The following is a 105774-nucleotide window of genomic DNA, read 5'->3' on the forward strand; positions in this document are numbered from 1 at the left end:
CTGGTCGCGATGTTCCTCGGCTTCATCCCGTGGTACGCGGGCCTGGCGCGGGGAGGCATCGCCCGCGCCGGGCAGACCCAGCTCGCCCAGCCGCTGCTGACGCTGGTGTGGGCCTGGCTCCTGCTCGGCGAGGAGGTGGGGGCGGCGACGGTGGGGGCGGCGCTGGCCGTACTGGCGTGCGTCGCGCTGACGCAGCGGGCCCGCTCCTGAGGCGGCGCGGCGAGGAGGGTCATCCGGGTGCGCGGGTGGCCCGGATGAAGCGGGCACCCCACTCCTGGACGTGCGCGGCGAACTCCGGCGGCCCCAGGACCTCGAACTCGGCGCCCACATTGCCCAGCGCCTGGGTCGGCCAGTCGAGGGAGGCCGAGGTCATGGTGAGCCGGCAGCTGTCCTGGTCGAGGGGGTCGACCGTGCCCCAGCGGCCGACCGCCTGCCGCACCCGCGAGGAGGGCGCGTGCACGAGGACCTCGACCGTGTACGGGACCGGGGCTCCGCTCACCGCCTGGACGAAGGCCACGGCGTCCTCGGCCGGGAGCGGGCGCGGCCGGAAGCGCGTGCCGGTCGCCGTCGGCTCGGTCAGCCGGTCGAGGCGGAAGCTACGCCAGTCGTGCCGGCCCAGGTCGTAGGCCACCAGATACCAACGTCCGCCGAGTGCGACGACGCGGTGCGGCTCGACCTCGCGCTCAGTCGGTGCCGAGCCTCTGGCCGTGTAGCCGAACCGCAGCCGCTCCTCGTCCCGGCAGGCCTGGGCGACCGCGGTGAGCACCCCCGCCGCGACGACCGGCCCGGACGCGACAGCGGAGAGGGTCATCGCCCGCAGGGCGTCCACCCTCGCCCGCAGCCGGGGCGGCAGGACCCGTACCACTTTGGTGAGGGCGCGCAGCGACGCCTCCTCCATCCCCGCGATCCCGCTCTGCGCCGCGTCGCCGACGCCCACCGCGAGGGCCACCGCCTCCTCGTCGTCCAGCAGCAGCGGCGGCAGGACGGCGCCGGGCGCGAGCTGGTAACCGCCGTCGGTGCCCCGGGCCGCACCGATCGGGTAACCGAGTTCGCGCAGCCGCTCGATGTCGCGGCGCAGTGTCCGCTCGGAGACTCCGAGCCGGTCGGCCAGCTCCAGGCCGGACCAGTGCCGGTGGGTCTGCAGCAGCGAGAGCAGTCTGAGGGTCCGTGCGCTGGTGTTCGCCATACCGGCATCCTGCCTCGACTTCCGGTCGGAAACTGGCCGGAAGCCTTCCTAGGGTCGATCTCGACGGCCGCACCCGAGGTAAGGACAGAAAAATGATCAGCCGCGAGATCCAGTTGACCGCCCAGATCGCCGGCACCCCCGCGCTCGGCCATTTCACCGTGGCCGAGACCGAGGTGGACGGCGAGGTCCTGGTACGCACCGACCAGATCGGGCTCGCCGCGACCTACCTGGAACTGATGCGGGCCGACTGCACCATCCCGGTCCCGGCCTGGCAGCCGGGGCAGCGGGTGGGAGCGGCCGCCATCGGTACCGTGGTCCGATCCGACAGCCCCGGACTCCAGGCCGGTGACCTGGTCCAGTCGATGACCGGCTGGAGCGAGTACTCGGCCGGTCCGGCCGGCTCGTACCTCAAGCTCGACCGGGGACTCTTCGCCGACCCGGGCTACCACCTCGGCCAGGGGCCGACCGCCTACCACGGGATGGCCGCGGTGGCGGCCGTCGGCGAAGGCGACGCGGTCTTCGTCTCCGGCGCGGCGGGCGGGGTCGGCTCGTTGGCCGGGCAGATCGCCAGGTGCCTCGGCGCGGCGCGGGTGATCGGCAGCGCCGGCAGCCCCGCGAAGGTCGACTACCTGGTGAACGAGCTCGGCTACGACGCCGCCTTCGACTACCACGACGGCTCTACGGCCGACCGGCTGCGGGAGCTCGCGCCCGAGGGCATCTCGGTCTTCTTCGATGTCGTGGGCGGCGAGCAGTACCAGGGCGCACTGCAGGCGGCCCGGCCCGGAGCGCGCTTCGCCCTCTGCGGCTCACTGTCCAGCCAGCTCGGTGACGCGGCGCAGCGCTTTCCGCAGCCCGATCGCGCGGCGGCCGAGGCCAGGGGTGTCGAACTGCTGCCGTTCTCCTGCCACCACACGCCCGATCAGCTCGCGGCCTGGCGCGAGCACTTCAGCGGCTGGCTGGACGAGGGCCGCTTCGTCTACCCGCAGACGGTGGTCGAAGGCGGGATCGAGGACGTGCCGCAGGCGTTCATCTCCCTGCTCCAGGGGTCCTACCGGGGCAATGTCTCGGTGCGCCTGCCGTGACCGCACTCTCCCTCCGGGCCCTGAACCGGGTGCTGAACCGGGCGCTGCCGGACCGCCGGTTCCTGCCGGGGCGCACCGATCGCACCCCGTCGGAGTGATCGGGCGGCCGGTCGCACCGGAGCCGGTGCCGGGACCGCCCGGCCTGCGCGTGGACGAGGCCTACGGCGGACGCGCCGAGCCCGGAGAGCGGTCAACCGGCGTCCCCGGCGGTGGCCTGGTCATGCCGTACGGCCTGCAGCCGGGCCGACAGCGTGCGGACGAACTCCCCGGGGTCGTCGGCGTGCAGGCGGACGAGCGAGGCCGTGCCGGTACGGCCCAGCGGCAGGGTGACGGGGACGGGCGCGGCCAGCTCGACGGTGACCGACGTCCGCGCCGAGACGACCACCTCCAGCCGGTCCCCGTCCAGCCGGACGGTGCCGCCGTCGTGGACGCGCCGGTCCAGCCGGACCCCGGTGATCAGGTGGAGCGGGATCCGCAGGTCGAAGGCGGCGCCGTACCGGACGCGCAGTTCCCCGGCCGAGACCACGTGCGGGCGGGTGACCCCGGCCGCGACGGAGCCCAGGACCTGCGCGACCAGGCAGACGTGCAGCACCAGCACGGCCAGGTGCACGACGGGCCAGGGGATGAGGAACGCCATGGCCGCGCCTTCGAGGACGAGGACGGAGAGCATCGCCAGCATCACCGGGACCTCGCCGCGCAGGTAGCCGAACGCGCGGTCGCCCTCGCGCACGCCGTGCCTCCCGCCGGTCGGCCAGAGCAGCAGGCTCGCGATCGTCCGCCTCTGGTGGCGGACCAGCCGGCCCGCGGCGGTCAGGACGGCCTGCCGCGTCCATCGGTGTGTCATGTGGCGCTCCTGTCCGCCAGCAGGGCCATGACCTGGCGGACCACCTCGGCCTGGGCGGGCGGCAGGTCGGCGAGGAACGCCCGCGCGAACGCCTCCCGCTCCCCGGCCGGAGCCTCTCCGTCCGCGCCGCCGTCGGCGTCCGCGGGCCGCAGGGCCGGATCCAGCAGACCGGAGCGGAGCATATCCGGAGGTACGGCGTCGGCCAGCCGCTCGGCCAGTCCGGGGACCCGCGGATCACCGGGATCGGCGTCGGCCAGCGCGTCCAGCTCCCGGTACAGATCCTCCACCCGGCCCATGTGGCCGGCGTCGGGAGCCGTCTCCAGCAGCAGGCGGTGCGTGTCCGGCCCGGCGGTGGCGTCCAGCAGGGCGAGCAGTTCGCGTTCCCTGGCCAGCATGCCCGTCTCCGCCTGCGGCAGGCGGCTCAGCAGGCCGGTCATCCCGGGGGAGACCGGGTCGTCGGGGTGGAGACTGTCCCGGGTGAGCAGCTCGGCCAGACGGGCGCGTCTGAGCCGGATCTCCTGCTCCTGGCGGGCCAGGTCGGCGTCCAGCTCCGTGAGGATCTCCCGCAGGTCGCGGCCCCGGTCGTCGGCCAGCGCGTCGCCGACCTCGGCCAGGCTGAGGCCCAGCTCGGTCAGGCGCCTGATCCTGGCCAGCGTGACCGCGGCGCGCAGGCCGTACACGCGGTAGCCGTTGGCCCGCCGTTCCGGCTCGGGCAGCAGGCCCAGCCGGTGGTAGTGGCGCACGGTCCTGGTCGACACGCCCGCCAGGGCGGCCAGCTCTCCGATTCGCATGTGCTCATTAGAGACGTTGACGCTACGGCAAGGTCAACGTCCACGGGCGATCATGACCCGGCATGCGGTGTTCGTGTGGGCGACGGTGAGTCACCGCCGCACGGGGCGGAGGCACCATCACACCGGGGTGAAGCCGAGTGCCGTGGCCGCTTCGGATTGGGCGGCGTCACGGCTGGCGAAACCGAGCTTGTCTCCTGGACTCTCCAGTAGCGGGACGGCGGCCAGCTCGGCGGTCGCGAGATGGATCGCGTCGAGGGCCCTCAGCCCGTGGGCGTACACGATCTGGGTGGCTCTGCGCTCCAGGGTGTCGCGGGGTGCGGCGACCAGGGTGACCGGGCCGTCCTCTCCGAGGTCCGACGCGAGGGCGGCGAGCGTCATGTCCAGCTCCAGTAATCGACGGCAGCGGGAGGCGCGGACGAGCACTCCGGTCACCTCCACGACGGTCAAGGTGCCGGTGACAAGAAGATGGTCAGAGCTCTGGAGCAGGGTGCGTGCCCGGTCGTGCCCGGGTTCGTCTAAGAGGTACGCGCAGGCCAGGATGGAAGAGTCGATGTAGGTGAGCATCCGGCTCAGCGGCCTTCGGCCCAGAGGGTGTCGAGGATGGGGCCGAGACCCTTGGTGCTGGACAGTGCGCGTTCACGCTCGGCCTCGGCGACCGGAGTGGAGGGAAGGGGGTCGGCGAGGACGCCGAGCCTCCGGGCGCGCGCGCGAAGCTCCGCCCGGGCGTCCAGAACTTCGTCGGACACGCCGCGGGCGAGGATCTCGCCGGCGGTGGCGTTGATGGAGCGGCCAGTCCGCTGGGCCCGTCGGGTGATGCGCTGGTGGAGATCGTCGTCGATGCGAAGAAGTAACTGCTTCATGAAGGAATGATATCAATCAAAGATGATAAATGATATCACTTGCTTGGTGGCGGTCCGCGTCCGCTCTTCCCGTAGAACCCTGCGTGATTGACGGGGGCTTAGGGATCATTTCGGTTCGAGGTGGGCCGCTGTGCTGCCCGCTGCCCTGGCATGCTGCTGTGGTGGAGAGCGACATGAAGCTGCTGCGCGTGCGTGGTGGTGAGTTGACCGCTGTCGGCTCGTGGGTCTACGTGTGGGTCAGGGCGGGCTCACGGCAGGAGTCCGTGATCTACGTGGGAGGGACCGGCCTTCCGCCAGCGGTACGGATCTGGCTGCACCTGCACGACAGCGATCCCGAAATAGGTCGGCTGGCGGCTCGATACAGCGAGCTGGCGCGTGAAGACCTGGACGTCCTGGCGTTCGCCGTGCCTGGGCATCTCGCACGTCGACTGGTCAAGGACGCTGTCGTGCAGTCGTTGCACCGTCAGGGGATGCTAGCCGAGCAGTACGTTGGTGATCCGCCTGCTGTGCAGCCGATCGCCGAAGACGTTGTCGAGGTGGCAGAGCGGATCGTCACGGCCGTCGTCGGCTACGGCCGCGCGGCGGGCGAGGGATCACCGCGGTGAGGGTGCAGCCTGCGTAGGCAGATCGTGGAGCAGGCGAGGCTGGGCAGCGCCCGATGGGTGTCGGCATGGCGTTTGTGGCGTGTTCACGCTGGAAAGACCACCCGGAACTCGAACGCGCCGTGCCGGAGCATGGGCGGCCGTCTGGTTGCCCCGGCCATCGACATGCTTCCCGCTATGAGCCGCCGGTTCTCCTGGTTGGCGCACGGTCCTGGTCGACACGCCCATCAGGGCGGCCAGCTCTCCGATTCGCATGCGCCCATTAGAGAGGTTGACGCTACGGCGAGGTCAACGTCCACGGGCGATCATGACCCGGCATGCGGTGTCCGCGTGAGCGACGGCGCGACCACGGCGTGGACGGAGGTGGGGACCGGCCGCGGGAGGGCGGCCGGTCCGGGCCGGACGTTCTTGCCGGGTCCGGTTCCTCCGATTACTCCATCAGGAATCCCCTCAGCGCGGGGGCCAGGACCTCCCAGTCCACGTCGTGGCTCTGGCCCTCCAGGACCTGGGAGCGCGCGTCGGGCAGGGCGGCGGTGAGCGCCCGTGCCATCTCGCCGGTCCAGGACCCGGTCCCGGTGCCGTGCAGGACGAGCACCGGGGCCTTGACCGAGGAGATCAGGCCGGGCGGGAGCGTGCCGTCGCCCATGACGGCGGCGTCGTAGGCGAGCGTGTGGGCCAACGCCTCCAGCTCCGGCCACATCGGCGCCCGGCGCATCGTCTCGACCATCTCCCCGGGCAGGCCCACGGTCGCCATGAACAGCGCCATGGCGTCGCCGCGACGGCCCGCGCCGAGCAGCTCGGCGAGCCGGGAGGCGTACTCCCACTGCCTGCGCGGGGCGTCCGGGTCGAGCATGAACGGCGGCTCCCAGAGCGCCAGCCGGGTGACGGGCAGACCGGCCGCCGCCGCGCGCAGGGCGAGGACCGCTCCGGAGGAGTTGCCGAAGAGCGCGGCCGACCCGCCGGCCGCGCCGATCAGCGCGTCGAGGTCCTCGATCTCCCGCTCGACCGTGTACGGCGCGGTGTCACCGCTCCCGCCCCGTCCCCGGCGGTCGTGGTTCAGCACCGTGAACTCCGCCGCCAGCAGCCCGGCCAGAGGCGCGTGGACCGCCCGGGTGCAGGAGGCGCCGCTCACCAGGACGACCGGCGGCCCGTCGCCCAGCCGGTCGAACGCGATCTCGGTGCCGTCGGCGGAACGTACCTTCTCCATGGGAACCCTCTTCCCTCGTATGCGGGTGTGTCCGACCTGGCGACGAACGGATCGGGGCCGGACGGACAGGTCCGCGGGAGGAATCCTCGGAAATCTCAGGGAGTCCGCGGCCCCGTCACCTCGGCGATCCGCCGGGCGAGGTAGCGGCGCTCGGCGCCGGTGGGCGCCAGGACGATCGCCGCGCGGTAGGCGGTCGCCGCCTCGTCCGCGCGGCCCAGGCGGCGCAGCAGGTCGGCGCGGGTGGCGGGCAGCAGGTGGTAGCCGCCCAGCTCTCCGGCCGCCTCCAGCCGCTCCACCAGCGCCAGTCCGGCGGCCGGGCCTTCTGCCATGCCCACGGCGACCGCCCGGTTCAGGCCCACCACCGCGGAGGGGACCAGCCGCGCCAGCACGCCGTACAGCGCGGCGATCTGGGCCCAGTCGGTCTCGGCGGCGGTGGCCGCGGTGGCGTGGCACGCGGCGATGGCGGCCTGGACCTGGTAGGGCCCGGGCCGCCGCAGCAGCAGCGCGTCCTCCAGCACCCGCACGCCCTCGGCGACCGCGGCCGCGTCCCACCGCGTGCGGTCCTGCTCCTCCAGGGGTACCGGCTCACCCGCCGCGTCGAGGCGTGCGGTACGGCGGGCGTCGTGCAGCAGCATCAGCGCGAGCAGACCGCCGGCCTCGGGCTCGTCCGGCATCAGCCGGGCGAGGAGCCGGGCCAGCCGCACGGCCTCGGCGGTCAGGTCCCGGCGGAGCAGATCGGCGCCGGAGCCGGCCGCGTAGCCCTCGTTGAACAGCAGGTACAGCACGCCCAGGACGGAGGCGGTCCGCTCCGGGAGCAGGCGGGCGGGCGGCACCCGGTACGGGACGCCCGCGTTGCGGATCTTGTTCTTGGCCCGGGTCAGCCGCTTGGACATGGTCTCCTCGGAGACCAGGAACGCCCGGGCGATCTCGGCGGTGGCCAGGCCCGCCAGGGTGCGCAGGGTGAGCGCGACCCTGGCCTCGAACGCCAGCGCCGGGTGGCAGCAGGTGAACATCAACCGCAGCCGGTCGTCCGGCACGCTGGCGTCCGACTCCCGTCCCTCCTCGCCGTCGCCGTCGCCGCCGTCGTGCCCGCCGGTCGCGCCGGCTCCGGAGCCCCGCCCGGCCGCGGCCTCCAGCAGGGCCGCCTCGCGCAGCTTGGCCGCGACCACGGCCTGCCGGCGGAGCAGGTCGACGGCCCGGTTGCGGGCGGTGACGGTCAGCCAGGCCCCGGGGTTGCGCGGCACGCCGTCGGACGGCCAGCGCTGGAGCGCCCGCGCGAAGGCGTCCTGCGCGCACTCCTCGGCCAGGTCCCAGTCGCCGGTCAGCCCGATGAGGGTCGCGACGATCCGCCCCCACTCCTCCCGGAAGACCCCGGCGACGGCCGCCTCGACCTCGCTGGAACCTCCTCCGGCCGTCACGGGGGGGACCGCCGGGTGGCGGGGAGCGTCCGGCCGGAGAGGGGAGGGCGCGCTCATGCCGGAAGAAGCGGACGGACCTCGATCGTGCCGTGCCGGGCCACGGGATGCCGGGCGGCCGCCTCCAGGGCCTCGTCGAGGTCGGCGCACTCGATCAGGGAGAAGCCCGCGACGACCTCCTTGGTCTCGGCGAACGGCCCGTCGGTCAGCTTGGATACGCCGTACCGCTGCATGAGGGTCTTCTCGCTGGGGATTCGTCGGTTGACCTTGATTGCTCCCCGCCGGATCTCTTCGATGATCCCGTTTGCGATCTCCTGGTACAGAGGTGTCCTGCGGGGGATGAGAGGGGTGCCCACAGGGCCTACGAAGGTGCCCCTGCCCTGGACCGTGTGAACCAGACCGCGATCACGGAGTTCCCGGGCGGCACGGCGAGCCGTCGTTCGGGCGATGGCATGGTCGGCTTCGAGTTCTGCTCCGCTGGGCACCCCCTCGCCAAGAGAGAGCTCTCCATCCTCGATGCGTCGTTGCACGAGATCGGCGATCTGCATGTAGACCGGTACGGGTCCGTCTCTGTCAGGCACGGGTAAAAAGCTAGACGTGGCGGTACATCTAGGTGAGGAAACCGGAGAAGTTCCAGGGTCACTCGTGCGGCCATTTCTCCCGGGGGGAGACGAAGCTGCCTCGTTGCGGCACGGTGTAGATCCATCCCTGCTCGCGAAGCAGGCCGACCGCGCGGCGGGCTGTCTCCCTGGCCACTCCGTACTGCTCCACCAGCGCTGTTTCACTGGGGATGGAGCGGCGAGGGCGTAGGTCGCCACCACGGATGCGCTCGACGAGGTCTTCTGCGATCTGCCGGTACATCGGGGTCTTCCGTGTTTGCCGGGCGCCCTTGTCCGGTGGGCCGACGAAGGTGCCCTCACCTTGGACCGTGTAGACGAGCCCTTCCTCACGAAGCATCTGCACGGCTCGTCTGGCGGTCGTCCTCGCCACACCGAACTCATTTCGGATGTCGGCCTCGCTGGGGACCACATGTCCTGGCGGAAGTCCCGCTTCAGTGATTCGCTGCCGGATGATCTCAGCGATCTGCAGATAGAGATGAGTGTCGCCGTCGGGATCGAGCACTCTCCGAAGATAGACGAACGGGAACGATCCTGTGCAAAATGGGACATCTATTGAGGCGAAATACTTCGACTTTGACGAGAGGATACAACTAGACGTATGGTCTTCCTGTGGCCGTGCAGGAGGCGAATGTGATGGTCGTGGCGCTGGGAGAGGAGCTTCACGGTCGTCATGTGGGGGCGTTGCGGGAGAGGCATCAGCGGATCGACTGGCGGCCGGAGGTGCCGCGAGCCGATCGGATCCGGGTGAAGGAGCACACATGCTGCTGCAAGGCGACGTTCTACGAACTCTGCCAGGCGGGCGGGCTGATGTTCGTCCGGCGTACGCACCGCTTGGGAGACGCGGTGGTGGTGCACGAGTCGCCGTGGGTGCGGGTGAAGGAGGCGGAGGAACTGTGGTTCCTGCTGTTGATGGGAAGCGCCCGCTGACGGGTTCGGCCGGGCCGTCCGTACCGAGGTCCGGCCGGTCGGCCGGAGCGACCGCGTTGACGGGCCGGGTCGAGGACCCCGGTCTGAGGACCACCGGGGCTTCCGTGCTGGCGGCGGCCGGTGAGAGGTCCGCGTCGATGGGCCGGTAGGCGCGTCCGGCATCAGAGAGCTCCCGGTCCTTCCGTGTGCCAGGGGTCACCGGAAGGGCCGGGCGGTGGTCCCGCGACCTTGAGGGGGGCGCGGGGCCACCGATCGAGAACCCCCGGCAGCAGTCCCTCACATCCCACCTGCTGCCGGGCTCAGACCTGTCGTGAGCCTCCCGCCGTGTGAAGGCGGGGGATTCGGCGGCAGGCCCCGTGCACCCGCCGGTGGAGCACCGGCCCGGCGGGTCCGGTGGCCCGGCCCCGGAGGGGGAGCCGGGCCACCGCCATGGATTTCCGGCCGCCGTCGTGTTCCGGGTGCGGCGGCGGCCGGGAAGCACCCCGGTCGATTCCGGCTGGGAAGCACATCGGCTGGGATCGGCCGGGCGATCCGGTCGGCGGCGCGGTCGATGGGCGGGCGGCGGAGTCACCCGGCGATGCGGCGCCAGGCCGTGTCGGTGACGATCACGTGGTCGAGGAAGCGCAGGCCGACGGTCTCGGCGGCCTCGCGGAGGCGGGCGGTGACGTCGAGGTCGGCGGGGCTGGGGTCGAGGGAGCCGCCGGGATGGTTGTGGGCGAGACCGAAGGAGGAGCCGCCGGAGGTGAGGACGAGCGTGATGATCTCGCGGACGGGCGCCGGGGCGTGGTCGGCGCCGCCCTCGCTGACGATCGCCCGGCGGGTGACCGCGCCGGCGGAGTCGCAGACCACGGCGACCACCCGCTCGTGGCCGAGGTGCCGCAGGAGCGGGGAGGCGACGGCCGCCAGGTCGGCCGAGCCGGTGACGCGGCGGCGCTCCGGCTCCGCCTGTGCCTGCCGTACGAGGTGGAAGGCGGCGATGATCCGGGCGGCCTTGGCCGGGCCGATGCCGCGGATGGTCATCAGCCGGTGCGCGTCGGAGCGGCCCAGGCCGCGCAGGTCGCCGCAGTGGGCGATCAGCTCGGAGGCCAGCTCGACCGCGTTGGTGCCGCGGCCGCCCGAGCCGAGCAGCAGGGCGAGGAGCTCCCGGTCGGCCAGGGCGGTGGCGCCGAGCGAGAGGAGCCGCTCGCGCGGCTGGTCGGTCGGGGGCATGTCCTTGACGCGCAATCGGCACCTCCGGCTCGGGAACCCGGGTCGGTTGTACCAGGCGGCACCGACATTCGTCCTGATCGCGGAGCCTGCGGCCGTGCCTCCCGGAGGCTCCGCGACCAGGCGCTCTCCCCGATCAGGGGACGGCCGGGAGGTCTCCGCCGAGCAGGGCGGCGGCGAGCCCGGTCAGCTCGGCGTCCGTCGCGGCCGAGGCCTCCGCGGCGACGCCCGAGCGGAAGAGCGAGGCCCCCTCGATGAGCATGACGAACGTCTCGGCCCGCGCCCGGCACAGGTGCGCCGGGAGCCCGGGGTCCCGGCGGCGGACGAACTCGGCCACGTGCCCGGTGTACTCCCGGTAGAAGGCCCGGACCTCGGCGGCGACGGATCCGTCGTGGGCGGCCAGCGCCCAGATCTCGGTGAACAGGCGGACGAGCCGGTCGTCCTCCTGCTGCGCCAGGAGGCTCCGCACCACCGGTTCCACGGCCCCGCCCGCCGAGCCCGTTACGTCGGCCACCTCCTTCAGGGAGCGGTCCAGCACCCGGGCCAGCACGGCCTGGACCAGGTCGGCCCGGGTGCGGAAGTAGTGCTGGAGATGCCCCAGACGGACCCCCGCCTCGGCGGCGACCGTACGCAGGGACAGTTCCGCGTTCCCGCGCTCCACCAGGACGCGCTCGGTGACGTCGAGCAGTTCCTCCCGGCGGCTGCTCCCCTTGGCGGTCGGCCGTGACGGGCGGTCCGGCCGCGGGGCCGGCGCGGACGGGGCCGTGGGGTCCGCCGCGGCCGGACGATCCGCCCCAGGCGGACGCCCTGCTTCCACCGGACGATCCGTTCCGGCCGGGTGCGCCGTTCCCGCCGGACGGTCCGTCCCGCGAGGCGTCATGCGGCCCGCCGTGCCGCGGGACCGGCCTCCTCGGCGACGGCGACTCCTGCGGACTCCAGGAAGCCGGGCACGTCCAGGGGGCGCGGGGTCGCCTCCGGGAACACCACGCCCTCCGGCGGGGCGGCGCCGTCGGCGCCCAGGATCCTGCGCAGCGCCATCAGCGCCCCGACCGCGGTCAGGTGCGCCTGCCCGCGGGAATCGGCGACGGTCGCCGTACGGGTCCCGGCCGGGCCGGTGACGTCGATCCGGAGCCGGGCCACCCCGCCCTCACCGGCGGAGTAGAGCAGGGAGCGGCGGAGCGGCGTCCAGCGCTCGCCGCGCCCCCACCGGAAGAACCCGGACCGCTTGACGGCCAGCAGCGCCGAGGTCAGGGCGGGGGAACTGAAACCGATCCGGGTGGCCGCCGTGCTCACACCGAGGGTGATCGGCAGGGTGAACTGCTCCGGCGTGTCGATCCGCGCCACCCGGGTGCGCGAGGAGCCGATCATGACGGTGCGGGCGTCGGTGAGCGGCATGATCAGACGCCGTCGGCCGGCCTCCGTGATCTCGTACTCCAGGCCGAGCCGGTCCATGAACTCCACGGAGTCCGCGCCCGCCCGGTCCTTCAGATCCCAACGCACCGCGATCTCGACCGCGTCGGCTCCGCCGATCCGGGTGGCCAGCGTCGCGGCCACCAGGGCGCCGACACCCCCCATCCAACTGGAGGAGAGCAGCACGGGCGCGGCCGGGCGCAGCGTCGCGGCCACGGTCGCCGCCCGCTGCAGGCGGGCGGTCCACCGGGTGACGTCGGCGTAGGGGACCCCGGCCCGTACGGCGGCGCGCAGCACCCGGTCGTCGGGGTCGTTCACCACACCGACGACGGCGCGCACCGCCGCGGAGAACGGGGCGGGATCGGACAGGTCCCAGCGGCGCATCTCGGCGCCGGTCTCCTCGGCCAGGGACGCTCTCCTCGCCGGGGTGCGGCCGGTCAGCAGCAGGGGCCAGGAGGGCGCGGCGAGCCTGGCCAGCTCGGCGCCGACGACGCCGTACCCGCCCACCAGCAGCACGGGGCCGTCGGGATCGAACCGCAGATCATCATTCATGGCTTCAATATAGGTCATCTGACCTATAACGCGATCGGCGGGACCTGCCTACGGGTGGAGCGAGTGGGAGTAGACCAGGCGGAAGCGGTCGCCGGGGATGACGATGTCGCTCGTCTCGACCGGGCGGTCGCCGGCCCAGTGGGTGCGCTCGACGTGCAGGACGTGCACGCCGGCGGGCAGGTCCAGGGCGTCGATCTCGGCGGGTTCGGGGACACGGGAGGAGACCTGCTCGACGATCTCGGTGATCTTCGCGCCGGACGAGGACAGCCGGGCGATCAGACCGCGCGGGGGGTCCTCGGGGGTCGTCTCTGCGAGCTCGGCGGATTCGTAGGAGACGGCGAGCTGGACGGGCCTGCCGTCGCCGCGGAAGACGTAGCGGGTGCGGGTGAGCAGGGTCGACTCGGCCAGGTGGAGGCGGTGGGCGATGTCGGCGGTGGCCTCGACCTGCTCGGCCCGCCAGTCCCAGGTGATGCGGGAGCCCTGCGTCTGCAGGTCGGCGCCGAAGGGGGCGGCGTGGTCCGGGAGGCGCCAGCGGTGCAGGGGGACGAGCGCCGGTCTGGCGCGGACGTAGTGGCCGGAGCCGACGCGGCCGACGATGAGGCCTTCGGCGGCGAGCACGCGCAGCGCGTGGCGGGCGGCGGTCTCCCCGACGTTGTACTTCCGGGTCAGCTGGGCCCGGGAGGGGATCGGGGCGCCGGGGGGCAGCGAGCCGTCGACGATCTGGCGGCGGATGTCGGCGACGACGCGCAGGTAGACAGGATCGGAACTTGCCACGTGTCCATCCCTGAGGGGTGAGGCGACGGTCCATCCTGCCGTATTCACCGGACAACTCAGGGTAATGACGGCAATTTGGAGCTCCAACTTTGGAGCACGCGCAAGATCTTTTTAGGGGGGCGGAAAATATCTTGGCGAATCCTGTAACACCCCTGGGGGTGGGTCCGATTCAACGGTAGAGGTCGTCGATGTGTGTACCCCCGAGCACATATCGGCGGCCTCTTCTTTTTCGTGTCCTTTTCGTGTCCCGGCCTTCAGTCGTCCCGGCTACCTGGACAAAGTGGACATAAATATTATTACCTCCCGTGTGTGGATATTTGGTGCGAGCCTTGGCGGCTGCTCTCGCGGTCGTCCTCGTCGTCGCGACGGCGGCGGCGCCGGCCGGGGCCGGGATTCGGGAGGACGCCCTCCCGGCCGTGGTGCCCGCGCCGGCCGGGTGGGCGGACGGCGGTGAGAGGTCGTTCCGGCCCGGCCGCGACTCCCGTGTCCTGGCGGGGGAGGAGTCGAAGGAGGAGGCCGAGCGGCTCGCCGCGGACCTGCACGAGGTGACGGGTCTGCCGGTGCCGGTGGTCGTCGGCGGGGCTCCGGAGCCGGCGGCCGGTGACGTGGTCCTGACCGGGCTGGACGGCGCGGGAAGCGCCGAAGGGCTGGAGAGCGCCGGAGTTCCGGAGGGCTACCTCATGGAGGTCGGCGCGCACGTCGAGATCGCCGCGTCCACACCGGCCGGGCTCTTCTACGGCGGACGCACGCTGCTCCAGCTCCTCAGGGCCGGGGGCGGGGCGCCGTACGGCACGGTCGAGGACCGGCCGGAGGCGGGCAGCCGCATGGTCGTCCTCGACGTGCAGGGCGGGTTCTGGCCCGTCGCACGGATCGAGGACCTCGTCCGCCGGATGTCCTGGCTGAAGCTGAACACGCTTTACCTGCGGCTCTCCGGGGACGCCGCCCTCCGGCTGCGCGATCCGGCCTTCGCCGAGGCGGTCCCCGGGCTGGGGTACACCCGCTCCGACATCGAGGCGGTCCGGGCCACGGCCCGCCGGCACCACGTCACCGTGGTGCCGGAGATCGACGTGCTGGGGGACACGGCGGCGCTCACCCCGTCCCGGCGCTGCGCCGCCGAGCACGTGCCCGACCTGGCGGATCCCGAGGTGAGGCGGCGGCTCACCGCCGTGCTCGACGCCTTCACGGGATGGTTCGACGCGCCGCTCGTCGGCCTCGGCCGGATCGACGCCTGTGACGAGCCGGAGTGGCTGGAGGGGGCGGCCGAGCTGGCCGCGCACGTCGAGACCCCGGACCGGAGGCCGGTCCTGCGGGTCCGCGACCGCCTCCCGGCGCTGGACGGCAGGCCGGTGATCCTCAACGAGGGCTCGCCGGAGACCGGGGCGATCGTGCGGAACGGTCAGCACGACGTCATCGACGCCTTCCCCGCCGTGGGCTCGCACGCCGGAGACCTCCTGGCGTGGACTCCCGAAGTCGAGGGCTTCGGCCGGGCCCTGATCGCCGACACCGCGGTCTTCGGCGACCCGGGGGCCGCCGAAGCGGTCCTGGCGGGCCTCAGGGCGGAGTTCGCCGAGCGGGCGTGGAGCCGGCTCCCGGCCGCGGAGGGGTTCGCGGACAGGGTGCGCGCGGTGGGCGACGCGCCGGGCGTCTCCCGGGAGGAGCCGGCCGCCCGGGCGGAGCACCGCTACACCTTCGACGCGCCCCACGTTCCGGAGGGCGACACCCACGTCCCGGCCGCGTGGCGGGACGGGCTGCTGGTCACGGCGGCCGACGGGACGGGCGGCGCGCACGCGACCGCCGCGGCGGACGGCGCGCCGCGGTTCCCGGTGCCCGGCCGGGTCGGCGGCGCGGCCCGGTTCGGCGGGGGCCGGTGGTTCGCGCTCGGCGCCGCGTCGAAGAGCCCGCCGTGGACGGTCTCCATGTGGGTGCGGAGCGAGGACCGGGCGCGCGGCGTCCTGCTCGGCCGCCTCGACCGGGCGATCGTCGTCGACGGCGGCGAGGTCGCGGTCTCGGGCGCCAGGGAGTTCTCCTTCGGCCACCGCCTCCCGCTGAACCGCTGGACCCACCTCGTCCTGGTCGCCGAGCCCCGCGGCACCACCCTGTACGTGAACGGCCGCCGGACGGGCCGGGTGCCCGAGGTGATCGACCTGCCCACGGGCTCGATGGGCCCCTTCGGGGGCGCGCTGGACGAGGTCGTCATGTCGGGCAGGGCGCTGACGCCCGCGCAGGTGGCGGCGGTCTACGCGGCCGTCCCCGACCCGGTGCCGGACCGTCCGGCCGTCTCCGGCCCGGAACCCGGCCGCCCGGCCGCCTCAGACCTGGCGCGGGGCCGCCCGGTGACCGCTTCGGGCGTCGAGGCCGGCGGCCTCGGCCCGGAGAAGGCCGTCGACGGCGACCCGAAGACCCGCTGGGCCTCGGCCCTGAAGGTCGACCCGCAGTGGATCCGGGTCGACCTCGGCGCGCCCCGCGACATCACCCGGGTGGTGCTCCGCTGGGAACGGGCCTACGGTTCCCGCTACCGGATCGAGGGCTCCGCCGACGGAGTCTCGTGGACGCGGATCCACGAGGTCGCCGACGGGAACGGGGGTGTGGACGATCTGAAGGGCCTGTCCGCCACTGTCCGGTACATCCGTGTATACGGTATGAAACGGGGCACCAAATGGGGATATTCGCTCAAGGACCTGGCGGTGTACGGGGGGTGAGAGGGGTGGCGGGGTCCACCGCTTCTCCGGATCCGGGTACCGTTCGGTCTATGGCAGCGCCGACGACAACCTCCGACGCCCCCTTTGGCCGCATGCTGACCGCCATGGTCACGCCGTTCACCGACGACGGCGCGGTCGACTACGAGGGGGCGCAGCGACTGGCCACCTACCTGGTGGACGAGCAGCGCAACGACGGGCTCGTGGTGAGCGGTACGACGGGCGAGTCCCCGACCACCACCGACGAGGAGAAGGAGCGCCTGCTGCGCGCCGTACTGGAGGCGGTCGGCGACCGCGCCGTCGTGGTGGCCGGAGCGGGCACCAACGACACCCGCCACAGCGTCGGGCTGGCCCGCGCCGCCGAGCGCGCCGGGGCCCACGGACTGCTCGTGGTGACGCCGTACTACAGCAAGCCGCCGCAGGAGGGGCTCTACCGGCACTTCACGGCGGTGGCGGACGCCACCGGCCTGCCGGTGATGCTCTACGACATCCCCGGCCGCAGCGGCGTGCCGATCCAGATCGAGACCCTGGTCAGGCTGGCGCAGCACGAGCGGATCGTCGCGGTGAAGGACGCCAAGGCGGATCTGTTCACCGGTTCGCAGGTCATGGCCTTCACCGATCTGGTCTTCTACTCGGGTGACGACACGCTGAACCTGCCGTGGCTCTCCGTCGGGGCGGCCGGGTGCGTGAGCGTCGTGGGGCACGTCGTGGGCGCCGACATCGCCGAGATGATGCGGTTGCACCGCTCCGGCGACGTGGCGGGCGCGCTGGAGATCCACCGCAGGCTGCTCCCGGTGGTCTCGGGGATCATGATGCAGGCGGGTGGCGCGATCATGGCCAAGGCGGCGCTGGCGCTGGTGGGGCGCCCCGCGGGCCCCGTGCGTTCGCCCCTGGTGGAGGCCACCGGGCAGCAGGTGGCGAACCTGCGCGCGGAACTGGTCGCGGGCGGCGTGAAGCTGTCCGACTGAGATGTGGTGCGAGAAGGAACGTCGCGATCGGGATCGGTCGCAGCTTGGAGGAAAACCGGTTTGAAGCAGAGAAGACACCAAGGCCCGCAGGGGTCCGGAGCGTTCGGCGAGGGAGCGGTCCCGACGGCCCGCGGGCTGCACGACGCATGTGAGAGAGGTGTGGCCGGATGAGTCACCCCCATCCCGAACTCGGGCCGCCTCCGCCGCTGCCCGAGGGCGCGCTGCGCATCGTGGCGCTGGGCGGTCTCGGTGAGATCGGCCGCAACATGGCGGTGTTCGAGTTCGAAGGGCGCCTGCTGGTCGTCGACTGCGGGGTGCTCTTCCCCGAGGCCGAGCAGCCGGGCATCGACCTGATCCTGCCCGACTTCGACTACATCCGGGACCGCCTGGACGACATCGAGGCGGTCATCCTCACCCACGGGCACGAGGACCACATCGGCGCCGTGCCGTACCTCCTGCGCGAGCGCCGGAACATCCCGGTGGTCGGCTCGAAGCTGACGCTGGCGCTGCTCGAGGCCAAGCTGACCGAGCACCGGATCCAGCCGGTCAAGGTCGAGGTGGCCGAGGAGCAGCGGCGCGCGTTCGGGCCGTTCGACTGCGAGTTCTTCGCGGTCAACCACTCGATCCCGGACGCGCTGGCGGTGGCGGTACGCACGCCCGCGGGCATCGTCCTGCACACCGGCGACTTCCGGATGGACCAGCTGCCCAGCGACGGGCGCCTGACCGACCTGGGCGGCTTCGCCCGGCTCGGCCGCGAGGGCGTCGACCTGCTGATGTCGGACTCCACCAACGCCGAGGTGCCGGGCTTCGTCACCAGCGAGCGGGAGATCGGGCCGGTCATCGACGAGGTGGTCCGCACCTCGTCCAAGCGGGTGATCGTGGCGAGCTTCGCCTCGCACATCCACCGCGTGCAGCAGGTCGTCGACGCCGCCGAGCGGCACGGCCGCAAGGTCGCCCTCATCGGCCGCTCCATGGTGCGCAACATGGGCGTGGCGCGCGACCTGGGCTACCTGCGGATCCCGCCGGGGCTGATCGTCGACTCCAAGGAGATCGAGGGCTGGCCGCCGGAGGAGGTGGTGCTGATCTGCACCGGTTCCCAGGGCGAGCCGATGGCGGCGCTGTCGCGCATGGCCAACCGCGACCACCCGATCCGGGTCGCCGAGGGCGACACCGTGCTGCTGGCCTCGTCGCTGGTGCCCGGCAACGAGACCGCGGTCACCAGGGTGATCAACGGGCTGACCCGCTGGGGCGCCCGGGTGGTGCACAAGGGCAACGCCAAGGTGCACGTCTCCGGTCACGCCGCCGCGGGCGAGCTGCTGTACGTGCTCAACCTGACCCGGCCGTCCAACTTCATGCCGGTGCACGGCGAGTGGCGGCACCTGCGGGCGCACGCCAAGCTCGCCGCGCTGACCGGCGTGCCCGACGACCACATCGTGATCGCCGAGGACGGCGTGGTGGTGGACCTGGTCGACGGGCGCGCGCGGATCACCGGCGCGGTCCAGGCCGGCTACGTCTACGTGGACGGCACCTCGGTGGGCGACGTCACCGAGTTCGCCCTGAAGGACCGGCGGATCCTGGGCGAGGAGGGCTTCATCTCCGTCGTCATCGTGGTCGACTCCAACACCGGCAAGGTGACCGCGGGCCCGGAGATCCACGCCCGCGGCTCCGGCATCGACCCCGACCGGTTCGACGAGGTCCTGCCGCAGCTGGAGAAGGCGCTGCAGGAGAACGCCGCCGACGGCGTGGTCGACGTCCAGCAGATCCGCCGCGTGGTCCGCAGGGCCGTGGGGAGCTGGGTGAGCAACACCTACCGCCGCCGCCCGATGATCATTCCGGTGATCGTCGAGGTCTGACCGGCCCGCAGCGGCCCCGCCGTCCCCGGCGGCGCCCTTCCTGACGACGCCGCCTCCCGGTCGATGTACCGGGAGGCGGCGTCGTTGTATGCTCAGGGTGTTCCATATAGCGAATTTTAATTTCATGTAACAGAACAAGGAGGGTCGATGGAGGTACGGCACGCCACGGCGCCCGACCAGATCCCGGGCTCCACCACCGACTGGCTGCGCTCCCGGTTCCTGGTGGAGGACCTGTTCGCCCCCGGGGAGGTCCGCCTGGTCTACTCGCACGAGGACCGGATCGTGGTGGGCGGGGCGCTGGGGCGGGCGGCCCTGCCGAACCCGGACCCGCTGCGCGCCGGGCACTTCCTGGAGCGCCGGGAGCTGGGCGCGGTCAACGTGGGGGACGGGCCGGGCACGGTGACCGTGGACGGCACGCCGTACGAGCTGGGGCCGAAGGAGTGCCTCTACGTCGGCCGGGGGAGCCGCGAGGTGGCCTTCGACGGGGCCTTCTACCTCGTCTCCACCGCGGCGCACGCCGACCACCCGACGGCGCTGAGCACCCTGGCCGACGCCGAGCCCGTACGGCTGGGCGGCCCGGAGGGCTCCAACGACCGCACCATCTACAAGCACGTCCACGCCAAGGGTCTGCAGAGCTGCCAGCTGGTGCTCGGCGTGACCGTGCTGGAGCCCGGCAGCATGTGGAACACCATGCCCTGCCACACCCACGAGCGCAGGACCGAGGTCTACTTCTACTTCGGCCTCCCGGACGGCCAGCGGGTGATCCACCTGATGGGCCGTCCCGACGAGACCCGCAACCTCGTGGTCGCCGACCGGCAGGCGGTCATCTCGCCGCCCTGGTCGGTGCACTGCGGCTTCGGCACGCACGCCTACTCCTTCGTCTGGGCCATGGGCGGGGAGAACCAGGCCTACGACGACATGGAGCCGGTCGCGATCGGCGAGCTGCGCTGATGGCGGCGCAGGAGGGGATGTTCTCGCTGGCGGGCCGGACCGCCCTCGTCACCGGGGCGCGGACCGGCATCGGCCGGGCGGTGGCGCTGGCCCTGGCGGCCGCCGGGGCCGACCTGGTCCTGCACGGCCGCGACGACGACCTCGACGAGGTCGAGGCCGAGGTGCGCAAGACGGGCAGGCAGGCCTCCCGGTGGATCCTCGACCTGTCGGACCCCGCACGGATCCCCGAGGCGGCGGCGCGGCTGGGCCCGGTCGACGTGCTCGTCAACAACGCCGGGATCATCCGCCGGGCGCCCGCGGCCGAGCACTCCTACGCCGCCTTCCGGGAGGTGATCGACGTCAACCTCGACGCCGTCTTCCTGCTCAGCCAGGCGGTCGGGGCGGGCATGCTGGCCCGGGGCTCGGGGAAGATCATCATGATCGCCTCCATGCTCTCCTTCCAGGGCGGAGTCAACGTGCCCGGCTACACCGCGGCCAAGCACGGGGTCGCCGGGCTCACCCGGGCGCTGGCGTGCGAGTGGGCGCCGAAGGGGGTGCAGGTCAACGCGATCGCACCGGGCTACATCGCGACCGCCAACACCGAGCGGCTCCGCGCGGACCCGGTGCGCGAGGCCGAGATCTCCGGGCGCATCCCCGCGGGCCGCTGGGGCGAGCCGGAGGACCTGGCGGGGGCGGCCGTCTTCCTGGCCTCCCGGGCCTCCGACTACGTCAACGGGCACGTGCTGGCGGTCGACGGAGGCTGGTTGGCGCGCTGACCAGTAGGATCGCCACGTGGCCAGGGAAGGCAGTTCCATCGACAAGGCGCTGACGGTGCTGGAGGCGATCGCCGAGCACCACCGCGTCACCGACATCGCCGCGGAGACGGGGGTGTCGAAGTCGACCGTCCACCGCATCCTCCAGTCGCTGGTCGAGTGGGGGTTCGCCCGGACGGACGGGAACGGCGGTTACGAGCCCGGCCCCCGCATCCTCACCCTGGCCGGCCGGGTCATGAACCGGTTCGACCCGGCCGGCCAGGCCTCCGGCGCGCTGAGCGCGCTGCACGAGCGGATCGGCTACACCACGCACTTCGCCATCCGCAGCGGCGACGAGGCGGTCTACGTCTCCAAGCTGGAGGGCCGCCGGCCGTACCAGATGCCCTCGCGCGTCGGGATGAGCTTGCGCCTGCACTGCACCGCCATCGGCAAGGCCGTCCTGGCCTGGCTCCCCGCGGACGAGGTACGCGCGATCTGCGCCCGGACCGGTCTGCCCCGGATGACCCCCGGCACGCTGACCGAGGTGGACGCCCTCCTGGCCCACCTCGCCGTGGTGCGCTCCCGGGGTTACGCCCTGGACGACGAGGAGAACCACCCGGAGATCCTCTGCGTGGGCGCCCCGGTCTTCGACCACACCGGGCGGGTCCTGGGCGGCATCTCCATCTCCGCGCTCGCGATGGACATGGACCGCGAGGGCCTCGAGCGGCTGGCCCCCGAGGTCGTCGCCGCCGCGCGGGAGGTCTCGCTCGCGCTCGGCGCCCCGCTCTCCGCCGTCCGGGGCTGATCCCGGAGGATCACCGCCGTCCTGGAGCGCTCCCTTTAGGCAAGCGCTTTCCGTAACGGTGGCTGATGGCATATTGTTTCATGTAGCGGGACTTAGTCTTATGTCATGCAACGTGGAGGCCGACATGCCCAACATCACCGTCGAACTGCTCTCCGGACGGACCCTCGACCAGCGCCGCGAGTTCGCGGCGGCGGTGACCGAGGCCGCGGTGGACGTCCTCAAGGCCCGCCGCGAGGCGGTGCGCATCCTCTTCACCGAGATCGAGAAGTCCGACGTGGCCAACGGCGGCGTCCTGGAGTCCGACAAGTAGCCGCAGGGGAGCGGACGCGCGGAGAGGGGGCCGGACGGATGTCCGGCCCCCTCTCCCGTGCGGTCGGGCGCCTCCCGCGGGCTCAGGGGGCTTCCGCGGGCGCCTCCCGCCGCGTGCTCAGGCGCCGGCGGCGGCCCGCTCGGACTCCGGGTCGGTGTCGAGCGAGTCGACGAGCGCGTCCCGGTCCGGGGTGTCCTCCGGCTTCAGCAGCCCGATCGCCACGTAGAGGACCAGCGAGGTGACCAGTGGGACGCCGACCACCATCGCGGTGTCCTTGGACTCGAGGATCCACTTGACGTAGGCCCAGACGCCCAGCCCGGCGGCCCATGAGACGATCGCGGCGGTCGGCCCGCTCCGCTTGAACCAGGGGAGCATGCCGAGCATCAGGGGGATCGAGATCGGTCCCATGGTGGCCGCGACCAGGTCGACGACGATCTTCAGCACGACGCCCTGGCCCTCGGTGGAGATCGCGATCACCATGCTGATCAGCACGAAGGTGAACGTGGTCACCCGGGCGAAGGTCAGCTCGGCGTGCGCGGACAGCTCGCGCACCCGCCGGACGATCACCGGGGCGATGTCCCGGGTGATGACCGAGGAGATCACGTTGGCGTCGGAGGCGACCATGGCCATGGTGTGCGAGAAGAAGCCCGCCAGCACCAGCCCGATCAGGCCCTGCGGCAGCAGGGTCTGCGCCAGCTTGACGTAGGCCTCCTCGGCGTTGGCCAGTCCCGGCACGATCAGCGGGGCGGCGAACATCGGGACGAACAGGATCAGCGGCCAGACCAGCCAGAGCACGCTGGACAGCAGCGCCGAGCGCTTGGCCGCCGAGCCCGACGGGGAGGCCATGTAGCGCTGGGCGAGGTTCCACATGCCGCCGTTGTACTCGAAGGTCTTGATGAACAGCATGGCCAGGAAGAACGTCGTGGTGTACGGCCCGGCGAACGGGTCGCCGTGGCCCTCGGGGAGCTTGTCCCACATGGTCCAGAGCGTCGCGACGCCGTCCAGATGGGACATGATCGCGACGAACATGGCGATGCCCGCGACGCCCTGGATGACGAACTGCCCGAAGTCGGTCAGCACGTCGGCCCAGAGGCCGCCGGCGGTGATGTAGACCAGCGTGACGGCGCCGGTGATCAGGATGCCCCAGAGGATGGGGATGCCGGCGAAGCCCTTGAGCAGCACCGCGATCGCCACCCACTTGGCGGCGATGTCCACCACCTTCAGCAGCGCGCCGCTGTAGGCGAGCACCTGCTGCGTGGGGAGGTTGTAGCGGCGGGCGAGGTACTCCAGCGGGGAGGCCACCCCGTGCTTGGAGCGCAGCCGGTTCCACCGGGCCGCCCAGAGGAAGGCGCCGATGCCGACGCCGAGGCCGATGGTCAGCGCCCACCAGACGTACATGGCCAGGCCGTAGTTGTAGGCGACCGCCGCGAAGGCCACGAACATGATCGCGCTGTAGCCCGACATGTGATGGGAGATGCCGGACAGCCACCAGGGGATCCGGCCTCCTGCGGTGAAGAAGTCGATCACGTTCCTGATCCGGCTCCTGGACCACACGCCGATGGCGATCATCACAAGGAAGTACGCGCCCAGCACGGACCAGTCGAGTGCGGACATGGTCTCTCCTCCCAACGTCCTGTTTGGTGAGGAGGTTCTACTACATGGAACGTCATGTCAATACATAGGACGGAAGGCGCTTTCCTTGGAGGTCATTCCGTTATGTGGCGACCGCAGAAGGCGAGAAGGGTTCGTGTTGCGGGGCCGGGGCCATCTCCCTGACCCCCGGGAACGGCCGTCGCCGCCGCGCGGGGGGCGGGCGCCCGGCCCGTCCCGTCGCGGCGAGCCTCCGCGCGATCCGCCCGCGCGATCGTTAACCTCCCTAGCATGGCCACCCGTACGTCAAAAGGCGCCTCAGGCAAAACTCCGGCCAAGGGAGCCTCCAGCCGGTCGAGGTCCACCCCTGCCCGTACGGCCTCCGCCAGACGGCCCGCCGCGCGCCCGAAGGCCGCCGCGGCGCGCAGGCCGGCCTCCTCCCAGCCCGACCCGCTCGGCTGGCTCCTCACCATGGTCGCCAGGCTGTTCGTGGGGATCTGGATGCTGCTCGCGGGCGCCATCGGCGGCGCGGCGCGCGCGCTGGGGCAGAACGCGCGGGAACTGGACCCGGTGCACCGCCGCGACGGCCTCGGGCTCGCGGTGTTCTCCGGGGCGATCGTGCTGGCCGCCATGACGTGGCGGACCCCCACGGGCGCGGTCACCGAGGTGGTCGACGCCGTCATGCGCGGCGTCTTCGGCTCGCTCACCTGGGTGATCCCCGTCATGTTCGCTCTGCTGGCCTGGCGGATCCTGCGTCACCCGGACCAGAGCCCGGACACCGGGCGGATGATGATCGGGTGGTCCGCCCTCATCACCGGGGTGCTCGGCATCGTGCACGTCGCGCACGGCACGCCGTACCCCTCGGGAGGGCCCGCCGACGGCATGGACAAGGTGTCGGCCGCCGGCGGCATGATCGGGTTCGTCATCTCGGCGCCCCCCGCGAGCATCCTGCCCGCGTTCATCACGATCCCGCTGCTGCTGATCCTGTCCGGCTTCGGCGTCCTGGTGATCACCGCGACCCCGGTGCACCGCGTCCCCGAGCGGCTGGGCGAGATCAGGCACATGCTCTTCAACCAGGAGGCCGCCCGGGCCGCCCGGGCGGCGGGGCCGCCCCGGACGGCGGCGAAGCGGCCCGCCGGGAAGCGGCAGGGGCGCAGGGCGGACGGCGGGGAGCCGGGCACCGCCGAGCCGGGCGACGGCGTCAAGCCGTACGACACGCCGGTGATCGCCGAGACGCCGGGCAGGCTCGCCGGGCACTCCCCGGAGATCGTGCCCGGCCTGGTGGACGACGAGGAGCCGGCGGACCCCGGCGCCACCGGAGCCCCGGCGGCCCCGGTGACGGCTCTGCTGGAGCCGCCCGCCCCGACCCCGGCGCCGCGCAAGGTGGAGCAGCTGGTGCTCTCCCCGCAGGCCGGGCCGTACACCCTGCCCGACGCGCAGCTCCTGCGCCCGGGCACCGCGCCCAAGCCGCAGACCAAGGCCAACACCGTCGTGGTCAACGCGCTGACCAGCGTGATGGAGCAGTTCGGGATCGACGCCCGGGTGATCGGCTTCACCCGGGGACCGACGGTGACGCGCTACGAGATCGAGCTCGGCCCGGCGGTCAAGGTCGAGAAGGTCACCGCGCTCACCAAGAACATCGCCTACGCGGTCAAGTCGGCCGACGTCCGGATCCTGTCGCCGATCCCCGGCAAGTCGGCGATCGGCGTCGAGATCCCGAACACCGACAAGGACCTCGTCTCGCTCGGCGACATCCTGCGCTCGCAGGTGGCACAGGCCGACCACCACCCGATGATCGTCGGCCTCGGCAAGGACGTCGAGGGCCGCACCATCGTGGCCAACCTCGCCAAGATGCCGCACCTGCTCATCGCGGGCGCCACCGGCGCGGGCAAGTCGGTCTGCGTCAACGGCCTGATCTCCTCGATCCTGATGCGCGCCACCCCCGACGAGGTCCGGATGGTCCTGGTCGACCCCAAGCGGGTGGAACTGTCCGTCTACGAGGGCATCCCGCACCTCATCACGCCGATCATCACCAACCCCAAGAAGGCCGCCGAGGCCCTGGAGTGGGTGGTGGGCGAGATGGACCGCCGCTACGACGACCTGGCCGCCAGCGGCTTCCGGCACGTGGACGACTTCAACAAGGCGGTGCGCGCGGGCAAGCTCGTGCCGCCGCCCGGCAGCGAGCGGGTCTACCAGCCCTACCCCTACCTGCTGGTCATCGTCGACGAGCTCGCCGACCTGATGATGGTGGCCCCGCGCGACGTCGAGGACTCCATCGTGCGCATCACCCAGCTCGCCCGCGCGGCCGGCATCCACCTGGTCATCGCCACCCAGCGCCCCTCGGTGGACGTCGTCACCGGCCTGATCAAGGCCAACGTGCCCTCCCGCCTGGCCTTCGCCACCTCCTCCCTCGCCGACAGCCGGGTCATCCTCGACCAGCCCGGCGCGGAGAAGCTGGTCGGCCAGGGCGACGCGCTCTTCCTGCCGATGGGCGCCAGCAAGCCCATGCGGCTGCAGAACGCCTTCGTCTCCGAGAAGGAGATCGCCGAGGTCGTCGCGCACTGCAAGACCCAGATGCAGGCCGAGTACCGCCCCGACGTGATGGCCGCCGCCACCGCCAAGAAGGAGATCGACGAGGACATCGGCGACGACCTCGACCTGCTGGTGCAGGCGGCCGAGCTGATCGTGACCACCCAGTTCGGCTCGACCTCCATGCTCCAGCGCAAGCTGCGGGTGGGCTTCGCCAAGGCGGGTCGGCTGATGGACCTGCTGGAGAGCCGGAACGTCGTCGGCCCGAGCGAGGGGTCGAAGGCGCGGGAGGTCATGGTCAAGCCGGACGAGCTGCCCGGGCTCCTGGCCGACCTGCGGGGTCGGTGACCCGCGGCTCGGCGGTCCGCAGGCGGGTGGAGGGCGGCCCGCGGACGGTGTACCGCGGTGGACGGCGGCCCGTAGACGGTGCGCCGGTGACCCGGGCGGCCCGCGGGGGTGACCCGGGCGGCCCGCGGGGGTGCGGGACGGACAAGGACCCCGCTGTGTGACACTCTTCTCATCACTGCTTGAATGGGACTCGCTACTCAACGTCAAGAGTGGGGGAGCGTGTACCAGTGAACGAGGGGAACGAGGGAGCCGCCGGGCCGGACACGGCCGCGGGCGCCGCCGCCGGAGCGCGGAGCGAGGTGTCGCCATGAGCATCGGGGAGGTCCTGGCTCAGGCCCGCCAGTCGGCGGGCCTGACCGTCGAGCAGCTGAGCGCGCGCGCCTGCATCCGCGCGACGCTGATCCACGCCATCGAGCGTGACGACTTCTCGCTGTGCGGGGGCGACTTCTACGCCCGGGGGCACGTCCGCAACCTGGCCAGGATCCTCGGACTGGACGCCGAGGCCCTGGTCCACGAGTTCGACGAGCTGCACGGCGGCGTGCCGCTGCCGGTGCGCGCGGCCAGCGTGTTCCAGGCGGACCGGCCCATCAAGATCCGCGAGCGCCGCTCGCCCAACTGGACGCTGGCCATGGCCGTGGCGCTGGCCGTCGTCGTCGTGTTCGGCGTGGTGCGGACGATGGGCGGGGCCGGGGACACCCCGACGGACGCCCGGCCGGTGGCGGCGCCCTCGCTGCCCACCCTCCCGCCGCCCTCGGCGCCTCCCGCGCCCGGCGTGCCCCCCGTCCCCGGTGTGCCCGCCGTACCGGGAGCGCCGTCGGCGTCCGCTGCGGCCGCCGACCCGGCGCACGGGGCGTCCTCGGTCCGGCGCGGAGAGGAGGTCGTGCTCAAGGTCAAGGCGGAGCGCTCCTCGCGGCTCAGCGTCAAGGACGCGAAGGGGCGGCGGCTTTTCTCCGGCACGCTCAAGGCCGGCAAGACCGCGCAGTGGAAGGCGAAGGGCGGGATGAAGGTCGTCTTCGACGACGCGGGAGCGGTCCTGCTGCAGGTGAACGGCGAGAAGCTGGGGGCTCCGGGCCGCTCCGGGCAGAGCGTCGAGCGCTCCTACGGCGTTCCCGAGGCCAATCCGCGGTAGATCACCGGAGGCCGGGAATGGGGGAGGTGCACCGGGTAGTGGCCAACTCCCGATACCGTAGTGTTCACCATGTCATCCCGCCGAACCGCATCGCTGATCACACTGGGCTGCGCGCGCAACGAGGTCGACTCCGAGGAGCTCGCCGCGCGGCTTGAGGCTGCCGGCTGGCAGCTGGGCGACGACGACCCCGATGTCATCGTCGTCAACACCTGTGGCTTCATCGACTCAGCGAAAAAGGACTCCATCGACACGCTGCTCGCCGCGGCCGACTCCGGGGCCAAGGTGGTCGCTGCGGGCTGCATGGCCGAGCGCTACGGCGACCAGCTCGCCGACGCCCTGCCCGAAGCGGCGGCCGTCATCTCCTTCGACGACTACAGCGAGATCGGCACGCGCCTGGACGACGTGCTGGCGGGCCGGCCGCTCGTCCCGCACAGCCCGCGCGACCGCAGGACGCTGCTGCCCATCTCGCCGGTCGAGCGCGCCGCCGCCCCCAAGACCGGCATCCCGGGCCACGGCGAGCTGCCCGACGGCCTGGCCCCGGCCAGCGGCCCGCGGCCGCTGCGCAGGCGCCTGGGCGACGGGCCGGTGGCCTCGCTGAAGCTCGCCTCCGGCTGCGACCGGCGCTGCACGTTCTGCGCCATCCCGGCCTTCCGGGGCTCCTACGTCTCGCGTGCTCCCGAGGAGCTCCTCGGCGAGGCCGCCTGGCTGGCCGAGCAGGGGGTCAAGGAGCTCGTGCTGGTCAGCGAGAACTCCACCTCCTACGGCAAGGACCTCGGAGACCTGCGGGCGCTGGAGAAGCTGCTGCCGGGGATCGCCGCGGTCGAGGGGATCGAGCGGGTCCGGGTCAGCTACCTGCAGCCCGCCGAGCTCCGCCCCGGCCTGCTGGAGGCGATCGCCGGGACCGACGGGGTCGCGCCGTACTTCGACCTGTCCTTCCAGCACGCCTCCGGTCCCGTGCTGCGCCGGATGCGGCGCTTCGGCGACCCCCGGCGGTTCCTGGACCTGCTGGAGGCCGTCCGGGCCGCCGCGCCCGAGGCGGGCGTGCGCTCCAACTTCATCGTGGGCTTCCCCGGCGAGACCGAGGAGGAGTTCGGCGAGCTGGTCGACTTCCTGCAGGAGGCCAGGCTCGACGTGATCGGTGTCTTCGGCTACTCCGACGAGGAGGGCACCGAGGCGGCGGACCTGCCCGGCAAGCTGGACCAGGAGACCGTCGACGCCCGCGTGGCCGCCCTCACCGAGCTGGCCGAGGAGCTCATGGCCCAGCGGGCCGAGGAGCGGATCGGCACCGAGGTGGACGTCCTCATCGAGGAGGACCTCGGCGACGGCGGCTACGAGGGCCGGGCCGCGCACCAGGGCCCCGAGGTCGACGGCTGCGTCACGGTCCAGGGCATCGGCCTGGTCCCGGGGCAGATCGTCCGGGCCGTCGTGGTCGACTCCGAGGGGGTCGACCTGATCGCCCGCATCAAGGCCGCCCCGTGAGCGCGCCGCCGGGCCGGGAGAGCGTATGACCAACACGCCAGAGACCGGTACCGAAGCGACGCCGGCACCCGCGGGCCCCGGCAAGGTGAGCCTGTGGAACATCGCCAACGTCGTGACGGTGCTACGACTGGCGATGGTGCCGTTCTTCGTGGTCTGCCTCTTCCTGAACGGCACCGGCTGGAGGATCGCCGCGCTGGCGGTGTTCCTGGTGGCCTCGCTCACCGACCTGCTCGACGGCGAGCTGGCCCGCCGCTACGGACTGGTCACCGACTTCGGGAAGATCGCCGACCCCATCGCCGACAAGGCGCTGACCGGGGCCGCGCTGATCAGCCTCTCGATCCTGGGCGAGCTGCCCTGGTGGGTCACCGCGGTGATCCTGGGGCGGGAGGCCGGGGTCACCCTGCTGCGCTTCGCCGTCCTGCGGCACGGCGTCATCCCCGCCAGCTACGGCGGCAAGGTGAAGACGGCCCTGCAGATGCTCGCCATCACCTGCTACATCGTGCCGGGTGTGCCGGGGGCGGCCCGCTGGGCGGTCATGGGCGCGGCGGTCGTGGTGACCGTCGGGACCGGACTGGACTACGTGATCAGGGCGGTCAAGCTCCGGCAGGTGGCCAAGCGGGCGAGGGCCTCCTCGTGACCTCCCCGGCGATGCCTCCCGGGGCGGCCTCCGCGCGGTCCGCGGGGACGCCTCCCGAGGCGTCCCCGTCCTCCTCCGCGATGCCGGAGCCGGCACTCTCCGCGACGCCGGAGCCGGCGCCCGCGGCCCGGGTGATCGCACTGCTCGCCGGCCGGGGGGAGACGGTCGCGGTGGCCGAGTCCCTGACGGCGGGCCTGATCGGCGCCGCGCTGACGGCCCCGCCCGGCGCCTCCGCCGCCTTCACCGGCGGGGTCCTGTCCTACGCCACCGAGCTCAAGCGGCGCCTGCTGGGCGTCCCCTCCGACCTGCTGGAACGCGAGGGGGCCGTGCACCCCGGGGTCGCGGCCGCCATGGCCGCCGGGGTGCGCGAGCTCACCGGCGCCACCTACGGCCTGGCCGCCACCGGCGTGGCCGGTCCCGACCCGCAGGACGGAAAGCCGGTCGGCACCGTCCACCTGGCTGTTAGCGGCCCCGCTGGGCGGGTATGGCACCGGGACCTGCACCTGAACGGGACGCGTGAGGAGATCCGGCGATGCACCGCGAACGAGGCCGTGGACCTGCTCAGGGCGGCGCTGGAGCCGAACCTGGAGGAACATTCCGGGTGATTACCGTGTTACGTCCCCAGCGAACATGCTCACCGCGGTCTGCCGCGATGTCGGCCGATACGGGTACGGTGGAGCTGTGACTGAGGGCAGCGTCAAGCGATGACGACGGCGAGGCGAATGTACGAAGGGTCGCGTTCGAAGAACGAGCGGCACGAACCGATCGCGCGGAGCGTCGTGAAGACGTCCGCGCCGGGGAGGGAGCGACAGATGGTCCTGCTGCGTCAGCTGCTCGGTGACGTGCTGCGGCGGCTGCGGGTGCGGCAGGGTCGCACCTTGCGTGAGGTCTCCACACTGGCTCGGGTCTCCCTCGGCTATCTGTCCGAGGTGGAGCGCGGTCAGAAGGAGGCTTCCTCCGAGCTGCTCGCGTCGATCTGCGGCGCCCTCGGTGTGCCGCTCTCCCAGGTGCTCCGCGAGGTCTCCGACCAGTTCGCGCTGGCCGAGCTCCAGCACGCCCCGGTGCTCGCCGACGTTCCCGAGCGGGAGCGCCTGCCGATCCCCGAGACCGTGCCGGCCTCTCTGCCGGAGGACGCGTTCGAAGGCTTCCGGGCGGTCGTCCCGCCCATCGAGCACACTCCCGACGTGAAGGACATGGTCGCCGCCTAGGCGCGGCCGCCGGCCGGTTCAGTCCGGCTGGCAGCGCCGGCACCAGTAGACCAGCCGCTCCTGCGGCTGCGCCCCCAGCTCTGCCCGGCTGATCCGGTTCCCGCAGCGCAGGCATGCCCGGCCCGCCCTGCCGTAGACCCACATGCCCCGCCCCGGACGGAGATCCCCGGTGGTCACCCGGTCCGTCCGGTCCCTGTTCGCGTCCATCAGCCTCTGCGCGATCTCCACGATCCCCGGTACGTCGTCGAGCGCGCCCACCGGCCGCCACGGTGAGACCCCGGCGAGGAACAGCGTCTCCGCCCGGTAGATGGTGCCGATCCCGGCCAGGTTCCGCTGGTCGAGGAGGGCCTCGCCGATGCTCCGGCCGGGCTGCTCCGCCAGCCGCCGCACCGCCTCCTGCGGATCCCAGCCGGGACCGAGCAGGTCCGGGCCGAGGTGCCCGACGACCCGGTGCTCGGTCTCGGTCCTCAGCAGGTCCACCATGCCGAGCCGCACTCCCACGGCCTGCCAGCCGGCGTTGGCCAGCACCAGGCGGACCCGGTCGCCCGGAGGCGTCCGGCGACCGGCGGGGGAGACGAGCCACTCGCCGTCCATCCGCAGGTGGGTGTGGACGGTCAGGCCGCCCTCGACGCGGGTGAGCAGGTGCTTGCCCCGGGCGGCGGTCTCCAGCACGGTCCTGCCGGTGAGGTCGGCCGTGGCGTACCGGGGCACACGGAAGTCGGAACGGGTCAGGACCCGGCCGTCGAGGGCCCGGCCGAGCCGCCCCGCGGCCCGGTGGACGACGTCGCCTTCGGGCATGGGCCCAGCGTATCCGCGCGGCGCGCGGCGGAGACGGGAAGGCGTGTGACGCCACCCGGCCCCGTGGAGGCGTGCGGCCCGGCCCCGTACCGCGCCGGTCTCGCGCGAGGGCGGGTCAGTCCCAGGCGGCGGGGTCGGCGGCGAGCTTGCGGACCCGCTCGGGGAGGGCACCCGTGGCCACGCTCTCCAGCGTGACCTCCTCCAGGATGGCCCGCTCGCTGGCCCGCAGCGCGATCCAGACCTGCTGCAGCGACTCGGCGGGCCCGCGGTAGTCGACGTGCTCGGGGCGCTCGCCCCGTACGTTGGCCAGCGGGCCGTCCACCGCGCGGATCACGTCGGCGAGGGTGATCTCGGTGGCCGGACGGGCCAGCACGTAGCCGCCCTCCGGGCCGCGCTGGCCCCGGACGAGCCCGGCCCGGCGCATCTGGAGGAGGATGTTCTCCAGGTACTTGGGAGGCATTTCCTGCTCCTTGGCGAGCTCGCCCACGGTGGTTGGCCCCTCACCGGCGGCGGCGAGTTCGGCGGCGGCACGCAGGGCATAGTCGACACGAGCGGAAAGGCGCATGCGATCGATTATCCCGCCTGCGGAGGACCACTCATGCGTGAGGTCCTGTGGAGCGGGCGTCCGCTGCGCCGGGGAGCGCTCCCACCTGTCGCCCTCCGGGAGCGGCCCGCACGCTAAACTCTCGGAAGTCTCATTGACAACCGAATCCCCGTTCTCGCCGGCCGGAACAGCGACGGGAAACGCCGAAACAGAGAGCATGCGTATGGAGCGACGTCCTGGCGTGCCCAGGCTGCTGAGGGAGATCAACGACCGGGCCGCCCTGGAACTGCTGCTCACCTCCGGCCCGCTGACGCGCGGGCAGATCGGGGAGCTCACCGGGCTCTCCAAGGTGACGGCGTCGCAGACGCTCGCCCGCCTGGAGGAGCGCGGGCTGGTCGAGGTGGCGGGGGAGCAGGCCGGCGGGCGGGGGCCGAACGCGACGCTCTACGGGATCGTGCCCTCCTCCGCCTATGTCGCGGGCCTGGACGTCGGACCGGAGTCCGTCACCACCGCCGTCGCCGACATCCGGGGCCGGATCGTCGGCGAGGTGACGGTGGCCCTGGAGGGGCGTGACGACCCGGTGGCGCTCGTGCACGAGGCGGTGGTCAAGGCGTGCCGCTCGGCGAAGGTGGCGCTCTCCCGGCTGCGGGCGGTGGTGATCGGCACCCCGGGCGTCGTCGACCCGCGCACCGGCGACGTGCGCTTCTCCTTCGACCTGCCGGACTGGCACGAGGGCATCCACGAGGCGCTCGCCCGCGACCTGCGCCGCGAGGTGAAGATAGAGAACGACGTGAACCTCGTCGCCGTCGCCGAGCGCACCCTGGGCGCCGCCCGCGGCGTCGACGACTTCGTGCTGCTCTGGGTGGGCCGCGGCATCGGCCTGGGCGTCGTGCTCAACGGGCGGCTGCACCGGGGCCGTTCCGGCAGCGCGGGCGAGATCGGCTACCTGCCGGTGCCGGGCGTGCCGCTGGCCGCCGACGTGCGGGCGGTGCCCGGACGGCCGCCGTCGCTCGCGGGAGGCCTGCAGTCGCTGGTGAGCGCCGAGACGGTGGCCGGGCTGGCCGCCTCGTACGGCTTCGCCGGGCGGAGCGCGGCCGAGTGCGTGGCGGCGGCGGTCGGGGCGGGCGAGCGGGGGACGGCCCTGCTGGACGACATCGCCGGCAGGCTGGCGCTGGGCGTGGCCTCGGTCTGCGTCGTGCTCGACCCCGGCCTGGTGGTACTCGCGGGGGAGGTCGGCCAGGCCGGAGGGGACGCGCTCACCACGCGGATCGAGGAGGCCGTGGCCCGGATCTGCCCGGTCCGGCCCCAGGTGGCGGCCAGCGAGGTGGAGGGGAACCCAGTCCTGCGCGGAGCCGTGCTGGAGGCTCTGGAGCAGGCCCGGGAGGAGATCTTCAGCGCCTGACGGGAGACTCCGCCGGTACGGGAAACCCTGCCGGTGGCGGGGAGCCCGGCGGTGACGGAGCCCCGTCGGTGGCGGGAAGCCCGGCTGGAAGCCGGCGGAGAGGCCGTTGGAAGAACGTGCGGCCCGCGCCCCGGGGGTCCGCCGGGGGCGCGGGCCGCACGCGTCGGCGGGACCGTGCGGGAAGGCCGGGGGCCGAGCACGGCAGGGCGGCGCGGGTCCGGGTGAGGTCAGACCCCGAGCAGTTCGGCCGCGGCCTGCGCGTTGGCCCGGGCGGCCCCGTAGGTGGCCAGGTAGGTGACGCCCTCGGGCCGCCAGATCGGCAGGCCCATCTCCACCACGGTGGCGTCGGGGCGGGCGGCGAGCAGGGCGGAGACCACCGACCGGCTGGTCTCGTAGCGGTGCGCGTCCTTGACGACGACGATCAGCGAGCGGCGCGCGGCGCTCTCCAGGAGGGCGGGGACGTCCGCGCTCTCCGGCTTCACCCGCACCACCTCGGCCTGCGACAGCCAGGGATGGAATCCCCAGGGCACCTCGCCGACCGCGATGGTGGGCGGGGTGTCGACCTCGACCACCAGCGGGTCGACCAGCTCCGGGGCGGGGCCGGTCAGCCTGACCGCGCGCCGGGCGGCGGTCAGGCCGATGGTGCTCTGCCCGGCCGCGGCCCGACGGGGCTCGCCGGACCAGGAGCGCAGGCGGGCCACCCGCTCGGCGGCCTCCTCCAGACGGGCGACCGGCAGCCGCCCGTCCCCGGTCGCGGCGACGATCTCGGAGATGATCTTCTGGATGTCCGGCTCGGTGGGGATGGGGCCGAGGCAGAGCAGGTCGGAGCCGGCCGCCAGGGAGAGCACCGCACCGCCGGCCAGGCCGTAGGCGTCGGTGATGGCCTTCATGTCGAGGGCGTCGGAGATCACCACGCCGTCGTAGCCGAGCTCGCCGCGGAGCAGGCCGGTCAGCGCGGCCGGGGAGATCGTCGAGGGCAGCCCGCCGGTGAGCGCGGGGACCCGGACGTGCGCGGTCATGATGGACTTCGTCCCGGCCTCGATGGCGGCGCGGAAGGGGACCAGCTCGCGCTCGTGCAGCAGCTCCAGGGAGGCGTCGACGAGCGGGACCTCCAGGTGGGAGTCCTGGCGGGTGGCTCCGTGGCCGGGGAAGTGCTTGACGCAGGCGGCCACGCCCGCGGACTGCAGGCCGTGCACGGCGGCGACGGTGTGCCGGGCGACGAGCGCGGCGTCCGAGCCGAACGAGCGGGTGCCGATCACCGGGTTGTCGTCGGCGGTGTTGACGTCGGCGTCCGGGGCCATGTCCAGGGTGACGCCGCAGCGGGCCAGGTCGTCGCCGATGGCGCGGTAGACGTCGCGGGTCAGCTCGACGTCGTCCACGGCCCCCAGGGCGGCGTTGCCGGGGTAGGGGCTGCCCACGTGGTAGGCGAGCCGGGTGACGTCGCCGCCCTCCTCGTCCAGGGAGACGACGGGGTCGCCGGCCGCGCGCAGGCCCTCGCTCAGCGCGCAGAGCTGTTCGTGGTCGGCGACGTTGAAGCCGAAGAGGGTCACGCCGCCGAGGCCGTTCTCCAGCTCCCGGAGCACCCACTCCGGAGCGGTGGTCCCCTGGAAGGCGACGAGCAGGGTGCCTGCCGCGAGGCGGTACAGGCCCTGGTCTCTGGGACCCGCGATGAAGTCGGACATGGCGGTGGAAGACTCCTTGCCTGAGGTGGGGAGGTCACGTGGGGGCCGGTACGGCGCGGGCCCTGTCGTCGGGCGCGGGCCGTACCGGCGCTCTGCTGGATGCGGGGCTGGGCGCGGGGATCAGCCCTTGACGGCGCCCGCGACGAGGCCGGAGACCATCCGCCGCTGCACCAGGAGGAAGAAGACGACGACCGGGATGGTCATCATCGTGGAACCGGCCATGATCGCTCCCCAGTCGGTGCCGCGCTGCCCGAAGAAGAACTGCAGGGCGACGGGCATGGTGTAGCCGGAGGAGTCCGACATGAGGATGAGGGCGAAGATCAGCTCGTTCCAGGCGGTGATGAACGAGAAGATGCTCGTCGCCACCAGGCCGGGGGCCACCAGCGGGAACAGGACCTTCCAGAAGGTCGTGAACCGGCTCGCGCCGTCGATCCAGGCGGCCTCCTCCAGGGACTTGGGCACCGCCGCGACGAACGTGCGCAGCATCCAGATGCCGAACGGGAGGGTCAGGCCGACGTTGATCACGATCAGGCCGAGCAGCTGGTCGTAGAGGCCGAGCCGCTTGACGTTGAGGAAGAGCGGGATGAGCAGCGCCTCGGCCGGGATCATCTGGACGATGAGCAGCAGGACGAGGAAGGAGGTGCGGCCCCGGAAGCGGAACCGGGAGATGGCGGTGGCCGCCAGCAGGGCCAGCACGGCTCCGATCAGCACGGTGCCCAGGGCCACGATCGCGCTGTTGCGCATGTAGACCCAGATGGAGTTCCCGGCCACGCCCTCGGTGAGGATCCGCTCCACGTGGTCGAAGGTGATCTCCGTGGGGATCGGGATGAAGTCCGTGGTGAAGATCTGGTCGTTCGTCTTGAGGGCGGTGGACACCATCCAGTACACGGGGAACACCGCGAACAGGAAGACCAGCACGCCGGCGGTGTTGAGCCCCGCCCGGCCGAGCTGCTTGCGCCGCTTGAGCCTTCTGGCCTGCGCGGTCCGCCCGTCGAGCGGGGCGGGCGTCTTCAGGGCGGTCATCACATCTCCTCCGTCTTGACGATCTGCCGGACGTAGAGGGACGTGACGACGAGCAGGAGCAGGGTCAGCACGACGGCGATGGCCGCGCCGGTGCCCATCTTCGGCGGGCTGCGGAACGCCTCGGCGAAGGAGAACATCGACAGGTTGAAGGCCTCGCGGTTGGTCGGTCCGTTCATGAGCACGTAGAGCTGGCTGAAGACCTTGAAGTTCCAGATGATCGACAGGATCGTCAGCACCGCGAAGACGGGCTTGAGCAGCGGGAACGTGATCTTCCTGAAGGTCCGCCAGGCGCTGGAGCCGTCCACCCGGGCCGCCTCGTACAGCTCGGCGGGGATGCCCTTGAGGCCGGCCAGCACCGAGACGGCGATGAACGGGAAGGACGCCCAGACGACGGTGATGATCAGCACCAGGTAGGTGGAGAGCGCGTCGTTCAGCCAGGGTTCCCCGGTCCAGTCGGCCCGGCCGAACAGCAGCCGGGAGAACCAGTCGGGCAGCAGGTTGAGCCCCCAGTTGATCATCCCGGCGTCGGCGTCGAAGAGCCAGCGCCAGATGACGCCCTGCGCGACCGGCGGCACCGCCCACGCGGACATGATGCCGACGACCACGAACGTGGACATCCGCTTGCTGAGCCGGTTGAGCAGGGTGCCCACCGCGGTGCCCAGGATCAGGGTGAGGCTCACCGTGACGACGGCGAACCCGACGGTGTTGCGGAGCGAGGACCAGAAGATCTCGTTGTCGAAGATCTGGGTGTAGTTGTCCCAGCCCACCCACTCGGCGGGCACGCCGCGGATCTGGCGCAGCCCCACCTTCTGGAAGGACATGACGACCATCTGGAACAGCGGATAGAGCAGCAGCGCGGCGATGACCAGCAGGCCGGGGACGAGCAGGACGTACGGCACGACCCAGGCGGGCAGCCCGCTCGCCTTGGCCGGGCGCTGGGAACTCTGGCGGCGCCGCCCCGGGGCGGGGGAGGCCCCCCCGCCCCGGGCGATCGTAGACGTGTTCGTCATGGTTACTGCTGGTTCAGGATCGTTTCGAGCTCGCCGTTGGCCTTGGCGAGGGCCTCGTCGATGCTGGCCTTGCCCTCGATGACGGACCGGGCGGCGTTCTGCAGCACGGCCTTGGTCTCACCGGCCTCGGTCCAGTTGGGGTCGGCCGGCAGGGCCTTGGCCTTGGCGAAGGCCTCGGCGAACGGAGCCTGGGCCGGGTCCTCGCTCAGCTTGGCCAGTGCCTCGGGGTAGACCGGCAGCAGGCCGCCCTCGGTGGCGTACCTGGTGGCCCACTCCTTGTTGGTGGCCAGCTTCACGAACTCGGTCGCGAGCTCCTTGTTCTTGGCGTCGTTCCAGACGGCGATGTCGTTGCCGCCGAAGAAGGACGGGGTGGCGCCGCCGGCCTTGGCGGGCAGCGCGAAGAACCCGAGCTTGTCGCCCTTGAGCTTGCCCTTGCTGTCCTCCTCGATCCCGGGGAGGTCCCAGCCGGCGGTCAGGTACATGCCGACCTTGTCGTTGGCGAAGCGGCGGCGGATGTCGACCGTGTTCTGCGTCAGGCGGGACTTACCGGACAGGCCCTCGGTGACCAGGCCGGTGTAGGTGGTGAAGCCGTTCTTGAAGGCCGGCTCGGTCAGCTTGCCGACCCACTTGTCACCCTCCTTGACGGCGTACTCGCCGCCCTCGGACCAGGAGAGCGCCGCCAGCAGGTGGTTGGCGTCGGAGCCGCCGTTGAAGGCGAAGCCGTCGACGTCCTTGCCCTTCTCCGCCTGGATCTTCTTGGCGGCGGCGACGACCTCGTCCCAGGTCTTCGGGATCTCGATGCCCAGGTCGGCGAACCAGTCCTTGCGGTAGAGCACCGCGCGGGAGCCGGCGCCCCACGGCACGGCGTAGATCTCGTTGTCGATGGTCTCCAGACCGAACAGGTTCTTCGGGATCTGCGCCTGGTCGCCGGTGCCGACGATCGGGGTGATCGGGTGCAGGGCGTCCTGGCTCTGCCAGAGCGGCACCTGGTCGTTGCCGATCTCGGTGACGTCCGGGCCGGCGCCGCCCGCGGCGGCCGCGGTGAACTTGTCGTTCACCTGGGGCCAGGGGATCCACTCCACCTTGACCTTGGCGCCGGTCTGCTGCTCGAAGGCGGCGACCAGCGCGTCGGTGTACTTCTGAGCGGCCGGGTTGCTGTCTCCGAGGCGCCACATGGTGAGCGTCTCGCCGGCGAACTTGGGACCCGCGGCGGAGGCCCCGGCCGTCGGGTCGGCGCTCTTGGCGGGCTCGCTGGAGCTACACGCGGCAAGGCCCAGGGCCAGGGCGGCGGTGGTGGCCGTCGTAACGGCGATCTTCATGATCTTCACTTGGGGGTTCTCCCTTCCCGGCTTCGCGTCGGGGTCGCGCTTCGGGCGGCGGCGCGGTCCCCATGCCGTGCCGTACCTGGTCGAAGACGCCCTCCATACGGTCGGCGCTCTGGCATCCCGAGGCGTTCTCCTGCACTTGCCTGCGGGCTGACTGCGGCTAAACTAACAAGAAACTTTCTTAAAAGAAACGATCGTTAGCGGATCGTGACGGGGGAGGCAGACCGTGCCCAGACGTCCGGGGACACCCCGGTTGCTGCGCCAGCTCAACGACCGGGCGGCGCTCGAACTCCTGCTGTCCGGCGGTCCGCTCACCCGCGCCGAACTGGGAGAGCGGACCGGCCTGTCCAAGGTAACCGCAGGCCAGCTCCTGTCCAGACTCCAGGAGCGGGAACTGGTCTCGGTGGTCGGCGAGCAGGCCGGGGGACGCGGCCCCAACGCCGCACTGTACGGCGTGGTGCCCTCGTGTGCCTACGTGGCCGGCCTGGACGTGCTGCCCGACCGGATCAGCGCGGGGATCGCCGACATCACCGGCGAGCTCGTCGCCGAGGTGACCGTGGACCTCCCCGGGGAGCCCGGCGGGGAGCAGGACCCGGTCCGGCTGGTGCGCGGCGCCGTCCGCAGGGCCTGCGCGGCGGCGGGCATCACCCGCTCCCGGCTGCGCTCCTTCGTGATCGGCACCAAGGGCGTCGTCGACCCGCGCAGCGGCGACGTGAGCTTCTCCCTCGACCTGCCGTCCTGGCACGGGGGCGTGCTCACCGAGCTCCGCCGGGGGCTGGGCATCCCCGTGGCGATCGAGAACGACGTGAACCTGGCCGCCCTGGCCGAGCGCGAGTGCGGTGCGGCCTTCGGGGTGGACGACTTCGTCCTGGTCTGGGCCGGGGTCGGGCAGGGCCTCGGCGTCATGCTCGGCGGACGGCTGCACCGCGGCTTCACCGGGGGCGCCGGTGAGATCGGCTGGCTCCCGGTCCCCGGCGAACCGCTCCCGACCGACGTGAGCGAGCCCCAGTCGGGCTCCTTCCAGCGCCTGGTCGGCGGGGACGCCATCACCGGCCTGGCGGGCGCGTACGGCCTCGGCGGTGACGGCGGAGACTCGGTCGGCGAGCACGTGCGCACGGCCGTCGCCGAGGGGGCCGAGGGCTTCCTCGACGAACTGGCGGGCCGGCTCGCGGTGGGCGTGGCGGCGGTGGCCGTGGTCCTGGACCCCGGCCTGATCGTGCTGGGCGGCGACGTCGGCAGGGCGGGCGGGCCGGCCCTGGCCTCGCGGGTGGAGGAGGCCGTGGGCCGGGTCTGCCCGACCCGGCCCAGCGTCGTGGTGACGGAGGTCGAGGGCAACCCGGTGCTCCGCGGCGCCCTGGTCTCCGCGCTCCACCAGGCCCGCGAGGAGGTGTTCTCCGACACCGTCTGAACCCGGCCCGCGGCCCTGCGGCCTGTCCTCCGGCGGGCGCCCGCCGGACGCCAGCCGGACGCTCCGCTGGACGCCCGCCGGGCGGTCGAGTCGCGGCCCCGTCCCGTCCCGTTCCGGCCGGGCCGGGCCTGGACGGGCCGGGGCCGGAGAAGCCGGCTGCTCAGCCGAGGACGGGGAAGTTGCTGCGGAAGGCGCTGTGCGGGTCGTGGCGGCGTTTGACGTCGCGCAGGCGGCTCAGCGCGGCCGGGGCGAAGGCGTCGGCCGCGGTCTCGCCGGGGCCGAGGAAGGTGAACGGCTTGCGGCCGCTCACCGGGAGGGCGCCGGAGAGCTCGCGCTGCCTGGCGGTGACCGCCCCGGCCGTCGCCGGGTCGGCCGGCACGCCGAACAGGTAGAGCGCGTAGGGCTCGGTCAGCGGGCCGTGCGGGCTGTCGGACGGGCGGGCGAACGCCCCGCCCAGATGGCGCAGCTGCACGCTCATCAGCGGGGCGATGGGATCGGCCAGCAGCGTCTTGGCCGCCGCGTCGTCCAGGCCGGTGAGCAGTTCGCCTCGCGAGGAGCCCGCACCCGGATCGGTGGGCTCGGCGGTGATGGTGCCGAGTTCGGCGACGGTCATCGTCCGCCTGCCGTCGGCGAGCGGGCGGGGGAGGCGGTCCAGCGGGCTCAGCAGCTCGCGGGCCTCGGCGGCCTGGCCGAGGTGGGTGGCGTCCACCGCGACCATCGGGTCGGAGCCGGGGAAATGCAGCAGGTCCAGCCAGAGGGTCAGCTCGTCGGGGGCGGTGGCGGTGATCTGCCGGTACGCCTCCATCACGGCCGCGGCGTGCTCGATCGGCCACAGCACCCGCCCGCCGTACAGGCCCGGCGCGCGGTGCAGGGACAGCTCCGCGGCGGTGACGATCGCGAAGTCGCCGCCGCCGCCCCGCATCGCCCAGAACAGGTCGGGATCGGTGCCGGCGGTGACGCGCCGCTGCCGTCCCTCGGCGTCCACGACGTCGAACGCGGTGACGCTGTCGGCGACCCAGCCGTGGGCGCGGCCGAACCAGCTCAGCCCGCCGCCGAGGGCGACGCCGGTGACGCTGACGACCGGCGAGCTGCCGGGCAGGCCGGTCAGGCCGTGCGGCGCGGCGGCGGCCTGGAGACGGCCGGAGGACAGCCCCGCGCCGACGCGGGCGCGCCGGGCGGCGGGGTCGATCTCCAGGGCGTCCAGCCGCCGGGTGCGCAGCAGGATCGCGCCGTCCAGGTCTCCGGTGGCGCCGTGGCCGTTGGGCTGGGCCGAGACGGTCAGGCCGCGCGCACGGGCGAAGCGGACCAGCGCCGCGACGTCGGCGGCGTCGGCGGCCTCGACCACGGCGGGGACGGACTGCTCGACGGCCAGGTTCCAGGGACGTCTGGCCTGGTCGAAGCCGTCGTCCCCGGGTAACAGGACCCGTCCGCGGACGTGGGTGCGCAGGTCGCTCAGCTTGTCGGTCATTTCTCTCCGATCCGGGCGGTGGGTTGGGGACGGCGGGCAGGTGCCGGGCCGGGCCGGGCCGGAGCGGTATGTCCGGGGTCTCGGCGCGGTCCCGCGACTCCCGGACGACCGCGTCCACCCCGGCGGCCGGAGCGGCCAGGGCGCACTCGCCGGTGACGTGCATCGCCGCCCCCGTTCGGGTCACAGGGGTGTTCGAGTGGTTCCACCCTCTTCCGGGGCGATCGGCCGATCAATGGGACCTTGTGCAAGGATCGTGAAGCCTGAATTAACGATCCGGAGGGGCGGCATGCTGGAGCGGCACGAGATGGAGGCGTTCCTCGCTCTCGCCGAGGAACTGCACTTCGGCCGCACCGCCGACCGCCTGCACGTGTCCACCGCCCGGATCAGCCAGATCATCGCCAGGCTGGAGCGCCGCGTCGGGGTTCCGCTGTTCAACCGCACCAGCCGCCGGGTGGAGCTGACCGCGGTGGGACGGCGGCTGCACGAGGAGGTCCGCCCGGCCTGGGAGCAGATCACCGCCGCGTTCGAGCGCGCGGTCGAGACCGGCCGCGGCCTGACCGGGAACCTCCGGGTCGCCTTCGTCGGCGCGGCGGGCGGGCAGCTCCTGGCCGGGGCCGCGGAACTGTTCCGCCGGCGCCGCCCCGACTGCGACGTCCTGCTCCGCGAGGCGCAGATGGCCGATCTCATGTCGTGGCTGCGTGACGGGCGCGTCGACCTCGCGCTCGGCACCTTCCCCGTCGACGAACCGGACATCGCCACCGGACCGGTCCTGGTCTCCGAGCCCCGCATGCTCGCCGTGCCCTCCCGGCACCCCTTCGCCCGCCGCACGTCGGTCTCCCTCGAAGACCTGGCCGCGGTGAAGCTGCTCCAACTGCCGGACACCCTGCCCGGCTCGCTGCGTGCGGACCGCACCCCGCGCACCACCCCCGGGGGGCGGCCGATCGAGCCCGGGCCGTCGGCCTCGACGTTCACCGAGATGCTCACCCTCATCGGCACCGGCCACGGTGTCTTCCCGGTCGGCGCCCACGCCAGGCGCTACTACGCCCGCCCCGACGTCGCCTACGTCCCCATCGGCGACGCCCCGCCGCTGCGCTGGGGGCTGCTGTGGCGGGCCGACGGCGCCACCGCCCGCGTCCGCGCTTTCGGCCAGGCCGCGCAGGACCTGGTCGGCGGGACCGAGGCCGCGACCTGACCGGTGGTCGCAGGGCCGCCGGACGGCCTGCCGGCGGTGCACGGGTCAGAGATCGAGAAGGGCGGCGGGACGGCCTCCCGGCGGCGGTGCACGGGTCGAAGATCGAGAAGGTGCGGGTGGGAGAATCGCGGCTATGCGCGACATCGTTCTGATCTCCGACTCCCGCGTCGCCTCGATCCCGGTCGAGGAGAACGGCGAGCCGCTGGTCGACGTGCGGGGGCGGCTGCGGGTCGACGGGCGGCCCGCCGATCCGGACGGGGCCTTCGCCCACCTCCGGCGGGGGCTGCTGCTCCGGCTGGAGGAGGCGCAGGCGCAGCTGCCCGCGGGTCACCGCCTGCTGGTGGTGGAGGGGTACCGGCCGATCACGGTGCAGCGGCGGATCTTCGAGGATTACTCGGCCTTCCTTGAGATGAAATTTCCGGATATGTCGTCTGAGTGGATCCGGTCCGCGGCGAGCCGCTACGTCTCACCGGTGGAGGTCGCCCCGCACACCGCGGGCGCGGCGGTGGACCTGACCCTGTGCACTGAGGACGGCGCCGAGCTCGATCTGGGCACGCCGCTCAACGCCACCCCGGAGCAGAGCGACGGGGCCTGCTACACCGAGGCGCCGGGCCTGTCCGCCGAGGCCCGCCACCACCGCAAGCTGCTCGGTGCCGCGCTGGAGTCGGCGGGCCTGGTCAACTACCCCACGGAGTGGTGGCACTGGTCCTACGGCGACCGCTACTGGGCGATGGCGACCGGCGCCCGCGCCGCCCTCTACGGCCCCCGGCCGCTCTGAGCCGCCGGGCCCGCCCCGGGGCCCGCGCGGCCGCTCCTTCCTCGTACGGCCGCTCCTTTCCGTGCGGCCGCTCCTTCCTCGTGCGGCCGCTCCTTTCCCGTGCGGTCCCGCACGGATCCGCCCGGCCGGGGAGCGCGGTTCAGCCGGGGAGCGCGGCGCGCCAGCGCAGGGGGAGGTCGGGGGCGGCGGCGACCAGCCGGCCGGCGTGCGCCGCCAGCGCGGTGGCCCCGCCCGAGTCGCACAGGTCGGCCCACTCGGCCGGGGCCGCGAACGGCAGGCGGGTGCGGATCCGGCCGTCCGCGCAGGCGGCGTAGAGACGGCCGTTCATGCCGGTGAGGGCGACGACGCCCGGAGCGGGGCCGACGGGCCGCCACGAGCCGCCGTCGGCGGGACCCGAGTGCCACAGGAGCTCTGCGGCGGCCGTGAACAGGCCGCCGTTCACCATGGCCAGGCCGACCGCGCCGGCGGGCGCCCCGCCGAGCGCGGTCCACGAGCCGTCGTCCTCCCGCCGGACGAGGCGGTCGCCCGAGGCCAGGCCGTACAGGGCGACGGGATGGGCGGCGGTCGCCTCGCGGGGGACGGCCAGGGCGGTCACGCCGGGAGCGGAGCCGGCCTCGCGCCAGCGGAGGTTCTGGCCGCAGACGTCCCGGGTGAGCAGCGAGCCGTCCGGCGCGACGCCGTACAGCGCCGGGCCGGCTCCGTACACCGACGAGCCGGCGGCGGTCAGCGCGCGCAGCGGGCGGGCCGGGCCGATCGCCTCCCAGCCGCCCGCCGGCGCCGACAGCCGGTCCAGCACGTTGCGGGTGATGCGCTCCACGGCGGGATCGTGCAGGGTGTTGCCCCAGTTCACGGTGGCGGCGGTGAACACCGTTCCCGCACCCAGGCGCAGGGCGCCCATGGTGGCCATGCCGCCCTGGCCGTACCGGGCCCAGTGGCGCAGGTCCGCGGTGGCCAGGACGACGAAGGAGGGCGGCGTGCCGTCGCGGCCGGTCGCCAGCGGCACCCCGTCGACCTCGGTGAAGTCGCACGCGTCGGTCTCGTAGCCGATCGCGCCCTGGCCGAACTTGTCGCCCTCGCCCAGGCCCGTCCCCTCGAACGCCCAGTGCTCGGGGAACCGGACGGTGTAGGACTCGTCGTGCATCCGCTGCATGTACGGTCCCCAGGTCCCGGCGCCGCGCCGGAAGCTGACGCCGATCAGGGCGTTCTCCGGCCGGCCGACCGGGTCGGCGGACCACTCGACCGTGGTCAGCGCGGGGTCCGTCGCGGCCACCGGGTCGGTCACGGCGTCGCGGTGGCAGACCATGGTCCGCCCGCCGTCCTCCAGGCGGAACTGCCACCAGCAGGTGTTGCCGGAGAACACCGCGAGGTTGCCGCCGCGCCGGACGAACTCCTCGACGCTGTCGCGCATGCCCGCCGACCAGTACTCGTCGTGGCCGTTGACCACCAGCAGGCGGTAGCCGGACAGCAGGTCGCCGCCGTCGTGCAGGTCGAGCGCCGAGCAGTAGTCCACGTCGTACCCGGCGGGCCCGAGCCAGCGGATCATGCCCTCCTCCCAGCGCTCCGGCGGCGGGCCGCCGCCCGGCCGGTCGAAGGAGACGCGTGCGGCGCGGGCCGGCTCCTCGGACCAGTAGAGCGACTCGCCGGGGATCCCGGCCCGGTTGTAGGCCTGCCAGGTCGGGAACGGGATCGACAGCAGGATCGACGAGCGCGGCCGGGCGGCCCGGACCGCGAAGTACACCTCCGACTCGCCCTCCCCGGTGGCGAAGACGGCCCGGTAGAGCGAGCTCGCCCAGCCGGACGGCACCTCGAGGGTCCAGTGCGGGCCGTCGAACGCCCCGTCGAGCACGCTCCGGCCGGAGGCGGTGTCCTCGACGGCCACCGAGCCGCGCAGCGGCGCCCGCGAGGTGTGGGACAGGTGGAAGCGGAGCCGCTCGCCCTGGGCACGGGAGGTGGACTCGGCGTAGGCGCAGATCGTCATCCGACGGGCTCCAGGACGTCGCGGAAGGCCGCCTCCACCAGCAGCGACTCCAGGCCGAGCAGGTAGCGCTCCATCGCCGGGCGGGGCAGGAAGCGGGTGTCGGCGGTGAGCGAGACGCCCAGCCCGCCGGGTTCGCCGGTCACGTGCAGGCAGAACCGGCAGTTGAGCCGCTCCTGGCTCAGCGGCCAGGACAGCGCCGTGTCGGCCAGGGCCCGCCGTACCTCCGCCTCGTCCGGGGAGGCGTCCGGCAGGTCGGCGAAGCGCAGGTCGTTGAAGCAGCAGTAGGGGTGGACCGGCGTGCCGCGCTCCCGGCTCGCCTCGGCCGTCAGGCGGTCGCGGTCGCGCGGGTCGTGGTAGGCCGAGCGGTAGGCGCGCAGCGCGGCGGGCCCGGCCGCCCTGAGCAGCTCGGTGAAGGGGCCCCGGTCCAGGTCGAGCACGAACAGTCCCTCCTGGGAGAGCGTGGTGACCGCGTTCACGGTGTCGCCGCGGAAGCGGTTGCCCACGATCGGCAGCATCGCGCAGACGCCGTGCCCGGTCACCGCGCCGACCATCGCGGACGCGGCGGCCAGCAGCACGGTCGAGGTGCTCGCCGACTGCACGGCGGCGATCCGCCGCACGGCCAGGTCCATCGCCCGGGAGACGATCTGCGCCCGCCAGATCGGCGGGTCGGCGGCGGCGTCACCGGCCGGGCGGCCGAACATGGTCGGCGGGACGCGCCGGTACTCCTGCTCCCAGTGCCCGGCCGCGATCCCGGCGACCCGCCGCCCGGCCCCGGACTCCTGCCAGCGGGCCAGGTCCAGCGGCTGCGGCGGAGGGGGTCCGGGGACCGAGCCGCGGAGCAGCAGCAGCCGCAGGTCGCGCAGGACCACCTCGGCGCCGAGCCCGTCGGCGGCCAGATGGCAGAAGACCAGCACGATGTGGGTCACCTCGCCGCCGTCGACGACGAGCCCGGCCCGGAGCGGCCACTCGGCGGCGTAGTCGAACGCGGTGGCCGCCAGCTCGTCGAGGAGCCGGTCGGGGTCGCCGGCCGCGACCGCGACCGGGAGCGCGCCCGCCGCCTCCAGCACCTGGTACGGCCCGGCCGTCCGGTACGGCTCCCCGTGCTCCCCCGCCGGGTGTGGTCCGGCGGTCCGGTACGGCTCCGCGGATCCTCCGGCGGCGTGCGGGGGCGGCCCGGACCGGCCCGGCCCGGGCTCGTCCCCGCCCAGGCGGGTCCGCAGTGACTCGTGCCGGGCCACCAGCGCGCCGAGCACCTCGGCCGCCCGCGCGGGGGTGAGCGGCCGGGCCCGCCCGGGGACCGCGAGCACCCGGCCGAAGTTGAAGTAGCGGTCGTCCGGGGCGGTCCTCACGATCGTGTCCCAGATGGCCCGCTGTCCCCAGGTGAGCGGAGCCGTCCCCGCCCGGCCCCCCGCGAACCGGATCTCCATCAGCGGATCCCGGAGAGGTGGCGCTCCAGGGCGTCCAGGTCGTCCAGCGCGCCGATCCCGGCGGAGGACAGGTCGAACTCGATCCCGAACTCGCTCTCCACCGCGTCGATGAGCCGCATCTGCGCCAGGGAGGTGAAGCCGAGCGCGGTCAGCGGCACCTCGGCGGCCAGCGCCTCCCCGGCGGTGATCGCGCCGTCGGAGGCCGAGGCCACCATCTCGGCCAGGCGCTCCCTGGTCACGCCGGTCACGCGCCGCGCCGTCGCGCCGTCACCCGTCACGGCGTCGTCGGCCGTGCCGTCACCGGTCACGCGCCGCGCCGCCGTGCCGTCACCGGTCACGGCGTCGTCGGCCGTGCGGTCGTCGTCCACCGTCCGGGTCGTCTCCTCAGGCACCGCCGGCTCCTCTCACGCTGAGCGGTCGCAGGTCCGTCCAGACCCGCTCGATGTGGGCCAGGCACTCCTCCCGGTCACCGGAGAAGCCCTCCGCCCGCCAGCCGTCCGGCAGTTCCCGGCCGGACGGCCAGATCGAATACTGTTCCTCGTGGTTGACCACGACGAGATGACTCATGCCTGGTTCCCCGCTTCCATGAGGCGTCGCGCCTCCTCTTCCGGCAGTGCGGCCAGCTCGGCGACCAGCAGCTCCTCCACCTCGGCGGCGAGCCCGGCCACCGTGCTCCGCGCGAACAGCGTGCGGATCGGCACGTCCACCTCGGCGAGCGCGCGGATCCTGGAGACGACCCGGGCGGCGCTCAGCGAGTGGCCGCCCAGGGCGAAGAAGTCGTCGAAGGCGCCGATCCCGGTGACGCCCAGGACCTCGGCGAAGACCTCGGCCACCAGCTCCTCGGCGTCGCCGCGCGGGGCGACGTGCTCGCGGACCGGGGCGGGCGGCTCGGGCAGCGCGGAGCGGTCGACCTTCCCGTTGGGCGTCAGCGGGAGCGCGTCCACCACCGTGAGCACGCCGGGCACCATGTAGCCGGGCAGCTCCCGGGCCAGGCGCTCCCGGAGGAGGCCCGGCAGGTCCCGGTACGGGTCCGCGGCGTCTGCGGCGTCTGCGGCGTCTGCGGCGTCTGCGGCGTCTGCGGTGTGCCCGGTCGCTCCGGTGCCCGCGGCGGCTCCGGCTCCGGCGGCTGAGGCGGTCCCGGCGTGCCCGGCGTGCCCGGCGGCTCGGGTCGTCCCGGCGTCGGCATCGGATCCGGTCCCGGTGCCCGGCACCGGATCCGGGACCACGTACGCGACCAGGAGGTCGCCGCGGACGGCCGCGACGGACTGCCGGACCCCCGGGCAGGCGTCCAGCACGGCCTCGATCTCGCCCGGCTCGATCCGGTGGCCGCGCAGCTTGACCTGGTGGTCGGTGCGCCCGAGGAACTCCAGGGTCCCGTCGCGGAGCAGCCGGACCCGGTCGCCCGTCCGGTAGCGGCGGGAGCCGCCCGGGCCGGGGACGAACCGCTCGGCGGTCAGCGCGGGGCGGCCCAGGTAGCCGGTCGCCACCCCGGCGCCGCCGATGAGCAGCTCGCCCGGGGACCCGATCGGGACCGTCTCGCCGGCCGCGTCCACGACGTGGACCGTGGTGTTGGCGATGGGCCGGCCGATCACGATCCCGCCGGGGTCGGCGGACACCTCCCAGGCGGTGGACCAGACCGTCGTCTCCGTCGGGCCGTACACGTTGACCAGGCGCTCCACGCGCGGGCGCAGCTCCCGGGCGAGCCGGGGCGGCAGCGGCTCGCCGCCGGTGAGCGCCGTCACCCGGGGCAGGTCGCCGGTCAGCAGCACCCGCCAGCCCGACGGGGTCGCCTGCACGTGGGTGACCCCGGTCTCGCGGACCAGCCGGGCGACCTCTCCGCCGTCGACGGCGGCCCCGGCGTCCGCGACCACCACCCGGCCGCCGGTGACCAGCGGCAGGTACAGCTCCAGCGCGGAGATGTCGAACGAGAGGGAGGTCAGCGCGAGCCACACGTCGCGCGGGGTGGAACCGACCAGGGAGCGCATCGCCAGCAGGAAGTTCACCAGCGCCCGGTGCGGGACCGCCACCCCCTTCGGCCGCCCGGTGGACCCCGAGGTGTACAGCACGTACGCGGTGTCGCCGGGGCGGGGCGGAGCGACCGCCCCGGGGGCGTCCGGTGCGGGGGGCAGGTCGTCGAGGGAGGTCAGCACCAGGGCGGCGGCCGAGTCCTCGAGCACGTACGCGACGCGGGCCTCGGGATAGCCGGGGTCGACCGGCAGGTAGGCCGCGCCGCTCATCGCCGTGCCCAGCAGGGCGGGGAGCAGGTCCGCGCCGCGCTCCATCCGGATCGCGACCAGGGAGCCGCGGCCGACGCCCGCGGCGGCCAGCCGGGCGGCGACCCGCGCCGCGCGCGCGGCCAGCTCCGCGTAGGTCAGCGTCCGCGCGCCGCAGACGACCGCCACCGCGCCGGGGGTGGCCTCGGCCTGCGCCAGCACCAGGTCCGCCAGCGTCGCCTCGGGCAGGTCCGCGCCGGTCGCGTTCCAGGCGTCCAGCAGGCCCAGCTCCGCCTCCGGCAGCATGCGCAGCGCGCCCACCGGCAGGTCGGGCTCGGCGACGGCCGACGCGAGCAGCTCCTGGAAACGCTCGACGAGCATGACCGCGGTCTCGCGGTCGAACAGCTCGGTGCTGTAGATGACGGTGCCGTCGAGGCCCCCGTCGGGGGCGGGGGCGATGTCCACCGACAGGTCGTGGCGCGCCGGGTGCCAGCCGTTCGGGAACGGGACCGCCGCCAGGCCGGGCAGCGGGTCGGCGTCCTCACCGTGGGTGTGCAGGGCGAACATCGTCTGGAAGACCGGGGTGCGGCCGAGGTCGCGCGGCACGTCCAGTTCGCTCACCAGGCGCTCGAACGGCACGTCCTGGCGGGCGAGCGCGTCCAGCACCGAGCGCCGGGTGCGCCGGAGCAGCTCGGTGAAGGAGGGGGCGCCGGACAGGTCGCAGCGGACGGGCAGCGTGCTCGACAGGAAGCCGATCATGGATTCCAGCTCGACGCGGTCGCGGCCGGCCGACGGGGTGCCCACGCAGAAGTCGTCCTGCCCGGTGTGCCGGGCCAGGAGCACCTGGTAGGCGGCGAACAGCACCATGTACGGCGTGCAGCGCGCCCGCCGGGCGAGCGCGGCGATCGCGGCGGCCCGCTCCGGGGCGATCCGGAAGCCGAGCGCGTCCCCCGCCCAGGAGCGCCGGGCCGGGCGCGGCCGGTCGGCGGGCAGGTCGAGCGGGGGGACCCCGGCCAGGCGGGCGGTCCACCAGCGCAGGTCGTCGTCCGTCCAGCGCCGCTCGCGGGCGTGCTCGCCGTACTGCAGGGGGAGGGCGGGCAGCGGTGCGGCGCCGCGGCTGCCGTAGTGGGCGGCGACCTCGGCGCGCAGCACGTTGAGCGACCAGCCGTCGCTGTTGATGTGGTGCACGACCACGCAGAGCACGTGGTCGTCCGGGCCCAGCTCGACCAGCGTGACCCGGAACGGCGGCGCGGCGGTCAGGTCGAAGGCGGTGTTGGTCAGCGAGGCCACCAGGTCGCGGGCCTCCTGCTCGCCCCGGGCGGCCAGGCGGTGGACCACCACGGTTGCGGGCGGGTCGACCACCGCCACCGGCTCCCCGTCCACCTCGCGGAAGCGGGTGCGCAGGCTCTCGTGCCGGGCCGCCACCGCGGTGAACGCGGCGGCCAGGGCGGTCTTGTCAAGAAAACCTTTCAGACGGTAAACATAGGAGGTGTTGTAGCTCGGATCGCCGGGATCGAACCGGTGAAGGAACCAGAGCCGTTGCTGGCCGTGCGAGAGCGGACGCTCCGCGGCCGATTCGGCGGGGGAGCCGCCGGGGAAGGCGGTCTCTGGCTGGGGCACGGGGGGCTCCTTGGGCGAAGTCGGGCTCGCGTCCGCCCGGGTGCGTGGAGGAGCGGGAACGCTGACGCCCGCTCTGCAGCTGTTTGCCCAGTTCTTCTGGGTTACCGGCGGGTCACCTTTTGGAAAGAAACTTTCCGGTTAGATATGGCTCGCCAGTTTTACACCTCCGTTCCGGGTCCGCAAGACCCGCCGGGGCAAGGGTTCGCGGTTCCGCGCGCGCTCCGGAGATGGGGTCTTGTGCGCTCCTCTCGATCATGTAAGACTGTCGCCCGGATTTAAATAGTAAAGATTCTTTTCTGTTGTGACCGCGACGTTCGCGCGCATCTGGGTCACATACATCCGACCTCTATGGGGAGGTTCACATGGTGAACCTGACCGTCACCCAGCTGCTCGGAGACCGGGCGCTGGCCGACCCCGACGGGGTCGCGCTGATCGTCCAGGGCTCGGCGCCGCTGACCTACGGCCAGTGGCACGAACGGTCCACCGCCGTCGCGAACGGCCTGGTGGAGCGCGGCGTGGCCCGCGGCGACCGGGTGGGGCTGGTCTTCGGGAACGCCGACTGGGCCGACTACGCCGTGGCGTTCTTCGGCGTGCTCAAGGCCGGGGCCGCGGCCGTGCCGCTGTCCGACCGGTCCGCCGCCGCCGACCTGCGCTTCATGCTCGGGCACTGCGGCGCGGCCGGGGTGGTCCACGCGGAAGGGGCCGAGGTCCCCGGCGACGGCCGCTGGACCGTGACACTGGACGGCCTGCGCGCGCAGACATCCCACGAGTCGGCGGACTCCGCCTCCGGCGATCCCGTCCCGGCGCTCCCCGGGCCTCCGGGTTCCGCGCCCGGCGGCCCCGCGCGGGTCCACGCCGGACCGCCCGGTTCCGCGCCCGGCGGCCCCGTGCCGACCCGCGGCCGGCTCCCCGAGCCCGCGCCCGGCGACCTCGCGCAGATCCTCTACACCTCGGGCACCACCGGCCGGCCCAAGGGCGTCTCGGCCACCCACGCCAACCTGGCGCACGGCTGCGGCGCGAGACGCCGCCCGTTCGCGCACTCCCGCCACCTGGTGCACGCCTTCCCGATCGGCACCAACGCCGGCCAGACCATGCTCGTCAACGCGCTGGACGCCTGCCCCGCCGTGGTGACCCCGCCCCGCTTCACGCCCGGCCGCTTCGCCGCGCTGATCGAGGAGTACCGGGCCGGGACGGTCTTCCTCGTCCCGGCGATGGCGATCGAGCTGCTCAACGCGGGCGTCGCGGAGCGGTACGACCTGTCCAGCGTGCTGCTGCTCGGCTCCGCCGCCGCGCCGCTGCCCGCGGCGGTCGCCGAGGCGCTGACCCGGGCCTTCCCCAGGGCGGCGATCGCCAACTACTACACCTCCACCGAGGCCGCCCCGGCGCAGACGATCATGATGTTCGACCCGGAGCGGCCCGGCAGCGTGGGCCGGGCGGTGGCCGGGGGGCGGGTCAGGATCGCCACCCCGCACGGGGAGCCGCTCCCGCAGGGCGAGACCGGCGAGGTGTGGATGCGCTCCGCGGCGGCCCCGCGCTCCTACTACGGGGACCCGGGCAGCGGGACCTTCCGCGACGGCTGGATCCGGATGGGCGACCTCGGGCGCCTGGACCCGGACGGCTACCTCTACCTCGTCGACCGGGAGGGCGACGTGGTGAAGTCCGGCGCCTACAAGGTCTCCACCATCCACGTCGAGGAGGCCGTGTTCGGGCACCCGGCCGTGGTCGAGGCGGCCGCGTTCGGGGTGCCGCACCCGGTCCTGGGAACCGTCGTCGCCGTCGCCGTGGTCGTCCGCGAGCCCCTGACCGCCGCAGAACTGCGGCTCTTCCTCGCCGACCGGCTCGCGCCGCAGGAACTGCCCGCCCACGTGGTCGAGGTCGCCGCGCTGCCCCGCAACGCGGGCGGCAAGGTCGACAAGCGGGCGCTGCGCGAGAGCCCGGGGTCCGCGGAACGGGCCCCCGCGTGAGCGCCGCCCGGCCGGACCGGCCGCCCCGGACCGCACCGCGGGGAGCCGAGGCCACCTTCCTCCAGCAGGGCATGTGGGTCACCGAGCAGACCACCGGGGCGGGCACGGCCTACCACATGCCGCTCCTGGTCCACCTCCGCGGCGACCTGGACGCGGACGCCCTCACGGCGGCCTGCGCGGCGGTCGTGGAGCGGCACCCGGTGCTGGGCTCCGTCGCGGCCGAGTCGGGCGGCGGGCTCCGGCTCGTCCCCGGCGCCCCGGTGCCGGTACGGCGCGGCGCCGGAGCGGGACCGATCGAAGGGGACCCGGACGACTGGCCCGAGGCCGTACGCGAGGAGGTCTTCGCCCCGTTCGACGTGGACGGCGGGCCGCTGGCCCGTTTCACCCTGTACCGGACCGGCCCCGGACGGCACACCCTGGCGTTCGTCGCCCACCACCTGGTCTTCGACGGTCACTCCAAGGACATCCTGGTGGCCGACCTCGCCGCGCTGTACAACGGCGGGCGCCCCGCGCCGCCGCCCGCGCTCGACCACGGCCGGGCCGAACGCGAACGGGTCGCCGCGGAGATCCCGGCCGCCCGGGAGTTCTGGACCGGGCACTGGCGCGAGCCCGGTGAGACGGTGGTCCGCGGCCGGGCGCTGCGCTCCCGGCGGGCGGCCGCGGGCCGTACGCTCCGCTTCCGCGCGCACCTCGCGCCCGTCGCCGGGCTGACCCGGTTCGAGACGCTGCTCGCCGCGCTGCACACCCTGCTGGCCGGGTACGGCAACGACGACGTCACCACGGCGGTCGACCTGTCCACCCGGCCCGCCGAGGCCGCCGGGCACGTCGGCGTGTTCGTCAACGAGCTCCCGGTCGCCTCGCGACCGGGACCGGAGGAGACCTTCGGCGGGTTCGCCGCGAGGCTGCGCGCCGGGCTGCGGGAGGTCTACCGGTTCCGCCGGGTCCCGCTGAGCCGGGCCCTGCCCCGCCTGCGGCCGCACGCCGCGCTGGCGCCCGTCTCGGTCAGCTACCGCGCCCGGACCCTCCCGGACCCGGTCTTCGCCGGACTGGACTGCGCGGTGGACCGGACGGTCCCCAACGGCTCCGTCCGGGGGGCGCTCCACCTGCAGTGCGCGGACGACGGGCCGGACGGCCTGGCCGTCGCCCTGCGCCACGACCCCGCAGAGCTGCCGGACGCCCGCCCGGTCGCCGACGACCTGCGCCTGCTGCTGGAACGGGCCGGCCGCGACCCCGGCCTGCGCCTGCGCGACCTGGCGGCCCCCCGCTGAACGCCCGCCGCCGACCCCCGCGCCCCGCCGGACCGCCGACGGGGCGCCGTACGACCACCTGGAGAACGAGATGGCTTCCGTCACCACCCTCAACGAGCAGATCCGGGAGATCTGGGAGGAGGTCCTGGGCATCTCGCCGATCGACGACCACGACGACGTCTTCGACCTCGGCGGACACTCCCTGACCATCACGCAGATCATCGTCCGGATGCGCAAGCGCCTCGGCGTCGACGTCGAGCTGGACGACTTCTTCGACAACCCCACCATCGCCGGGATCGTCGCGATCCTCGGCGGCGACCGAGACCGATGACCCGGACCGATGACTGAGACCCTCGCCCCCGTCCCGGTGACGAGCCCGGCGCGGCTCTCCCGGCTGGCCGACGACGACCTCGCGCTGCTCCTGCTGATCCGGCACTTCGAGCTGGAACTGCTCCGGCTGTACGGCGCCGGCGAGCTGAACGGCACCACCCACACCTGCCTGGGCCAGGAGTACGTGCCGGTGGCGCTGCGCCCCCTGCTGCGACCCGGTGACTTCGTGTTCAGCAACCACCGCGGCCACGGCCACTACCTGGCCCGGTTCGGCGACGCGCACGGGCTGCTGGCGGAGATCATGGGCCGGGAGGGCGCGGTCTGCGACGGCGTGGGCGGCAGCCAGCACCTCCACCGGGACCGCTACCTGTCCACGGGCGTGCAGGGGGAGAGCCTGCCGGTCGCCGCCGGGGTGGCCCTGCACCTGCGGCGCACCGAGCCGGGGACGCTGGCCTGCGTCCACATCGGCGACGGCACCTGGGGTGAGGGCGCGGTCTACGAGGCGCTGAACCTGGCCGCGCTCTGGGACCTGCCGCTGCTGGTGGTGGTGGAGAACAACGGCATCGCCCAGTCCACGCCCACCGGCGCGCAGCTCGCCGGGACCATCGCCGGGCGGGCCGCGGCGTTCGGGATCGGCCACCACCTGGTCGTCTCCACCGACGTCAACGAGATCCGCCCCGCCCTGGAGCCGCTGGTCGCCCGGGTGCGGCGCGGCCGGCCGCTGGTGGTGGAGTTCCGCACCCACCGGCTCGGCCCGCACAGCAAGGGCGACGACACCCGCCCGCCCGAGGCGGTCCGCGCGGCCCGGGAGCACGACTGGTACGACCGCTACGCCCACGACCACCCCGGCCACTTCCACCCGCTCGACGCCCGCGCCAGGGCGCTGGTCGAGGGCGTCGTCGCGGAGGTCTCCGCCCGGCCGCCGTCGAGGTGGTCGCCGTGCGAGTAGCGCAGGACCTCGGCGGCGCGAGGCGGTCGCCGTGCCGTACGGCAGGGAGTCCCCGCACCGCGGGGTGGTCGCCGTGCGCGTAGCCGAGAACCTCAACGCCGCCCTGCACGGGCTGCTCGCCGACGATCCCGCGGCGTACGTGCTGGGCGAGGACGTCCTCGACCCGTACGGCGGCGCCTTCAAGATCACAAAAGGGCTGTCCACCCGCTTCCCCGGCAGGGTGATCACCACCCCGATCAGCGAGGGCGCGCTCACCGGCGTCGCGGCCGGGCTCGCGCTGACCGGCAACACCGCGGTGGCCGAGATCATGTTCGGCGACTTCGCCGCGCTCGCCTTCGACCAGCTGTGCAACTTCGCCGCCAAGTCGGTGTCGATGTACGGCTCGCGCCTGCCGCTGCGGATGGTCGTGCGCTGCCCCACCGGCGGCGGCCGGGGCTACGGCCCCACGCACAGCCAGAGCCTGCAGAAGCACTTCGTCGGCATGCCGGGCCTGGCGCTGTACGAGATGTCGCCCTTCCACGACAACCGCGAGGTGCTCGCGGCCATGGTGGACCGGGGCGAACCGTGCCTGTTCTTCGAGGACAAGATCCTCTACACCCGTCCGACGGGCCTGGCCGACCCGCTGTTCCGGGTGCGCCGCGACGGCGACCTGGCCGTGGTGGACCCGGACGTGCCCGAACTCGCCGCCCGCCCCGACTGTGTGATCGTCGCGCCGGGCGGGACGGCGCACCGGGCGCTGGGCGCGATGCGGTCGCTGCTGCTGGAGGAGGAGGTCTCCTGCCGGCTGCTGGTGCCGTCCCGGCTGTACCCGCTGGACGTCGAGGCGCTGCTGCCGCACCTCGGCGGGGTCGTGCTGGTCGCCGAGGAGGGCACCGCCGGCGGCACCTGGGGGAGCGAGGTCGCCCACCTGGTCCACCAGCGCGTCTGGGACCGGCTGCGGGGACCCGTCCGGCTGGTCTGCTCCCGGGCCTCGGTGATCCCCACCGCCGCCCACCTGGAGCGGGAGGTCCTGCTCAGCGAGTCCGATATCCACCGCGCCGTACGGGAGGCCCTGCGTGGCTGACGTCCTCGTCCCCAAGCTGAACAACCAGGACACCGAGTACCTGGTCGTGGAGTGGCTCGTCGGCGACGGCGAGCCGGTGCGCGCCGGTGAGGCGGTGGCGGTGCTGGAGACCTCCAAGGCCGCCGACGAGATCGAGGCGGCCGTCTCCGGGCGGCTGGTCCACGTCGCGGCCAAGGACGCCTGGGTCGCCCCGGGCGCCGTGCTGGCCCGCGTCGTCTCCGGGAACCCGGCCGGAAGCGCCGGATCCCCGTCCGCGCCGCCCGCCGGGACCGCGGAGGCGCCTGCCGCGCCGGGGGCCGGTGTCCCGGCCGGGGCGTCCGCGGGCTCTCCGGCCGGGGACGGGCCGCCGGATACGGCCGCCGCCTCCCTGATCACCGGCCCGGCCCGGGCCGCCATGGAGGAGCTGGGCGTCCCCGAGGACCGGGTGCTGGCGCTGGGACTGCCGCTGGTCCGCCGGGCGGACGTCGAACGCCTCGCCGGCGCGGAGGAGGACACCGCCGGACGGCACGAGCTGTCGAAGGTGCAGCGGGCCGTGGCGCGCGCCGTCGCCCTCTCCCACCGGACGGTCCCGGCCGCGTACACCGTGATGCGCTTCGACGTCGGCCGGGCGCTGGAGCGGGCGGGCGCGCTCACCCGCGAGGTGCGCAGGCCGGTCGGGCTGCCCGAGCTGTTCGTGCAGGCGGTGGCCGGCCTGCACGGGAGGTTCCCGCTGCTGTTCGCCTCCGTCGACGACACGCCCGGGGGCGCACCCGGAGGCACGGCCGGGGGTCCGCCCGGCCCGGCGGGGCCGGTGGTCCGGCTCTCCGCCGCCCCCCGCGTCGGGGTCACCTTAGACCTGGGCGAGGGCCTGTACGTGCCGGTCGTCCGCGAGACCGGCTCCCTGCGGGAGATCGCCGCCACGCTGATGCGCCACCGGCTGGCCGCCGCGTCCGGCGGCTTCCGGGAGCAGGATCTGACCGGGGCGAACATCACGGTCACCCTGCACACCGACGCCGACGTGGTCCTCGCCGTCCCGATCGTCCTGCCCGGCACGTCCGCCGCCCTCGCGGTGACCTCCCCGCGGCCGGAGACCGTCCTGGCCGCCGACGGCTCGGTGACGGTGCGGACCGTCGCCGACATCGGCCTGGCCTACGACCACCGCCTCGTCAACGGCCGGGACGCCGCACTGTTCCTGGCCGCCCTCCGCCGGGAGATCGAATGACCGAGACCACCTCGACCACGCCGACCACGCCGACCACGCCGGCCGCATCGGCCCCGGCTCCGTCCGTGCAGGCCGTACCGGCCTCGAAGCCGTCCGCGCCGCCTGTCCCGTCCGCGCAGTCCGCGCCGCCGGAACTGTCGGACGCCAAGCGGGCGCTGCTCGCCCGGCGGCTGCGGCGGCGGGAGGAGACCCGCGCCGTCGTCCCGCGCCCGTCCGGCACGGTCCCGCCGCTCTCCCACGCCCAGGAGCGCCTGTGGTTCCTGGAGCAGTACCGGCCGGGCCTGACCGCCTATACCGTCCCCGCCGTGGTGCGGCTGCGCTGCGCGCTGGACGAAGAGGCGCTGCGCCGGGCCCTGGAAGCGGTCGCCGCCCGCCACGAGGCGCTGCGGATGCGCTTCCCCACCACCGAGGACGGCGTCCCCGAGCTGGTGATCGACGACCCCGGCCCGGTCCGGCTGGACGTCGCCGAGGTCGCGGACCAGGACGCGGCGCTGGAGCGGTTCGACGCCGAGCTGGCCGTGCCGTTCGACCTGGAGCGCGGCCCGCTGCTCCGCGCGGTCCTGGCCCGGATCGCCCCGGACGACCACGTGCTGCTGGTGGCCGCGCACCACGCGGTCGTCGACGGCTGGTCCTACGACATCGTCTTCCGGGAGCTGCTCGCCCTGTACGACGGCGGGACCCTCCCGCCCCCGCCGGTCGGCTACGGCGACTACGCCGTCTGGCAGCGCGGGCGGGACCTGCGCCGCGAGATCGACCACTGGCGCGAGCGGCTGGCCGGGCTGCCCGCGCTCGACCTGCCGACCGACCGGCCGCGCCCGGCCGAGCAGGGCTACGACGGCGCCTCGCTCGCCGTCCGGATCGACGCCGGGCTCACCCGCCGCCTCGCCGACGTGGGCCGGGAGGTGAACGCGACGCCGTACATGACGCTGCTGGCGGCCTTCCAGGTGCTGCTGGCCCGCCACTCGGGGCAGACGGACTTCGGGGTCGGCTCCCCGGTGGCCGGGCGGAGCCTGCCCGAGCTGGAGGGCGTCGTCGGCATGTTCGTCAACACGCTGGTGCTCCGCGCGGACCTGGACGGCGACCCGCCGTTCACCGCGTTCCTGGGCCGCGTCAGGGAGCGCGCGCTGGACGCGTTCGCCCACGCCGAGCTGCCGTTCGACCGCCTGGTCACCGAGCTGAACGTGGAGCGCGACGTCAGCCGCGCACCGCTGGCCCAGGTCGCCTTCGCCCTGCAGAACTACGCCGACGGCGGGGACGACCCGCGGCTGGCCTACCTGCCGGCGCCGGTCAGGACCACCCGCCACGACCTGGCGCTGTACCTGTTCGAGACCCCCGAAGGGCTGGCCGGGCACTTCACCTACAACACCGAGCTGTTCGACGCGCAGACGGTGGAACGGCTGGCCGCCCGGTTCGAGACGCTGCTGCGCTCCGTCGTCGCGGCCCCCGACACCCCGGTGGGGGAGCTGTCGCTGCTCTCGGACGCCGAGCGGGACCTCGTGCTGGGCTTCGGGTCGGCCGCGGACCCGGAGCCGGCCGGCCACCGCCTGCTCGGCGACATCGTGGCCGCGCAGGCCGCGCTGACCCCGGACGCGACCGCCGTGGTCTGCGCGCCGCCCGCCGGGAGCACTTCTGCCGCGGGCCCGGACGGTTCCCCGGACGGGAGCCGGGGCGGCGTCCGGGACGGTTCCCCGGACGGGAGCCGGGGCGGCGTCCGGGATGGAACCCCGGACGGGATCCCGCCGGGCGGCGGCGCCCCCGCCTCCCTCACCTACGCCGGGCTGGACCGCCGGTCGAGGGCGATCGCCGCGCTGCTGCGCGGGCGGTACGGCGTCGGCCCCGACGTTCGGGTGGGCGTCCTGCTCGACCGCTCCACCGACCTGGCCGCCGCCGTCCTCGGCGTGCTGGCCGCGGGCGGCGCCTACGTCCCGCTCGACCCCAAGCAGCCGCGCGACCGGCTGGCCCACATGCTCGCCGACTCCGGGGCGGTCGCCGTCCTGACCTCCTCGGCCGGGCGCGGCCTGGTCCCGGACGGCCACCCGGTGGTCTGCCTGGACGCCGAGGAACTGGCGGAGACCGCGTTCGACGACCCCGGCACCACCCCCGACCACCTGGCCTACGTGATCTACACCTCGGGCACCACCGGGCGGCCCAAGGGCGTCGGGGTGCAGCACCGGCAGGTGCTGAACTACCTGGCCGGGGTCCGGGAGCGCTTCGCCGTCGAGCCGGGGTCGGTCTTCACCCTGCTCCAGTCGCTCTCCTTCGACTTCGGCGTGACGGTCTTCTACCTGTCGCTGCTCACCGGGGGAGAGCTGCACCTGCTCGACCCGCAGGCCCCGGTCGAGGAGCTCGCCGGGACGCTGGGCCGCACCGACTACCTGAAGATGACCCCCTCCCACCTCGCGTCGCTGCTCGCCGGGGCCGACCCCCGCGAGCTGCTCCCGCGCAGGCTGCTCATCCTCGGCGGCGAGGCCTCCACCTGGTCGTGGGCCAGGGAGCTGGCCGGGCACACGGCGGTGGCCAACCACTACGGGCCCACCGAGGCCACCGTCGGCGTGGCCACGCACGCCGTCACCGCCGCCCCCGGGACCGTCTCCGGGACCGCGCTGACCCTGCCGGTCGGCGGGCCGCTGCCCGGCGTCCGGCTGTACGTGCTGGACGAGCACCTGTACCCGGTCCCGCCCGGCATGACCGGGGAGATCCACATCGGCGGCGACCGCCTGGCCCGCGGCTACCTCGGGCAGCCGGGCCTGACCGCCGACCGCTTCCTGCCCGACCCGTACGGCGCGCCCGGCGCCCGCATGTACCGCACCGGCGACCTCGGCCGCTGGCTGCCCACGGGGGAGCTGTGCTTCCTGGGCCGCCGCGACCTGCAGGTCAAGGTCCGCGGCTACCGCGTGGAGCTGCCGGAGATCGAATCCGTCCTCACCGGCCTGGAGGGGATCGAGCAGGCCGTCGTGGAGCTGCGCGGAGACCGGCTGGTCGGCTACCTCGTCGGGGAGCGGACCCCCGTCGGGGAGCTGCGCGCCCGGCTCGCCGACCGCCTCCCCGACTACATGGTCCCGGGGCGCTTCGTCTGGCTGGACGAGCTGCCGCTGAAGTCGCACGGCAAGGTCGACCGGGCCCTGCTCCCCGATCCCGGCGACGAGCGCCCGGACCAGGAGGGCGGGTTCACGCCGCCCGGGACGCCGCTGGAGGAGGGCATCGCGCAGGTGTGGGCCGAGGTCCTGGGGCTGACCCGGGTCGGCGCGCTGGACGACTTCTTCGACCTGGGCGGGCACTCGCTGCTCGCCGCCCAGGTGGTCGCCCGCCTGCGCCGGGTCCTGCCCGACGGCGGGCGCCGCATCGGCATCCTGGACCTGTTCAAGCACCGGACCGTCCGCGGACTGGCCGGGCTCGCCGAGACCGCCGCCGGCGGGCCGCGCGCCCTCCTGCACCGCCTCACCCCGGTCCGGAGCACCACCACGACGCTGGTCTGCGTGCCGTACAACGGCGGGAGCGCGGCCGTCTACCAGCCGCTGGCCGACGCGCTGCCGCAGGACTGGGCGCTGCACGCGGTGGCCGTCCCCGGTCAGGAGCTGGGGCTCGCCGAGGAGACCAGGCCGGTCGCCGAGGTGGCCGAGGGCTGCGCGGCGGAGATCCTCGCCGGCATCCGGGGCCCGGTCGTGCTGTACGGCCACTGCGGGCTCGGCGTCATGCTCACCGTGGAGATCGCCCGGCGGCTGGAGGCCGCGGGGCGGCCCGTCGAGGCCGTCTACCTGGGTGGGATCTTCCCCTTCGCCCGGCCCTCCTCCCTGCTGGGCCGGATCGCCGACCTGGCCGACCGGTTCCGCAGCGACCAGGCGTGGGCCAACGCGCTGCGGGCCGCCGGGCTCGACGTCGACGAGCTCAGCCGCGAAGAACTCAAGATGATCATCGACAACCGGCGGGAGGGTACCCGGGAGACCGAGCGCTACTTCACCCGGCTGCTCGCCGAGGGCGTCGAACCGCTCCGGGCGCCGATCGTCTCCGTCGTGGGCGAACGCGACCCGGCGACGGAGTTCTACCAGGAGCGCTACCCCGAGTGGCACCTGCTGTCCGGCTCCGCCGCGCTGGTCGTCCTCGACGAGGCGGGGCACTTCTACCTGAAGTACCGCGCCGGGGAGCTGGCCGCCGTCGTCACCGCCGTCCACCCGGCCGTCGCCTCCGGCGACACCGCGGCGCTGGGCCGTACCGACCGGTCGACCTGGTGGCTGGAGGGCGTCTCGCGGCGTTCCCCGGTCACCTCGGACGGTCCGGTCACCTCGGACGGTCCGGTCGCCTCGGCTTCTCCGGTCACCCCGGACGGCGTGAATCCGTCGGATCCGCCGGGTGCGCAGGTCCGGCCGGGAGGGGAGTCCCGGCCGGAACAGGGCCGGTACGGAGCCGGGACGCCCGCCGGACCGGCGCCGAGCATGAAGCGGTTCGGCGCGGTGGCCGCCGGACAGCTCGTGTCGATCATCGGATCCTCGCTGACCGAGTTCGCGGTCCCGCTGTGGATCTACGTCACCACCGGGTCGCTCGTGGACTTCGCGCTCTTCTCGGTCCTGGCGCTGCTGCCCGGCATGCTGGTCTCCCCGCTCGCGGGCGCGCTCGTCGACCGCCACGACCGGCGGCGCGTCATGCTCGCCGGCGACGTCGGCGCGTTCGGCACGCAGCTCGCCCTCGGTGTGCTGCTGTGGACCGGCAACCTGCAGATATGGCACGTCTACCCGCTGCTGGCGATCCTCTCCGTCGCACTCGCCTTCCAGCGGCTGGCCTACAACTCCGCCATCCCGCAACTCGTCCCCAAGCGCTTCCTCGGCCACGCCAACGGCGTGGTCCAGATGGTCACCGGTACGGCGCAGCTCGTGGTCCCGCTGGTCGCGGTCGGGCTGATGGCGGTGATCGGCCTGGAGGGCATCCTCGTCGTGGACGTCGTCTCCTACGTGTTCGCGATCACGGTCCTGCTCCTGGTCCGCTTCCCGAAGACGATGGCGTGGCGGCGCCGCGAGTCGCTGACCGCCGAGATGGTCGAGGGCTGGCGCTTCTCCTGGGGGAACCCGTGGTTCCGCGGGATGCTCCTCTTCTTCGTGGTGCTGAACGTCTTCCTGTCCCCGCTGTTCCTGCTCGTCTCGCCGCTCGTGCTGGGCTTCGCCACGCTCGACGACGTGGGGCGCGTCGCGTTCTGCGGCGGGCTGGGCGTGCTGCTCGGCGGCCTGGTGATGACGGTGTGGGGCGGCCCGCGCCGCCTGCGGATGCGCGGCGTCCTGCTCGCCACCCTCGCCCTCGGCGTCTTCTGCCTGGTCACCGGCTTGCAGGAGAACCTGGTGGTCATCGCGGCGGGCGCGTTCGGCATGTCGTTCTGGCTGACCGTGCTCAACGGCGTCTACGCCACGATCGTCCAGGTCAAGGTGCCGCAGCGGTTCCACGGCCGGGTCATGGCGCTCAACCAGCTCGTCGCCTGGTCCACCCTGCCGATCGGCTTCGGCCTGGTCGCGCCGTACGGCACCGCCCTGTTCGAACCGCTGCTGCTGCCCGGCGGCCCGCTGGCCGGCACCGTCGGCGCCGTCATCGGCACCGGTGAGGGCCGCGGCATCGGCCTGATGTACGTGCTGTTCGCGGTGGCGATCGCGGTGACCGCGCTGGTCGCCATGCGGACCCGGACCCTGTCCCGGTTCGACGCCGACATGCCGGACGCGCTCCCGGACGACCTGGTCGGCCTCCAGGCGGTCCAGGAGCGTGCGGAGCCGGCCGGTGCGGTGGAGCCCGCGGAGCCCGCCGCGACGGTGAGCGCGCTCCGCAGGTGAGCCCGCGGCGACGGTGAGCGCGCTCCGGAGGTGAGCCCGCCGCGACGGTGAGCGCGTCCCGGGTGGCCGTGTCCCGGGACGGGCCCGCCGCGGCCTCGGTGCGGGCGGCGGCGCGAAGCGCTCCGGCGTCGTAACCTGAGCGGGTGGGGCGTTTACGCGGCGGCGAGGCGGGCGGTCACGACGGGCTGCGGCGCCACCTGACCGGGGGGACGGGCGGTCACCGGCTGAGGTTCGGTTCCGGCGCCGCGGGGATCGAGCGTCTGGAGGCGTCGCTGATCGGCGAGGGGTTCGCGCCGCACCGGCACGACACCTACGCGATCGGGGTGACCCTGGCGGGCGTGCAGACGTTCCGTTACCGCGGCGAGCTGCGGCACTGCCTGCCCGGCGACTGGCACGTCCTGCACCCCGACGAGGTGCACGACGGCATGCCGGGCACGGACGAGGGCTTCGGCTACCGGATCCTCTACGTCGACCCGTTCCTCGTGCAGCAGGCGCTGGGTGGGCGGCCGCTGCCGTTCGTCGCCGATCCGGTCGTGCGGCGTCGCGACGTGCGCCCGCCGCTGTCGGCGTTCCTGCGGCGCATCGACGAGCCACTCGACGACTTCGAGAGGCTCGACGTGGCGCTGCTGGTAGCGGACCTGCTGGAAAGGCACTCCGCCCCCCGCCCGGGCAGGCGGGCCGGGCTGGCGCTGGAAGCGCTGTCGCGCGTGCGCGAACTGGTCACCGAAGATCCGGTGACCAGGCGCTCCGTCGAGGAGCTCGAGCGGATCTCGGGGCTGGACCGGTGGACGCTCGCCCGCCAGTTCCGCGCCGCGTTCGGCACCAGTCCGACCCGCTTCCGCACGATGCGGCAGCTGGACCGGGTGCGCCGGACGCTGCGCGACGGCACGCCGCCCCGCGAGGCCGCGCTGGAGGCGGGCTTCGCCGACCAGAGCCACATGACCAGGATGTTCAAGCGGGCGTACGGCATGACGCCGGGAGCGTGGACCGCGGCGCTCGCCGGGCCGTGACCCCGGTCCGCGGGCTCCCGCGAGCCGGGCCGTGACCCCGGCCTGCGGGCTCCCGCGAGCCGGGACGGGGCGGCGCCGGACCGGCGGCCGTCACCGTGCCCCTTCCGTCGCCGGTCCCTCCGGCCGGGAGGTCCTGGCCTCGATGGCATGGATGACGGCTGCCATGTCCGATTCGCCGTGTCCCAGCGTGAGCGTCTCACCGAACAGGGCCAGGCAGACGTCCAGCAGGGGCGAGGCCGTCCCCGAACCGCGGGCGGCCTCCGCGATCAGCCGGTTGTTCTTCAGCACGTCGGCGATCGCCGCCTGAGGGCTGAAATCGCGTCCGGTGAGCTTGGCGGCCTTCGTCCGGGAGACGGTGCTGGCCATCGGTCCGGAGCCGAGCACGTGCAGGAACACCTCCGGGTCGAGGCCGTGCCGGTCGGCGAAGTGCACGGCTTCGGCGAGGCCGGTCACCATCGTGATCAGGAACAGGTTGACCGCGAGCTTCGTCAGCGACGCCGACGGGACGGCGCCGCACACGACCGTCTCGTGGCACATCGGCCGGAGCAGCGGCCGGACCTCCTCGACGGCATCCGGTTCCCCGGCGAGCATCGCCACCAGCCGCCCGGCCTCGGCGGGTCCGCGCGACCCCGACACCGGAGCCTCGACGTAGTCCCCTCCGGCGGCGCGGACGTCGGCCTCCAGCGCGGCCGAGTAGCCGGGCGCGGTCGTTCCCATGTGGACGACGACGTGCCCGGCGACCTTCGCCGCGAACCGGGGTGTCCCGCGCTCCAGTACGGCGTCGATCGCAGCCTCGTCCGCCAGCATCAGCACCACCACGCGGGCCCGTTCGAACACCTCGGCGGGGCTCGCCGCCACTCCCGCGCCGGCTGCGCGCAGGACGTCGCACCGGCCGGGGGAGCGGTTCCAGACGACGAGGCGCGTGCCCGCGCGGGCCAGATTGAGCGCCATGGGCCGGCCCATGAGCCCGAGACCGAGGAAACCCACGTCCATCCACCCGCACCTCCGCCGCACCCCGCGGCGGGGCACCGGCGGGAACAGTTGTAGCGGAGGGCGGCGGCACCGGTCTTGAACGGTTGTGCAGGCATCCCCGGCGACCGCGCCCGCCGGGGGACCGGAACGCGCGCCGCCCGCCGGTGCGTCACGGCGGAATCGCCTCGACGGCCCGCCGCAGGCGGTGCAGGACGGACGCGAGCCCGTCCAGCGGCGGAGTGCCCAGCGCCAGCCGGAGCGCCCGGGGACGGCGAGGACCGGTGGCGAACGCATCGGAGGTGGACACCAGGATCCCTTCCTCCGCGAGCACGGCCGCGACATGGTCGGGACGCTGGTGGGGCTCCAGGCCGAGCCACACGATGTAGGACGCCGGGTGCGCCACGACGTCCATGCCGGCGAGCGCGTCCCGGGCGATGTCCTGCCGGGCGGCGGCGTCCTCGCGGCGCGCCCGCTCCAGCTGCGCGACCGTGCCGTCGGTGATCCAGCCGGTGGCGAGGGCGGTGACGAGGGCGGGCACGCTCCACGCCGCCGCGCGCAGGCTCCTGGTGACGGCCTGGACGTGCCGGTCGGGGAGTACGGCGAAGCCGAACCGGAGCCCGGTCGCCACGTTCTTGGACAGACCGGCGACGTAGCAGGTGCGTCCGGGGGCCAGGGCCTGGAGCGGAGGGGGCGGTGCGGCCTCGAGGAACGCGTACGTGCCGTCCTCGATGATCACGCAGTCGGCGGTGCGGGCGACGGCGACGAGGTCGGCGCGCTGCTCCCGGTCGAGTACCCAGCCGAGCGGGTTGTGCACGGTGGGGATCGTGTAGATCGCACGGACCGGCCGGGTACGGCACAGCCGGTCGAGGGCGGCGAGGTCGGGGCCGGCCGCCGTCACCGGGATCGGGGCGAGGTCGAGGCCCTGCGCCGCGGCGAGGAGCCTGATGCCGGGGTAGCTGAGCGCGTCGACGGCCAGGAGGTCGCCGGGCCGGGTGAGGGCCCGCAGCGTGACGTCGAGCGCCTGCTGGGTGCCACCCGTCAGCAGGACGTTCGCCGGCGCGACGTCGATCCCGCGGCCGAGCAGGTAGGCGGCCACGACCGCGCGGTCGCCGCTGCGCCCGCCCGGCGGATGCTGACGCAGCAGCGACTCGACCTCGCCCGACGTGGAAAGGGCCCGCAGGGCCGTACGCAACCGGTCGCCCTGATCCGGGGCCAGGGGCTGGTTGAACGACAGGTCGGCCACCCGCGGCGCCGGCAGGGCACGCGACGGCTCCGGCCCGTCGTAGCCGGACCGGTGCCGGACGAACGTCCCGCGTCCCGGCTCTCCCGTGACCAGCCCCATCGCGGCCAGCTCGGCGTAGACCCGGGTGGCCGTGGCCAGGGCGATCCGGCGCTCGCGGGCGAGGCCGCGGTGCGTCGGGAGCCGGGTGCCCGCCGGGATCGCGCCGGCGCGGATCGCCGCGGCGAGCTCGTCGACGATGCGCCGGTAGGACGGTGGCCGCATGCCGGACCTTGTATCTAGGACGATTAATGGATCGTCCTAGATTACGCCTCCTAGGCTCGGTGCGACTCGCCTCACCGAACGGAGCGCCGGGCATGACCGTCCACATCGACCGGAACGACCACCTGATCACGATCACCATCGATCGGGAACGGAAACTCAACGCGCTCGACTACCCGACGATCGACGCGCTGCTCGCCGCACTCGACCGCATCGACTCCGACGACTCGGCCCGCGCGGTCATCGTGACCGGTGCCGGCCGCAGGGCGTTCAGCGCGGGCGCGGACATCCCGTCCGTCGCGGCGAGCATCGCGGGCGGGACCGAGCGCGCCCTGCGCGAGGTGGTCCGGCGGGGCCACGCGCTGACCCGGCGGATCGAGGAGTTCCCGAAGCCTGTGATCGTCGCCGTCAACGGTCTCGCCTACGGCGGCGGCTGCGAGATCACCGAGGCCGCCCCGCTCGCGATCGCCGCCGAGCACGCGACGTTCGCCAAGCCGGAGATCGCCCTCGGCTTCCCCCCGCCGTTCGGCGGCTCCCAGCGGCTGCCGCGCCACGTCGGCCGCAAGCGCGGCCTCGAGATGATCCTGACCGGGGACCCGATCCCCGCCGCGCGGGCCGCCGACATCGGCCTGGTCAACGCCGTCGTACCGGCCGACGACCTCCTCGATGCCGCGCGGGACCTGGCCGCCCGGATCGTACGGCATGCGCCGACGGCCGTGGCGGCCTGCCTGCGCGCGGTCACGCGCGGCGTCAACCTGCCGATCGACGAAGGACTGGCCGTCGAGGCCGGCTGCTTCGCCGGCACCGTGCCCACCGACGGCGTGCGGAACGGCCTGCGCCGGTTCCTCGGCCGCTCGGCTGCTTCCGCCTGAGGCCTGTCCTGTGGATCCTCCTCCATGAACCACAGGACACAGGCCTCAGGCCCGCAGGCGCAGCCCGCGGGGGGTCGGGTGGAACCCGGCGGCCTCCAGTGCGGCGGCCAGCGGGGAGTCGTTGATCGCGGCCCCGTCGGCGCGCTCCACCGTGAGCTTGCCGAGCGCGCCGTCCCGCACGGCCAGCGCCAGGGCGTCGACGGCGGGCCGGACGCGGTCGTCGTCGGCGAACGACAGCAGGGTCTTGCCGCCGCGCTCGACGTAGAGCACCAGATGCCCGTCGACCAGCACCACCAGGGCGCCCGCCTTCCGCCCGGGCTTGTGGGACACGTCCCCCGGATGCGCGGGCCACGGCAGTGCCGCGCCGTACGGGTTGGCCGGGTCGGCGGAGGCGAGCACCACGGCCCGCCGCCCGTCGCCGCCGCCCCGGCGGGCGGGCGCGTCCCATGGGCCGGCCTCCGGTCCGGAGGGGGGAGCGGCGCCCCACGGGCCGGCCGATCCCCGCCCGCGGTCGGCGGGCGGGCCGGGGGCGCTCCACGGGTCGGTCGTCCCCGGCGGTGCGGGTGCGTCCCAGGGCGCCGGAGGCGGCGGGGAGGAGGTCGCGCGCATGCGGTCGACGGCCCCCGGCAGGGCGAACTGGGCGCCGCCCAGGCCCTCGACGAAGTAACCGCGGCGGCACCGGCCGCTCTCCTCGAACGCGCGCAGCACCTGGTAGACCGCGGAGAACCCGCCCGGCAGCCGCTCGGCCGCGACCGCGCCCCGGGTCACCACGCCGTGCCGTTCCAGCAGCGCCTCCGCCTGGGCGTGCGCCCGCTGGGTGGCGTCCTCGGCCGGGGCGGGCAGCAGCCACCAGCGTCCGCCCACGGTCGGCGGGCCGCTCCGGGTGGGCAGCACCGCCCGCCGCCTGCGGGTGGACGCCGGGCGGTGCGCGGGCCGCCCGGTGCCGAGCACCGCCCGCAGCGGGGCCAGGGTGTCGCCGGTGACCCGTCCCGCCCACACCAGGTCCCACACCGCCGCCACCAGGGCCCGGTCGTCGGGGACCTCCCCGGACAGGGTGCCGGTCCGGCCCGCCAGCTCGCGGAAGAACAGCGCGCCCCCGCCGGCGAGGACCTCCAGGACCGCCTCGTGCAGCGGGGTCGTGGTGATCTCCAGAGGGGCGGGGAGCAGCAGCGGGGCGGTGTCGGCGAAGTAGAGGGAGACCCAGCCGTCCCCGCCGGGCAGCGACCCCTGCCCGGCCCAGACCACCTCGCCGGAGGAGGTCAGCCCGTCCAGCAGGGACGGGTCGTAACCCGGTACCCGGGAGGGCAGGACCAGCGTCTCCAGCGCCGAGGCGGGCACCGCCGCGCCCTGGAGCCGCTCGACGGCGTCCACCAGCGCGTCGACCGGCGGCCTGCCCCGGCGCGCGGCGCCGGTGATCCCGTGCCAGGCGGGGGAGAACGCGGCCAGCGCCTCCGGCGGGACCGGCTCGACCTCCTTGCGGAGCCGGGCCAGCGACCTGCGGCGCAGCATGCGCAGCACGCCCGCGTCGCACCACTCCTCGCCCCGGCCGCCGGGCCGGAACTCGCCGCTCACCACGCGGCCGGCGCCCGCCAGGCGGCGCAGCGCGTCAGCGACGACGGCCGGGCCCAGCCCGAACCTGGCCGCGGCGGCGGCGGCGGAGAAGGGGGCGCGCGTGCGGGCGTGCCGGGACAGGAGGTCGCCGAGCGGATCGTCCACCGGCTCCAGGAAGGCGTGCGGCAGGCCCACCGGGAGCGGCGTGCCGAGCGCGTCGCGCAGCCGGGCGGCGTCCTCGACCGCGGCCCACTGCTCCTGCCCCGCCACCCGCACCCGGATCGCCCGCCGGGCCGCCTCCAGGCCGTCCAGCCAGGCCGGGTCGCCCCCGCGCAGGCTCACGTCGGCGGGGACCAGGGGGCCGTGGGAGCGGAGCAGGTCGGCGACGTCCTCGGCGTCGCGGAGCGGCCGGTCCAGCCGGGCCAGCTCGCGCTCGGTGTCGGCGATCACGTCGGGATCGAGCAGCTCGCGCAGGTCGGCCTGGCCGAGCAGCTCGGCCAGCAGGCCGGTGTCGAGCGCGAGCGCCTGCGCGCGGCGCTCGGCCAGCGGGGCGTCCCCCTCGTACATGAACGCGCCGACGTAGCCGAAGAGCAGGGACGCCGCGAACGGCGACGCCTGGGACGTCTCCACCTCGACCAGCCGCACCCGCCGCGCCGCGACGTCCCGCATGAGGCGGACCAGTCCCGGCACGTCGAACACGTCCTGCAGGCACTCGCGCATCGTCTCCAGCACGACCGGGAACGAGCCGTAGCGGCCGGCCACGCCCAGCAGGTGGGATGCCCGCTGCCGCTGCTGCCAGAGCGGGGTCCGCCTCCCCGGGCTGCGGCGCGGCAGCAGCAGGGACCGCCCGGCGCACTCGCGGAACCGGGAGGCGAACAGCGCCGAGCCGCCGAGCTCCTCGGTGACGATCCGCTCGATCTCCTCGGGGTCGAAGACCGCGACGTCCGAGGGCGGGTCGGAGAGCGTGTCGGGGATGCGCAGCACGATCCCGTCGTCGGAGTGCACGGCCTGCACGTCGACGCCGTAGCGCTCGCGCAGCCGCCGCCCGATCGCCAGCGCCCACGGGGCGTGCACCCGCGCGCCGTACGGCGAGTGCACCACCACGCGCCAGTCGCCCAGCTCGTCGTGGAACCGCTCGACCACGAGGGTGCGGTCGTCCGGCACGTATCCGGTGGCCTCGCGCTGCTCGGCCAGGTAGGACAGCAGGTTGGCCGCGGCGAAGCCGTCCAGGCCCGCCGCCCTGACCCGGGCCGGCGCGGCCTCGGCGTCCGCCGCGGACAGCTCGCGCAGGAAGGCGCCGATCGCCCGGCCCAGCTCGGCCGGGCGGCCCGGGGTGTCGCCGTGCCAGAAGGGCAGCTTGCCCGGCTGCCCGGGGGCGGGGGAGACCAGCACCCGGTCGGCCGTGATGTCCTCGATCCGCCAGGAGGTCGCGCCCAGCACGAAGACGTCGCCCGCCCGGGACTCGTAGACCATCTCCTCGTCCAGCTCGCCGACCCGGGAGGCCTTCTCCCCGACGAGGAACACGCCGTACAGGCCCCGGTCGGGGATCGTGCCGCCGCTGGTGACGGCCAGCCGCTGGGAACCGGGCCGCCCCTGCAGGACGCCGGTGACCCGGTCCCAGACGACGCGCGGGCGCAGCTCGGCGAACTCCTCGCTGGGGTAGCGCCCGGCGAGCATGTCGAGCGTCGCCTCCAGCGCGCTGCGCGGCAGCGTCCGGTACGGCGCGGCGCGGCGGACCACCGCCTCCAGCTCGTCGACGGTCCACTCCTCCAGCGCGGTCATCGCGACGATCTGCTGGGCGAGCACGTCGAGCGGGTTGCGCGGGTAGCGCAGCTCCTCGATCTCGCCCCGCTTCATCCGCTCGGCCACCACGGCCGTCTGGACCAGGTCGCCGCGGTATTTGGGGAAGATCACCCCGCGTGAGACCGCGCCCACCTGGTGCCCGGCCCGGCCGATGCGCTGCAGGCCGCTCGCCACGCTCGGCGGCGCCTCCACGCACGCGACCAGATCGACCGAGCCCATGTCGATGCCGAGCTCCAGGCTGGAGGTCGCCACCACGGCGGGCAGCCGCCCGGACTTGAGCGCCTCCTCGATCTGGGCGCGCTCCTCCTTCGACACCGAGCCGTGGTGGGCCCGCACGATCTCCGGCGGCGCTCCCGCGCCCGTCCCCGCCTGGGCCATCATCTCGGCCGGGGTGGAGATCGGGGCGGGGGGCCGGGGGAAGCCCCCGGACCAGTGGACCGGCTCCGGACCGGCGGGGGAGGAGCCGCTCCCGGCGGCGGACCGCTCGGCGGCCAGTTCGTTGAGACGGGCGCAGAGCCGTTCGGCGAGCCGGCGGGAGTTGGCGAACACGATCGTCGAGCGGTGGCCGCCGATCAGGTCGAGGAGCCGCTCCTCGACGTGCGGCCAGATCGTCCGCCGGGCCGGCCGCCGCTCCGGCCAGGCGTCGTCGCCGGCGTCCGGCCGGGGCGCGGTGTCGAGCTCGGTCATGTCCTCGACCGGGACGACGACCTCGACCTCGACGACCTTCTCCGAAGGCGGCTGCACCACGGTCGCGGGGCGGGGCCCGCCGAGGAACGCGGCCACCTCGCTCACCGGGCGCACGGTGGCCGACAGGCCGATGCGCTGCGCGGGGCTCGGGAGCAGGGCGTCGAGCCGCTCCAGGCTGAGGGCCAGGTGCGCGCCGCGCTTGGTGGCCGCCACCGCGTGGACCTCGTCGACGATGACGGTCTGCACGCCGCGCAGCGCCTCGCGGGCCTGGCTCGTCAGCAGCAGGAACAGCGACTCCGGGGTGGTGATGAGGATGTCGGAGGGCCGGGCCGCGAACCTGCGGCGCTCCTCGGCGGAGGTGTCGCCGGACCGGATCGCCACCGAGATCTCCGGCACCGGCAGGCCGAGCCGCCGGGCGGTCTGCTCGAGCCCGGTCAGCGGCGCGCGCAGGTTGCGCTCGACGTCCACCGCCAGGGCCTTGAGCGGCGAGACGTAGAGCACCCGGCACCGCGGGGGAGCCCCGTCGTCCTCCGCCGTGCCCTTCGCACCGCCGCCCTTCGCCCGGGAGCGCCGCCGCCCGTCCGGGGCGGCCGCCGTCTCCCCGGGCCCCCCGGGCCCGGCGTCCCGCGCGGCGGCCGGGGTCTCCGCGCCGATCGCGGCCCGCGGGCCTGCCGGGGCCTGCGCACGCGGGCCCGCCGTGCGCTCGGCGGCCAGGCGGTCGAGGGACCACAGGAACGCGGCCAGGGTCTTGCCGGACCCGGTCGGCGCGACCACCAGGGTGTTGTCCCCCCGGGCGATCGACTCCCACGCCCCCTGCTGGGCGGCGGTCGGCGCGGCGAAGGCCCCGGCGAACCATTCCCTGGTCACCTGGGTGAAGTGGTCGAGCGCTGATCCGGTCACGGTTCCATACTGCCGGGCGGCACCGACAGAACCGGCTCCGCCCGGCAACCGTACGGGACGGAGAAAAACCCCTGTTGTGATGTCCATAATGGCTATTGGTTGTTTTAACTGTTTTATCTCCATACTTCTCGGGTGCACAGCTACGACGAGCGCCTGACGAACCTGGTCTTCGACTACATGAGGGACCGGCTCTCCCTTGATCCCGTCCCCCTCGACCACCCCGGGATCAAGGACAAGCTCGACGCGGCGCTGGACGGGATCATCACCGCCGCGGGCACCGACCCCGGGAAGGTCCTGGACGTCTACGCCACGCAGCTGGCCCCGGCGGTCATCTCCGCCGACAGCCCGCGCTTCCTGTCCTTCATCCCGGCCGCGCCGACCAAGGCCGCGCTCCTGTTCGACATGGTCGTCTCCTGTGCCTCGCTGCAGGGCATCTCCTGGCTGGAGGCCTCCGGCGCGATCGCCGCGGAGAACCAGGTCCTGCGCCTGCTCGCCGACCGGGCCGGGATGCCCGCCGGAGCGGGCGGCTGCTTCGTCTCCGGCGGCTCGGCGGGCAACCTCTCCGCCCTCGTCGTGGCCCGCGACACCGCCCGGCGCACCCGCCCCGCGGGACGCCTGCGCGTCGCGGTCAGCGACCAGGCGCACTCCTCGATCTCCAACACCCTGCGCATCATCGACGTGGACGCCCTCGTCGTGCCCTCCCTCGACCACCGCCTGACCGGCGACGCCCTGCGCGCCGCCCTCGCCGCCGACCCCGATCCGTCGGACGTGATGGCCGTGGTCGCCACCTCCGGCACCACCAACGCCGGGATCATCGACGATCTGGCCGGGGTCGCCGAGGTCGCCCGCGAGCACGGCCTCTGGTTCCACGTGGACGGCGCGTACGGCGGCGCGGGCCTGTTCGCCCCCTCCGTCCGCCACCGCTACGCCGGGATCGAGCACGCCGACTCCTTCGTCGTGGACCCGCACAAGTGGCTGTTCGCGCCCTTCGACTGCGCGGCGCTGCTCTACCGCGAGCCCCGCCTGGCCCGCGCCGTGCACACCCAGGACGCCTCCTACCTCGACGTCCTGCACACGGGGGGCGACGAGTGGAACCCGACCGACTACGCCTACCACCTGACGCGCCGGGCCAGGGGCCTGCCGCTCTGGTTCTCCCTGGCGGTCAACGGCACGGACGCCTACACCGAGGCCGTAGAGAAGGGCCTCTCCCTGGCCCGCGACACCGCGCGGCTGATCGACGGGACCCCGCACCTGGAGCTGATCCGCGAACCGGAGCTGTCGGCGGTGCTGTTCCGCCGGACCGGGTGGACCGCGCAGGACTACCACGAGTGGTCCGAGCGGCTGCTCGCCGGGCAGATCGGCTTCGTCACCCCGACCGGGTGGGAGGGCGAGACCGTCGCCCGGTTCGCGTTCCTGCACCCGGGCACGTCCATGGAGATCGTGGAGGAGATCCTCGCCACCATGGCGTGACGGCGTGACGGCGTGACGGCGTGACGGCGTGACGGCGTGACGGCGTGACGGGGTGACGGCGTGACGGCCGGGCGGCGCGGGGCCGCGACGCCGGACCGGCGGCGGTCTCCGCGGTGTGACGGCCGTGATCCGCCGGGACGGGACGGCCCGGAGTGACGGGCGGGAGTGACGGTGGCATGACGGTCCGGAAAGGTTGAGCCACTCCCGGTACGGAGAGATAGCTCAGACACGGCACGGCGGGCAACCGGCACACGGAGATGATGGGTCAGGCGATGAGCATCGACTATCCGGCGATCGAGACGGCGCGTGAGCGGATCAGGGCCGAGCACCTGCGGGCGCACCGCCCGCCCAGCAGCGCCCGGGGGATGCACCACTTCGCCCTGATCTGCTCCGACGCCGAGCGGACGATCGCCTTCTACCAGGACCTCCTGGAGTTCCCCCTCACCGAGATCTTCGAGAACCGCGACTACCGGGGTTCCAACCACTTCTTCTTCGACATCGGCAACGGCAACCTGCTGGCCTTCTTCGACTTCCCCGGCCTGGACCTCGCCCCCTACGCGGAGGTCCTCGGCGGCCTCCACCACATCGCGATCTCGGTGGACCCGTCGACGTGGGAGCGGCTGCGGGGCAGGCTGGAGGCCGCGGGCGTGCCGCACCAGATCGAGAGCGGCGCCTCGATCTACTTCCGCGACCCCGACGGGACGCGCCTGGAGCTGCTCGCCGACCCCCTCGGCGAGATGTACGGCTCCCACGTCATCTGAGGACGGATCCCGTCGCAGTCCGGTCACGTCCCCCGGGGATCCATACTGGAGGGATGCGCCTGTCGGATTTCTGGAACCGGATGAAGCTGCACTTCGGTGATCCCTACGCCGAGTCGTGGGCCCGCGACTACGTCATCGCGGAGCTGGGCGGCCGCACGGTGGCCCAGGCGCTGGCCGACGGCATCGCGGCCAAGGAGGTCTGGCACGCGGTCTGCGGAGTGGTGAGCGTCGACTCCCGGCTGCGGTAGGGCGGCGGCCGATCCCCGGCCGCGCGGCGGACGGAGCCGGCCGAGGCCCGGACGGGGCGTCCGCTCCCGTGAAGGACGCCCCCTCTTCTTCCGGTGACCGGCTCCGCGCCGCCGGGCTCAGGGGTCGGGGGCCTCCTCCAGCGACTTGCCGATCAGCCCGGCCGCGTGGGCCGGATCACCGGTGCCCTCCTGGCCGCTGGGGGACCACAGGAAGAGCCAGCCGTCCTGGGCGGGGGTGGCGAAGACGATCGTCTGCCTCCCGGTGCCGGGGTGCCACACCCACAGCACGGGATCGCCGCCTCCGAGCATGCGGCCGACCAGCCCCCGCCCGGGGAGCTCCGCGGACAGGGACTCGAGGTGGGCCAGGCGTTGCCTGCTGAACGTATCGGTCACGCGGAAGCACCTTCTGGTTCGTTTTCGCTCCAGGATTCCCCCAGGTCAGCCGGGTCACAACAGGTCTGACGGAATGCCCGGGAATGTCACCCGGGGGAGCGGGCGGCGGCGCGGCGGGGGGCCGTGCTCCGGTGGGACGGGTGATGCGGTCGAGCCTCGATCGAACAGCCGTTCGGCTATATTGGACGGGTCAGCCCTAGTGGCGTGCTCTCCGGAAAATGTCGGTGGCACCCCGTAGCTTTCTGGCAACACCGATCCGACCCACAACCCTCCAGGGGGCTCCCAGTGGCAGCTAACGACCGCGAGAAGGCGCTCGAGACCGCGCTCGCTCAGATCGAGCGGCAGTTCGGCAAGGGCTCCGTCATGCGTCTCGGCGACGAGACCCGCGCACCCATCGAAGTGATCCCGACCGGATCCATCTCCCTCGACGTCGCGCTCGGCATCGGCGGGCTCCCGCGCGGTCGCATCGTCGAGATCTACGGCCCGGAGTCCTCCGGTAAGACCACCGTCGCGCTGCACGCGGTGGCCAACGCCCAGCGCGCGGGCGGCATCGCCGCGTTCATCGACGCCGAGCACGCCCTCGACCCGGATTACGCCAAGAAGCTGGGCGTCGACACCGACGCGCTGCTCGTCTCCCAGCCCGACACCGGCGAGCAGGCGCTGGAGATCGCCGACATGCTGATCCGGTCGGGCGCCGTCGACCTGCTGGTCATCGACTCGGTCGCGGCCCTGGTGCCCAAGGCCGAGATCGAGGGCGAGATGGGCGACAGCCACGTCGGCCTCCAGGCCCGCCTGATGTCGCAGGCCCTGCGCAAGGTCGCCGGCGCGCTCAACAGCACCGGCACCACCGCGATCTTCATCAACCAGCTCCGCGAGAAGATCGGCGTCATGTTCGGCTCGCCCGAGACCACGACCGGTGGAAAGGCGCTGAAGTTCTACGCCTCGGTCCGTCTCGACATCCGCCGCATCGAGACGCTGAAGGACGGCACCGAGGCGGTCGGCAACCGCACCCGGGTGAAGGTCGTCAAGAACAAGATGGCCCCGCCCTTCCGGGTGGCCGACTTCGACATCCTGTACGGCGTCGGCATCTCCCGTGAGGGCGGCCTGATCGACATGGGCGTCGAGCACGGCTTCGTCCGCAAGTCCGGCGCCTGGTACACCTACGAGGGCGACCAGCTCGGCCAGGGCAAGGAGAACGCCCGCAACTTCCTGCGCAACCACCCCGACACGGCGAACGAGATCGAGAAGAAGATCAAGGAGAAGCTCGGCGTCGGCCCGCGGGTGGACGCCCCCGCCACCCCGCCGCCCGCCGCCCCCGCGGCTCCGGCGGCTCCCGCCGCCTCCGGCCGGGGCTCCAAGGCGGCCGCCGCGGCCAAGCCCGGTGACGCCTGATCCGGGCCGAGGGATGGTCAAGGACCTCGGCCTGAAGACCGGGGCCTCCACACTGGAGGCGACCGGTGACGGGACCTGACTCCGGTCCGGTCGGTGAGACCGGACCGGGAGACTGGGGGGCCTGGCCTGACCGGCCCGAGCCCGGTCCCGCCCGGACGGGCCGGCGCGGCGGCCGGAAGCGGCGCGGCGCGCCGGAGGGCGGCCCGGGAAGCGGGGCCCGGGACGCGGGCGGAGGGCCCTTCCCCGACGGCCCCGTCGAGGGCTCTCCGGCGGATCAGGGGCCTGCGGCGGATCCGCAGGCGGTGGCGCGGGCGATCTGCCTGCGTCTGCTGACCATGGCGCCGCGCACCCGGGCGCAGCTCGCGGAGGCCCTGCGCAGACGCGAGGTCCCCGAGGACGCGGCCGAGGCCGTGCTGGAGAGGTTCTCCGAGGTCGGCCTCATCGACGACGAGGCGTTCGCGGCGGCGTGGGTGAGCTCGCGCCACACCGGGCGAGGGCTGGCCCGGCGCGCGCTCGCCTCGGAGCTCCGGCACCGCGGGGTGGACGAGGACACCGTCAAGGAGGCGGTCGAGCAGCTCGACCCCGAGCAGGAGGCCGAGACCGCCCGCCGGCTCGTGGCGCGCAAGCTCCGCGCGACCCGGGGGCTGGAGCCCGCCGTCCGGACACGGCGGCTGGCGGGCATGCTCGCCCGCAAGGGATACGGCCCCGGTCTGGCCTTCCGCGTCATCCGGGAGGTGCTGGAGAGCGAGGAGGCGGATGATCCGGTCGTTCCCGATGATCCGGATCTTCCGTTCGCGTGAGGAGAACACGCGGGCCAGCGGGTCTTTGCTTGCTCGTTACCTCTTCGACGCTTAATCTCGACTCCAGTGAGGAGTTACTCCGCGCAGTGCGGATTGTCATAACGGTGGACTACGGACGTGTGAGCTTGACGGCACGGGCGGGCGAGGTGTCGGCGAGAGGAGCCGGCACGGTGCCGGTCCTGGGTTGATACCTGTCCTGGTGGCTGTACCGCTGGGCTTTCCGTGCCGTGCGTGTGACCCCTCGTGTGCTTGGCTGAAGCGAGGAGGGCGGGGCGCGCATGGAGCCAGTTGTGGTCGTCATGTTGGCGGGGACGCTTGTGGTTCTTGCCGGGGCGACGATAACCCTGCTGGTCCTGCTGCTCCGCCGCACCGGGGCCGGGTTCGGCAAGGTTGCGGGGCCCTCTCCCGAGCAACTGGAGGAGGTCCACGCCGAGCTGGAGGAGGTCCGGCGCGAGGCGGAGGAGCTCCGCAGCCGCGCCGAGCAGGAGGCCGGGGAGATCCTCCGTCGCTCCGAGGCGGCGGCCGAGAGCGCCTCCCAGATGCGCCGGGAGGTCGAGGCCGAGGCCAAGGTGCTCAAGTTCGAGCTCAAGGAGCTCCGCGCCGACCTGGAGCGCAGGGAGAACCGCCTGGCGGAGCGGGAGCAGCGGCTCGACGAGGAGGCCAGGCGCCAGGCCGAGCGGGCCCGCAAGCTCGCCGAGACGGAGACCGAGCTGGCCGACCGTCGTGCGGATCTCGACAGGGTCGCCGAGGAGCGCAGGTCGGTCCTGGAGCGGGTGGCCGGGCTGACCGGCGCGCAGGCGAAGGCCGAGCTGGTCATGGAGATCGAGAACCAGGCCAAGCGCGAGGCCGCGCTGATCGTCCGGGAGATCGAGAGCGAGGCGCGCCGGGAGGGCGAGAAGCGCGCCACCAAGATCGTGACCCTGGCGGTCCAGCGGGTGGCCACCGAGCAGACCGCCGAGTCCGTGGTGAGCGTGCTGCACCTGCCCGGCGACGAGATGAAGGGCCGCATCATCGGCCGCGAGGGCCGCAACATCCGCGCCTTCGAGTCGACCACCGGCGTCAATCTGATCATCGACGACACGCCCGAGGCGGTGCTGCTGTCCTGCTTCGACCCGGTCCGGCGGGAGACGGCCCGGCTCACGCTGGAGAAGCTCGTGCTGGACGGGCGCATCCACCCCCAGCGCATCGAGGACGCCTACGAGCGCAGCCGGGCGGAGGTGCAGGAGCTGTGCGTGCGCGCGGGCGAGGACGCCCTGGTGGAGCTCGGCATCACCGACATGCACCCCGAGCTGGTCACCCTGCTCGGCCAGCTGCGCTACCGCACCTCCTACGGGCAGAACGTCCTCGGCCATCTCGTCGAGTCCGCCCACATCGCCGGGATCATGGCCGCCGAGCTCAAACTGGACCAGATGCTGCTCAAGCGCTGCACGGTGCTGCACGACATCGGCAAGGCCCTCACCCACGAGGTCGAGGGCAGCCACGCGCTGATCGGCGCGGAGATCGCCCGCCGGTACGGCGAGCACGAGGACGTGGTCCACGCCATCGAGGCGCACCACAACGAGGTCGAGGTCCGCACGGTCGAGGCGGTCCTGACGCAGGCCGCCGACGCGATCAGCGGCGGCCGGCCGGGCGCGCGGCGCGAGTCGCTGGAGGCCTACGTCAAGCGGCTGGAGCGGCTGGAGGAGATCGCCCAGTCCTACGAGGGCGTGGAGAAGGTCTTCGCCATGCAGGCGGGCCGGGAGATCCGGGTCATGGTCAAGCCGGACGCGGTGGACGACATCCAGGCGTCGGTCATCGCCCGGGACGTGGCCAAGCAGATCGAGGAGGAGCTGACCTACCCGGGGCAGATCCGCATCACCGTGGTCCGCGAGTCCCGGGCGACCGAGTTCGCCCGGTAGCGTCGCGCGCACCGGGATCCGCGGAGATCGCTGCGGCGGGGCACAGGTCGATGGCCTCGCGCACCGCGTCCAGGGTTCCCGCAGGCGGCTCGGGGTGCACGACGATCACCTTGCCGTCGTCCTCACGCTGGTCGAACACCTCGCCGGCCGTCAGCACGCACATTCCGGAGCCGATGCAGCGCTCGGCGTCCGCGGTGATTCTCATGGATCACGCCTCCCAGGTGACGGGCAGGCTCTTCACCCCGAAGACGTCGGCGGTCTCGGGGCGCAGGGCGACCTCTTCGGCCGGTACGGCCAGGCGCAGCGCGGGGAAGCGGCCGACCAGCGCGGGGAGCGCGACCCGCAGCTCGACGCGGGCCAGCTGCTGGCCCAGGCACTGGTGGATGCCGTGGCCGAAGGCCAGGTGGCCGCCGTCCCGCCGGCGCAGGTCGAGTACGTGGGGGTCGGCGAAGCGCTCGGGGTCGCGGTTGGCGGTGTTCATCGACAGGATGACCGTCGTACCGGCCGTTATGGTGCGGCCGCCCAGCTCGACGTCCTCCAGGGCCGTGCGCATGAACGTCTTGGCGACGCTCAGATAGCGCAGCAGCTCCTCCACGGCCTGGTCGGCGAGGGCGGGTTCGGCGCGCAGCGCGGCCAGCTGCTCCGGGTTGCGCAAGAGAGCGAAGGTGCCCACTGCCAGCATGTTCGCGGTGGTGTCGAGCCCGGCCGCCAGCAGGATCAGGGCGATCCCCCGCAGCTCCTCGTCGGTCAGGTCGCTGTCGAGCAGGTCGCTGAGCACGTCGTCGGTCGGGTCGGCGCGCTTGGCGGCCACCAGTTCCGCCAGGTAGTGCTGGGTCGCGGTGTAGGCCGCGATCAGCTCCTCGTCGCCGGTCTCCCCGTTCATGAACGTGTCGATGTTCGCCTGGAAGGAGCCCCGGTCCCCGTACGGCACCCCCAGCAGCTCGCAGATCATGATGGCGGGGATGGGTTTGGCGAACGCGGTCACCAGGTCGACCGGCGGCCCGGCCTTCTCCATGGCGTCCAGGTGCTCGGCGGTGACCTGTTCGACGCGCTCGGTGAGCAGCCGCATCCGCCGGACGGTGAACCTGCCCACCAGCGGTCTGCGGTAGCGGCTGTGCTGCGGCTCGTCCATGAGGAGGAACTCGCCGGGCGCCGCCGGAGGGACCTCGATGTCGCCGTAGTCGATGAGCGGGTGGTGGCGCATGAGCTCCTTGCGGGAGCTGAACCGCGGGTCGGCCAGGACCGACCGGGCCAGGTCGTAGCCGGTGACCAGCCAGCCCTGGTGTCCGTCGGGGAAGGGATACCGGCTGATGGGGCCGTGCTCGCGGGCCCGGACCAGCTCCGCGGGCGGGTCGAAGGGGCAGCCGGGCCGACGTGCGGCCGGCAGCGCGGTGACGGTGTGCTCCATGGTCGTTCCTCTCCTCGGCCGTGGTCCGGCTCACGCCGTCGAGCACGGCCGTGTCTCTGTGCGCCCTCCGCGGCCCCGAGGCCGCGGTCGCTGAACCGCTCTTGGCGTCCACCGTCGCCGACCGCGCTGACACCGGGCCGCCGCCGTGCTGACACGGCCGCTGACACGGCGGTGCACGCTCGGCGGCGAGCGTGAGGACCGGTCAGCCGGGGGTGAGGAGGTCCGGGGGCGACGCCTGCCCGTTCACGAGGCGAGCGTGAGTTCGGCCAGCTCGCGCCAGTCCCGCCGCCGCCCGTCGCGGGCCGCCTCGGTGAACGCCGTTTCGCCGAGGAGGTTCCGCGTCTCCGCGGCGATCCGGGAGAAGTCCGGATGCGAGCGGTCCGGAGTGCCGCGTACGGCGTCGCTCGCCGCGAGCAGTCGCGCGGCCTGCTCGTACCGCCCCCGGCGCAGCGCGAGATCCGCGATCCCGATCAGCATCTCGGCGATCATCGGTAGATGCGGGTGCTCCATGATCGTGATCGCGCGGAACGCCTCGGCGCGGTACGCACGGGCCTGCTCGAGATCATCGGTGAGATAACCGTACAGGTGCATGGTCATGGCACGGACGGCGTCGACCATTTCCGTGTCGCCCAGCACCGCGCGCACCGTGGCCAGGTGCTCGCGTGCCTCGTCCGGTTCGCCGCGCCAGCGCGCCAGCTGCGCCTTCGCGAGCGCCAGCTCGGCGAGCGCGTCCGGCCAGACGAGCCCGCCCGCGCACCGCTGCGCTTCCGCCATGGCGGACGTGCTGGACCGCTCATCGCCGAGCAGCCAGTACAGCTGGGCCAGCCGCGCCCGCACGCCGACCACGTCCTCGGTCGCGCCCACCTCGGTCAGCGCCGTGGCCGCCTCCTCGTAGTGCTCGCACGCACGTGCGGACTCGCCGCGCATGGCGAGCCGCTCGGCCAGGAAGGTCAGCGCGAACGAGATCCCCATCCGCTCGCCCAGCGTGCGGAACTCGGCGAGAGCGATCTCGGCGTCGGTGTCCACGTCGGTCTCGTCGCCGCCGAGCGTGAGCCGGAACCGGCCACGCGTGAGCCTGGCCTGCGCGCGTACCCACGGATCGTCGCCGGCGATGAGCGGCTCGAACGCGGGCAGGAGCTCCGCCGGGCTCCGCAGCGTCAGCTCCAGCAGCCCGGCGAACCCGAGCAGCGGGTGGCGGGACCCGCTGCGCCGGGCCAGGCGGTGCGCCTGGTGGATCCACTCCCGCGCCTGATGCTGGTCACCATTGATCCCGGCGGTCACGAACATCGTCACGATGAGGTAGGCCATCGCCCGCACCTCGTCGGGCACCTCACCGGGCAGCGAAACCGCCGCGATGCTCAACTCGGCGCCCTCGGCCCGGTGCCCGCTGAGATACCAGTAGTAGCCCGCGGCCGCGACCAGCCGCACCGCCTCCCGGGCCCGTCCCTCGGCGATCGCCCCGCGCAGGGCGGCACTGATGTTGTCGTGCTCGGCCTCGAGCACGGCGAGCCATTCCAGCTGCTCGGCCCGGCGCAGGTGCGGCTCGGCCGTCTCGGCCAGTTCGGTGAAGTAGGCGAGGTGCGCCCGGCGCGCCGGCTCGCTCTCCCCGGCTTCGGCGAGCCGCTGCGCCGCGTACTCCCTGATGGTGTTGAGCATCCGGTAGCGCGGCGTGCCCTCGCCGTCGGCGAGCAGCAGCGACTTCTCGATCAACGCGGTCAGCACGTCGAACACCTGCTCCCCGGCGGCCTCGTCCCCGCACACCCGCTCGGCCGCTTCCAGGCTCACCCCGCCGGAGAACACCGAGAGCCGCCGCAGCACGCCGCGTTCGGCCCCGGACAGCAGATCCCAGCTCCAGTCCACGACCGCGCGCAGCGTCTTGTGCCGGGGGAGCACCGTACGGCTGCCGCCGGTCAGCAGGCGGAACCGGTCATCGAGCCGGCGCGCCAGCTGGTCGACGGACATGGTGCGCAGCCGCGCCGCGGCCAGTTCGATCGCCAGGGGTATCCCGTCGAGCGCCCGGCAGATCCGCACCATGGCCGACAAGGTGTGCGCGGCGGAACCGATGTCCTTGCGCACCAGATCCGCGCGGTCGCGCAGCAGCCGCACCGCGGGCGAGGAGCCGGCCTCGGTGGGGCCGGCTCCCTCCGCGGGCAGTGCGAGCGGCTCGACCTGCCAGAGCACCTCGCCGGTGATGCCGAGCGGCTCCCTGCTCGTGGCCAGGATCCGCAGCCTCCGGCACTCGCCCAGCAGCCGGTCCGCGAAGGCCGCGGCCGCCTCGATCACGTGCTCGCAGTTGTCCAGGACCAGCAGGACCGCGCGCTCCCGGAGCGCGGCGATGAGCCGGTCCATCGGTTCCCCGGCCCGCGCCTCACCGAGCACCGCCTGGTCACGCAGGCCGAGCGCGGTGAGAGCGGCCTGCGTCAGCTCACCGCCCGACCGCACCGAGGCCAGTTCGACCAGCCACGCCCCGTCCGGCAGTCCGGCGAGCATCGTCCGCGCGGTCTCGGCGGCCAGCCTCGTCTTGCCGGAGCCGCCCGCCCCCGTCAGGGTGACCAGCCGGTGTTCGACGGCCAGGCCGGCGACCGCGGAGACGTCGTCGTCCTTGCCGATGAAACTCGTCAGCTCGGCGCGCAGGTTCGTCCTGCGGTTCTCCGGCCGCTCGCCCAGCTCGCCGCGGAGCAGCGCGGTGTGCAGGGCGGAGAGCTCGGCCGACGGATCGGCGCCCAGCTCCTCGGCGAGCCGCTCGCGCGTCCGCTGGTACACGGTCAGCGCCTCGGTCGCGCGTCCCGCCTCGGCGAGCGCCCGCATCAGGGCCGCCGTGAACCCCTCCCGGAGCGGGTGCGCGGCGACCAGCCCGGTCAGCTCGGAGACCAGCTCCGCGCCGCGGCCGAGGCGGATGTCGGCCTCCACCCGGTCCCCGAGGGCGGCGGCGCGCAGCTCGTCCAGCCGCGCGACCGCGGCGTCGAACGCGTCGCTGTCCCGCAGCGCGATGTCCGCCATGGCCGTACCGCGCCACAGGGCCAGGGCCGAGCGCAGCAGATCGGCCCGCACCGCGGGCCCGGCGGCACGGGCCTGAGCGGCCAGCCGCTCGAACCGGCACACGTCCACGGCGTCGGGAGGCACGGCCAGGCGGTATCCGCCCGAACCCGCCTCGATCGCACCGTCCGGCAGCGCCCTGCGCAGCCTGGACACCAACGCCTGCAGGGCGTTCACCTCGTCCGCGGGCGGCCGTCGCCCCCAGATCCAGTCCACCAGCCTCGCACGCGTGACGACCCGGCCGGGTTCGAGGGCGAGTGCGGCCAGCAGCGCGCGCAGCCGGATCCCCGGAACCTCCACCACGGCCCCGTCGTGGCTCCGGACCTCGAACGGCCCCAGCAATCCGACTTCCACATCGGCAATTCTGCCGAACCGCGGCGAGGGCCGCGCCGCGGGAGCCGGTCGTGCACGGACTCCTCCTCCGGTGCGTTCCGGCGGCATCCGGCCCGGCGGCGCGAGCCCCTTCCGGTCACCGGTTGCGCAGCGGCACGTCGCGGATGATCAACCAGGTCAGCGCGAGACCGAACACGAAGACCCCCAGACCCACACCGAGCGCCAGGCCCGTCGACTGGGGCAGGTCCGCGGAGAGGCCGGAGAGGCGGTCGCCGATGAGCGGCAGGCGGAGCTCCTTGCCGATCGCCCCTTCGACGAGCACCCACAGGCCGATGCCGACCGGGATCAGGAGCAGCCCGCCGCCCTGCCAGCGGTAGAAGCCGGCCATGATGAAGGCGCCGGCGACGATCCAGGCGACGAACTCGACCAGGTACTCGGCGAAGACGAGCGGCACCTGGGCCGGTTCGGTGAACAGGTGGACCCGGTCGATCACCTGCGGCCGGTCGAACAGGCCGTAGAGCAGGGTCTCCAGCAGGTAGCCGACCGTGATCAGGGCCGACAGGAACGGGGCGAACAGGGCGATGGTGACGGCGGCCTGCGCGCCGAACTGGCGGCGGGTCTGCCCGTGCGCGATGTAGAGCGGCAGGTACTCCCGGACCAGGGCCACCCCGACGAACAGGGCGTACCACCGGGGCAGCTGGACGGCGGCCTCCCACGCGCTCCGGTTGAGCGTGCCGAAGACGTCGACGCCGACCGCGATCACGGCGACGACCACGACGTAGGCGGCGAACAGCAGCAGGGCGAAGTAGGAGTGGGCGGCGAGGAGCCGGGTGGGGAATCTCATCGGGTCTCTCCGGTGCGGAGCTCTGCGGCGGGGGGTGCTTCGGTGCTGGAGGTTCCGGAGCCTCCGGTCAGGTGGATGAACAGGTCCTGCATGTCGATCGGGCCGAGTTCGAGCCCGGACGCGGCGGCCTCCCCGCGCCGGGCGTCGTCGAGGTCGCCGTAGAGCATCGCCGACTTGGTCGGGCCGAGCTGCCTGGCGCCGAGCACGGTCAGCCCGGCGGTGAAGGCGTCGACCTGCGCGGCGGGCCCGGTCACGGCCGTTCCCCGGGAGAGCAGGGTCTGGCTCTCCTCGTGCGCGACCAGCCGTCCCCTGTCGATGATCACGACCTCCTCGAAGAGCGAACTGACCTCCTCGATGAGGTGGGTGGAGAGGACGATCGTGCGGGGGTGCGCCATGTAGTCGGCGAGCAGCGCGTCGTAGAACGCCTGCCGGGAGGGGGCGTCCATGCCCAGATAGGACTCGTCGAACATGGTCAGCGGCGCCCGGCCGGCCAGGCCGATCACCACGCCCACCGCCGAGCGCTGCCCCTTGGACATCTCCTTGACGTTCTTCTTCGGATCGATCCCGAACAGGTCCAGCAGCGAGCGGGCGTAATCGCCGTCCCAGTCCGGGCGGAGCCACTCGGCGAAGAAGATCGCGTCTTCGGCGCTGCCGATGTCGACGGTCTCGCCGGCGTCCCGGATCAGGCTGATCCGGCTGGTGACGGACCCGTTCTCGAACACCGGCCGCCCGTCGATCCGCACGTCGCCCGCCGTCTGCCTGCGGAAGCCGGCGAGCACCGAGAGCAGGCTCGTCTTGCCCGAGCCGTTGCGGCCGAGCAGCCCGTAGATCTTCCCGGGTTCCAGGCTGAGCGTCAGCCCGTCCAGTGCCGTGACGTCGCCGTAGCGCAGCACCAGGTCCTCGATGTCGATCCTCATCGCCCCTCCAGCTGCCTGATGCGCTCGATCACGTCGCCGAGCGGGATTCCGACGGTCTTGGCCTGGGCGACCATCGGGTCGACCACGTCGGTGAAGAAGTTCTCCCTGCGCTCGGTCCTGAGCGCGTCCCGGGCGTCCGGGCTGACGAACATGCCGATACCTCGTTTCTTGTAGAGGACGCCTTCCTCGACCAGTTGCTGGAACGCCTTGGCCGCCGTGGCCGGGTTGATCCGGTAGAAGGCGGCGTACTGGTTGGTGGACATGACCTGCTCGTCGCCCTTGAGCGCCTCGCTGAGCACGTCCGCCTTGATGCGGTCGGCTATCTGCCGGTAGATCGGGCTCCGGTCATCGAACATGGCACCTGCTTCTATGGTTCATTACTGCACTAATGAACCATAGAAGGCATGCGGACATCGGTCAACCGCCCCGGGCGCCGGTCGGCACGCGGAAGGGCCGCCCCGGCGTGGTTCCGGGGCGGCTCGGGTGGAGGTTCGGGCGGTTCGGGTGGAAGGCTCGGCGTGGTTCGGGCGAAAGGCCCAGGGTGGGACCGGAGCGGGAATCGGGTGGAAGGGGCCGGAGGGATGAAGGAGGCGGGTGGCCGTCAGGCGGAGAAGATCAGGCGAAGAAGATCTGCTGGTAGAAGGCCAGCTCGGCGGCGAGCGCCGCGCTGCGGGTCTCGGCGCGGCGGAAACCGTGGGACTCGCCCTCGAAGGTGAGGTACGTGCAGGGCACCCCGTGTTCGGCGAGGGCGTCGGCGAACGCCTCCGACTGGGCCGGCGGGACCACGGGGTCGGACAGGCCCTGCAGCAGCAGCATGGGGCAGGTGACCCCGGCGACCTGCCCCAGGGGCTCGCGGGAGCCGTACAGGGCGGGGTCGGAGGGGCCGACCAGCCACTCGATGTAGCGGGACTCGAAGTCGTGGGTGGTCTCGGCGAACGGGCCGAGGGCGCTCACCCCGTAGTAGGAGACGCCCCCGGCGAAGGCGCCGGAGCGCGCGCAGGCCGCCATGACCGTCCAGCCGCCCGCGCTGCCGCCCCGGATCGCGATGCGCGCCGGATCCGCCAGGCCCTCCTCGGCCAGCCACTCGGCCGCCGCGATCGCGTCCTCCACGTCGACCACGCCCCACTGGCCGCGCAGCCGCTCGCGGTAGGCGCGGCCGTACCCGGTGGAGCCGCCGTAGTTGACGTCGATGACGCCGATGCCGCGGCTGGTGAAGAACGCCTTCTTCAGGTCGAGCGCCGTCGGGCTGTAACCCGTGGGGCCGCCGTGGACGAACACGACGTACGGCGGCGGGCCGTCGCCGCGGGCCTCCGGGTTGGACGGCGGGTAGACGTGGGCGTGCACCCGGCGGCCGAACCGCCCTTCGATCTCCACGGTGCGCGGGACGGGCAGGTAGGCGATGTCGGGCAGCTCGTCGACGTCGCGCCGGAGCCCCTCCACCCGTCCGGTCGCGGTGTCCACCCGGACGACCGACTGGGGCACCGCCGGGCCGTACCCGATCCCGGCGAGCGTGCGCCCGTCGGCGGCCAGGGCGGGCAGCCAGCCGTCGTAGGGCACGTCGAGGTCGGTCAGCGTGCCGGCGGCCGGGTCGAGGAGGCCCAGCCGCAGCTCCCCCTGCCCGTGCAGGACCGCGAGCCGCCCGTCGTCCAGCACGGCGTACGGCGAGCCGCCGAGCTGCCACAGCGGCCCGGCGAACTCCTCCTCGGCGGGGTGGAGCGCCTGCGGGGAGGTGCCGAATATCCCGACCTGGTAGAGGTTCCACCAGCCCGACCAGTCGGAGACCAGGTAGAGGTGGCGGTCGTCGCGCCACTGCGGGGCGAGCACGGACTCGGTGACGCCGCCCTTGACGGTCCAGGAGGCGCCGTCGGCCAGCCGGGTGATCCGCAGCTCGGTGCCGTTCCACGGCATGAGCGGGTGGTTCCAGCAGATGTAGGCCAGGTGCTCGCCGTCGGGGGACAGCACGGGGGAGGCGTAGAAGTCGCTCCCGGAGACCCGCTCGCGGGGCTCGGCGCCGCCGTGCAGCGGGACGGAGACGATCGACCGGCTGACCTTGCCGTCACCGCCGTCGCCGTCGTCACCGCCGTCGTGCCGTTCCTGGACGCACCACACCTGCCCGTCGCGGACGGTCAGGTCGGCGTAGCGCAGCCCCGCCGCCCGCTCGGGCTCCGGCGTGATCGGCCGCGGCTCGGCGCCGGGGGCCAGCAGGTAGAGGCGCTGGTCGGCCAGGTTCGCGAAGACGACGCTCCGGCCCGCACCCTCACCGGGGCCGTCACCGGGGACCACCGCGTAGGACCGCCCGCCGTACTCGTGGACGCGGGTCCTGGCGCTCCACGGCGGGGGCAGCAGCTCCCGGCGGACGCCGTCGGCGCCCCGGTGCACGATCGTGGTCCGCCCGCCCTCGGCGGGGCGGTCCTCGGTCCACCACACCTCGTCACCCAGCACGGCGGGGAAGGCGAGCTGCAGCCCGGAGCGGGCGACGTCGGCGGTGGAGACGGGGGAGGGCCAGGCGGCGTACGGCAGGAGATCACGCTCTGCGGGCATGCCGTAATCCTGCCCGATAACCCGTCGCGTGTCGCCGGTATGACGTTCGGACGTTCCCGGATCCGCCGTCCCGTCCGGGCGGGGACCCGGGAGGGGAGGGCGGAGACCGCGGGAACCGGGGAGGAGAGGGCGGAGACCGCGGGGAGGCGGGACGCGTCCGGGCCGGGAGGCGAGGGGGCGGGCGGCCTGGTCAGGCCGCCCGCCCCCTCGACCCCTCGCCCCCTCGACCGGGTCAGTCCACTGCGGAGACGCCGCCTCCGGGCACGCCCACCGCGCCGGGCGGGGCGACCGGGGCGGCGGAGGTCTTCCGGCTGCGCCGGCTGCGCTTCTCCAGCCAGGTCGCCAGGGCGCTGAGCACCATGTTGAGCCCGACGTAGATGACCCCGACGACGATCGCCGCGGGGATGAGCGATCCGAAGAAGACCGCGGGAAGGATCTTGAAGCCCGTGTTGAGCAGGTCGACGTAGGCGATGATGTAGCCCAGCGCGGTGTCCTTGAGCAGCACGACGAGCTGGCTCACGATCGCGGGCATCATCACGGTCACCGCCTGGGGCAGCAGGACCATCCGCATGACCTGGTTCTTGCGCAGGCCGATGGCGTAGGCCGCCTCGGACTGGCCCCGGGGCACGGACAGCACGCCCGCCCTGACCACCTCGGCCAGCACCGACCCGTTGTAGAGGGTCAGTCCGGCGACCACCGCCATGAAGGCGTAGTCGGCGCCGCCCAGGACGCTGGGCGCCAGGTAGAAGATGAAGAAGATCAGCAGCAGCAGCGGGATGGCCCGGAAGACCTCCACGACCGCGCCCGCGGGGACCCGGATCCACGCGTGGTCGGAGAGCCGGGCCAGGCCGAACACGGCGCCGAAGACGAGCGCGAGGACCGCGGCCAGGCCCGCCGCCTTCAGCGTGCCGAGCAGGCCCGGGAAGATGTGCGTCTCCCAGGTGCCCCATTGCAGGAAGGGCTCCCAGATCCGGCCCTCCCACTGACCCTTCTCGTCGAACTTGGCGTAGACGAAGTACAGGACCGCGGCGATCGCGGCCAGGGCGGCGACCGTGTAGACGGCGTTGCGCGTGCGGGCGCGGGGGCCCGGCGCGTCGAAGAGGACCGAGGTGCTCATCGGGCCACCGCCAGTCTCCGGCCCAGCCAGCCGGTGAAGAAGCCGATCGGCAGGATCACCACCATGAACGCCGCCGCGATGCCGATGAAGATCGGGATCGAGACGCCCGTGTCGTCGAAGGTGTCCTTCATGACGAACGCCGACTCGGCGAGGTAGCCGCCGGCGACCGCCACCGTGGTGTTCTTGATCATCGCGATGATCACGCTGCCGAGCGGGGCGATCACCGTGCGGAACGCCTGCGGCAGGATGATCAGCCGCAGGGACTGCAGGAAGGTGAGCCCGATGGCGCGCGCCGCCTCGGCCTGCCCGAGCGGGACCGTGTTGATGCCCGAGCGCAGCGCCTCGCAGACGAAGGCCGCGGTGTAGACCGACAGGCCGATCACCACCAGCCAGAACGAGTTGGTGCTCGGGGTCTGGGAGAGGGTCAGGCCGAGCGTGTCGCTGAGCCCGAGTGCGGAGAACGCCAGCACGAGGGTGAGCGGGGTGTTCCGCACGATGTTGACGTAGAGGGTCCCGGCCGCGCGCAGGACCGGTGTCGGCGCCACGCGCATCGAGACCAGGACCGTGCCGAGGATGAGGGAGAGCACGCCGCACATCACTGCGATCTTCATGTTTTCCAGGAAGCCCAGCGCGAGGTCCGGCGCGTACTTGATCAGGTCATTCAACGGTGCTCCACAGCGAAGACGGCGGCGGCCGGCGCCCCCGGTCGGGGGTCACCGGCCGCCACGTGAGGCCGGACTACGCGCAGGGCTCGAACTGCGGGGCGCCCGTCGGGGGCTTGAGGCCCTGGGCTCCCGCGAACCACTTGTCGAACAGCTTCTGCGCGGTGCCGTCCTGGTACATCTTGGTGATCGCCGCGTTGACGGCCTCACACGTCTTGGTGTCGCCCTTCTTCAGGCCGACGCCGTACTTCTCGTCGGTGAACGGCTGGCCGAGGATCTTGAAGCCGCCGCCGGCCTGCTTGGCGAAGCCCGCCAGGATCAGGTCGTCGGTCGTCACCGCGTCCAGGTTGTTGCCGCCGAGCTTCTGCACGCACTCGGAGTAGTTGGCGGCGCCCACCAGCTGGGCGTCCAGGTCCAGCTCGCCGTCCGGCGGCGGGTCGGTGATCCGCTTGTAGGAGTTGGAGCCGGCCGCCTGGCAGATGCGCTTGCCCGCCAGATCCTGCGGCTTGGTGATCTTGGCGTCGTCGGCGCGGACCATGACGTCCTGGTGGGCCACGATGTACGGCCCGCCGAAGGTCACCTTCTCCTTGCGGCTGTCGGTGATCGAGTAGGTCGCGAAGATGATGTCCACGGTGCCGTTGGCGAGGAAGGCCTCGCGGTTGGACGACGCGGACTCCTTCCACTCGATCTCGACGTCGGCGCCGCCCGCGAGCTCCTTGACGACGTACTTGGCGACCTCGACGTCGAAGCCCTCCGGCTCGGCGCCGGTCTTCAGGCCCAGGCTCGGCTGGTCCCACTTGGTGCCGACGACCAGCTTCTTGGCGCCCTTGGCCTTGTCGACGACCGTGGTGTAGGCGGTGGTGTCGCCACCGCCGCCGCCGCTGTCGCTCCCGCAGGCCGCGAGGCCCAGGGTGAGCGCACCCGCCGCGGCGATCGCCGCACCGATACGCATTACTCGCATGTTCCGTTTCCTCTTCTTCGTCGTCGGGATGAACAGCCTGCCCGGAAGATGGTCAGTGCGTCAGGATCTTGGAGAGGAAGTCCCTGGCCCGGTCGGTCCTGGGGGCGGTGAAGAACTCGTCGGGAGTGTTCTCCTCGACGATCTGCCCCTCGGCCATGAACACCACGCGGTTGGCCGCGCGCCGCGCGAAGCCCATCTCGTGGGTGACGACCATCATCGTCATGCCGTCACGGGCGAGGCCGACCATGACGTCGAGCACCTCCTGGACCATCTCCGGGTCCAGCGCCGAGGTCGGCTCGTCGAACAGGATCATCTTGGGCTCCATGGCCAGCGCGCGGGCGATGGCCACGCGCTGCTGCTGGCCGCCGGACAGCTGCGCCGGGTACTTCGACGCCTGGCTGCCGATGCCGACCCGCTCCAGCAGCTCCATGCCGCGCTGCTCGGCCTGCGCCCTGGCGACGCCCCGGACCCTGATCGGCCCGAGCGTGACGTTCTCCAGGATCGTCTTGTGGGCGAACAGGTTGAAGGACTGGAACACCATGCCGACCTCGGAGCGGAGCCTGGCCAGCGCCTTGCCCTCGGCGGGCAGCGGCTGCCCGTCGAACGTGATCGTCCCGCCGTCGACGGTCTCCAGGCGGTTGATCGCCCGGCACAGCGTGGACTTGCCCCCGCCGGAGGGACCGATGACGACCAGCACCTCGCCGCGCGAGATCGTGAGGTTGATGTCACGCAGCACGTGGAGGCTGCCGAAGTGCTTGTTGACCCCTTCGAGCACGACAAGAGGAGTCGCGTCCCCGTTCTCCGTCATGGAGGACAACGTAATTCGGTGAAGGGCACCCCGTGCTAACCCTGCGGTACCGATCCGGTCACGACCTGCCCGAACGCCCCCGTGGGAGGGGCGGACCGGGCAGGATCGGGGGCTCCGCGAGGTCGGAGAAGCGCCTACCCTTGTGTGTTGAGATGACTGTCACCGTGGAGAGCGCCCGCACGTACGAGGTTCGTACCTACGGGTGCCAGATGAACGTGCACGACTCCGAGCGCCTGTCGGGCCTGCTGGAGGACGCGGGATACGTCCCCGCGGCCGAGGGGGAGACGGCCGACGTGGTCGTGTTCAACACCTGCGCCGTCCGGGAGAACGCCGACAACCGCCTCTACGGCAACCTCGGCCACCTGCGACCGGCGAAGACCGACAACCCCGGCATGCAGATCGCCGTGGGCGGCTGCCTGGCGCAGAAGGACCAGGGCGAGATCGTCCGCCGGGCGCCCTGGGTCGACGTGGTGTTCGGCACGCACAACATCGGCTCGCTGCCGGTCCTCCTCGAGCGCGCGCGGATCGCGCAGGAGGCCCAGGTCGAGATCAAGGAGTCGCTGGAGACCTTCCCGAGCACGCTGCCGACCAAGCGCGAGTCCGCCTACGCCGCCTGGGTCTCGGTCTCGGTCGGGTGCAACAACACCTGCACCTTCTGCATCGTGCCCTCGCTGCGCGGCAAGGAGAAGGACCGCCGTCCCGGAGACGTCCTGGCCGAGGTCCGGACCCTGGTCGCCCAGGGCGTCCTGGAGATCACCCTGCTGGGCCAGAACGTCAACACCTACGGCGTCGAGTTCGGCGACCGGCTCGCCTTCGGCAAGCTCCTGCGGGCCTGCGGCGACGTCGAGGGTCTGGAGCGGGTCCGCTTCACCAGCCCGCACCCGGCGGCCTTCACCGACGACGTCATCGCGGCCATGGCCGAGACGCCCAACGTGATGCACCAGCTGCACATGCCGCTGCAGTCCGGCTCCGACCGGGTCCTGAAGGCGATGCGCCGCTCCTACCGGGCCGAGCGCTACCTCGGCATCATCGAGCGGGTGCGGGCGGCCATGCCGGACGCGGCCATCTCCACCGACATCATCGTGGGCTTCCCCGGCGAGACCGAGGAGGACTTCCAGGCCACGCTGGACGTGGTGCGGGAGTCGCGGTTCGCCAACGCCTTCACCTTCCAGTACTCCATCCGGCCGGGCACGCCCGCCGCCACGATGGACGGCCAGATCCCCAAGGAGGTCGTGCAGGAGCGCTACGACCGGCTGGTCGAGTTGCAGAACGCGATCTCCTGGGAGGAGAACAAGAAGCAGGTCGGCCGGACGCTCGAGGTGCTGGTGGCCGAGGGCGAGGGCCGCAAGGACGAGGCGACCCGCCGCCTGTCCGGCCGGGCCCCCGACAACCGCCTGGTGCACTTCGTCCCGGGTGACGAGGTCCCGCGCCCGGGTGACATGGTCGGCGTCGAGGTCACCTACGCCGCGCCGCACCACCTGGTGGCAGACGGGCCCGCGCTGAGCCTCCGCCGGACCCGGGCGGGCGACGCCTGGGAGGCCCGCCGGTCCGCCCCCGCGGGCGCCCCCTCCGGCGTCATGCTGGGCATGCCGTCGATCGGCCGGCCCGCCCCCGTCGCGCAGGAGACCCCGGGCTGCTCCCTCGGCTCCTGAGTCCGTACGGGCCCGTCCCCGGCTCCTGAGTCCGTACGGGCCCGTCCCCGGCTTCCGAGTCCGTACGGGCCCGTCCCGCGGGCGGGTCCGTGACGGATCCGCGGAAAAGATGACAAGTCGTGATCATCATGTGGTTGCGGCGCGAGCATTTCCCTGCTGTGGCTAGTGTGGTTCGGCACCCGCGGAAGCCGTGGAGGTTTCCCCGAGAACCGCAGGGAGTTGTTGTCGAATGCACGTCCCCTCCACCCCCGACCGTCCCGAGCAGCACGAAGCAGCGGAGATCCTCACCGGTCCCGGACGCGGATCCCGGCGTGGAGCCGGGCGCGGGCGGGCCTCGGCCCCGAAGGGGAGGCGCGGCCTGGCCATGGCCGCCGCCTCCGCCGCGGCCGTGCTCCTGGTGGGCGGCGTCGCCGCCTACACCTTCGCCTCCTCCGGCGACGAGGGCGGCTCCGTCTCGGTGCCGCAGTCGCCCGGGACCGGAAAGGACGAGCGGCAGGAGACCGCCGGCGAGGACGGCGCGCCGGCCGGTGAGGACCAGGACCGGAACGCCGCCGGCGGGCCGGAGGAGGACGCCTCCGGTGCGCCCGAGGAGGACGCCTCCGGCGGATCGTCCGGCGGGTCCGGCGGGTCGTCCGGTGATTCCTCCGCCGGGTCCGCCGGGTCGGGCTCCGGCGGGTCCACCGCGAGCACGTCCGGTGGGGACTCCGGCACCTCGCGCGCCAAGCCCTCCACCCCGGCCAGGGAGCAGCAGAGCGGCACGCCGTCCCAGCAGGGCGAGGAGGGCTACACCGACCCGCGCTCCGACGGCGCCCCGGGCTTCGTCGCCCCGCAGGGCCCCACGGGCTGAACCGCTCTGAACCGCTCTGAGCTAGTCTGGCGGCGTGCTCGTCGCCGCCGCCGTCTGCCCGCACCCCCCGCTGCTGGTCCCCGAACTGGCGGGGGCCGCCGCCGGTGAGCTCGACGGGCTCCGGACGGCCTGCGCGGCCGCCGTGGCAGGCCTGCGGGACGCGCGGCCCGACGCCGTCGTGGTCGTCGGCGGAGCCGACGAGGCCGCGGACCACGGGCCCGGCGCCGCCGGGAGCCTCGCCCCCTGGGGGGTGGACGTCCGGACCGGTGCGGGCGAGCCGGTCCTGCCGCTCTCGCTGACGATCGGCCGCCGGCTGCTGGAGGCGGGCGGCCTGGCCGCCGCCGCGTTCCACGCGGTGCCCTTCGACGCCTCCCGCCAGGAGTGCGCGGCCCTGGGCAGGCGTCTGGCGGACCGGGCCGGGCGGGTGGCGATGCTGGTCATGGGTGACGGCTCGGCCCGCCTGACCGAGAAGTCGCCGGGCTACCTCGACGCCCGCGCGCGGCCGTACGACGAGGAGATCGCCGGTGCGCTCGCCCGGGGCGAGGCGCCGGACCTCGACCCCGCCGAGGCCGCGGAGCTCTGGGTCGCGGGCCGGGCGGCCTTCCACGTCCTCGCCGCCGCAGCCGGGGCGGGGGGTCCGTTCAGCGGGGAGGTCCTCTACCACGACGCCCCCTACGGCGTCGGCTACGTCGTGGCCCGGCTCCGGTCGCGGGGCGCCTGACGCCCGGCGCCGGACGGGAGGGTCAGGCGCGCCCGGGCACGGGCACCCGCAGCAGGTCGTGGGCCAGGACGACGTCACCGCCGAAGGCCGCGCGGGCCTCGTCCAGGAAGCGGGGTTCGTCGTCCGTGCCGTAGCGCTCGGAGACGTGGGTCAGGACCAGGCGGCGGACCCCGCACTCGGCCGCCACCCGGCCGGCCTGCCCGGCGGTGAGGTGGCCGTACCGCGCGGCCAGCCCCGACTCCGCCGACAGGAACGTCGACTCGATCACCAGCAGGTCCGTCCCCTCGGCGAGCGCGAACACCCCGTCGCACAGGCGGGTGTCCATGACGAACGCGGCGCTCTGCCCGCGGCGGACCTCGCTGCACTCCTCCAGCCGCACGGTGGAGCCGTCCGGCGCGGTCACCGTACCGGTCCTCTGGAGCTCGCCGACGGCGGGCCCGTGGACGCCCCGCTCCCGCAGCCGCTCGGGGAGCATCCGGCGGCCGTCCGGCTCGTCGACGCGGTAGCCGTACGACTCGACGGGGTGGGAGAGCGGGCGCGCCGTGAGGGTGACCGGGCCCGCGTCGAAGGAGGCGGACGGCCCGGAGACGGGACGCTCGGCGATCACGGAGGTGTCGGCGAAGGCGGAGGCGTGGCGCAGCCGGCGCCAGTAGGCCTCCCCGCTCGCCGGGTAGGCGGCCCGGACGGGGTGTTCGACGCCGTCCCTGGCGATGCGCTGGACGATCCCGGGCACGCCCAGGCAGTGGTCGCCGTGGAAGTGGGTGACGCAGATCCAGGTGATGTCGTGGGCGCTCGCGCCCGCGTGGAGCATCTGGCGCTGGGTGCCCTCACCGGGGTCGAACAGGAAGCCCTGGCCGTCCCAGCGCAGCAGGTAGCCGTTGTGGTTACGGTGTCGGGTGGGAACGGCGCTGGAGGTGCCGAGGACGACGAGTTCGCGAAGGGACACGATCTCAATGCTAGGAACCGTGGCCTTCGGAAGTGTGCCGACCCCGCTCGGTGAGATGTCCGTCGCCGTCACCGGGGACGGAGTGGCGGGCGTGTGCTGGGGCGACGGCGGCCGGCTCAGGGCGCGGTTGCTGGACCGGCCCGGCCTGACCGAGGTGGACGACCCGGCGCGGACCGCTCCCGTGCTCGGTGAGCTGGCCGCCTACTACGCGGGGGAGCTGCGGGTCTTCGCCGCCCGCGTCGACTGGCGGCTGACCACCCCCGTGCAGCGCGCGGTCCTCGGCACGCTGCACGGGACAGTGCCGTACGGCCGCGCGGTGACCTACGGCGAACTGGCCGCGCGCAGCGGGACGGGCGTGCCGGCCCGGGCCATCGGGTCGATCATGGGCGCCAACCCGCTCCCGGTCATCGTGCCCTGCCACCGGGTGGTGGCGGGCAACGGCCTGGGCGGGTTCAGCGGGGGAGAGGGCGTGGAGTCCAAGCGGTGGCTGCTGACCCTGGAGGGCTACCTGCAGCCGACGCTCGACTGGGACTGAGCGCTCGGAGGGCCGGGAACGCGGGGCCGCCCAGGTCGCGCCCGGACGGCCCCGCCGGAGGTCAGCCGTTCTGCCCGGCCTCCGGGGCGTTCTGGGCGTCCGGGGCCGGGTCGGTCCGGCCGTCGATGCCCTCGGCCATCTCCCTGGCCTTGTCGGCGGCCATGCCGACGTGCTCCTCGTGCCCGGCGAACCTCTGCCCGGCGGCCTGCTCCCCCTTGTCGATGCCCTGCTCGGCGAGCTCCTCGATCTTGTCCGAGTGCTCGCCCATCAGGTCCTTGCCCCTGTCGAAGACGGACATGGCGATCCCCCTGGTGACTACTGGTCGGATGCGGCGGTGCGCCGTCGCGGGCGCCGCCATCCGCAGACCCTTCCCGGTGTTGGGACACTTATCCCGTGCCTCAGCTACCCGTCATCGCCGTCGTCGGCCCCACGGCGGCCGGAAAGTCCGATCTCGCCGTCGATCTCGCCCTGCGACTGGGGGGCGAAGTGATCAACGCCGACTCCATGCAGCTCTACCGGGGCATGGACATCGGCACGGCGAAACTGACGATGGAGGAGCGGCGCGGAGTCCCGCACCATCTGCTGGACGTCTGGGACGTGCGGCGCACGGCGAGCGTGGCGGAGTACCAGGAGCGGGTGCGGCCGCTGATGGACGACCTGCTGGCCCGGGGCGTCGTGCCGATCCTGGTCGGCGGGTCCGGGCTCTACGTGCGGGCCGCCCTCGACGACCTGGAGTTCCCCGGCACCGATCCGGGGATCCGGGCCCGGCTGGAGGCCGAGCTGGAGGCGCACGGCCCGGCTCCGCTGTACGAGCGGCTCCGCGGGCTGGACCCGGAGGCGGCCGGGGTGATCCTGCGGGGCAACGGCCGCAGGATCGTCCGCGCGCTGGAGGTCGTCGAGCTGACCGGGCGGCCGTTCTCCGCCTCGATGCCCTCCTACGACGCGGTCTACGACAGCGTGCAGCTCGGCGTCGAGGTGCCCAGGCCGGTGCTGGACGAGCGGGTCGCGCTCCGGGTGGACCGCATGTGGGAGGCCGGGCTGGTGGCGGAGGTCCGGGCGCTGGCGGGGCGGGGCCTGGCCGAGGGGCGGACCGCCGGTCGTGCGCTCGGCTACGCCCAGGTGCTGCGCTTCCTGGCCGGGGAGTGGACCGAGGAGCAGGCCAGGGAGGAGACGGTCCGGGCGACGCGCCGGTTCGTCCGCCGGCAGGAGTCGTGGTTCCGCCGCGACCCCCGGGTGGTCTGGCTCCCCCAGCAGGCCCCCGATCTCCTGGAACGGGCCCTGGCGGAGGTCCGCCGGTGAGCGGCGGGCCCGGCGGGGTGCGCCCCGGGTCCGGCTTCCGGTCCCAGGTCCGGTCCCAGGTCCGGTCCCAGGCCCGGTCCCAGGCCGGTCCCAGGCCCGGTTCCGGGGTCGGCGGAGCTCGTCGGGGCGGGGTCCGGGGCGCGGATAGGGTGAGGGCATGCGCTTCGTGAAGGGCCACGGCACCGAGAACGACTTCGTCATCCTCCCCGACCCGGAGGGCGAGCTGGAGCTGTCCGGCGCCCTCGTGGCGGCGATCTGCGACCGCAGGGCGGGCATCGGCGCCGACGGGGTGCTGCGGGTGGTGCGCGCCAAGCTCAGCCCGGAGGTGGCCGACCAGGCGGGCGAGGCGGAGTGGTTCATGGACTACCGCAACGCCGACGGCAGCCTGGCCGAGATGTGCGGCAACGGGACGCGGGTCTTCGCCCGCTACCTGGTCGACGCCGGTCTGGCGGAGGCCGGCGAGTTCGCCGTGGCCACCCGGGCGGGGGTCAGGCGGGTGCGGCTGGCGGAGACCGGTGACGTGACGGTGGACATGGGCCCGCCCCGGATGCTGGGCGAGAGCCGGGCGACCGTGGCCGGGCGGGAGTACGGCGGGCTCCGCGTCGACATGGGAAACCCCCACCTGGCCTGCGTCATCGGCGATCCGGTGGCCGGTCTCGACCTGACCCGCCAGCCCGGATTCGACCCCGGGGTCTTCCCGCACGGCGTGAACGTCGAGCTGATCAACGCGGTGGGCCCGCGCCGGATCGTGATGCGGGTCTTCGAACGCGGCTCGGGGGAGACGCGGTCCTGCGGGACCGGGGCGGTCGCCTCGGCCGTGGCCGCCGCGCGCCTGGCGGGGGAGAGCACGGGCAGCTGGGAGGTCGAGGTGCCCGGCGGCACGGTCACCGTCACCCTCGACGGGAAGACCAGCCATCTGGCCGGTCCCGCCGTCCTCGTGGCCTCCGGAGAGCTCTCCTTCTGATCGGGACTTGCCGAAGGTTGTTCTGGTGGGTCATTCTGAGTTCCTTCGATGAACTCAGGAGGAGTGGCATGGCGGATTCACAGGCGACGGCGGTGGCGGTCAAGGGAGCGATCGGAAAACTCGGCGGCGGCTTCATGATCTCGCGCGAGGCCAAGGCGGCGAGCGAGCGAGCCGGGCTGGCCGGGCGGGCCATGTACTTCCGCGGCCGGTGCGGCGTGCTCGGCGAGGTGGACGCGGACGTGGTCCGCTCCGCCGTGGCCTTCTTCCCCGCCGGGCACGTCCGGGCCAACTGGGAGGCCGGACGGTCGCTGCCGGTGGACAAGGCGGTGGAGCTCTACGCGGAGGCCTGCCACGCCTGGGGCCGCCGCCGGCTCGGCTCCTTCGACGGGGCCGCCCGCCTGGCGGAGCTGCTGGAGCGGGTGGCCGCCGGGGCGGAGGTGGCGGGCGCCCCGCTCTTCGCCGGATGGCGGGCCGTGCCCCTGCCGGACGACGCCCCGGCCCGGGCGACCCAGCTCATGCACGTGCTCCGCGAACTGCGCGGCGGTCTGCACGCGGTGGCGGTGCTGGCCGAGGGGCTGACCCCGCTGCAGGCCATGCTGCTCGAATCGCACGAGTCCCCGCTGGGCGACATGCCGGGGGAGGCCATGGCCCGTTTCTTCGAGTGGCCGGAGCCGTACCCGGTGCCCGGCCCGGAACTCGCCGGGGCCCGGGCGCGGGCCGAAGAACTCACCGACCGGCTGATGGCGCCCGCCTTCGCGGTGCTGGACGAGGCGGAGTCGGCGGAGCTGGCCGATCTGCTCGGCGGGGCCCGAGCCGCCGCCGGATAGCCGCCGGGCGGCCGGTTCGTTTGGGTCATCCCCCCCGAGCTGGCAGACTGACGTCCCATGGACGTGGACATCTGGGCCTGGGTGGGCGACACCCAGCGGCAACTGCACGAAGCCGGTAACACCGGTCTGGCCATGGCGATCGGCAGCGTGCCCGCGCAGGCGCTGGAGGGCCGGTACGGGCAGCTCGACGTGCTGGCGCCGGCCATCGCGCAGGAGGCGGAGAAGCTGGAGCTGCCCTGGCTCGAGTTCTACGCCCGCTACTGGCACCTGATCGGCCGCATCGGGGACCGCGCGCAGGGCGTGGTCGCGCTCGACGACGCGCGGACCCTGGTGGAGTTCGCCCGCCGCGAGGACGTCCGCGACTGCCCGGCCGCCCCCGGCGCGGTCGAGGCGCTGGTGATCGCGCAGGCCAACACCGACGGCGCCGGACACGCGGCCGAGCGGCTGGAGGCCCTGGCCGCCGCCGAGGTCGAGCCCGGATCGCTCGCCTTCTCCGCCCTCGCCGAGCAGTACGTCGCGGCCCTGGTGGACGACGGGCGCGCGGTGGAGGCCGTGGCCCACGCGGAGGCGGCGGCGGAGCGGCTGGGCTCCGCCGGTCGCGAGGCGAGCTGGGAGCTGGGGGCGGCCTCCGCGCGGGCGCTGCTCGCCGCCGGACGCCCGCAGGACGCGCTGACCGCCCTGGACGCCGCCGCCGGCTTCAAGCCCGACGACCCGGTCGCCAAGACGCACCGCGAAGGCGTGCTGCGCGCACTGGTGCTCGCCACCCTGGGCCGGGAGGCGGAGGCCGTGCAGGCCCTGCCCGACCTCGACGTGGTCGGCGACCACCCCCGGGTCTGGGTCGAGTGGTCGCGCGCCGTGCTCCTGCTCGCGGGCTCCGCGCAGATCACCAACACCTGGCAGCTCGGCCGGGTCCTCAAGCAGTGGGTCGACTACTTCGCGGTGATGGGCGCCTACCGGGCCCGGATCGAGCTGGCCCTGATCGCCGGCGACCTGGCCGTGGCCCGGCAGGGTGTCTGGCAGGCCCGGATGCTCGCCGACCTGGCCGAGTCCGCCGCCGCCGAGCTGAAGGACCCGTCGGCCGTCGCCGACCGGATCGCCGCGCTGCGCGCCGCGGCCGACGCGGTGACCCCGCTCCCGGCCCCCGGCCCGCAGGACGAGCTCGTCGGCTACTTCGACGCAGCCGACGGCTTCAACGCCGACCCCGAGCGCTGGGTGGGCTGGCTGGCCCCGCTCTCCGGCCGCGACCTGGAGGCCACCCGCCGGCACACCACCACCATCGGCTTCCTCGGCTACCCGGCCAGGGGCGCCGACATCTACTGGGACATGCTGGTCGAGTCCGGCGACATCCAGACCGCCGACGAGCAGGACGTCTCCTTCATCACCGGCCTGCTGGTCGAGGCCCGCCAGGACGAGCGCCTGGAGCAGATGGCCGAGCGGCTCCCGGCCGCCCAGCGCCACCTGGCCCTGGCCCGGCTGCACCGCGCGCGGGAGCGCTGGGAGCAGGCGGCGGCCGAGGGCGAGGCGGCCGTGGCGGCCGGCGCGGGCATCGAGGCGCGCCGGCTGTGGGCCTCCGCCGTGCAGCAGCTCGACGACAACGCCAAGGGCGCCCGGATCCTGCGGGAGATCCTCGACTCCGAGGAGATCGAGGCCGAGGACGTCTGGCGCATGATCACCATGGCGACCGCCGCCGAGGACTGGGAGACCGTCCGCGCCGGCGCCGCGAAGATCGGCATGCCGCTGAAGTCCACCGAGGGCCCGATCGAGGAGGAGATGGGCCTGGTGCGCATCGTCCTGCCCGCCCCCGACGGCAGCCAGCGCGCGGTCGTCAGCGTGCGCACCGGACCCGCGACGGCCCGTCTGGCGATGCCGCAGCCCCCGGGGCTGGAGTACAACGCCGGCGACCTGGTCGTCTTCGACCCGGCGCTGCTGGAGCCCCCCCCGGAGAGCCCGGAGGAGCAGGAGAGCTTCATCCCGCCGTTCGCGGCGGTCGGCATGCTCCGCCCCGGCGGCTACACCAGCTGGTTCTTCGACGGCGCGGCCCCCACCGAGGCCGAGTGGACCGAGTTCAACGAGGTCATGGCCGAACGCGGCTGGCCGATGTGGGTCTACAGCGACGAGGACTACACCGTGACCCACCCGAGCACGGGTGAGCCCCTGCCCGGGCTGTTCGGCTGGATCGCGATCCCGCCGAACGTCACCCCGGTCGAGCTGGACGCGGTGCTCGACGACGCCACCGAGCGCTGGACGCACCCGCTGGCCTGGCTGGACCTCGCCAAGGAGGTCGGCGTCGAGGCCGAGCGCCACGAGCGCATCACCCGGGAGTACGGCCTGTAGGCCTTCCACGGGGAAAGACGGTGTGCCGCCCGCGAGGGGCTCCCTCGCGGGCGGTATGCTTCTCCAGCTCCAGAACATCGTTCGGTGTCATGTCCCGCAGGTCAGGAGGATCGAATGCTCGACCGGTTCCGGTTGGACGGCAAGGTCGCCGTCGTCACGGGGGCCTCCTCCGGGCTGGGCGTCGCGTTCGCGCGCGGCCTGGCCGAGGCGGGCGCCGACATCGCGATCGGCGCACGCCGCAAGGACCGCCTGGAGGAGACCCGGCGCCTGGTCGAGGAGACCGGCCGCCGGTGCGTGGCGGTCGCCACCGACGTGACCAGGCCCGAGGACTGCCGGGCCCTGGCCGAGGCGGCGGTCGCCGAGCTGGGCGCGGTGGACGTCCTGATCAACAACGCCGGCGTCGGTACGGCGATGCCCGCGCTGAAGGAGACGCCCGAGCAGTTCCGCCAGGTGGTGGACGTCAACCTGCACGGCACCTACTGGATGGCGCAGGCCTGCGCCCGGGTGATGCGGCCCGGGTCCTCGATCGTCAACATCGGCAGCATCCTCGGGGAGACCACGGCCGGCCTGCCGCAGGCCGCCTACAGCGCCTCCAAGGCCGCGGTCGTCGGGCTCACCCGGGACCTGGCCCAGCAGTGGACCTCGCGGCGCGGCATCCGCGTCAACTGCCTGGAGCCGGGGTTCTTCGCCTCGGAGATGACCGAGCAGTACGCCGAGGGCTACCTGGCCTGGCAGCTGGAGCACCGCGTCCTGATGAAGCGCGCGGGGGACCCCGCCGAACTGGTGGCCGCGGCGGTCTTCCTGGCGAGCGACGCCGGGTCGTACGTCACCGGAGCGGTGATCCCCGTGGACGGCGGGATCCTCACCACCTGAGCCGGGAGGCGTCCGGGCGGGGGACGGTCCGGCCAGAGATCTTCCGGCGGCGGACCTCCCGGGCCGGATATCCATTCGGGCGGAAAGCCCTGACTCTTAATCATCCGGTTGCGTGAACACCGCTCATCCGTCACGGACGCGTGCGAGAGTTCTCGTGACGAGACGGAGCGGACGGAGGACATCTTGCTGGAAGTCGACAGGCTCGGAGCGGTCGTGCGGGACGAGCGTCCCTGGGGCGGGTTCGAGCGCTACACGCTCAACGAGCCGACCACGGTGAAGATCATCGATGTCGCGCCCGGCCAGCGGCTCAGCCTGCAGCGGCACGAGCACCGGGACGAACTCTGGGTCGCCCTGGACCCGGGGGCGGTCTTCGAGATCGACGGGGAGCGGATCACCCCCTCGGTCGGCGACCGGGTGCTCATCCGGGCGGGCCAGACCCACCGCCTCAGCTCCTCGGGGCCAGCCATCCGCATCCTGGAGATCGCCTTCGGCCACTTCGACGAGGACGACATCGAGCGACTCGAGGACTCCTACGGCCGCGTCTGAACGGTCGTGGCGGCGTCTGAACGGACACAGGGCCGCTCCTGAGCGGACACGGCGGCGTCTGAACGGACGACTCACCGCCGGGATGACGGCGTACGGCTCGGACCCGGACCTCGGTTCCGGGCCGTCCGGTCAGGTGGGAACCGCCGGATCGCGTGTGCATCCGTCCGGCTGCCCGCGGAACCGTCCGATTGCATGCGGAGTCGTACGCCGAGGGCGGGACAAGGCTTTTACGCGGGCATTGAGTAGATTTGCCACTTCGGGGTAGCCGTACCCCGTGAGAGGTGGCGGCAGGATGCGGACAGGGCTGGGCCGGAGCGCCAGGGGCGTGGTGGTCGCGGCGGTCGCACTGACGCTGGCGGGCTGCGGGCCCGCCGGCGACACCCTCGGCGACCCGTCCCCGGCCGGAGGCGGGAAGCCGGCCTCCGAGGCCCTGGCGGACCTGAAGAAGCTCCAGGTCAAGGGCCGCGCCCCGATGACCGGTTTCGACCGGGACGAGTTCGGGCCCGCGTGGGCGGACGTCGACCACAACGGGTGCGACACCCGTAACGACATCCTCAAGCGCGACCTCGAAGGGGAGACCTTCAAGAAGGGCACCCAGGACTGCATCGTGCTCACCGGGACCCTCCGCGACCCCTACAGCGGCAGGACCATCGAGTTCGAGCGCGGGCAGAAGACCAGCATGGCGGTGCAGATCGACCACGTGGTCGCGCTCGCCGACGCCTGGCAGAAGGGCGCCCGGCAGCTGAGCAAGGAAGAGCGCAGGCAACTGGCCAACGACCCGCTGAACCTGCTGGCGGTGGACGGCCCGCTGAACGGCCAGAAGAGCGCCGCGGACGCGGCGACCTGGCTGCCGCCGCGCCGCGCCTACCGGTGCCCCTACGTCACGCGCCAGATCCAGGTGAAGGTCAAGTACGAGCTCTGGGTGACCTCCGCGGAGAAGGACGCGATGGAGCGGGTGCTGAAGGCCTGCTGACCTCCCGCACCCGTCGTCAGTCGTCTCATTCCCGCTTGAACTTGACGATCTTCCCGGTCCGCTGGGAGACGTAGACGTCGTACTCCCAGCGGCCCTTCTCCAGCTCCACCTTGCAGACGCGGTGGCCGTGCTCCCACTCCCGCTCCACCTCGCTGACGCGGGCGCCGGGGACGCGCTTCTTCGCGATCCTGACGGCCTTGGCGCACGAGACGGGGACGGCGGGGGCCGTCGCGATTCCTGAGGCGGTGGCCGTGGCGGTGGCGCCCGAGGCGAGGGCGGTGCCGGCGACGGTGCCCAGCAGGGCGGCGGTGCCGACGGCGGCGAGGGTGATCCTGGCGATCAGGTGTGTCTTCTTCGTGACTCCTCCGCTCCCTGAAGGGAGCGGCTTCTCGCTAAGCCGCTTGCGCAGCCTCACGAAGGGCAAGCCCTGCCCTGAGGATGTTGACCGCCGCGTTCACGTCGGCGTGCGCTTCATGCCCGCACGCCGTACAGGCGAACGCGGCCTGGGTGAGGCGGTTCTCCTTCGCCACGTGCCCGCAGCGCGAGCACGTGCGGGAGGTGTCGGCGGGGTTCACCGCGATCAACTCGCGACCGGCGCTTTCAGCCTTGTACGCGAGGACCGTCAGGAACACCCCCCAACCCGCGTCGAGAATTGAACGGTTCAGCCCGGACTTGGCCGCGACACCCCGCCCGGGCTGCTCCGCGGTGCCGGACGCGCTGCGGGTCATGTTCGCGACCTTCAGCGCCTCGTGCACGATGAGGTCGTAGTCCCGGACCAGGGCGAGTGCGGTCTTGTGGATGTGGTCGAGGCGCTGGCGCCGGACCTGGGCGTGCAGCGCCGCGACCCGGGCCGCCGCCTTGCGGCGGCGCGTGGACCCGCGCTTCTTGCGGGCCAGGTCGCGCTGCGCCGCCGCCAGCCGGTCGGCGGAGGCGGCCAGGTGACGCGGGTTGCCGATGTGCCCGCCGCCGGAGGTGGTCACCAGGGAGGCCACCCCCAGATCGATCCCGGCGGCGGCGCCGGTGGCGGGCAGGGGCTGGGCGGGCACCTCGTCGCACGACAGCACTACGAACCAGCGGGAGCCCTCCCGCTGCACGCTGATCGTCTTGACCCGGCCCCTGACCGGCCGGTGCTGGTTCACCCGGACATGCCCGACGCCCTGCAGCCGCACGAACGTGGCGGTCGGGTGCTGCGGCTGGGAGTCCCACCGGCAGCCGTCGCCGTCCTTGGGCCAGGTG

At 73.6% G+C, this 105774-nt stretch carries 92 protein-coding genes (1 of these 92 cut by a window edge); 47 read left to right on the forward strand and 45 right to left on the reverse strand.

Annotated features, from left to right (window positions below; all coding sequences use genetic code 11):
* Window positions 1-210, forward strand: the end of a protein-coding gene (locus IEZ06_RS12245) for a DMT family transporter (RefSeq protein ID WP_189236803.1). 741 nt of this gene lie to the left of the window's left edge; only the last 210 of its 951 coding nucleotides appear in the window; its start codon lies off the left edge, out of view; it ends in the stop codon at window positions 208-210.
* Window positions 211-229: 19 nt separating this feature from the next.
* Here the strand turns inward: IEZ06_RS12245 and IEZ06_RS12250 are convergent, their stop codons facing one another.
* Complete coding sequence (locus IEZ06_RS12250) at window positions 230-1186, reverse strand: helix-turn-helix transcriptional regulator (protein ID WP_189236804.1); 957 nt, start codon at window positions 1184-1186, stop codon at window positions 230-232.
* Between the two features lie 92 nt (window positions 1187-1278).
* Here IEZ06_RS12250 and IEZ06_RS12255 point away from each other — a divergent pair, with 92 nt between their 5' ends.
* Window positions 1279-2268, forward strand: coding sequence for an MDR family NADP-dependent oxidoreductase (locus IEZ06_RS12255; protein ID WP_189236805.1), 990 nt, complete (start codon window positions 1279-1281; stop codon window positions 2266-2268).
* Window positions 2269-2458: 190 nt separating this feature from the next.
* Here IEZ06_RS12255 and IEZ06_RS12260 read toward each other — a convergent pair whose 3' ends face one another.
* The 4 genes from IEZ06_RS12260 to IEZ06_RS12275 all read right to left on the reverse strand — a co-directional run bounded on the left by IEZ06_RS12260 (window position 2459) and on the right by IEZ06_RS12275 (window position 4763).
* Complete coding sequence (locus IEZ06_RS12260) at window positions 2459-3112, reverse strand: hypothetical protein (RefSeq protein WP_189236806.1); 654 nt, start codon at window positions 3110-3112, stop codon at window positions 2459-2461.
* Window positions 3109-3903 carry a MerR family transcriptional regulator gene (locus IEZ06_RS12265; protein ID WP_189236807.1) on the reverse strand — a complete coding sequence of 265 codons (795 nt, stop codon included), beginning with the start codon at window positions 3901-3903 and terminating at the stop codon, window positions 3109-3111. Before IEZ06_RS12265 ends, IEZ06_RS12260 begins: the two co-directional genes overlap by 4 nt.
* 117 nt (window positions 3904-4020) lie before the next feature.
* Entirely contained in the window at window positions 4021-4467 is a 447-nt protein-coding gene (locus IEZ06_RS12270; protein WP_189236808.1) for a type II toxin-antitoxin system VapC family toxin, read from the reverse strand.
* A gap of 5 nt (window positions 4468-4472) precedes the next feature.
* A complete protein-coding gene (locus tag IEZ06_RS12275) occupies window positions 4473-4763 on the reverse strand; it encodes a FitA-like ribbon-helix-helix domain-containing protein (RefSeq protein WP_189236809.1) in 291 nt (96 codons plus the stop codon).
* A gap of 173 nt (window positions 4764-4936) precedes the next feature.
* Between IEZ06_RS12275 and IEZ06_RS12280 the strand changes: the two genes are divergently transcribed.
* Window positions 4937-5368, forward strand: a complete 432-nt coding sequence (locus tag IEZ06_RS12280; RefSeq protein ID WP_189236810.1) for a hypothetical protein — start codon at window positions 4937-4939, stop codon at window positions 5366-5368.
* Window positions 5369-5795: 427 nt separating this feature from the next.
* On the opposite strand, the gene IEZ06_RS12285 is transcribed toward IEZ06_RS12280, so the two are convergent.
* The 4 genes from IEZ06_RS12285 to IEZ06_RS12300 form a co-directional block, all read right to left on the reverse strand.
* A complete protein-coding gene (locus IEZ06_RS12285; RefSeq protein ID WP_189236811.1) occupies window positions 5796-6572 on the reverse strand; it encodes an alpha/beta fold hydrolase in 777 nt (258 codons plus the stop codon).
* Window positions 6573-6667: 95 nt separating this feature from the next.
* Window positions 6668-7990: an RNA polymerase sigma factor gene (locus IEZ06_RS12290; RefSeq protein ID WP_229798008.1), complete on the reverse strand. Its 1323-nt coding sequence runs from the start codon at window positions 7988-7990 to the stop codon at window positions 6668-6670.
* 53 nt (window positions 7991-8043) lie between these two features.
* Window positions 8044-8568, reverse strand: a complete 525-nt coding sequence (locus IEZ06_RS12295; protein ID WP_203871886.1) for a GntR family transcriptional regulator — start codon at window positions 8566-8568, stop codon at window positions 8044-8046.
* A 58-nt stretch (window positions 8569-8626) separates the two neighbouring features.
* Window positions 8627-9109 (reverse strand): GntR family transcriptional regulator, encoded by a 483-nt coding sequence (locus tag IEZ06_RS12300; RefSeq protein WP_068896971.1) that lies wholly within the window; start codon window positions 9107-9109, stop codon window positions 8627-8629.
* A gap of 107 nt (window positions 9110-9216) precedes the next feature.
* Here IEZ06_RS12300 and IEZ06_RS12305 point away from each other — a divergent pair, with 107 nt between their 5' ends.
* A complete protein-coding gene (locus IEZ06_RS12305; RefSeq protein WP_229798010.1) occupies window positions 9217-9534 on the forward strand; it encodes a hypothetical protein in 318 nt (105 codons plus the stop codon).
* Between the two features lie 567 nt (window positions 9535-10101).
* Here IEZ06_RS12305 and IEZ06_RS12310 read toward each other — a convergent pair.
* The 4 genes from IEZ06_RS12310 to IEZ06_RS12325 form a co-directional block, all read right to left on the reverse strand.
* Window positions 10102-10743 carry a JAB domain-containing protein gene (locus IEZ06_RS12310; RefSeq protein WP_229798011.1) on the reverse strand — a complete coding sequence of 214 codons (642 nt, stop codon included), beginning with the start codon at window positions 10741-10743 and terminating at the stop codon, window positions 10102-10104.
* A 133-nt stretch (window positions 10744-10876) separates the two neighbouring features.
* Entirely contained in the window at window positions 10877-11557 is a 681-nt protein-coding gene (locus tag IEZ06_RS12315; RefSeq protein ID WP_229798013.1) for a TetR/AcrR family transcriptional regulator, read from the reverse strand.
* A gap of 59 nt (window positions 11558-11616) precedes the next feature.
* Window positions 11617-12702: a saccharopine dehydrogenase family protein gene (locus IEZ06_RS12320; protein WP_189236815.1), complete on the reverse strand. Its 1086-nt coding sequence runs from the start codon at window positions 12700-12702 to the stop codon at window positions 11617-11619.
* A gap of 48 nt (window positions 12703-12750) precedes the next feature.
* A complete protein-coding gene (locus IEZ06_RS12325; protein WP_189236816.1) occupies window positions 12751-13476 on the reverse strand; it encodes a GntR family transcriptional regulator in 726 nt (241 codons plus the stop codon).
* Between the two features lie 329 nt (window positions 13477-13805).
* On the opposite strand from IEZ06_RS12325, the gene IEZ06_RS12330 reads away from it, so the two are divergent.
* The 7 genes from IEZ06_RS12330 (at window position 13806) to IEZ06_RS12360 (ending at window position 21790) form a co-directional block, all read left to right on the forward strand.
* On the forward strand, window positions 13806-16175 hold the full coding sequence (locus tag IEZ06_RS12330) for a discoidin domain-containing protein (protein ID WP_189236817.1): 2370 nt from the start codon (window positions 13806-13808) through the stop codon (window positions 16173-16175).
* A 50-nt stretch (window positions 16176-16225) separates the two neighbouring features.
* Window positions 16226-17140, forward strand: a complete 915-nt coding sequence (gene dapA / locus IEZ06_RS12335; RefSeq protein ID WP_189236818.1) for a 4-hydroxy-tetrahydrodipicolinate synthase — start codon at window positions 16226-16228, stop codon at window positions 17138-17140.
* A gap of 167 nt (window positions 17141-17307) precedes the next feature.
* On the forward strand, window positions 17308-18993 hold the full coding sequence (locus IEZ06_RS12340) for a ribonuclease J (protein WP_189236819.1): 1686 nt from the start codon (window positions 17308-17310) through the stop codon (window positions 18991-18993).
* A 147-nt stretch (window positions 18994-19140) separates the two neighbouring features.
* A complete protein-coding gene (gene kduI, locus IEZ06_RS12345; protein WP_189236820.1) occupies window positions 19141-19944 on the forward strand; it encodes a 5-dehydro-4-deoxy-D-glucuronate isomerase in 804 nt (267 codons plus the stop codon).
* Entirely contained in the window at window positions 19944-20699 is a 756-nt protein-coding gene (gene kduD, locus IEZ06_RS12350; RefSeq protein WP_189236821.1) for a 2-dehydro-3-deoxy-D-gluconate 5-dehydrogenase KduD, read from the forward strand. Before kduI ends, kduD begins: the two co-directional genes overlap by 1 nt.
* A gap of 16 nt (window positions 20700-20715) precedes the next feature.
* Window positions 20716-21480 (forward strand): IclR family transcriptional regulator, encoded by a 765-nt coding sequence (locus IEZ06_RS12355; protein WP_189236822.1) that lies wholly within the window; start codon window positions 20716-20718, stop codon window positions 21478-21480.
* Window positions 21481-21604: 124 nt separating this feature from the next.
* A complete protein-coding gene (locus tag IEZ06_RS12360; RefSeq protein WP_068897108.1) occupies window positions 21605-21790 on the forward strand; it encodes a tautomerase family protein in 186 nt (61 codons plus the stop codon).
* A gap of 117 nt (window positions 21791-21907) precedes the next feature.
* On the opposite strand, the gene IEZ06_RS12365 is transcribed toward IEZ06_RS12360, so the two are convergent.
* Window positions 21908-23404 carry a sodium:solute symporter family protein gene (locus IEZ06_RS12365; protein ID WP_189236823.1) on the reverse strand — a complete coding sequence of 499 codons (1497 nt, stop codon included), beginning with the start codon at window positions 23402-23404 and terminating at the stop codon, window positions 21908-21910.
* 267 nt (window positions 23405-23671) lie between these two features.
* On the opposite strand from IEZ06_RS12365, the gene IEZ06_RS12370 reads away from it, so the two are divergent.
* From IEZ06_RS12370 to IEZ06_RS12395, 6 genes are all read left to right on the forward strand, one after another.
* The gene (locus tag IEZ06_RS12370) at window positions 23672-26257 is read left to right on the forward strand and encodes an FtsK/SpoIIIE family DNA translocase (protein WP_189236824.1); all 2586 of its coding nucleotides are present in this window, start codon (window positions 23672-23674) and stop codon (window positions 26255-26257) included.
* Between the two features lie 307 nt (window positions 26258-26564).
* The gene (locus IEZ06_RS12375; RefSeq protein WP_189236825.1) at window positions 26565-27386 is read left to right on the forward strand and encodes a helix-turn-helix domain-containing protein; all 822 of its coding nucleotides are present in this window, start codon (window positions 26565-26567) and stop codon (window positions 27384-27386) included.
* Window positions 27387-27455: 69 nt separating this feature from the next.
* A complete protein-coding gene (rimO, locus tag IEZ06_RS12380; protein ID WP_189236826.1) occupies window positions 27456-28865 on the forward strand; it encodes a 30S ribosomal protein S12 methylthiotransferase RimO in 1410 nt (469 codons plus the stop codon).
* Between the two features lie 25 nt (window positions 28866-28890).
* The gene (gene pgsA, locus IEZ06_RS12385) at window positions 28891-29502 is read left to right on the forward strand and encodes a CDP-diacylglycerol--glycerol-3-phosphate 3-phosphatidyltransferase (protein ID WP_189236827.1); all 612 of its coding nucleotides are present in this window, start codon (window positions 28891-28893) and stop codon (window positions 29500-29502) included.
* Window positions 29503-29582: 80 nt separating this feature from the next.
* A complete protein-coding gene (locus IEZ06_RS12390; protein ID WP_189236828.1) occupies window positions 29583-30107 on the forward strand; it encodes a CinA family protein in 525 nt (174 codons plus the stop codon).
* Window positions 30108-30314: 207 nt separating this feature from the next.
* The gene (locus IEZ06_RS12395; RefSeq protein ID WP_068897105.1) at window positions 30315-30710 is read left to right on the forward strand and encodes a helix-turn-helix domain-containing protein; all 396 of its coding nucleotides are present in this window, start codon (window positions 30315-30317) and stop codon (window positions 30708-30710) included.
* An 18-nt stretch (window positions 30711-30728) separates the two neighbouring features.
* Here IEZ06_RS12395 and IEZ06_RS12400 read toward each other — a convergent pair whose 3' ends face one another.
* Together IEZ06_RS12400 and IEZ06_RS12405 are read right to left on the reverse strand one after the other, a co-directional pair.
* Complete coding sequence (locus IEZ06_RS12400; protein ID WP_189236829.1) at window positions 30729-31508, reverse strand: Fpg/Nei family DNA glycosylase; 780 nt, start codon at window positions 31506-31508, stop codon at window positions 30729-30731.
* A 115-nt stretch (window positions 31509-31623) separates the two neighbouring features.
* Window positions 31624-32073: an RrF2 family transcriptional regulator gene (locus IEZ06_RS12405; RefSeq protein ID WP_068896958.1), complete on the reverse strand. Its 450-nt coding sequence runs from the start codon at window positions 32071-32073 to the stop codon at window positions 31624-31626.
* Between the two features lie 202 nt (window positions 32074-32275).
* On the opposite strand from IEZ06_RS12405, the gene IEZ06_RS12410 reads away from it, so the two are divergent.
* A complete protein-coding gene (locus IEZ06_RS12410; protein ID WP_189236830.1) occupies window positions 32276-33454 on the forward strand; it encodes an ROK family transcriptional regulator in 1179 nt (392 codons plus the stop codon).
* 227 nt (window positions 33455-33681) lie between these two features.
* On the opposite strand, the gene IEZ06_RS12415 is transcribed toward IEZ06_RS12410, so the two are convergent.
* From IEZ06_RS12415 to IEZ06_RS12430, 4 genes are all read right to left on the reverse strand, one after another.
* Entirely contained in the window at window positions 33682-35136 is a 1455-nt protein-coding gene (locus tag IEZ06_RS12415) for a glycoside hydrolase family 3 protein (RefSeq protein WP_189236831.1), read from the reverse strand.
* A gap of 120 nt (window positions 35137-35256) precedes the next feature.
* Window positions 35257-36159: a carbohydrate ABC transporter permease gene (locus IEZ06_RS12420; protein WP_229798015.1), complete on the reverse strand. Its 903-nt coding sequence runs from the start codon at window positions 36157-36159 to the stop codon at window positions 35257-35259.
* A complete protein-coding gene (locus tag IEZ06_RS12425) occupies window positions 36159-37169 on the reverse strand; it encodes a carbohydrate ABC transporter permease (RefSeq protein ID WP_189236832.1) in 1011 nt (336 codons plus the stop codon). Before IEZ06_RS12425 ends, IEZ06_RS12420 begins: the two co-directional genes overlap by 1 nt.
* Window positions 37170-37171: 2 nt before the next feature.
* Window positions 37172-38488: an extracellular solute-binding protein gene (locus IEZ06_RS12430; RefSeq protein ID WP_229798046.1), complete on the reverse strand. Its 1317-nt coding sequence runs from the start codon at window positions 38486-38488 to the stop codon at window positions 37172-37174.
* 232 nt (window positions 38489-38720) lie between these two features.
* On the opposite strand from IEZ06_RS12430, the gene IEZ06_RS12435 reads away from it, so the two are divergent.
* Window positions 38721-39902: an ROK family transcriptional regulator gene (locus tag IEZ06_RS12435; protein ID WP_189236834.1), complete on the forward strand. Its 1182-nt coding sequence runs from the start codon at window positions 38721-38723 to the stop codon at window positions 39900-39902.
* A 160-nt stretch (window positions 39903-40062) separates the two neighbouring features.
* Here the strand turns inward: IEZ06_RS12435 and IEZ06_RS12440 are convergent, their stop codons facing one another.
* Window positions 40063-41370 (reverse strand): FAD-binding oxidoreductase, encoded by a 1308-nt coding sequence (locus IEZ06_RS12440; RefSeq protein WP_189236835.1) that lies wholly within the window; start codon window positions 41368-41370, stop codon window positions 40063-40065.
* 253 nt (window positions 41371-41623) lie between these two features.
* Here IEZ06_RS12440 and IEZ06_RS12445 point away from each other — a divergent pair, with 253 nt between their 5' ends.
* Both IEZ06_RS12445 and IEZ06_RS12450 read left to right on the forward strand, forming a co-directional pair.
* Window positions 41624-42562 (forward strand): LysR family transcriptional regulator, encoded by a 939-nt coding sequence (locus tag IEZ06_RS12445; RefSeq protein WP_229798017.1) that lies wholly within the window; start codon window positions 41624-41626, stop codon window positions 42560-42562.
* Between the two features lie 133 nt (window positions 42563-42695).
* Window positions 42696-43340 carry a M15 family metallopeptidase gene (locus IEZ06_RS12450; RefSeq protein WP_189236836.1) on the forward strand — a complete coding sequence of 215 codons (645 nt, stop codon included), beginning with the start codon at window positions 42696-42698 and terminating at the stop codon, window positions 43338-43340.
* A gap of 139 nt (window positions 43341-43479) precedes the next feature.
* Here the strand turns inward: IEZ06_RS12450 and IEZ06_RS12455 are convergent, their stop codons facing one another.
* Genes IEZ06_RS12455 through IEZ06_RS12475 form a run of 5 tightly spaced genes read right to left on the reverse strand, consistent with a single transcriptional unit; the run spans window position 43480 to window position 50578 of the window.
* Window positions 43480-45318 carry a N,N-dimethylformamidase beta subunit family domain-containing protein gene (locus IEZ06_RS12455; RefSeq protein ID WP_189236837.1) on the reverse strand — a complete coding sequence of 613 codons (1839 nt, stop codon included), beginning with the start codon at window positions 45316-45318 and terminating at the stop codon, window positions 43480-43482.
* Window positions 45315-46745, reverse strand: coding sequence for a condensation domain-containing protein (locus IEZ06_RS12460; RefSeq protein WP_189236838.1), 1431 nt, complete (start codon window positions 46743-46745; stop codon window positions 45315-45317). The genes IEZ06_RS12455 and IEZ06_RS12460 overlap by 4 nt, the downstream gene beginning before the upstream one ends.
* A complete protein-coding gene (locus IEZ06_RS36255; RefSeq protein WP_229798019.1) occupies window positions 46745-47137 on the reverse strand; it encodes an acyl carrier protein in 393 nt (130 codons plus the stop codon). Before IEZ06_RS36255 ends, IEZ06_RS12460 begins: the two co-directional genes overlap by 1 nt.
* Window positions 47130-47312 carry an MbtH family protein gene (locus IEZ06_RS12470; protein ID WP_068896942.1) on the reverse strand — a complete coding sequence of 61 codons (183 nt, stop codon included), beginning with the start codon at window positions 47310-47312 and terminating at the stop codon, window positions 47130-47132. Before IEZ06_RS12470 ends, IEZ06_RS36255 begins: the two co-directional genes overlap by 8 nt.
* Window positions 47309-50578, reverse strand: coding sequence for a non-ribosomal peptide synthetase (locus IEZ06_RS12475; RefSeq protein ID WP_189236839.1), 3270 nt, complete (start codon window positions 50576-50578; stop codon window positions 47309-47311). Before IEZ06_RS12475 ends, IEZ06_RS12470 begins: the two co-directional genes overlap by 4 nt.
* A 362-nt stretch (window positions 50579-50940) precedes the next feature.
* On the opposite strand from IEZ06_RS12475, the gene IEZ06_RS12480 reads away from it, so the two are divergent.
* The 8 genes from IEZ06_RS12480 (at window position 50941) to IEZ06_RS12515 (ending at window position 64146) form a co-directional block, all read left to right on the forward strand.
* Window positions 50941-52542: a class I adenylate-forming enzyme family protein gene (locus IEZ06_RS12480; RefSeq protein WP_189236840.1), complete on the forward strand. Its 1602-nt coding sequence runs from the start codon at window positions 50941-50943 to the stop codon at window positions 52540-52542.
* Entirely contained in the window at window positions 52539-53810 is a 1272-nt protein-coding gene (locus tag IEZ06_RS12485) for a condensation domain-containing protein (RefSeq protein WP_189236841.1), read from the forward strand. The genes IEZ06_RS12480 and IEZ06_RS12485 overlap by 4 nt, the downstream gene beginning before the upstream one ends.
* 70 nt (window positions 53811-53880) lie before the next feature.
* Window positions 53881-54120, forward strand: coding sequence for a phosphopantetheine-binding protein (locus IEZ06_RS12490; protein WP_068896938.1), 240 nt, complete (start codon window positions 53881-53883; stop codon window positions 54118-54120).
* A 9-nt stretch (window positions 54121-54129) separates the two neighbouring features.
* Window positions 54130-55068, forward strand: a complete 939-nt coding sequence (locus tag IEZ06_RS12495) for a thiamine pyrophosphate-dependent dehydrogenase E1 component subunit alpha (RefSeq protein ID WP_189236842.1) — start codon at window positions 54130-54132, stop codon at window positions 55066-55068.
* A gap of 73 nt (window positions 55069-55141) precedes the next feature.
* Window positions 55142-56131: an alpha-ketoacid dehydrogenase subunit beta gene (locus IEZ06_RS12500; RefSeq protein ID WP_189236843.1), complete on the forward strand. Its 990-nt coding sequence runs from the start codon at window positions 55142-55144 to the stop codon at window positions 56129-56131.
* Window positions 56124-57332, forward strand: coding sequence for a 2-oxo acid dehydrogenase subunit E2 (locus tag IEZ06_RS12505; protein WP_189236844.1), 1209 nt, complete (start codon window positions 56124-56126; stop codon window positions 57330-57332). Before IEZ06_RS12500 ends, IEZ06_RS12505 begins: the two co-directional genes overlap by 8 nt.
* Window positions 57329-63136, forward strand: coding sequence for a non-ribosomal peptide synthetase/MFS transporter (locus tag IEZ06_RS12510; protein ID WP_189236845.1), 5808 nt, complete (start codon window positions 57329-57331; stop codon window positions 63134-63136). Before IEZ06_RS12505 ends, IEZ06_RS12510 begins: the two co-directional genes overlap by 4 nt.
* 143 nt (window positions 63137-63279) lie before the next feature.
* On the forward strand, window positions 63280-64146 hold the full coding sequence (locus IEZ06_RS12515; RefSeq protein ID WP_229798023.1) for an AraC family transcriptional regulator: 867 nt from the start codon (window positions 63280-63282) through the stop codon (window positions 64144-64146).
* Window positions 64147-64236: 90 nt separating this feature from the next.
* Here IEZ06_RS12515 and IEZ06_RS12520 read toward each other — a convergent pair whose 3' ends face one another.
* Together IEZ06_RS12520 and IEZ06_RS12525 are read right to left on the reverse strand one after the other, a co-directional pair.
* Window positions 64237-65139, reverse strand: coding sequence for an NAD(P)-dependent oxidoreductase (locus IEZ06_RS12520; RefSeq protein WP_189236846.1), 903 nt, complete (start codon window positions 65137-65139; stop codon window positions 64237-64239).
* Between the two features lie 148 nt (window positions 65140-65287).
* Entirely contained in the window at window positions 65288-66622 is a 1335-nt protein-coding gene (locus IEZ06_RS12525; protein ID WP_189236847.1) for an aminotransferase-like domain-containing protein, read from the reverse strand.
* Between the two features lie 92 nt (window positions 66623-66714).
* Between IEZ06_RS12525 and IEZ06_RS12530 the strand changes: the two genes are divergently transcribed.
* The gene (locus IEZ06_RS12530) at window positions 66715-67491 is read left to right on the forward strand and encodes an enoyl-CoA hydratase-related protein (RefSeq protein WP_189236848.1); all 777 of its coding nucleotides are present in this window, start codon (window positions 66715-66717) and stop codon (window positions 67489-67491) included.
* A 45-nt stretch (window positions 67492-67536) separates the two neighbouring features.
* Here IEZ06_RS12530 and IEZ06_RS12535 read toward each other — a convergent pair whose 3' ends face one another.
* Window positions 67537-72432 carry an ATP-dependent helicase gene (locus IEZ06_RS12535; protein ID WP_229798025.1) on the reverse strand — a complete coding sequence of 1632 codons (4896 nt, stop codon included), beginning with the start codon at window positions 72430-72432 and terminating at the stop codon, window positions 67537-67539.
* 132 nt (window positions 72433-72564) lie between these two features.
* Between IEZ06_RS12535 and IEZ06_RS12540 the strand changes: the two genes are divergently transcribed.
* From IEZ06_RS12540 to IEZ06_RS12550, 3 genes are all read left to right on the forward strand, one after another.
* Window positions 72565-73902 carry a pyridoxal phosphate-dependent decarboxylase family protein gene (locus tag IEZ06_RS12540; RefSeq protein ID WP_203871885.1) on the forward strand — a complete coding sequence of 446 codons (1338 nt, stop codon included), beginning with the start codon at window positions 72565-72567 and terminating at the stop codon, window positions 73900-73902.
* Between the two features lie 272 nt (window positions 73903-74174).
* Window positions 74175-74663, forward strand: a complete 489-nt coding sequence (locus tag IEZ06_RS12545) for a VOC family protein (protein ID WP_189236850.1) — start codon at window positions 74175-74177, stop codon at window positions 74661-74663.
* Between the two features lie 53 nt (window positions 74664-74716).
* Window positions 74717-74911 (forward strand): DUF3046 domain-containing protein, encoded by a 195-nt coding sequence (locus IEZ06_RS12550; protein ID WP_189236851.1) that lies wholly within the window; start codon window positions 74717-74719, stop codon window positions 74909-74911.
* A 117-nt stretch (window positions 74912-75028) separates the two neighbouring features.
* Here IEZ06_RS12550 and IEZ06_RS12555 read toward each other — a convergent pair whose 3' ends face one another.
* A complete protein-coding gene (locus tag IEZ06_RS12555; protein WP_229798028.1) occupies window positions 75029-75304 on the reverse strand; it encodes a hypothetical protein in 276 nt (91 codons plus the stop codon).
* 285 nt (window positions 75305-75589) lie between these two features.
* On the opposite strand from IEZ06_RS12555, the gene recA reads away from it, so the two are divergent.
* The 3 genes from recA to rny all read left to right on the forward strand — a co-directional run bounded on the left by recA (window position 75590) and on the right by rny (window position 79394).
* Entirely contained in the window at window positions 75590-76696 is a 1107-nt protein-coding gene (recA, locus tag IEZ06_RS12560; RefSeq protein ID WP_189236852.1) for a recombinase RecA, read from the forward strand.
* 65 nt (window positions 76697-76761) lie between these two features.
* Window positions 76762-77496, forward strand: coding sequence for a recombination regulator RecX (recX, locus tag IEZ06_RS12565; protein WP_229798030.1), 735 nt, complete (start codon window positions 76762-76764; stop codon window positions 77494-77496).
* Between the two features lie 278 nt (window positions 77497-77774).
* On the forward strand, window positions 77775-79394 hold the full coding sequence (rny, locus tag IEZ06_RS12570) for a ribonuclease Y (RefSeq protein WP_189236853.1): 1620 nt from the start codon (window positions 77775-77777) through the stop codon (window positions 79392-79394).
* On the opposite strand, the gene IEZ06_RS12575 is transcribed toward rny, so the two are convergent.
* From IEZ06_RS12575 to IEZ06_RS12625, 11 genes are all read right to left on the reverse strand, one after another.
* Complete coding sequence (locus tag IEZ06_RS12575) at window positions 79351-79599, reverse strand: ferredoxin (RefSeq protein WP_189236854.1); 249 nt, start codon at window positions 79597-79599, stop codon at window positions 79351-79353. The two genes, rny and IEZ06_RS12575, sit on opposite strands and share 44 nt — an antisense overlap.
* A 3-nt stretch (window positions 79600-79602) precedes the next feature.
* Window positions 79603-80802 (reverse strand): cytochrome P450, encoded by a 1200-nt coding sequence (locus tag IEZ06_RS12580; RefSeq protein ID WP_189236855.1) that lies wholly within the window; start codon window positions 80800-80802, stop codon window positions 79603-79605.
* Between the two features lie 243 nt (window positions 80803-81045).
* Entirely contained in the window at window positions 81046-84192 is a 3147-nt protein-coding gene (locus IEZ06_RS12585) for an AfsR/SARP family transcriptional regulator (protein ID WP_189236856.1), read from the reverse strand.
* A gap of 115 nt (window positions 84193-84307) precedes the next feature.
* Window positions 84308-85015, reverse strand: a complete 708-nt coding sequence (locus IEZ06_RS12590; RefSeq protein ID WP_189236857.1) for a hypothetical protein — start codon at window positions 85013-85015, stop codon at window positions 84308-84310.
* The gene (locus tag IEZ06_RS12595; RefSeq protein ID WP_189236858.1) at window positions 85012-85932 is read right to left on the reverse strand and encodes an ATP-binding cassette domain-containing protein; all 921 of its coding nucleotides are present in this window, start codon (window positions 85930-85932) and stop codon (window positions 85012-85014) included. The genes IEZ06_RS12590 and IEZ06_RS12595 overlap by 4 nt, the downstream gene beginning before the upstream one ends.
* Complete coding sequence (locus IEZ06_RS12600) at window positions 85929-86288, reverse strand: GntR family transcriptional regulator (protein WP_189236859.1); 360 nt, start codon at window positions 86286-86288, stop codon at window positions 85929-85931. Before IEZ06_RS12600 ends, IEZ06_RS12595 begins: the two co-directional genes overlap by 4 nt.
* A 259-nt stretch (window positions 86289-86547) precedes the next feature.
* On the reverse strand, window positions 86548-88473 hold the full coding sequence (locus tag IEZ06_RS12605) for a S9 family peptidase (protein ID WP_189236860.1): 1926 nt from the start codon (window positions 88471-88473) through the stop codon (window positions 86548-86550).
* A 232-nt stretch (window positions 88474-88705) separates the two neighbouring features.
* Window positions 88706-89590, reverse strand: a complete 885-nt coding sequence (locus IEZ06_RS12610) for an amino acid ABC transporter permease (RefSeq protein WP_189236861.1) — start codon at window positions 89588-89590, stop codon at window positions 88706-88708.
* Complete coding sequence (locus IEZ06_RS12615; RefSeq protein WP_268245595.1) at window positions 89587-90255, reverse strand: amino acid ABC transporter permease; 669 nt, start codon at window positions 90253-90255, stop codon at window positions 89587-89589. The genes IEZ06_RS12610 and IEZ06_RS12615 overlap by 4 nt, the downstream gene beginning before the upstream one ends.
* A 73-nt stretch (window positions 90256-90328) precedes the next feature.
* The gene (locus IEZ06_RS12620; protein WP_068896920.1) at window positions 90329-91213 is read right to left on the reverse strand and encodes a glutamate ABC transporter substrate-binding protein; all 885 of its coding nucleotides are present in this window, start codon (window positions 91211-91213) and stop codon (window positions 90329-90331) included.
* Window positions 91214-91265: 52 nt separating this feature from the next.
* The gene (locus IEZ06_RS12625) at window positions 91266-92021 is read right to left on the reverse strand and encodes an amino acid ABC transporter ATP-binding protein (RefSeq protein WP_189236862.1); all 756 of its coding nucleotides are present in this window, start codon (window positions 92019-92021) and stop codon (window positions 91266-91268) included.
* A gap of 152 nt (window positions 92022-92173) precedes the next feature.
* Between IEZ06_RS12625 and miaB the strand changes: the two genes are divergently transcribed.
* The 3 genes from miaB to IEZ06_RS12640 all read left to right on the forward strand — a co-directional run bounded on the left by miaB (window position 92174) and on the right by IEZ06_RS12640 (window position 95241).
* The gene (gene miaB / locus IEZ06_RS12630; protein WP_189236863.1) at window positions 92174-93673 is read left to right on the forward strand and encodes a tRNA (N6-isopentenyl adenosine(37)-C2)-methylthiotransferase MiaB; all 1500 of its coding nucleotides are present in this window, start codon (window positions 92174-92176) and stop codon (window positions 93671-93673) included.
* A 229-nt stretch (window positions 93674-93902) separates the two neighbouring features.
* Window positions 93903-94520 carry a hypothetical protein gene (locus IEZ06_RS12635; RefSeq protein ID WP_189236864.1) on the forward strand — a complete coding sequence of 206 codons (618 nt, stop codon included), beginning with the start codon at window positions 93903-93905 and terminating at the stop codon, window positions 94518-94520.
* A gap of 34 nt (window positions 94521-94554) precedes the next feature.
* Window positions 94555-95241, forward strand: coding sequence for a class III extradiol ring-cleavage dioxygenase family protein (locus IEZ06_RS12640; protein ID WP_189236865.1), 687 nt, complete (start codon window positions 94555-94557; stop codon window positions 95239-95241).
* Between the two features lie 22 nt (window positions 95242-95263).
* On the opposite strand, the gene IEZ06_RS12645 is transcribed toward IEZ06_RS12640, so the two are convergent.
* Window positions 95264-96187 (reverse strand): ribonuclease Z, encoded by a 924-nt coding sequence (locus IEZ06_RS12645; protein ID WP_189236866.1) that lies wholly within the window; start codon window positions 96185-96187, stop codon window positions 95264-95266.
* Window positions 96188-96206: 19 nt separating this feature from the next.
* Between IEZ06_RS12645 and IEZ06_RS12650 the strand changes: the two genes are divergently transcribed.
* Window positions 96207-96722 carry a methylated-DNA--[protein]-cysteine S-methyltransferase gene (locus IEZ06_RS12650; RefSeq protein WP_229798032.1) on the forward strand — a complete coding sequence of 172 codons (516 nt, stop codon included), beginning with the start codon at window positions 96207-96209 and terminating at the stop codon, window positions 96720-96722.
* A 61-nt stretch (window positions 96723-96783) separates the two neighbouring features.
* On the opposite strand, the gene IEZ06_RS12655 is transcribed toward IEZ06_RS12650, so the two are convergent.
* The gene (locus tag IEZ06_RS12655; RefSeq protein WP_189236868.1) at window positions 96784-97020 is read right to left on the reverse strand and encodes an antitoxin; all 237 of its coding nucleotides are present in this window, start codon (window positions 97018-97020) and stop codon (window positions 96784-96786) included.
* Window positions 97021-97115: 95 nt separating this feature from the next.
* On the opposite strand from IEZ06_RS12655, the gene miaA reads away from it, so the two are divergent.
* The 7 genes from miaA (at window position 97116) to IEZ06_RS12690 (ending at window position 104538) form a co-directional block, all read left to right on the forward strand.
* Complete coding sequence (miaA, locus tag IEZ06_RS12660) at window positions 97116-98021, forward strand: tRNA (adenosine(37)-N6)-dimethylallyltransferase MiaA (RefSeq protein WP_189236869.1); 906 nt, start codon at window positions 97116-97118, stop codon at window positions 98019-98021.
* A gap of 157 nt (window positions 98022-98178) precedes the next feature.
* Complete coding sequence (dapF, locus tag IEZ06_RS12665) at window positions 98179-98985, forward strand: diaminopimelate epimerase (protein ID WP_189236870.1); 807 nt, start codon at window positions 98179-98181, stop codon at window positions 98983-98985.
* A gap of 68 nt (window positions 98986-99053) precedes the next feature.
* On the forward strand, window positions 99054-99812 hold the full coding sequence (locus IEZ06_RS12670) for an SCO6745 family protein (protein WP_229798034.1): 759 nt from the start codon (window positions 99054-99056) through the stop codon (window positions 99810-99812).
* Between the two features lie 57 nt (window positions 99813-99869).
* A complete protein-coding gene (locus IEZ06_RS12675) occupies window positions 99870-102146 on the forward strand; it encodes a tetratricopeptide repeat protein (RefSeq protein WP_189236871.1) in 2277 nt (758 codons plus the stop codon).
* Window positions 102147-102260: 114 nt separating this feature from the next.
* The gene (locus IEZ06_RS12680) at window positions 102261-103019 is read left to right on the forward strand and encodes an SDR family NAD(P)-dependent oxidoreductase (protein WP_189236872.1); all 759 of its coding nucleotides are present in this window, start codon (window positions 102261-102263) and stop codon (window positions 103017-103019) included.
* Window positions 103020-103202: 183 nt separating this feature from the next.
* Window positions 103203-103565, forward strand: a complete 363-nt coding sequence (locus IEZ06_RS12685) for a phosphomannose isomerase type II C-terminal cupin domain (protein WP_229798036.1) — start codon at window positions 103203-103205, stop codon at window positions 103563-103565.
* Window positions 103566-103857: 292 nt separating this feature from the next.
* Window positions 103858-104538 carry an HNH endonuclease family protein gene (locus tag IEZ06_RS12690; protein WP_189236873.1) on the forward strand — a complete coding sequence of 227 codons (681 nt, stop codon included), beginning with the start codon at window positions 103858-103860 and terminating at the stop codon, window positions 104536-104538.
* A gap of 25 nt (window positions 104539-104563) precedes the next feature.
* On the opposite strand, the gene IEZ06_RS12695 is transcribed toward IEZ06_RS12690, so the two are convergent.
* Together IEZ06_RS12695 and IEZ06_RS12700 are read right to left on the reverse strand one after the other, a co-directional pair.
* Window positions 104564-104953, reverse strand: a complete 390-nt coding sequence (locus IEZ06_RS12695) for a PepSY domain-containing protein (protein ID WP_229798038.1) — start codon at window positions 104951-104953, stop codon at window positions 104564-104566.
* A partial coding sequence (locus IEZ06_RS12700; RefSeq protein WP_189236874.1) for an RNA-guided endonuclease InsQ/TnpB family protein occupies window positions 104931-105774 on the reverse strand: 844 nt, incomplete at its 5' end. The genes IEZ06_RS12695 and IEZ06_RS12700, both read right to left, overlap by 23 nt.

The sequence above is a fragment of the Planomonospora antibiotica genome, assembly GCF_014647955.1.
Taxonomy (GTDB): Bacteria; Actinomycetota; Actinomycetes; order Streptosporangiales; family Streptosporangiaceae; genus Planomonospora; species Planomonospora parontospora.

Bases quoted from the DNA above. Each gene is read 5' to 3' on its own strand.
- IEZ06_RS12590 (WP_189236857.1), bottom strand. From the start codon at position 85,015: ATGAGATTCCCCACCCGGCTCCTCGCCGCCCACTCCTACTTCGCCCTG.
- IEZ06_RS12395 (WP_068897105.1), top strand. From the start codon at position 30,315: ATGGTCCTGCTGCGTCAGCTGCTCGGTGACGTGCTGCGGCGGCTGCGG.
- dapA (WP_189236818.1), top strand. From the start codon at position 16,226: ATGGCAGCGCCGACGACAACCTCCGACGCCCCCTTTGGCCGCATGCTG.
- IEZ06_RS12375 (WP_189236825.1), top strand. From the start codon at position 26,565: ATGAGCATCGGGGAGGTCCTGGCTCAGGCCCGCCAGTCGGCGGGCCTG.
- IEZ06_RS12620 (WP_068896920.1), bottom strand. From the start codon at position 91,213: ATGCGAGTAATGCGTATCGGTGCGGCGATCGCCGCGGCGGGTGCGCTC.
- IEZ06_RS12680 (WP_189236872.1), top strand. From the start codon at position 102,261: ATGCTCGACCGGTTCCGGTTGGACGGCAAGGTCGCCGTCGTCACGGGG.
- IEZ06_RS12285 (WP_189236811.1), bottom strand. From the start codon at position 6,572: ATGGAGAAGGTACGTTCCGCCGACGGCACCGAGATCGCGTTCGACCGG.
- IEZ06_RS12605 (WP_189236860.1), bottom strand. From the start codon at position 88,473: ATGCCCGCAGAGCGTGATCTCCTGCCGTACGCCGCCTGGCCCTCCCCC.
- IEZ06_RS12255 (WP_189236805.1), top strand. From the start codon at position 1,279: ATGATCAGCCGCGAGATCCAGTTGACCGCCCAGATCGCCGGCACCCCC.
- IEZ06_RS12455 (WP_189236837.1), bottom strand. From the start codon at position 45,318: ATGACGATCTGCGCCTACGCCGAGTCCACCTCCCGTGCCCAGGGCGAG.
- IEZ06_RS12670 (WP_229798034.1), top strand. From the start codon at position 99,054: ATGGCGGATTCACAGGCGACGGCGGTGGCGGTCAAGGGAGCGATCGGA.
- IEZ06_RS12360 (WP_068897108.1), top strand. From the start codon at position 21,605: ATGCCCAACATCACCGTCGAACTGCTCTCCGGACGGACCCTCGACCAG.
- IEZ06_RS12690 (WP_189236873.1), top strand. From the start codon at position 103,858: ATGCGGACAGGGCTGGGCCGGAGCGCCAGGGGCGTGGTGGTCGCGGCG.
- IEZ06_RS12495 (WP_189236842.1), top strand. From the start codon at position 54,130: ATGACTGAGACCCTCGCCCCCGTCCCGGTGACGAGCCCGGCGCGGCTC.
- kduI (WP_189236820.1), top strand. From the start codon at position 19,141: ATGGAGGTACGGCACGCCACGGCGCCCGACCAGATCCCGGGCTCCACC.
- IEZ06_RS12480 (WP_189236840.1), top strand. From the start codon at position 50,941: ATGGTGAACCTGACCGTCACCCAGCTGCTCGGAGACCGGGCGCTGGCC.
- IEZ06_RS12460 (WP_189236838.1), bottom strand. From the start codon at position 46,745: ATGGAGATCCGGTTCGCGGGGGGCCGGGCGGGGACGGCTCCGCTCACC.
- IEZ06_RS12655 (WP_189236868.1), bottom strand. From the start codon at position 97,020: ATGTCCGTCTTCGACAGGGGCAAGGACCTGATGGGCGAGCACTCGGAC.
- IEZ06_RS12595 (WP_189236858.1), bottom strand. From the start codon at position 85,932: ATGAGGATCGACATCGAGGACCTGGTGCTGCGCTACGGCGACGTCACG.
- IEZ06_RS12450 (WP_189236836.1), top strand. From the start codon at position 42,696: ATGCGCGACATCGTTCTGATCTCCGACTCCCGCGTCGCCTCGATCCCG.
- IEZ06_RS12310 (WP_229798011.1), bottom strand. From the start codon at position 10,743: ATGCCCCCGACCGACCAGCCGCGCGAGCGGCTCCTCTCGCTCGGCGCC.
- kduD (WP_189236821.1), top strand. From the start codon at position 19,944: ATGGCGGCGCAGGAGGGGATGTTCTCGCTGGCGGGCCGGACCGCCCTC.
- IEZ06_RS12410 (WP_189236830.1), top strand. From the start codon at position 32,276: ATGGAGCGACGTCCTGGCGTGCCCAGGCTGCTGAGGGAGATCAACGAC.
- IEZ06_RS12635 (WP_189236864.1), top strand. From the start codon at position 93,903: ATGCACGTCCCCTCCACCCCCGACCGTCCCGAGCAGCACGAAGCAGCG.
- dapF (WP_189236870.1), top strand. From the start codon at position 98,179: ATGCGCTTCGTGAAGGGCCACGGCACCGAGAACGACTTCGTCATCCTC.
- IEZ06_RS12625 (WP_189236862.1), bottom strand. From the start codon at position 92,021: ATGACGGAGAACGGGGACGCGACTCCTCTTGTCGTGCTCGAAGGGGTC.
- IEZ06_RS12420 (WP_229798015.1), bottom strand. From the start codon at position 36,159: ATGACCGCCCTGAAGACGCCCGCCCCGCTCGACGGGCGGACCGCGCAG.
- IEZ06_RS12415 (WP_189236831.1), bottom strand. From the start codon at position 35,136: ATGTCCGACTTCATCGCGGGTCCCAGAGACCAGGGCCTGTACCGCCTC.
- IEZ06_RS12320 (WP_189236815.1), bottom strand. From the start codon at position 12,702: ATGAATGATGATCTGCGGTTCGATCCCGACGGCCCCGTGCTGCTGGTG.
- IEZ06_RS12370 (WP_189236824.1), top strand. From the start codon at position 23,672: ATGGCCACCCGTACGTCAAAAGGCGCCTCAGGCAAAACTCCGGCCAAG.
- IEZ06_RS12510 (WP_189236845.1), top strand. From the start codon at position 57,329: ATGACCGAGACCACCTCGACCACGCCGACCACGCCGACCACGCCGGCC.
- IEZ06_RS12575 (WP_189236854.1), bottom strand. From the start codon at position 79,599: ATGAGAATCACCGCGGACGCCGAGCGCTGCATCGGCTCCGGAATGTGC.
- IEZ06_RS12250 (WP_189236804.1), bottom strand. From the start codon at position 1,186: ATGGCGAACACCAGCGCACGGACCCTCAGACTGCTCTCGCTGCTGCAG.
- IEZ06_RS12545 (WP_189236850.1), top strand. From the start codon at position 74,175: ATGAGCATCGACTATCCGGCGATCGAGACGGCGCGTGAGCGGATCAGG.
- IEZ06_RS12340 (WP_189236819.1), top strand. From the start codon at position 17,308: ATGAGTCACCCCCATCCCGAACTCGGGCCGCCTCCGCCGCTGCCCGAG.
- IEZ06_RS12530 (WP_189236848.1), top strand. From the start codon at position 66,715: ATGACCGTCCACATCGACCGGAACGACCACCTGATCACGATCACCATC.
- IEZ06_RS12440 (WP_189236835.1), bottom strand. From the start codon at position 41,370: ATGACCGACAAGCTGAGCGACCTGCGCACCCACGTCCGCGGACGGGTC.
- IEZ06_RS12275 (WP_189236809.1), bottom strand. From the start codon at position 4,763: ATGAAGCAGTTACTTCTTCGCATCGACGACGATCTCCACCAGCGCATC.
- IEZ06_RS12280 (WP_189236810.1), top strand. From the start codon at position 4,937: ATGAAGCTGCTGCGCGTGCGTGGTGGTGAGTTGACCGCTGTCGGCTCG.
- rimO (WP_189236826.1), top strand. From the start codon at position 27,456: ATGTCATCCCGCCGAACCGCATCGCTGATCACACTGGGCTGCGCGCGC.
- IEZ06_RS12525 (WP_189236847.1), bottom strand. From the start codon at position 66,622: ATGCGGCCACCGTCCTACCGGCGCATCGTCGACGAGCTCGCCGCGGCG.
- IEZ06_RS12265 (WP_189236807.1), bottom strand. From the start codon at position 3,903: ATGCGAATCGGAGAGCTGGCCGCCCTGGCGGGCGTGTCGACCAGGACC.
- IEZ06_RS12365 (WP_189236823.1), bottom strand. From the start codon at position 23,404: ATGTCCGCACTCGACTGGTCCGTGCTGGGCGCGTACTTCCTTGTGATG.
- IEZ06_RS12675 (WP_189236871.1), top strand. From the start codon at position 99,870: ATGGACGTGGACATCTGGGCCTGGGTGGGCGACACCCAGCGGCAACTG.
- IEZ06_RS12520 (WP_189236846.1), bottom strand. From the start codon at position 65,139: ATGGACGTGGGTTTCCTCGGTCTCGGGCTCATGGGCCGGCCCATGGCG.
- IEZ06_RS12470 (WP_068896942.1), bottom strand. From the start codon at position 47,312: ATGAGTCATCTCGTCGTGGTCAACCACGAGGAACAGTATTCGATCTGG.
- IEZ06_RS12490 (WP_068896938.1), top strand. From the start codon at position 53,881: ATGGCTTCCGTCACCACCCTCAACGAGCAGATCCGGGAGATCTGGGAG.
- IEZ06_RS12425 (WP_189236832.1), bottom strand. From the start codon at position 37,169: ATGACGAACACGTCTACGATCGCCCGGGGCGGGGGGGCCTCCCCCGCC.
- IEZ06_RS12405 (WP_068896958.1), bottom strand. From the start codon at position 32,073: ATGCGCCTTTCCGCTCGTGTCGACTATGCCCTGCGTGCCGCCGCCGAA.
- IEZ06_RS12580 (WP_189236855.1), bottom strand. From the start codon at position 80,802: ATGGAGCACACCGTCACCGCGCTGCCGGCCGCACGTCGGCCCGGCTGC.
- IEZ06_RS12550 (WP_189236851.1), top strand. From the start codon at position 74,717: ATGCGCCTGTCGGATTTCTGGAACCGGATGAAGCTGCACTTCGGTGAT.
- IEZ06_RS12270 (WP_189236808.1), bottom strand. From the start codon at position 4,467: ATGCTCACCTACATCGACTCTTCCATCCTGGCCTGCGCGTACCTCTTA.
- pgsA (WP_189236827.1), top strand. From the start codon at position 28,891: ATGACCAACACGCCAGAGACCGGTACCGAAGCGACGCCGGCACCCGCG.
- miaB (WP_189236863.1), top strand. From the start codon at position 92,174: ATGACTGTCACCGTGGAGAGCGCCCGCACGTACGAGGTTCGTACCTAC.
- IEZ06_RS12600 (WP_189236859.1), bottom strand. From the start codon at position 86,288: ATGTTCGATGACCGGAGCCCGATCTACCGGCAGATAGCCGACCGCATC.
- IEZ06_RS12390 (WP_189236828.1), top strand. From the start codon at position 29,583: ATGCCGGAGCCGGCACTCTCCGCGACGCCGGAGCCGGCGCCCGCGGCC.
- IEZ06_RS12260 (WP_189236806.1), bottom strand. From the start codon at position 3,112: ATGACACACCGATGGACGCGGCAGGCCGTCCTGACCGCCGCGGGCCGG.
- IEZ06_RS12400 (WP_189236829.1), bottom strand. From the start codon at position 31,508: ATGCCCGAAGGCGACGTCGTCCACCGGGCCGCGGGGCGGCTCGGCCGG.
- IEZ06_RS12610 (WP_189236861.1), bottom strand. From the start codon at position 89,590: ATGAGCACCTCGGTCCTCTTCGACGCGCCGGGCCCCCGCGCCCGCACG.
- rny (WP_189236853.1), top strand. From the start codon at position 77,775: ATGGAGCCAGTTGTGGTCGTCATGTTGGCGGGGACGCTTGTGGTTCTT.
- IEZ06_RS12430 (WP_229798046.1), bottom strand. From the start codon at position 38,488: ATGAAGATCGCCGTTACGACGGCCACCACCGCCGCCCTGGCCCTGGGC.